Below are 115,343 nucleotides of genomic sequence, written 5' to 3'. Positions count from 1 at the left end.
ATGTTGCTTGAATAGGCTACTCCTTGTGCGTGATTACCCGCTGAAGCTGCGATAACTCCTCGACTTTTTTCCTCATCACTTAACAACATAATTTTGTTGTAAGATCCTCGCACTTTAAATGAACCTGTTTTCTGTAAATTTTCTAACTTCATGTATACACGATTATTCGATAAACGACTAAATGTTTGTGAAAATTCAAGAGGCGTTTTGTGAACGACTGTTCTCATTCGTTGTTGAGCTTCTTGAATATGTTGTAGCGTAATCAATAGTTTTCATCCTCCTTTGTGTCTCCTTTATTATATTTGATTGACAGATCCGTATGCAATTCTGTCTTGTTTTCTTTTTCTTTTTTATTGATTATTTAGAACATGGTTTTATTATAAAAATTAGCCCAAAAAAATTGCTATGCACAAAGCATAGCCTATAAGCCGGCTGATTTTTGCAGGCGCTTAGCAATTTCAAGAAAGTCCTCGTATGAAATACCAGGGGCAAATGTTTCCTCCACTGCTTCTAAATCTGGAATTGGGGCACCTGCTGGCGTCCCTTGAATGACTTCGAGTTGTCCTCCATCAAGCGGATGTGTTCCTTTCCAAATTTGTTTAACATCTTGAAAATCATGTTCGCTAAACGTATATAGTCTTCTATGCCACCCTTGCGCCTCGTACTTTCTTGCCGCATCAAATTTATCGTTACTTAAATTCGGAATTGGCAACATTTTTGTGACATCCACCCCTGTAACAATTTGAAGCGCTTTGGCATAAGCGATAACATGCACACCTCCTCGGACAAGTAAATAGCCGATCATTTCTCGTGCGACTGGATGATCGGTCATCTCATATACTCTCATTTTATGTGTACGCGCCCCACACTCTAAAAAGAAATTGTGCAACAAATCTAATACTAAATTCCCACTATTGAACACGTAGTCACCTGACCACGATTTTCCCATCGAATCTCCTGGCAATGCTGTTTGTGCAGTTGCAATAAAATGATACGTATTTCGTTGATCTACCCCGTTTTGCATTGGCGTAATATCTGGGGCACCTTCATGCGTTGTTCCTGTTAAACATAAGTTTATAGCTGTTGTAACGAGCTCCACATGACCTAATTCTTCTGCAGTAATACTTGCAACTAAATCGTAAAAAGGCTTCAATTTTTTCTTTTCCCGAAAATTGAATGACTGAAACAAGTAATTGTTTAATGTTGACATTTCTCCAAACTTTCCACCGAGTAACTCTTGAACGGCCGCTGCGGCATTAGCGTCCGCATACGTAGATTTTGGCAACTCAATTTGAAGCTTGTTTATTCTTGTAAACATCAAGTCCCCTCCTTTTTATTTCGGCATAATCCAAACGATTTGCTGGATGCGAACAAAAAAGAAGGTATCGCTACTTTTTAACACAATATGATCAGGCTTTACATCTTGAATAACACCTTGCACATTTCCTCGCACCGTTTCAATGATGACTTCTTTTCCTCTAATTGTTTGTAATGTTTGATAAACATAAGGATCGATGAAAGACATAAACTGAGGTGTCATCTTCTTCCCTCCTTCTCGTTTATTCTTTTCCATCTTATTCTCCTGTTTCGTTATTTATCACACTTTTCATTTAGAACATAGTTTTATAAAATTTTATTTACATACTAGTCAATTTTGCGTTAAACTTCAACATAGGAATAGTGAAATGAGGAGTTAGAAGGATGGAAAGTCATGAACAACTAAAACAAAAAATAAATGAGCTCGAGGAAGAAATACGGTTATATAAACGCTTTGTGGAACACATTTCTTTTCCGTTTTCATACGTTGATTATGAACTCGGAAAAGTAATAAAAAAAGAAAGAAATATTCCCTCTGCAACGATTGAAACAATAGAGAAGGAAGAGAAAAGAACACCCATTTTGCAATGGAATATTGATTTACAAAGAGACTATCCATTTGAACAAGTGGAACAATTTTTAGCCCCTATTTTTGACCTTGTTTCTCATCATATTGTTTTCGTTGACGCTGAAGGAAAAATTACATTATGTAACTTACAGGCAGCAAACGATGTTGGAGTAAACCGAGATGATATGATCGGCAAACATATTCGCGAATTGTTAAACATCCCAGATGAACAAATTATGACGTTAAAAACATTGCGAACGAAGCAGCCACTTTACAATTGTGAAGTGCTCGATCGATATTACGGGATTATTAATACGCGCATTTTATATAACGAAGATGGGTCGATTAAACGTGTGATTAGTATGTTTCAATCGCTTAATCAAATAAAAGAAGCAGAGAAACTAGCGATCGCTGGCCGGATTGCTGCCGGGATTGCTCACGAAATTCGAAATCCTTTAACGACAGTAAGAGGGTATTTACAGTTTTTAAAAGAACAACTACCTGAACATATCGTTACTCTCATTGATCAACTTCTCATTCCAGAACTCGATCGAGCAAATGATATTATTACAGATTTTTTAAACGTTGCAAAACCGAGCGAAGTAAAAGCAGAATGGATTGGAATAAACGAATTTATTCGACATGATTTAGATCTTTTGTTACAAAGTGAAGCGCTTCTTCATAACGTAGAGCTTTCGTATCATTTAGATGAAAAACTACAACAATACGTTGTTAACATTGACAAAAATCAATTGTTGCAAGTGTTTATTAACTTATTTCGCAATGCGATTGAAGCAAAAACGGAAAAATCGTTGCGGGTAGACATTGAAACGAAATTGCACAATAATCTCGTTCAAATTTATGTGCATGATAATGGACCTGGTATCCCTTCTACCATTATCCATCACGTTTTCGATCCATTTTTTTCAACAAAATCAGCAGGAACAGGTCTTGGTTTATCTTTGTCACGAAAAATTATTGAACTGCATAAAGGCTCGATGCGTGTTCAAAGCGAATTCGGGAATGGTTCATGTTTTATTATTGAATTGCCGGCTTATTCAAAAAATGAGGCTGCAATCTAGCAGCCTCATTTTTACGCTTCTTTTTTCCACTCAATTTGTTTTTCTTTCCAACATTGCACTTGATGGTCTACACCAATATTTCGTGCATAAAATACCGGATTTTTTCCTTGTTTTCGTTGTGTGACATAGTCTTGTAATGCCGCGAAAGCGACTCGACCAAGTAAGAAAATCGAAACTAAGTTCACGATAACCATAAACGCCATAAATAAATCTGCTAAATCCCAAACGATTTGAATGCTCGATATGGATCCCCAAATGACCATAGCTAATACCGCAAGTCGATATACGAGCAATGACGCTTTGCTTGAACGAATAAATTCAATATTTGTTTCGCCGTAATAATAGTTTCCGATAATTGAACTATATGCAAATAAAAATACACTCACTGCAACAAATCCTTTTGCCCACTCACCAATATGTGTGCTCAATGCCGTTTGTGTCAAGGTAATACCATCAAGACCTTCTTTCATATAATCGCCTGATAATAAAATCATAAATGCTGTTGCACTACAAACAACTAACGTATCAACAAATACACCTAATGTTTGAATGAAACCTTGTTTTACTGGATGGGAAACTTCTGCTGTCGCTGCTGCGTTCGGCGCACTACCCATTCCAGCTTCATTTGAGAATAAGCCGCGCTTAATTCCCATCATAATTGCCGCACCAAAGCCTCCACCAACTGCTTGTTCAATACCAAATGCATTTTTAAAAATTAAAGAAAATACTGCTGGCAACTCCGTTATGTTCGTTAAGACAACATAAAACGCAATCAATAAATACAAACTCGCCATCACTGGAACGATAATAGACGATGCTTTCGCTACACGATGCACACCACCAAAAATAATAAAGGCGGTTAAAATAGTAAGTACAATACCGATCACTGTACGATCCATTTGAAACGCGTGCTCAAATGCAAATGTAATTGTATTTGCTTGAACAGAGTTAAATACAAGACCGAATGAGAACGTAATTAAAATGGCAAACAATATACCGAGCCAACGTTTTTTCAATCCTTGCTCAATATAATATGCCGGACCGCCACGATAACCGTTTCCATCTTTCACTTTATAAATTTGGGCGAGTGTGCTTTCCACAAAGCTTGACGCACCACCAATTAAAGCGATCAACCACATCCAAAATACTGCACCAGGTCCGCCAACGGAAATCGCTAACGCAACGCCTGCTAAGTTACCTGTTCCAACGCGAGATGCTGTGCTCATGAAAAACGCTTGGAGCGACGAAATCGCACCTGTTTTTTCCGGCGTCTCTGTAATGACACGGAACATTTCACCGAAATAACGAAATTGAACAAATTTTGTACGGAATGTAAAATACAATCCGACGACAATTAAAAGAGCGATAAGAACATACGACCATAATATGTTGTTTAAAAATGATACAATCGTTTGTAATAATTGCATGCTCGTCACCTCACCTGATGTTTATAATAAAAAACGACTTTTTTAATGTAACAAAACTTAACATGAAAAGCAAGAGGATTATCCATGAATATATGAAAATGATATGTTATAATATCGTTTGTTCATATTTTTCACATGTATTCGGAGGAGCAAATGAAAGAAACATATACGGTAAAAGAAAAAATAAAGCAGTTTTTACATATATTATTTCCTATTTTTCTTACGCAAATAAGCTTATATATGATGAACTTTTTTGATGTAACAATGACGGGGAAATATAGCGCAGTTGATTTGGCAGGTGTAGCCATTGGCTCAAACATTTGGGTCGCTATATCTACGGGAATCGGAGGTATATTAACCGGTTTAACCCCAATTGTTTCCCAAGCGTTTGGAGCGAAAGACCACGAGCGTATTTCTCGAACCGTTGAACAAGCGATATACTTAGCGGCCGTCTTTGCTTTCTTTGTGTTTACGCTCATTTATTTTTTCGTTCCTATTTTATTGGAAAACATGCCGATCGAACATGATGTTCAAATCGTTGCTTATCAATATTTACAAGCATTATGTATTGGTGTTGTCCCGATTTTTATTTATCATGTTCTTCGTTCATTTATCGATGCACTTGGTCGAACGAATGTAACAATGATGTTAACGCTATGCTCGTTGCCATTAAACATTTTATTGAATGATATATTCATTTTCGGACGATGGGGTATCCCTGCATTCGGTGGAGTAGGGGCGGGATACGCTACAAGCATAACGTATTGGTGCTTATTGTTATGTGCATTTTTGCTCGTTCGCATTCATAAACCTTTCGCCACATACAATATACTAAAAAAGCTGCATCCGATATCATTTTCTATTTGGAAACAATTATTTTTGATCGGCACACCAATTGGATTAGCTATCTTTTTTGAAACGAGCATTTTCTCGGCTGTTACGTTGTTGATGAGTCAATTTGGAACAGCAACGATCGCAGCTCATCAAGCTGCGCTAAACTTCGCTTCCCTTCTATATATGATTCCACTAAGCGTTTCCCTTACTTTAACCATTATTGTTGGCTTTGAAGTAGGAGCGAAACGCTTAGAACATGCGAAACGTTACTGTATGATTGGTATTTGTTCTGCTGTGATGATGGCTATTGTTGTCTCTATCGTCCTATTGCTATTTCGAGAAGCGATTGCTTCCTTATATACGAATGATGCACTTGTTTTACAATGGACGAAGCGTTTTTTGTTATACGTTTTATTTTTCCAATTCTCTGATGCCGTTGCAGCACCTATTCAAGGGGCATTACGTGGATACAAAGACGTTCGCTTTCCATTTTTTATTGCACTCGTATCGTATTGGTTAATTGGTTTACCGGTTGGATACGTCTTCACTCACTATACAACCGCCGGGCCGTTTGGGTATTGGCTCGGTCTTATTGCTGGTTTAGCTTCCGGCGCCATACTATTGTTCATACGACTAATCCAAAAATGGAAACATGCATAAAAGCAAGAGGGAAATCCCTCTTGCTTTTTAGCACCAAGCCGCACCGACGATAATTAACAAAATAAATAATACGACGATAAGCACAAATGTTTTTCCGTATCCTGGATAACCGTAACCGTATCCATAGCCATATCCGTACATCACGTATTTCCCCCTCTATTGTTAATTAATAACCCCAGCCACCAATATAAGCACTGCCAACAATAATTAGCAAAATAAACAATACAACAATTAACGCAAAGCCACCACCATGATGATGTCCTCCACTCATCTTTTGACACCTCCTTCTTGTACTAACAACCTATTCAACCGCTAAGTAAAACGTTATAGTTTTTAAAAAAATGGGTGAAAAAAAACGCCTGTTCACGAGACAGGCGCTAGTTCATCACTGGTAATATTCCCTATAGTACGTACGCAGATAGTGCATAAATGACTCCAATTGTTCTGCTTTCCATTTTACAACTCCTCTCCCATCTCAATCCCCACGGAAAACATTCTCTTGTTCATACGGCTCAATATGAACGTGGGCACGGACAACTCCATACTTTTTTTCGAGCAAGCGCTCAACTTGATCGGCAATGTCATGACTTGTTACAACATTCAAATACGGGGCAACAGAAATCGTAACATCTATGACAACTTCATTCCCATACATTCTTCCTTTAATATCTACTATCTGTTTCACACCGTCAATGCGCTCAATTTCCTGTTTATATTGCTTTAACATTTCGTCATCAAACCCATCCGTCAACGTATGGGATGCTTCTTTAAAAATATCCCATGCTGTCTTGCAAATCATAAATCCAATAACAAAAGCTGTAACAGGATCAAGCCAACGCATATGTAACTGAGCACCAATGACCCCAACAACCGTTCCTACACTAACGAGCACATCGGATAAATGGTCTTTCGCAGCAGCAGCAAGTGCTTGACTATTTGTAGCTATCGCTAAACGGTTGTTAAACATATATACAAAAAACATAAATACAGCTGAAGCACCTGCTGTCCATACCGCTATCCAATCTGGTTTCACATACTCCCCCTCTTTCAACGTTTGCCCTGCGTTTATCAATACATCCACTCCAATCGACATCATAATAAACGCCGCAATTAAAGACGAAATATGTTCCGCGCGTGAATGACCGTATGGATGGTTGTCATCCCGAGGTTTTTTTGCGATGAGCAGTCCAATTAAAATAGCGATAGAGGCGAGAATATCTGTAAAGTTATTCCACCCATCAGCTTTTAACGCCTCGGAATTTGACATATATCCGATGTATAACTTCCCTAAAGATAAGACGATATAAGAGCCAATGCTCACCCACGCCCCAAATTCAGGTTTCATTTTTGTCATCTGTTCCACCAACTTCTTCATCATTTTTTGCGTTATCATTGTACCAAGCATATATCATGTGGGTCTATAGCAACAAAATTGGCTCATCGAAGAACAGTAGGAAACAGGCAATAACATTGCCTTAGACCAAATTTATTGTTGACGAACGATTCATACATATGATAGATTGTTTAGTGTTTCATCACTCTACCAATTTATCAAACTAAAGTATTTTGGAGGTCACAATTATGAACGCTGTTGTCATCTCAGTACTCATCATGCTTATTCTTAGTTTACTGCGTATGAATGTCGTGTTTTCGTTATTGATCGCGTCATTAGTGGGAGGACTCATTGGAAATCTCAGTCTTTCTAAAACAGTTGAGGTGTTTTCAGAAGGATTAGGAAACAGCGCAGAAGTCGCTTTAAGTTATGCGTTGTTAGGTGGATTTGCCATTGCCATTTCGAAAACTGGCTTACCAAACGCTATTGTTCGCATGATTATAAAAATGGTCGGAAAACAAGGGGAGTCAAAAAGAAAGCAATATTCGAAAGCACTTGTTCTTCTCGTCATCTTATTCATGTCATGTTTTTCACAAAACTTAATTCCAATCCATATTGCGTTTATTCCTATTTTGATTCCGCCACTTTTGCACATTTTAAATGAGCTGCATGTGGATCGTCGGTTAGTCGCATCAATTATTACGTTTGGTTTGATTACTCCATATATGTGGTTACCGACTGGATTTGGGGCTATTTTCCATGACATTGTACAATCGAACATGGCTCAAAGTGGGCTAGTTGTTGCAAAATCGGATATTCCAAAAGCGATGTTTTTCCCTTCGCTCGGAATGATTGTTGGCTTACTCCTTGCTTTTTTTACGTATCGGAAACCGCGCACATATAAACAAATACAAATAGAAAGTCAAGAAACTCAATCGTTTCAACAACGAGGAGTATGGTTTGCGATCGTCGCTGTCATTACTGCTTTAACCGTTCAACTTGTTCTTGACTCCATGATTTTTGGGGCGTTTGCAGGAATTGTTGTCATCTACTTAAGCGGATGCATTCGTTTAACTGAAGGTGATCGTTTATTGACAGAAGGCATGCGCATGATGGCGTTTATTGGATTTGTGATGTTAAGTGCTTCAGGGTTTGCAAATGTATTAAAACAAACGGGACATATTGAGAAACTTGTTGAGCAAGCAGCTTCTCTTATTGGCCATAACACCGCACTAGGCGCATTGCTTATGTTAATTGTCGGACTGCTTGTCACGATGGGAATTGGTTCTTCGTTTTCTACTGTTCCAATTATCGCAACCATTTTCGTTCCGCTTTGTATAAAGCTCGGACTGAGTCCAATGGCAACCATTGCGATTATTGGCGCTGCTGGTGCACTTGGTGATGCGGGATCACCTGCCTCAGACAGCACGCTCGGCCCAACATCAGGTTTAAACGTGGATGGTCAGCATCATCACATTTGGGATACATGCGTTCCAACGTTTATTCATTACAACATTCCGGTCATTATTTTCGCATGGATCGCAGCTATGATTTTATAAAAGGGGCTACTTTGTGTAGCTCCCTTTTTTGTCGAAATTTTATCGCACATTCCGACATTTTTTTTAAACAAGATATGTTAATGTATTGTAAAGTATATTTCAATTTTGTAAACACGAAGGAGGATGGAAATGATGCTTTCGCAATTCATCGGTCAAACAGAGGCAGCGATCCTTCGCTTCTCCATCTCACTATTGACGGAAATCGAATTAAAAATTAAGAAAAAACAAATTATTTCACAACATCAAGCAATGAAGTACGCCAAACATCAAATCGAATTATTTGTCAAACAGTTGCATTTGCGCCAAGCGCTAACCGCTGTATATCAATCGGAATTATACATTTACGTATCTAAAAAGTTAGCACATGTATTTGAACAATATCGTGTGCTCAAATGTGTATAACCTTATATTTTCTTTACGATTTGAAAATATTCTTCTAACGTAATTTGTTTCTCATAAATGACCTTGGCTGCTTTTTTACCAACATAGCGCAAATGCCAAGGTTCGTATTGATATTTCGTAATATGCTCCTTTCCTTTCGGATAACGAATAATAAAACCAAATTCATGAGCATGCTGGGCTACCCATTTCCCCTCTCGTGTGTCACCAAATGCAGGCGTAATCGCATATTGAACGCTTGGGCTTGTAATATCTATCGCTAATCCTGTTTGATGTTCACTTTTTCCCGGCATCGCAACGGCAACAACCGCTTTTTCTTTCCCTAATCGTTGAACTTCAGATACAAATAATTGTTGTTGCCTCTCATATGAACGATAGCCTGACACAGCATATAATATCATTTGTTGTTTTTTCGCTGCTGTAAACATTTCTTCCAATGCCTTGGCTGCTTCAGCACGCATATGGCGTTTTTCAACATCTGTTTCTTTGAACGTAAACGGAACATTTGGAATGACTAAGTCAGCCGGCTTGTAGTCGGCCGGTAATTGTTGTTCTTTATTTACTAAGACAAGCACGTTATCCGGATTAACAATCACTTTTACCCCGTTTTGCACTTCAACTTGATTCCAAAATTGTTCTTCAAGCACAAGTTCTTCTTGTTCCTGTTGTTCGGAAGGTGGTGTCGGTGTTTGAGGAGATGGTGCCGGCTCCTCAACTTGGACAGGAGGCTTAGACGGCTTTTGTTCTTGCTCAAGTGATCCAAATGATTGACACCCGCTAATTATTATCACAAAACAACATAACCATTTTTTCATCTTTTTCCCCTCACAATAGAAGAAAGCTCCGCGGGGAATGAGCCGCAGGAGCTTTCTCACTTATTGACGAATCGCTGTTTCAAGCGCAACTTCGATCATTTCATTAAATGTCGTTTGACGCTCTTCAGCTGTTGTTTCTTCCCCTGTTAAAATGTGATCACTTACCGTTAGGACGGATAACGCTTTTCTGCCAAATTTAGCAGCTAACGTATAAAGCGCTGTTGTTTCCATCTCTACTGCAAGTACACCGTAGCGTGCTAGTTTTTCAAACTGCGCATTTTCATTATAAAACATGTCAGCTGTAAATACACTACCAACTTTTAGTTGCAATCCTTTTTCTTTTCCAATTTCATATGCTGTTTTCAGCAAGTCGAAGTTAGCCGTTGGAGCGTAATCAATTCCTCCGAACGTCATGCGATTCATCTGTGAATCCGTTGACGATGCCATTGCTAAAATGACGTCACGAACTTTCACATCTTTTTGAATCGCACCGCACGTTCCGACACGAATTAATGTTTGAACGTTATAGCTTTGCATAAGTTCTGTAATATAAATAGAGATGGATGGAACACCCATACCTGTTCCTTGAACGGAAATACGATGGCCTTTATATGTACCTGTGAACCCAAGCATACCACGAACTTGATTATAACAAGTAGCTCCCTCTAAAAACGTTTCTGCAATGTACTTTGCGCGAAGCGGATCTCCAGGAAGTAAAATTTTATCCGCAATTTCATGTTCTTTTGCACCAATATGAACGCTCATATGTATCCTCCTTTAGCCTTTATCGCTGCATATATACTATACCACACTCTTATATTTCGCTAAAGCATTGTTTTTCATGTATAAAAAAAGAGGGGCGTCCCCTCGTCCTTATTATGATATTTTTCGAAAATACTTCGGTTTTACATATAAAACTTTTTTATCTTCGCTCACAACATATTTTTTCTTCGCTTGCTCGTAATGTTCATATATTAAATAGCAAACAACGTAAATCGGCAACATCGCCTCTAAAGACGCTAAATATATAAGATAAAATGGGTGTGCGTTCGTTTCAAACATTCCGCTAAACACATAGTAAGCGCTTGCAATAACAACGTTAGTGATACTAATATTTGCGAAATGAAGGAAGAAAATTTTCTTTCTCCGCCCAATTAATCGCTCTAATTCAAATTTAATAAACAAAGAACAAAAAATAGCAATAATTCCAACAATCGAAGAAATCATAAACGCAAACATCGCTTTTCCCACCCCATATGTATATTTTTTATGTTCTTGTCGATGCTAATGGATGTAACTACATGTAAAGGAGGGTTACGATTGGGAAAAAAACATCGCAACCGCATTAATAGTCCGAAAAAAAACAATCATGTTCCAAAAGATACGTTAATTGCTGAAGCTGAAGCACACGATAAAGAGTATAGTGCCGAGAAACGAAAAAAATAATCCCCTTGTGCACAAGGGGAATTTTTTATCATACTCTAACCTTGTGCTAATTGTCTATATACAATATAGCACAATTTTGTGAACATTTAAAGACATTTTTTAACGCACATGCATACGGTGAATACGTTCCCATCCATCCGAACTTAAACGATAAAAAAATTGACCGTATATTCCTTCATCAATAAGCAATATATCACCTGTACTAACATATCGCGCACGATAATCTTTCGGTACTAAGTCTGGAACATTAAACATTCGATAAACTTCAGCTAATACGTCATCGTGATCTTCTCCATTTACCGTCAACCGATATACTTGACGATATCCTTTCGTTTGACCAAATTGCGGAGTTTGAAATAACGTTACATCATAGCATTGTGTCGATTTTAATATTTTCCCCATAAGCATGCGAATCACTAACATCCACCCCTCTTTTTTTCTTTACGTAACTATTAGCGATTCGTTTTGTCGATTCCTTTTGCATTTTTTTACTATTTTTGTCGAACATATAAAATAATTTAGGCATAAAAAAAGGATCGGGAATCCCCAATCCTTTAAGCATATCGTCGAATGAGTGCAGCAAGCTCTGTTTGTAACGTTTGAATATGCTGCTCATGAATAGTAACACGAACAAAAGTCTCATCTAAATCAAGCGCTTCTGCAAACAAACCAGCTAACCCACGCGCTCGTCTGTCCACTTGAATAAGTAATTCACATTCTTGTGGTGTATGTGGGAAAAAAATCATTTCTACTTCATCAAGTTTCCCACGAAATTCACCACTCGTCGGGACAAACTCAAATTCTTGAACAAAAGGGAGGTTTTTACGAACATAATGAGCCACTTCTTTGCATTCTGCTTCTTTTAATCGAAATCCTAAGTTTTCCATCACCCGAAATACTTCGTTCATCATTCGATTAGGTTGAACACGAATATAATCTTCATCTGTCGGATCGACGGCATTTTTAATATCAAGTCCTGTGTGTAACCACACTCTTGTTTTTCCAACTGTAATTGGTGTGTCAAGCGGAAGGGAAAAAGAAAACGGAAACTCTTTCTTTTCTCCAGCACGAATCACAAATGATTGGGCAATTTTCCACTTTTCAATAATGGCTTGCTTCGTTACTTTGCGATCATCTACTTCTTTTGTATATGTAGCGCAAAGAGACAAATATATATCATCAATGTCTTGATCTACATTTCCTCCTGTGACTTCTACAACTCCTGTGATCCGTTCACCAAGTGATAGTTGTGATTCATGCAACTTCGTATCCACCTTAGCAGAACCAATCCCAATACTTGCTAATACTTTATTGAATAGCCCCATAAAACAGCCTCCTTTATTTTTCATTCTATACGTTATACGAACGAAATGAAAAAATGTTTCAAATAAAAAACGACGGAACAACCGTCGCTTTATTCATCAATCAGCTCTTCGTCAATAATACATTTTTCAATCAAGTAATCAAACATAATATCTGCCATTTCTTCAATTTCACGCTCTGTTGGGACAAAGCCCCGCCGAACAAGTTCATTGTAAAAGAACTCCGCAATTTCTTCCGTATCAATAACTACTTCAATTTCTTTCACAATATCGCCCCCTTTGTATTATGTTATGAAAAAGTCATTCATTTATGTCATCCGTTTTTTTATGTATATTTGCCACTATGTACACATACGTTGAAAGTAAAAAGAAACGGAGGACAAGCTTATGGACGAACAAATTGATCAATGGATGGAAACGATCACGAATGGGCTCTTTTGTGGCGTGCTCTTTTTTTGCATTCCTTATTTCATATACGTGTTATGGCAGTGTATGTGAATTTCATTCGCGTCGTTTCCGTCTCGTAAACTTTTTCAACTGCTCGACGATTTGCTCCATCATTTGTTCATACTGTTCATCACCAAACCGTTCGTACAACCATTTATAGTCATTATAAATATCTAATAAACCGTCAATAATCTCTTTTTCTTCTTGTTTTCGACGCAACCGCTCATTTTCAAATTTTCTTGATATCACATGAACTTCACTCCAACGTTGAACATCATAATTAGTAATAGTATATGTACATATAAAAAAGCCGACACAAAACGTCGGCTTTTTTATATCGCATAAGATGCTGGTGCAAAGTCAATATCAAATCCGAGATCTTCAAGCATTTGGAAATCTGCATGTTTTTCTTGTCCGGCTGTCGTTAAATAATCTCCAACAAAGATGGAATTGGCGGCATATAAACCGAGTGGTTGCAAGCTTCGCAAGTTTACCTCTCTCCCTCCGGAAATACGAATTTCTTTCGTTGGATTCATATAACGAAACAGCGCGAGCACTTTCAAACAATAGCGAGGGTTTAATTCTTTTGTCCCTGCTAGCGGCGTTCCATCGATCGCATGAAGAAAATTAACAGGGATTGAGTCTGCGTCTAGTGCTTTTAAGCTTCTCGCCATCGCAATGACATCTTGCTTTGTTTCTTTCATGCCGATAATGACGCCAGAACATGGGGACATTCCTGCTTCTTTGACTGTTTCTACCGTACGTACCCGATCATCGTATGTATGGGAAGTCGTAATGTGCGGGTGATGCTCTTTCGATGTATTAATGTTATGGTTGTATCGATCCACACCTGCTTCTTTCAACCGCAACGCTTGCTCTGGTTTTAATATCCCTAAACAAGCACATACTTTTAAACCGTACATTTCTTTAATTTCTTTCACCGCAGATACAACAATATCGATTTCTTTATCACTCGGACCTCTTCCGCTTGCGACGATACAATATGTTCCTATTTTCGCTTCATACGCTCGTTTTGCCCCTTGTAAAATCGTATCTTTATTTACCATCTTATATGTCGAAATCGAGGCAGTAGATATGGAAGATTGCGAACAATATCCACAATTTTCGGGACACAATCCCGACTTTGCGTTCATAATCATATTTAATTTCACTTTATTTCCGTAATACGTTTGACGAATGCGATAAGCACCTTGTAGTAATAATAATAGTTCATCATCTGGACAATTTAATATCGAGAGCGCTTCATCATCTGTTATTTCCTCCCCTGCTAATACGCGATCCGCGAGCAATAACCAATCCATCGTTCTCCCCCTTTTACTTCTAATTACCAATAATCGTATTCGATCAAGTGATATATGTCAACATTATTTTTATATAAGTTAACAAAAGAAAAAACTAGCGAGAACGTCTCGCTAGCTATACGTTTCTACAATATGTCGAGCAATCCATACCCCACATGCCCCAGCCTGTGCCAGTCCACGCGTAATTCCTGCACCATCTCCTCCAACATATAACCCTGAAATTTCTGTTTCAAAACGTTCAGTTAATTTTGGACGCGCAGAATAAAACTTTGCTTCTACCCCATAAAAGAGCGTATGTTCTGAAGCGATGCCTGGAGTAACTTTGTTCAATGCTTCTGTCATTTCGATTAAACTTTTCATCGTGTTGTATGGAAGAACGAGACCTAAATCCCCAGGAACAGCTTCTTTTAATGTTGGTTCAATAAATCCTTCTTTCATTCGTTTTTCGGTTGAACGTCTTCCCTTTAAAATATCCCCATATTTTTGCACAATAATTCCACCGTTAGATAACGCATTCGCTAAACGAGAAATTTGCTGTGCATATTCGTTCGGCTGATCAAATGGCTCAGAAAATTTATGGGATACAAGAAGAGCAAAGTTTGTATTATTACTTCCTAGCTTAGGATCTTTATATGCATGACCGTTCGCGAGCATAATACCAGAATGATTTTCGACAACAACATGCCCAGACGGATTACTACAAAACGTTCGAACTTGTGTTCCAACAGATGTGTTAAAAATAAACTTCCCTTCATACAAATGTGTATTAATTTCTTCCATTACTACGTTAGACGTTTCGACACGAACACCAATATCCACTTGATTATTGATCATTTTCAACCCGCGACGTTTCAATATGTTCGATAACCAAGCTGACCCATCACGTCCAGGAGCAATGACGACACGACTGGCATATAACATCTCTCCATTTTTCAGTTGAACTCCTTTGACATGATTCGTACCGTCGACTGTTTCCGTTAAAATATCGCTCACTTCGGTTTTAAACATCATATCAATATGCGTTCGTAAATATTCATATATACTCTTTAAAATTTGCAAGTTTTGTTCTGTACCAAGATGGCGAACTTGTGCGCGCAGTAATTTTAACCCAGCTGCATAAGCCCGTCTTTCTATTTCCTTCACTTCATCCGTCAGCGGATTAGTCAGAGACGGAGTAGCACCATGCTTTAAATTAATTTCGTCAACATAACGGATAAGTTGTAACACTGTCGAGGCAGGTAAGTAATCCGTCATCCATCCACCAAATTCGCTCGTAATGTTAAACTTCCCATCTGAATAAGCTCCTGCTCCTCCAAATCCATTTGTAATTGAACAGGCAGGTACACAGCCAGCGTAATCTTTTTTTCCAACTGGCGGTGGGCATTTCTCGATTTTCTTTTGCAAGATGGGACAGTTTCGCTTATAAATATCGTGTCCTTTATCAATGAGCAGCACGCGTGCACCCGGTAATTTTAACGTTAATTCATAACAAGTAAAAATCCCTGTCGGACCAGCTCCAACAACGATCACATCGTAACGATTGTTCATTATTCATCCCTCACCTTTCATTTTCCGAATGTTAATATACTAAATAGGACATAAACAGTCAATAAAAAACGATCTTTTTTTTAAAAAAAACAAGAAATGTTCGTGTTTGTTTTGTACAAAAAAAAGAACGGCAATGTACCGTCCTTTTAAAAATAACGTTTCTTCCAAAAAACGAACGCTGTAATACTTGAAAGAGTGAAAGAAATCCCTAACGCAATTAAATATGCATATGGCTTGTCTTGATACGGAATCGGAACGTTCATTCCATAAAAACTTGTCACCATCGTTGGAAAAGAAATAACAATCGTAATGGCAGCTAAAAATTTCATCACAATGTTTAAATTGTTCGAAATGACAGAAGCGAATGCATCCATCATTCCACTTAAAATGCTACTATACACTTCTGTCATTTCAATCGCTTGTTTATTTTCAATAATGACATCTTCTAACAATTCTTGATCGTCTTCATACATCCGTAAATAATTCAAGCGAAGCAGCCGTTCCATCACAATATTGTTCGCTTTTAATGATGTTGTAAAATAAACGAGGCTTTTTTCTAAACTAAGTAAAGAAAACAACTCTTTATTTTGCATCGATTGATGTAGCTGTTTTTCAATTTCACTCGTTTTGCGATTAATTTGTTTTAAATATCTTAAATAATACGTCGAAATCATATATAACATTTGTAAGGCAAAACGCGTTTTCATATACGTATAAAAGTTTTTTACCTTACTTTTCGTAAACTCTTCAAAAATCGGATTTTCTTGGAGACATACAGTAATAAAACATGTATTTGTAATAATCATTCCAATTGGAATGGTTTCATATGTCGGAATGTTCCCTTCATCGTACGTAATAATCGGGATATCAACAATAATTAACACATGATTATCTTCTTTTTCAATACGCGAACGCTCTTCGTCGTCGAGTGCATCTTTAATAGAATCAATCGGAATGTTCAAATGTTCTGCAATGTAGCGAATTTCACTTTCTGTTGGGGAGACGAGATTAACCCAACAGCCATTTTTCAACTCGTGAATTTCTTCTAATTTTCCTTGCTCATTAGATAAATAAATGTTCATCATGGCGTAACCCCCCTATCTTCTCTACAAAAGGGAAGCACCGCTTTTTTGTCGTTGGAGCGTCTGTTTCGTTCGTGAGCAGTACGTCCCAGCGAAAAAAAACGAAACGACTTCCCCTATTATTGCTGGTTCTGGTTCATTTGTACTCGCCCTGCTCATAACGGAAACGTCACTCCTTTCGCTTTTACGTTCATTACGGATTAATAATACATGGTTTGCCACCATTTGTATAGTTCCTTTTTCATTTTTTCTCACAATGAGTGCGCAAAATAGAAAAATATTTCTCTTTATTTTATAATCATGTGTGAAGGACGGTGAATACAATGAACATATACATGTGTGACGAAGCATTTTCATGGTACAAAGAGGAATTACAGTTACAGCGAGGAGACTACGTTCGTTTTTTTGCTCGATACGGTGGATGTAGCACCGTACAAAAAGGTTTTTCTTTAGGAGTGAATAAAGAAAGTCCGATCGACGCTTCAGTGATATTGGAAAAAGAAGGAATTATCTTTTTTATTGAACAAAACGATACGTGGTATTTTGATGACCATGATTTGCATATTGAATTTGACGAAAAACGAAACGAGCCAATATTTACATATAGATAAAAGCGGTTGGCCCGCTTTTATCTTTTTTTTGCCCGTTCATACGCTTCATGCCAATCAGGAAAGTATTTTCTAATTAAAACAGGTTGAAACGTTTCTTTCGCCACGCAAACATGTTTTGAAGTTGCTGTCGCTGCGATTTCATTTGTTGGCGTTAACACTTCATACCCGTAGACAACCCGAATGCCGTCATATGACTCTACCCACGTTTTAATAGTAGCTGTCTCTCCATAGCGTAAAGGCTTTTTATAAGAAATTTGCAAATCAATAACGGGAGACACAATTCCCCTTTTCTCCATATCAGCATATTGAAAACCAAGTTGTTGAATAAAATGAGCTCGTCCGATTTCTAACCAAACTAGGTAATTGGCGTGATAAACAACCCCCATTTGATCTGTTTCTGCGTAGCGCACTTCAATTTCTTTTTGTGAAATCATCATTCGTTCTCACTCTCCGACATAACAATACTTTATTTTCTTATTGTACCATACATAAGAACATGTAAACAGAGCATACAAAAAGCCGCACGTATGCGGCTTTTATCATTCATATCCTCTTTCACGAGCTCTTGCTTCATCTTTGATTTCTGCTCGCATCGCCTCAATTGCTTCTTCACGGCGATGGTTTTTTTCCTTAATTTTTTCACGCTCCTCTGGACTAGCGAACGCCATCGTCTCTTCCGCTTTTTCGATATTCTCAAGCGTATTTTGTACCATGTCTTGTAACTTTTCTACATTGTCACGACGATCATCATAATTTGGTTTCATTTTATCATCCTCCTTGTCAAAGTAAAATGTACACTTTTTATCGTGCACGTTTTTCTTCATGTTATACAAACTTTATTGTTTATTATAATTTTGTTATGTAAACTATATAAGGGCGAATGTTCGCCCTTACTCACCCTTCGTTTGAATGACTTGTGGATGTTGACCAGATTGATCTTGCATTTGCTTTCCTTTATTGCCACCTGCCACTCTTGGCTTCGTCCCGATATGTTGTGGCACAAATGGTTGTTGATTGCTTTTTGGATTACCCATTTTTCATCCCCCTCTCCCTTATAGTATGGCTATATTACTCTGCTTTATGAAGCCAACGTGTTTCCATTTTCTCTTCCAATTTTTCTAATGCCCTTGCATCGTTTAATAGTTGTCGTTTATTTTCCATCACGAGTTCTGCAAATGTCCGTTTTCTTATTTTTCTCATCACTTATTCACCTACTTTTTGTTTTTTTCTATCTTTTCCAAACATAATGACAAATATACAAAAAATAGCCGATCACTCGGCTATTTCCCCCATTTCTCTACATATTGCACCATTTGTTCATACGACATTGGCCCGATTTGCTTTTCACGAATAATGCCTTGTTGGTCGATAATAAACGACGTTGGAATCGGCTGAATATCATATTGCTTCATGACATGTCCGTCAACATCTAGCACAACCGGAAACGTTAAACGATAATCTTTTACAAACTGATTCACTTTCTCTTTCGAATCTCTCACCATTACATTGACGGCTACAATTTCTATTTGTTTTTCATAACGTTCATAAAACGTTTGCATATCCGGCATTTCCGCGCGACAAGGTGGACACCACGTTGCCCAAAAATTCACAATCACTACTTTTCCACGTAATTGTGAAAGTTGAATGACTTTTCCATCAATCGTTTGTAAAGAAAAGTCCGGTGCCTTCATTCCAATATGAATACCGGTTGCGATCGTTTGTCTTTCCGTTATATGTTCCCAAAGCATGTATGCAAAAAAACTAAATAAAATAATAATAGCGAGCCACTTTTTCATCGACATACCGCCCTTCGATTTGTCATCTCAAAAAAAGGCGCATATGCGCGCCTTATCGAATATTTTTATGCTCGTTGCTCATTTTTTTACTTCAACTTCAGCATATGAAGCAAACTCATTATTGAAGTCGTTTTTTGTTTTGCGTTATTGTTTCGTTGCGCATTGGCGTTTCCTAATTTTGTTCGTCCCATCGCTTCACCCTCCTTTTTATACATGATGCATAAATAGTATGCGCGAACGGGACGTTTTACACTACGACGATTTGTTATTTAATTTTTGGACGTATTCCTTTACCATGTCAACCGTCACATATTTTCGCTGTGGTACAATTCCATTTTTAGCTAGTTCATTTATTTGTTTTGTTACTTCGTTAATGTTTTGTACAGAAAACGGTTCACCGCGTTGACATAAAGAGACGGCTTCCTCAATATACGCTTCTCGTTTCGCATCTAGCTCGATAAACGTCCGAACGAGTGCATGTTGCCTTTGTGAATGTGCTGTAATCGCTTGGTGAACTTCATTCATTATCCATTCCTCCGATCATATCGTAAATATGTTGTAATTCGTCTATTGGTGCTTTAGCCGTTAATGCGGCAAATAAACCTGTAAAATGCTCATTTAGTTGTTCACGCATATGACAATGAAGTTGCTCAATAATCGTATTCCACTGTTTTGTATAATGCGTAAGCAACCGTTGTTTTTGTTCAGCTACATACGCTGCAATCGGCTCATGTAATTGTTTTTCTAGTTCTTCTTTCATAAAGCGCTTTTCATCTTTTTCAAAAAATGATTTCGCGTTTTTGTACAACGAAAGCGCCTTTTTAAATATATTGCGATCGATTTGCTCAAAAGCGATCGGGAATTGTAACGTTGGAAAACTTGAAAGATCGACTTTTGTTACAATGAGATCATGCACTTGCTTCCATTGGTTTTCTAGCGCCATAAAATGAAGATCGTAACGTTTATTTATAAACGCTTCGATTCGTAAGCTAGTTGCACGCATTTCTTGCGCCAAATCAAATCCAATGGAGTATAAAAACTCATCTAAACATAATTGTAACGCTTTTTTTATATTTGTTTGTCGGTCATGCAAAACAGACGGATTAAACGACTCTTTAAACCAATCTGACAGACGGAAAGAAATACGCTGTTGAATATAATAAACTAACTCGTTCAGTTCTTGTTCGATGGCAAGAACATCATGGTCTGTTTCATATTGTTCAATCATTCGTTCAAGCTGTTGTCGCTCTTGTTGCAAGATGTGCAACTTTTTACGTTTTATCTCATCGCTTTGCTTCGCTTCTGCAATATATTCTGCTAACCGTTTGCGCGCTTGCTTCATTTGCAAACGCGCAGAAGCAATGGCTAATGAGCCGATCTCATGATGGATAAACGGATAAAATGTTTGCTCGAACGTGCTCATTCCTGAATTCGATAACACATGATGATCGAATGTTTTCCCGTTTTTTTCTGCAAGCGCCCATTTACTCGATAATGGAAAAAGACGCGGATGGCGAATACCAAATTGTAAAAGCTGCTCTTTCACATAACGAACGACCGCCTGCAATTCCTCTTCTGTATGAGCTAGATCAGCTGCATTAATGATGAAAAACATTTTATCTAAACTAAACGTATCTTTGACGCGACCAAGCTGAATTAAAAATTCACGATCCGCTTTTGAAAACGCATGGTTATAATATGTGACAAAGAAAATCGCATCAGCATTTTTAATGTAATTAAATGCTACTCCTGTATGACGGGCATTTACAGAATCAGCTCCTGGTGTATCGACAAGAATAATGTTTTCACGAGTAAGCGGACAATCATAATACAATTCAATCCATTCAACAAAACACGATTTCGTTTCATTCGCTACATATTCGTGAAATTGCTGAAATGAGATGACAAGCAATCGCCCTAGATTTTCTTTCATTTGTTCATAACCGCGCACGACAGCTTTCAAAAATGCCCAATGTACCCGTTCTTTTGCATCAATAGCTTCATTACGAATAGCTTTTTTGCTTTCTTCGATCGCCTCTTGTAACGAATGAACTTGCACACCGAAAAAGCGCAAGGAGTGTTGCAAATCGTTTAAAAGCTGTTGCTCCGTTTTTACTTGTACAACAACGGTTCCATGTGGATGCTCGTCTGTCGGGGGAACAATTTTATTTATTGTCGCCGTCGTTGGATGAGGCGAAACAGGTAAGACGTGTTCACCTATTAACGCGTTTGCAAATGAAGATTTTCCTGCACTAAACGCCCCGAATAGAGCAATTGTAAACGTCCGTTGTTGAAGTTGTTGAATTTTTTCGCCCATTTCTTTCGCTAGTTGTTTCATCCCTTCAATCGGGGCAATCATTTGGCTAATGACGCGTAGCTTTTCGATCGTTTGCTCAACCGTCTCACTTGCCATTTGCACCTTTTGAATTGGACGTTCTTCTTGCATCGCTTCATTTTCCTGTGGAACTTCTTCTTTCTTTTGATTGCTTATTCGCATCGTAAACGTCTCGTGAATAAATGGATAAATCGCATCATCGCTTAACGGCGTTGCATGTTCAACGACTTTTTGCAATTGGTGACGCGTATGTTTCCGCTGATGGACAAGTTGTTTCAATTGCTCCCAACGCGCCCGTTCCTTTATCAGCTCATCTAGCTGTTGCTCATATATATTTAACCGTTGTTGCGCCTTCCCTTTTTCAATTATTTGCTCTGCGAGTTGAAGAGCCGCATCGCGATACAACCGTTTTATTTCATTCGCTATATCGTTTGTATACGTTAATACATAATCGCCTGTAACAAGCGGCTGATTTGGCTTTCGTTCAACAATCCATTGTTCTGAAAACGGAACGGTTAATTGTTGAATACGATGTAATAACTCTTGGTCATGAACGTCATGTTGTTGATAAAAACGTTTCAGTAAGTCACGAACATGCCATTCTAGCTGACTTTCGATTTTTTTGCGCAAATCTTCATAAAAAGCACGCAGTCGTTTCCGACGTTCTTCTTCTGTTTTTTGTTTTGTAAATAAAAAACCAACTTTAAAATCAGGTTGACATGCTTCTAAATAGGCACGAGCATGCTCTCGCGTTTCATAAGGCATCACATAAGCGTTATGTAACGTCGTTTCTAACTGCTGTTCAACATGCTGCTTTGCACTCAACCACGTTTTCTTTATATGATCAATCGCTCGCTCCGTTTCTTCCATTTTTTCAAGAAGCATTGTTTCATCCTCAAACGAAAGCGATTGACGAATATGTTGCTCTTCTTCCTCTTGCTGAGCGATGAGCATCTGCATATGATCATCAATCATTTGCTCGACAGCAATACGTATACTTTGCTGAAGCCGCTCCTCCTTCTCACGAAAAAGCAACTGCAACAACTGTTTTAATTCATCGAACTCATTATGTACATGCTCTTTTTGTTTGAGGGAAGTATAAAACATGCGTTCAAATGTAACTCCCCACTGCTGAAATGCCTCTTCAACAGAACGAGTAAACTGTGAAAACGAAAGCTCTTGTTCACGATGTTTATCAATTTGATTTATAACTAAGTATAACGTTTTCCCGTACTGTGACAACCGTTTTGTAAACTCGAAGTTCAATTCTGCTTGAACATGGTTATAATCCATTACATAAAATATAACATCGGCTAAATGAAGAGCGGACTCTGTTGCCAAGCGATGAGCATCATCTGTCGAATCAATTCCCGGCGTATCCATCAGTACAATGCCACTTGGAATAGCGTCTGTTTCATCGCTAATTTCGATCATGTCAATTGTATCGCCGTCTCGACAAAACGTTTTTACCTCTTCGTAATCGTAAGGAGCTGCGTATTCAATCGCTTGACCAGACTTATAATATACGCGCGCATACGGTTTCCCCGCTTTTACTTTCACAAGATTTGCACTTGTTGGAATAGGACTAGACGGCAACAGTGAATCACCGATCAATTCATTAATTAAGCTAGACTTTCCGGCAGAAAAATGACCACAAAAAGCGATTGTAAATTCCTGATGATACACTTTTTTAATTAATTGTTTCGTTTTATTTGCCTGCGCAATGTCACCCAACTTCATAAATTCGTCATGAAGTGCAATCAGGCGATATATCCATTGTTGCAATGATTTTGTTTCTATCATCTCCATAATTACCCATACCCCTTTTAAAAAATCTACCTTCATTTTACTGTAGTTCACAAAAAAAATACATAAAAAATCCCCTGCTTATTAGGGGGATTTTAATAAACGTAACGCCTGTTCCTCCGCACGAATACGAACAGATAAAAGGTACGCGTTACATATTGTGAATATGACAGCTGTCCAATACGCTTGAAACATAAGTGGAATAATGATGAATTCTAGCACAACCACAAGGTAATTCGGGTGACGAAACCATCGATATGGACCTTTCTGTACTCGTTCTGCTTTTGGCAATACAATAATTTTTGTATTCCAATACCTTCCAAGTGAAGTGATAACCCAAAGACGGAATAACTGTAATACGACAAATATGTTAAACAAAACAGACCACAATGGTGACGGACGTTTACGAATTCCCTCCAGCAAGAGCGAAACAAAAAATAAACTATGCATACACACGATATACTTATAGTGATTTTGTCCGAATTCTTTTGCTCCCCTCTCTTTCATCCATCTTTCATTTCTTTTTGCCCAATATAACTCAATAAATCGTTGAACAATTAAAAAGAAAAGCATTCTCCATTTCATGCTTCTTCTCCCCATTTTAACAACAAAAGTTCACAACTAAATCCAGGTCCCATCGCCATCATTAAACCGTATCCCCGTGGAGTGAGCGACTGTTGCAAAAAGCGTTGTAAAACAGCGAGCACAGTAACAGATGACATGTTTCCGTACTGTTGTAAAACCGCGATCGCATGAGCAAGCTTGTCTCCATCGATATGTAAACCATCTCGATACGCATCAAGCACTTTTTTACCGCCTGGGTGCAAAACAAAATGTTCAATTTCGGAAAGTTTTATTCCGCTTCTTCCTAAAAATAATTTTACGATCTCGCCAATTGATTGACGAATCATCGTCGGAATATGTCGAGAGAACACAACATAAAAACCTTGATCTTTTATATCCCACCCCATAACATCTTCCGTGTTACGCATAAATACTGATTGCATATCAATTACCTGTGGAGCGACACTTTGCTGCTGCACATCATCCCCCACCACACACGCGCAACCTACTCCATCAGCAAATAATGATGTGCCAATAAGATTACTTTTTGATACATCATCCATTTGAAACGTTAGACTGCAAAGTTCCACAGCAAGAACAAGCACTTTCGCTTTCGGATATGCTCGACAGTAATCTACCGCTCGCGCAATGCCAGCTGCTCCACCCGCACATCCGAGCCCCCATATGGGGATGCGTTTCGTGTGTACAGAAAAAGGAAGTTCATTTATGATTCTTGCCTCAATGCTCGGTGTAGCAATTCCCGTCGTTGAAATGAAAAAGATTGCTTCAACGTCTTCAAAAACAATATTTGCACGATGTAAACAGCGCACAATCGCCTCCCTTCCATATCGAACAGCATGCTCAATATACAGCTCATTTTTCTCAGCAAACGAATGAGTCTGCATATACCAATCTAATGGTTGTACAAGCGATCTTGATTGAATATGATCACGTTGAAAAATGGATAATAACCGATCAATATGTTCAGAACGGTGTTGAAACATGCGTTTTATTGCAACCATCACCTCGTTTTGTGAAACGCGGTAAGGAAGTTCAGCTAATTCAACTGCAATGATACTTGGCATCTATGCCCCTCCTTTCGATAAAGATAATATTTTCCTAATAAAGAAATTTTATTCATAACAAACAAAAGAGCTTTCCTCTCAGCAACGGGAGGAAAGCTTTCGACGTTTTGAAAAGAGGGATGTTGTTGTGCACTTTCATTATAACGCAATTTGTTGTTTCGTCACTATGTTTTTTATATATTCGTATCTATGTTTATCGAAAAATGATGTCATCAAAGTGAAAAATTTGTTATGATGAAGAAAAAAGGGGGTCTTTTTATGGCATTAGGCGAGAAAATTACAACGATTTTAAATGGAACGATCGAATCGATTCGATCTGTTATCCCACTATCAATGACAATCGATAAGCCTTCATTGTTTGTCCAACCTTTCACACAAACGTCTATTAGCGTATTGATTGGGATGACCGGAGACTTACGCGGGCGTCTAATCATTGAAGGACATGAAACGATGTTTGGAACCATCGGAGAAACGATGTTTGGTATGCCGTTAGAAGGCGAAATGCTTGAATCATTTACGGGTGAGCTCGGCAATATGATTGCAGGAAACTTGGCCACAGTTGTATCACAAAAAGGAATTACAATTGATATTACTCCTCCAACTGTTCTTGTTGGTCAAACAAAAATTTACGGTTTTGACAAAGCTTTTCGCGTACCGATCCACTTCGAAAGCAACGGGGAATTACAACTTATTTTAACAATTGATAATGAATAAATGAGAAGCTTGCGCTTGTAAGCTTCTTTTTTTATGCCATAGCCATCTTTTTCTAAATATTTCACACTTTTTTCACAACCTCGCAAAATGTGTGTGACAAAAGTCACAGCTACCCCTTATTTTTACGGTTATGATGATGGTAAAGTAACGAATGAACAATTTGTGAAACATCTGAAAAAAGCATTTCATTTCACAAATTGTTTTGTATGATGTAAGTGTATACATTTCTATTTAAGGTTTATTTAGGAAAGGGGGATGAAGATGAAAACTCAATTAAACACAAACACGCCAAAAACAAAAGTAGAGAAAGAACCTGCATTAAAAGGAACTCTTGCTTCTGTTTTGTTTTTGGGATTTTTCCTCATTTTCACGTGGGTAAGCGTATATTTCTTGTTTTTAAATCGCTTATAGAGAGAAAGGAGACGAGACGTTATGCACATGCATAAGTATGAAAAAATTTGGCTGTTTTTCGGCATCGGTTCGTTATTCGTATTTTTAGCTGTCTTAGGAGTCGGTGCATTTGCGCAAGGAACGCAACCACCAAGCTGTTTAACAACGATCGATCCGGAAAAAGTCGATCAAACACCGCCATTTGATAAACCAGGCCTTGTTAAAACAGGAGATAATGAATATCAACTGAACATCGTTGCTTCTGCATTTGCGTATACACCAAACCAAGTCGAAATCCCAAAAGGAGCAAAAGTAACGATTAATGTCGCAACGAAAGATGTCATCCACGGATTTCAAATAGTTGGAACAAATGTAAACATGATGGTTGAGCCTGGTTATGTCAGTAGCTATACACAAACATTTGATAAAGTTGGCGAGTATGTCATTTTATGTAACGAATATTGCGGTGCCGGTCACCACTTAATGACTTCCAAAGTGAAGGTGGTTGAACAATGATGAACGGAACATGGAAAGTCGATGCACGTGATGGCAAATTAGCCATGGCTCATATTTATGTCGCTTTCGTTGCCCTTGCGTTAGGAGGGCTTGCTGGTCTATTGCAAGTGCTTGTGCGCTCCGGAAAATTTGAATTGCCGGCAGGTATTAGCTATTATACGATTTTAACAACGCATGGCGTATTGCTCGGACTCGTTTTAACTACATTCTTTATTATTGGTTTTCAATTCGCTGCTGTAAGTCGTACTGCCGGGACACTTTCTGACCGCGTGCGGTTTTGGGGTTGGGTCGGTTTTTGGCTCATGACAATCGGTACAGCGATTACTGCCTTTTACATTTTAATCGGTGAAGCTTCTGTTTTATATACATTTTATGCTCCACTACAAGCACATGCAGGCTTTTATATCGGTTTAACCCTTGTTGTTGTCGGTAGCTGGATTAGTGGGTTTGCGATGTTCGCTCATTATGCAAAATGGAAAAAAGCTCATCCTGGTCAAGTGAGCCCATTGCTTACATTTATGTCTGTTGTCAACATGATATTATGGCTCATTTGTTCGCTCGGTGTAGCGGCGACTGTATTATTCCAATTTATTCCTTGGTCATTAGGTTATGTCGATCGGATTAACGTACTCGTAAGCCGAACATTGTTCTGGTATTTCGGTCATCCACTCGTATATTTCTGGCTATTACCGGCATATATGATTTGGTATGCGATTATTCCAAAAATTATTGGTGGAAAAATGTTTTCTGACTCTCTTGCTCGTATGTCATTCATCTTATTTTTAATTCTCTCGATTCCTGTCGGTTTCCACCATCAACTTGTGGAACCAGGAATTGATCCAGTTTGGAAATACTTACAAGTTGTCTTAACGTTTATGGTCGTTATTCCATCATTAATGACTGCGTTCTCAATGTTCGCAACATTTGAAATGTACGGTCGCTCAAAAGGAACAACAGGATTATTCGGATGGTTACGAAAACTTCCTTGGGGTGATGCGCGTTTCTTTGCACCATTTGTCGGTATGTTATTCTTTATCCCTGCTGGTGCTGGTGGTCTTGTCAATGCATCACACCAATTAAACCAAGTCGTTCATAATACGATTTGGGTAACTGGTCACTTCCACTTAACATTAGCAACAACAGTCGTATTGACATTCTTTGGGGCAGCTTATTGGCTTATCCCGCACTTAACAGGGCGCGTCATGACAAAAGCAATGAATCGTCTAGCGATTATTCAAACGATCGTTTGGTCCATCGGTATGATTTTCATGTCTAGTGCGATGCATTTCGCAGGGTTACTTGGTGCCCCACGCCGTTCAGCATTTTCAACATACGGTGATGCACCACAAGCACTAGAGTGGATTCCTTATCAAATCGCTCAAGCGGTTGGTGGAACGATTTTATTCATCGGCATTATTCTTGTGCTCATTATCGTGACAAACTTAGCATTTTTCGCTCCGAAAGGTGAAACAGAGTTCCCTGTTGCAGAAGTTGCTGAGCAAGCTGAACGCACACCGCTTGTGTTCGAAAACTGGACATTGTGGATCGGTATTGCGGTTGTACTTATTTTAATCGCATATACAGTTCCATTTATCGATATGATCCAAAATGCACCTCCTGGATCAAAAGGATTTAAACTTTGGTAAAAAAACCGGGCACTCGCCCGGTTTTTTATAATCGATAAATATGTTTATATTTTTCTTCTAAGTAATGGATTAAGTAGGTCGGATTTAGACCTTCCCCGGTTACTTCATGTAAAATATCGAGCGGTTTTTTCGTTTTTCCGAATTGGTGAACATGCTTTGTAAGCCATTCTCGAATACGAACAAGTTCCCCATTTTCAAGCAACTGATCAAATCGTAGCTCTTTCTCCATTGTGTGTTTAAACTGTGCCGCGTACATATATCCAAGCGCATATGATGGAAAATAGCCGAAACTTCCTCCAGCCCAATGCACATCTTGAAGAACTCCTTCCGCATCACGCTCTGGACGAATACCTAAATACGCTTCATATTTTTCGTTCCAAATATATGGTAAATCTTTCACTTCAATGGCGTCATCAAACAACGCTTTTTCCATTTCATATCGAACGATAATGTGTAATGGATACGTCAGCTCATCAGCTTCAATGCGAATAAGAGACGGTTTCGACTCGTTAATCGCACGATAAAAATCGTCTAACGAAACATGTGAGAAGTGCGGAGCATATTGTTGTAATAAGCTATAATATCGTTTCCAAAATGAATAATGACGAGCAATAAAGTTTTCATAAAATAGCGATTGTGATTCATGAATCCCCATTGACGTTCCGTCGTACAATGGCGTCCCTGCGAGTTCTTTAGAAATATGTTGTTCATAAAGGGCATGACCGCATTCGTGAATTGTACCGAATACAGCTGTTCGGAAATCATTTTCGTCATATTTCGTTGTAATTCGGACGTCCCCATCATTTAATGTGATGGCAAAAGGATGCACAGTTTCATCTAGCCGCCCTGCATCAAAGTCGTAACCTAGCTCTTTTAAAAGCGCTAAACTAAATGCTCGTTGCTTTTCTTTCGGAAATGGTTGAAATAAAAAGCTCGTGTCCGGTTTGTGACGGGACTCGCGAATTTGTTGAACAAGCGGAACAATATGATCACGTAATTTTGAAAACACATCATCTAATAAATCGACTGTTACACCCGGTTCATATAAATCTAATAGCGTATTATATGGGTGTCCGTTTGTTCCCCAATATGTAACGAAACGTTTTGTAAAGTCAACAAGCTGTTTTAAATACGGTTCAAAAAGGGAAAAATCAGATTTTGCTTTCGCTTCTTCCCATACACTTTCCGCTTTGGATTGCAAAATGACAAATTGTTTATATTCATCCGCAGGAATTTTTTTATTGCGTTCATACTCTTTTTGACATTCTGCTAACGTATAACGGGTAACAGGCGATAATTGTTCTTGTACCGACTTAGCGGAAAGTTCCGCAATATATGCGGCCATTTGCTCTGAAGTCGACATGCGAAACACTTCTTGTGACAACATGCCGATCACTTCAGAACGTTGGTCAACCCCTTTTCTCGGTGCCCCTGTACGCAAATCCCAATACATAAGGGAAATGGCTTCTTTATATGCCATCATTTTTTTGACGTATTGTCGAAATTGCTTTTCTACTTCTTGAATATTTGTTTTCATCTTCTTCCCTCCATTCTGTATTTGTTATTCTACAATACTTACCATGATTCCTTTATTTTTGTTGTACATCTGTCGGTAATACACGTTTGATCGCCTCGATCACTTGCATCGGTTCATCATCTGTTACAAAAATACATACGATTCCTCGATCATCTCGTTGACGAATAAGGCGCCCGACCCCTTGTCGCAGTCGTAAAATCATATACGGAACATCGACTTCCCAAAACGGATTGTCCGTTTCCTTTCGCTTCGCCTGAAAAACAGGGTCATTTGGAGGGTAAGGAAGCGCCCAAATAATCACGTTGCTTAATGAAGGACCTGGAATATCTAATCCTTCCCATAAATGTTGGGCACATAAAATCGTTTCTTCTTCGTTTTGAAAACGAGAAACAAGCTCGCTAATTTCTTGATCCCCTTCAAATAAGAAAGTAAACTGTTCTTCACGTTGGGCGCGAGCTTTAAATTCATTCAATTGTTCACGCGTTGGGAACAATACGAGAGCACGCCCATTCGTTTCGCGTATTTTTTCTAAGGCATACGCATATTTTTCTTCAAATATACGTTCGCTCTTTTCAAATATTGGCATGTAAATTTTCATTTGTTCATCGTAGTCAAATGGGGAATCGACATGAAACGATATATATTCGTCGATTCCTAGACTTTTTGCCATATAATCAAATGATTTTTCATTAGATAGTGTGGCAGACGAAAAAATAAATGGCATACGTTTAGAAAATACTTTTTCACGCAACACCTCTTGTACCGTTCTTGGCATAATGACAAGCGTATTGCCATCTAGCGACGATTCAAGCCATGTAATTGCATCTCGGTTGTGAATAAATAAGTGTAAGGAGTGATGAATTTGATCTAGGTACTCATCCACAACTTTTAATTGATACTGGTCAATTGTGTACGTCTCACTTTCAAAGACGAGTTCATCGCCAATTTGCTCAACTTTTGTTTGTAAAGTTTGTGCAAGTTGCAAAAGAGATGGAGTAAACGTTAATTCTTGACGATTCGATCCCGGCACAGCTTTCGCGTGATTCATTAATTCATCAAAAAAACGTACACTAAGTTCTAATGTATCTTCAATTAAATAAGCTAATTGTTCACGAATATCATTTTCTAATAAACGAGAAAGCAACGTCTCTAACGTCGTTTCTTTCATACGATACGTTAACGCTTTTTGGGCGGCAAACTCTAATAAATGCCCTTCGTCAAAAATGACACAGCTCGCTTCAGGCAAAAGTGGGAGCTGTCCCTCACGTTTCCGCGCTTCATACGTCCAAATATGTTCCATGTAAAAATCGTGCGAACAAATAATTAAATCCGCTGCTTTCCGATAATGATCGCGCGATAACGTTTGACCACAACGATGGCGTTTTTCGCACGCTAAACAGTCTTGAAACGGATCCCAAGCAATTTTTGACCATTGTTCATCACTTAAATGAGCGTAATCTTTCCGATCACCGTAATGATAAAACGTTTGAAGTGGAGCATGATCATGAACAAATGGAGGCAATTCATCAAAAATTTGCTCGTACAATTCCTCTTCTTCCATCATTAATACTTCGTCCAATTTGTTTAAACATAAATATTGATCGGGCGATTTGGCTAATCGAACATCAATATCCATGTTTAAGACGCGCGAAATTTTCGCGATATCTCCTTCTTTTTTTACAAGCTGTTCAATTAACGTTTCATCTGCGCAAGCAATAATCGCAGGCTTTCCGATATAACGTGCATAGCAAATAGCATAAAGTAAATATACGATCGTTTTTCCTGTTCCTACACCGGCTTCAGCAAACATCACTTTTTTCTCTTTAAATGCTCGCTCAAGTTGAAATGCCATAAAAATTTGTTCATCGCGCAATTCAAACCCAGCTTCAGGTAAAATGTCGTAAAAAACGTCCCCAATCCATTCGTTCAATTTATCAAAAAAGTTTTCGTTTTTGCTTAATGTAAACGGATATTTGCTCATATTTTTTAGCCCCTCCATCAATTTAAACGAAGTACACAAACATTAATTATCGATCAAAAAAAGAAAGAAGTCAATGAAGTTGAAAAGAAAAAGCTGTCAGCGAGACAGCTTTTCATACGAACGTGGCGGACGAGGTCCCCAAAATTGGTAATATTGTGTTTCAATAAAACCGTTGAACAATTTCCGTCGTTTTGTTGCTCGTCGACCATACAATTGCTCAAATTGGCGGTGAGATGTTAACATATAAATCGACCACGTATCGAGAGCTGCAAATGTTTTTCCCATTTCTCGATACAATTGTTCCACTTCTTCTTTTTCCCCTAATCGCTCACTATAAGGCGGGTTGCCGACGATGACGCCGTATTCATCTTTCGTCCGAAAATCTTTTACTTGCATTTGTTTAAATGTAATTAAATCTGCTAATCCAGCCTCTTGTGCATTTATTTTCGCCATATCGACCATGCGATGATCAATATCAAATCCAACAATATGCAACGGTTGGTCATAACGCGCTACATCTTCCGCCTCTTCTCTCGCTTCGTCCCATAAGCGAGATGGGATCCAATTCCATTGCTCACATACAAACTCGCGATTAAATCCCGGTGCGATATTTTGTCCAATTAACGCTGCTTCAATTGCGATCGTTCCCGATCCACAAAACGGATCAACAAACGGACGATCTGGCGTCCAATTCGTTAATTGAACGAGCGCTGCCGCTAATGTTTCCTTTAATGGCGCTTCCCCTTGTTTGACTCGATACCCTCTTTTATGCAATCCCGCTCCACTCGTATCGATCGTTAATGTAGCGATGTCTTTATGTAAAGCTACTTCAATACGAAATAATGCACCTGTTTCCTCAAACCAAGAAATACGATAATGTTGTTTTAAATGTTCAACAATCGCTTTTTTTACGATTGCTTGACAATCAGATACGCTAAACAATTTTGATTTGACCGATTTTCCGACGACAGGGAATTGGGCATCGATCGGTAAAAATTGCGCCCACGGTAACGCTTTTGTTTGTTCAAACAACTCATCAAACGTTGTCGCCGAAAATTCGCCCACTTTGATTTTTACACGATCGGCTGTGCGAAGCCATAAGTTCGTGCGACAAATCGCTCGCTCATCTGCAACAAATGTCACTTTCCCATTTTCTACTTCACAGTCATAGCCGAGCGCGCGCACTTCGTCTGCAACGATCGCTTCAAGTCCCATCGCCGCAGTAGCAATGAATGTCATTTGTCCCATATGTTTTCACCTTTCATCCATGTATAGCATCCCATTCCTGAATAAATAGTTGCACTTCATCTATTTGCATCGGCTTGGCGATGTAATATCCTTGTGCCATATCACATTGCTGTTCGTTTAAAAACTCATATTGTTGCCCCGTCTCAACTCCTTCCGCGACAACAGACAAATGCAAGTGATGTGCCATCATAATAATTGTTGATACGATCGTCGCATCATCGCTATATAAAGATAGGCGACGAATAAACGATTGATCAATTTTTAAAATGTCGATCGGAAAGCGATGTAAATAACTTAATGAAGAAAAACCTGTCCCAAAGTCATCAATGGCTAGTTTAAAGCCGCATTGTTTAAGCCGTACAAGTTTTTGAACGGACTCTTCAGCATTTGGCATAATCGTACTTTCCGTCAGTTCTAATTTAAAAAAGCGTGGATGCACATCGTTTTCTTTCACAATCGTCGATAATTGCTCGACGAAATCGTCTTGTTGAAAATGTACAGCAGAAATATTTATTCCTATTTTCATATGTGGGGCGAATGGATGAATCGCCTTGATATGTATGCACGCTTGTTCAAACAGCCACTTCGTCATCGGAACAATAAGCCCCGTTTCTTCTGCAAGTGGAATAAATTGCGCCGGCGAAACGAATCCGATGTTTGGTTGCTTCCAACGCATCAACGCCTCGAGTGATTCAATTTTTTTCGTCTTCATATTCACGATCGGCTGATAGCAAATGAATAACTCATTTCGTTCCATCGCTTTTCGTAAATAATTTTCTAACGTCACAACTTCGCTTTGATAGTCCAACTTAGCCGTATATAACTCAAAGCGATTTCGTCCGCTTTCTTTCGCTTTTTGCATCGCGCGATCCGCTCGGCGTAACAACGTCTCTCCATCATCCCCATCGTTTGGGTACATGCTGATCCCAATGCTTGCTGAAATGTATACGTCTTTTCCATTCAGCATAAATGGAGCTTGGAGTGCTTCAATCATTTGTTCTGCGATTGTTATTGCTTCTTGCACATCTTTTAGTTTAGGCAAAATGACGACAAATTCGTCCCCACCAATGCGGGCAAGCGTATCTTTCGTGCGCAATAACTTTTTTAAACGATTTGCTACTTTTTTTAACAATACGTCTCCGCTATAATGACCGAGTTCATCATTAATATATTTAAATCGATCCAAATCGAGAAACAAAATTGCTAATTGCTGATTGTAACGCCGAGCTACATCAAGTAAATGTTGCAGACGTTTCGCAAATAATTGGCGATTTGGAACGTTTGTTAATAAATCATAATTTGATAACCGCGCTAATTGCTCCATCGTTCGCTTATGTTGCGTCACATCTGAAAAAATCGCCACATAATGCGTTGGAGTTCCCGTCGCGTCATAGACCGCTTTAATCGTTAGCCATTCGACAAACAGTTCGCCGTTTTTTCGTTTATTCCAAATTTCCCCTTTCCAAACACCATGATCGCGTAACGTTTCCCACATGTTTTCATAAAACTTCCGATCGTGTAAACCGGAACGGAGAATGTTCGGTTTTTTCCCTAACACTTCTTCTTGTGTATAACCCGTCACTGTTTCAAACGCGGGATTTGCTAATAAAATACGCCCTTGCCCATCCGTCACAATGATCCCTTCGTCTGCTTCTTGAATAATCGTATGGGCAATAGATAAAAATGTATCTGTTTCAAACAACGATGACAACTTTTTGTTCACATCAGACTCTCCCCTCATATTTCCCCGAAAAACAAAAACTCCCCTAGCGTTATGCAGGAGAGTCATGCCATGAACCATGTTCTGTAAGCCATGTTCTGTTCCGTCGTACTGCAAACGGCTTGCGCCTCGTACTTCGGCGGTAATCATCTATCTACAGGCTCACGCCTGTCCTTCTCTCCGTTCATTTCCTTCGAGAAGGTGCCCCTACCATCATTTGGGTTTCTCGCTCGTGGGGTTTACCGCGTTCCACTCTTGCCGTTTCCAGCAAGACTACGTCACTGTGGCACTTTAAAGGTAATCGAGCCATATCCGTTAGGGACGTAGGCTCTTTCCCTGCCGTCAGCCCAGCTGATCGCCAGACTGCCCTAGCTTATGCATTCGCTAGGCACGAACACTACGGGCATCTCAGCACCGTGCGAGCATGGACTTTCCTCTACGATGCATACGCATCGCAGCGATTACCCGAACATGATTCATGTAAGCATATGTTAGTATATCCGAAACGATAAGCCAAATCAATAGAAAAGGTTGGATCATTTATTCGTAAAGTTTGTTACCAAAAACATGTTTTTCTAAATTAGAAAGACGTTGTAAAATATCAAAATTCGTCGTTCCTGATTGAGATGGCTGACGTTTTTGCGCCTCCTGCAATTGGCTTTTTAGGCGTGTATTTTCTTGTTGTAATTGTTCAATCATTTGATGAAATGTTTCATAGTCTTTAATAACTAAATCAAGAAAGCGATCCACTTCATCTTGATTATATCCACGCATGCTTATTTTAAACTCTTTTTCAAGAATGTCTTTTGCTGTTAAGTTGATGCGATCCGAAAGCACGTTTGCTCACCTCAATTATCCATGTCTACACCTATTCTTTCAAAAAAAGCAGTCGTTGTCAATTTCTCATTTTCACAAACTTCGTCTTTTTTTCGACAAAAAACCGAAGGCGAATTGCCTTCGGTTAAAATGGTCGTGGGAACGGACCAGGACCTGGACAAACAACATGTTGGTGTGATACATCGTTCACAACAGATTGAGTGTGCGGAAAATAATGTTGATGCTGGAACATATGGTGATTCACATATGTCGTATGCGACGGATGAATGTGCGGCACAATCGTTGTTTGCATTTGATGTTGTGTACAACATTTTGTTGGATGAACGATCGGCGGCATCATATTTGGACGACAATGCATATTTCATAACCCCTTTCGCATTAAAGTTTGTTACACTTCTAGCGTATGTACGAAGGGGTATACATGTACTGATAGAAATACCCATTTTACATGAACGTATAAATGTTATGCTTCATATGGGCAAAAATAACGACTGTAGCTCCGATTAAAACAAAAAATAAATATAAAATTTTTTTGCTCATCGCTTCTCTCTCCGCAGTTCATATTGTTCACAAATATACATTCTACTTCATTCTTTTTCATTCGACAAGCAGGGAAAACTTTGTCATTTTTTGCGCTTCCCTCGGAAATAACATAAAAATTTTCCTTCTTATTTTTGTGGCACATGATATAATATTTTAGGGGATTTTTTTATAAATAAATGGAGGGAAAACGATGTCAAAATGTCCATTTCACGCCCTTTTCAATGAATCTGGGGCCATTCAACTATTCCGAAAAAAGCATCAAAAAGAAAAAGAAGATGCAACTCTTCACTTCTCTACACCTTCACATGTTACGACATATTACCGCCAACTTCTTTCAAGCGATCGAAAACAGCAAGTCTCTTTCGTCGGATTAACGGAAGAAGATGTACAACAACTTGCTTCGATTCGCCCACTTTTCGCTAAACATGTCGAACGAATTGTCAATGCGTTTTACGATCAAGTTGGACAAATGCCTCATTTAAAACGCATTATTGACAATCATTCGACGATCGACCGCTTAAAACAAACGTTGCGCGCTTATTTGATGGATATGGTATCTGGAGAGGTTGGCGAACAGTATGTCGTTCGTCGAAAAGTAATCGGCAACGTCCATAACCGTATTGGGTTATTTCCAGAATGGTATTTAGGCGCTTATACGATCATTCAAAATGAAGTGCTTCGCATATTGATGGAAGAATTGCCTCCGACAGAAGCAACGAACGTATATCATTCTTTCGCTAAACTTTGTTCATTAGATATGCAAATTGCTATTGAAACGTATATTGAGGCGTATACGTCTTCGATGATGAAATTAAACGAAATTGCAGAGCTACAACATCGGCTAACAGAATCATCTACAACGCTTGCGTCAAGCGCGGAAGAAACGACTGCTTCCATTTTTGAAGTACAAAAGAACGTGCAAGATATGTTAGATGAGGTCACAAACATCCAACATCAGTCCGTACAAATGACTGAACGGGTGGAAAAAGGAAAAGAAGATGTGAAGCAAACGTTAACAAAATTAGATGGTGTCGCGAAATTAATTGAAGGAACAAAGTCGTTGACGAATGAGCTAACAGATAGCTCGCGAAAAATCGGAGAAATCGTCAATGCGATTCGTAGCATTTCAAATCAAACAAACATTTTATCGTTAAATGCAAATATTGAAGCAGCGCGTGCTGGTGAACACGGAAAAGGATTTGCGGTCGTCGCAAATGAAGTGCGAAAGCTTGCAGCGCAAACCGAGCAATCGCTTGATTACATTCAAAATCATATTGATGTCGTACAACAAACGATTCGAAAGTTTGAACATGCGTTTCAACAAATTGTCGAGGAAACGCGCGCATTCCGTCAAGCGAACGAAAGCATTGTCCATATTTTCGATCAGTCCGTCACCGATGTGAAATCGACAAGTAAAAAAATTGATCAGTTTACTTCACTTATTACACAGTTTCATCAAATGTTTGATGAAATTTCATCAGCCGCATCACAAATTGCTGAAATGGCCGAACAGTTGAATGATTTAAATCAAGAGTTGACGGAAAAATTTAATTCGTAATAGTTAAATGGAGGAAGATGCCGATGAAACACCCACGGCTAAAATACGAGCAACGAACGTTTGTGCATATCGATGAAATGGCAGAAACATTACTTCATGAAGCAAATGAACAACTTGTGCGAATCGATATGGGACTTCTGCCAAACGATGTGCCATCACGAAATTATGCAAAGTTTCGTCTTATGCATTTACAACGTTCATTTGGAGAAAACGTTCCTCTTTCGTTTCGCTCAACATATAATTCTTTATGGAGTCAATTGTACCGTCTCGAGCATCAAGGTGATTATAAACATCCGTATATTCAACAACTTTTGATTCAGTTAAAAAGCAATGATTCAAGCTCAGCTAAATGAAACAAATTATAGCACGATGATCTCAGCGATGCTCGAGCAGTTAGATGATCGTATTCAACTAGACGACATGCAAAAATATACAGTCCAACTCATATTGTGGGAGCTTGTTTCAAATGTCATTCGCCACTCTACGAAAAAAGACGCAAACGTATATATCAGCTGGTCAGATGAAGCGATCATCATTGAAGTGATTGACGAAGGTGATGGGTTTGAATGGGAGAAACAACTAAACGTTCCCCCTCCTGATTTGACTCATCAAGGGGGACGCGGACTTTTCCTCATTCAACAACTCGCCACACATTTCTCATTTGACGAGAAAGGGAAGCGTGCAATCATAACGATTGCACAAAAAAAGGGGGGAAAATATGATTGACATTGTAACATATGATGATAAAATCGTTGTCTCGTTTCAGCAAGATATTAACTTTGAAACATCGCGCGTCATGGAAGAAATGATTCAATCGCGGCCGTGGGATACATCTCATTTACAAATTGACTTATCTGCTGTTCGGTTTATTGATAGCTCTGGCGTTCGGTTGCTTATTAGCTGGCTGTATCCGCTGAAAGATCGAATGCACATTGAAATGATCGGTGTTTCAACACCGATTAAGCATATATTATCAATTTGTCAATTGGATCAAATGGTAGATGTAAAATAGCGGTCTGTGAACAGACCGCTATTTTACATGAATGGAAACAAACGTAATATCGTCATTTCCTTTCGTATGTTGTGCTTGTTCATTGATCTTCTCTACCATTTGATCAAACGAATGAGCCATTTGCATCGTATGCGCAAGTTGATTGGCGCATTCTTCACCTAACACTTCGATTAGCCCATCTGTGTAAAGAATAAGATACGTATCATGTTGAAAAGAAATCGTCCCTTTTTTATATGGAGCGTTTGGTATAATACCGATTGGAATGCCTCCTTCTTTTAGAAACATGATTTTTTGATTGGTCATCAATATCGCCGAAGGATGTCCTGCATTCACATACTCCATCACTTTGTTTTTTACATCAATCGTTCCGTAAAAAGCTGTAAAATAATATTTCGTTTCTTTTCCGAACAATTGAAAGGCATGTCGATTTAATTCATGTACAACAGCAAGCGGTTCAGTCACTTTCGTCATTAATCCATGTAATAGCGAACGAATCGACATAGCAACGAGCGCGGATGCAACGCCATGACCCATAACATCAATCACGATAAAAGCATACATATGGGGGCGAACTTGCTGCCAAAAATACAAATCGCCAGACAGTTGTGAGGACGGAATATACGTCCCAACAAAATGAATATGTTCATTATTCATTCGCTCAGGGAGCAAACCTTCTTGAACGAGCCGAGCTAAGTGTAAGTCTTCGTTCATCTTTTTTTGCATCGCCCACATATGTCGATAACTTTCCATATATGCTTCGTTCGTTCGCTTCAGTTGATCCATCGTTTCTTTTTGGCGATACGCCAATTGAACACGAGCAATTAGTTCGACCATGGTAAACGGCTTACGAATGTAGTCAAACGCCCCCGCTGCAAACGCTTCCTCCAATTTTTGTTCTTCGTCATAACCGGTGACCATTAATACAGGAACGTGTTGTAATTGCTCATGTTTTTTAAAGCGCCGACACCATTCAATCCCGTCCGTTTTCGGCATACAAATATCCATTAAAATGACATCTACCTGTTGCGATAACATATATGCGTATGCCTCATCTGCATCTTCAAACGGATAAATTGAAATATTTTCAATATGCTCAAGCATCGCTTCAATCATTTCCAATGTCGGTCTATAATCATCAATAACAACTACTTTCATCTCCGGTCGCCCTTTTCGTCATATTTTTCTATATTTCATTTATACACGTCACAAGGCCGAAAAGGCTAGCACAAAGATGAAAGTTTTGCAAATTTTTTATTTTCCACGAAAATGCGGACGACGCTTTTCTAAAAAGGCGCGAATGCCCTCCGCATGATCTTCCGTTTGACGCATTTCTGCTTGATATGCTGTTTCCATTTGCAACGTGTTTAACAATTGTTCTTCGCTTAAATGAGCGTACAACTGCTTCGTTGCGATCATTGCAACAATCGGTTTCGCTAACCATTCATTCACTTTTTGCTGAATCGTCTGTTCATCACCAATTTCATCAATGAGTCCCACTTCATATGCTTCTTGTGCACTCATTACTTTTCCTTCCCATATCACTTGTTTTGATTTTACTTCTCCAATTTTCCGTTTTAAAAAGAAATGGCCTCCACCATCTGGAATTAATCCAATACCGATAAAATTCATTGCAACACGTGCTTGTTCATTTGCAATCACATGGTCGCAAGCGAGCGCTAAGCTAAATCCTAATCCTGCAGCAGCGCCATGCACATAACTGATCGTTAGTTTCGGCAATTGATACAGTGTGAGAGCAATTTGTTTAATCGTTTCCATCACTTCTATGAATGAATGTTCATTCGTTGACTGCAACATCGTTTTAATGTCTCCCCCTGCACAAAATCCCTTTCCTCGTCCACGAATGACGACAATATCCGCCTCGCTTTTTTCCACTTCTTTTAACGCTTGTAGCAACTCCGCTAACATTTGTTCGTTTAAAGCGTTCAACGCATTCGGACGATTCAATTCGATTGTTGCGACTCGCTCTTCATATGACAATACGATATGTTCCATTTTTCCCATCTCCCTCTTTCATATGTTCGTTTTTCTCTTTCGACGGATATAAATAAAATCCTGCATTAAAAATATAAAAGACGACATTAACTGCCGCCTTTTTGTTTTGCACACATCACGATCTCATATAGCCGCTTTGTTTGTTCCCGAATTTGTTCGGCACGGCAAATGGCCGAAATGACAGCGATTCCGTCTGCCCCCGCCTCAATGACTTGTTTTGCTGTTTGTTGTGTAATCCCACCGATTGCCACAAGCGGAACGTGTTTTTCATGTGCGCGAATGTGCTTAATCATTGCCAATCCACATGCTTGTTTTGCATCTTTTTTTGAAACAGTTGGGAAAATCGGACCTAAGCCAACATAATCGGCACGAGCAGAAAGCGCTTGTTTCACTTCATTCAAGTTGTGCACAGATACCCCTAAATAGCGATCCCCTATTCGATCACGAACACGTTCAGCTGCCTCGTCTTCTTGTCCGACATGAACCCCATCTGCCTGTAAGGCAAGCGCTAAATCAACATCATCATTTACAATAAAAGGAATGTTGTGAGCAAGACATCGCTCAAACAATTTCTCAGCTAAACGATATTTTTCAACTCCTGTCAGTGCCCCTTTTCCTTTTTCCCGAAACTGAAACATCGTAATGCCACCTTCGATCGCTTCATCAAGCACGGCGAGTGGATCTTTCGTACAATCGACGCTCCCCATCACAAAGTATAAAGATAGTTTTTGTTTCATCATTTTATTCCCCTCGAATGTGTGCGTATTCATCTACTTCTTCTGCGCTCGTTTCGTATAAAGCATTCAGAAATGCAAGCTGAAAAGAACCAGGTGCTTGCGCTTGTTTGGCTGCTTTTTCAGCTGCTACACCGTAATAAGCGAGCGCAGCGACAGATGATTCTACCATGTTTTCTCCTACACTAGCAAATGCGCCTAATACTGCACTTAATAAGCAACCTGTCCCGGTTACTTTTGTCAACATCGCATCGCCGTTTGAAACGATCGTTACGTGTTCTCCATCTGTCACTATATCATTTTTCCCAGTTACAACGACTACACAGTGAAACATACGTGCTACTTTTTTAGCGACGTGCACGAGATCACCTTGAACGTCTCCTGCATCTACCCCTTTTGTACGTACTTGTTCTCCAGCAACGCTTGCGATTTCTGATGCATTTCCACGCAAAATAGAAATGTTTACTTCATTCAATATACGTCTTGCTGTTTCCGTGCGATACGCTGTCGCTCCCGCCCCAACGGGATCAAAAACAACAGGGACGTTTGCTTCATTTGCCGCTTTTCCAGCAATCAACATCGCTTCTACGTCTGTTTCATTTAATGTGCCGATATTCAATACAAGCGCACGTGCCAAGCGCACCATATCAGCTACTTCTTCTTTAGCATACGCCATGACAGGAGATGCGCCTATCGCAAGTAAACCGTTAGCAACAAAATTGGTCACCACCACATTTGTCATATTATGTACAAGTGGTGACTCCTTTCTCACGCGCGTTAACCATTGTCCAACATTCATCGTTCATTCCCCCCTATAAAAAATAAAAACTAGTCGGAAAGAATCGACTAGTTTACATTGACAAAACATAGCCTACTTCCCTCCGCTGGTACAAACCAGATCAGGTTCAAAGGGTCGGAAAACTGATTGCGCGTTTTCCTCTCAGCCATCGCCATCCGGCACCCCTAGTAGTGTGACTCATTTAATTTTCTTTCATTTTAATACATTTTTTCTCATTATTCAATATAGAACAACTTGCAGAAGCGTTTGGCTGTGAAGTGAATGAACTGCCTGTTAGCATCGTCCTTTCATGGTTTGAACAAAAAGCAGTTGCCATCTTACTCGGATTGTTTAGTTTAGGCATTCAAGACATTCGAATTGGACCGAAAGCACCACACTTCATTTCGGAAGGTGTGTTAAGCGTCCTACAAGATATGTTCGGTCTCAAACTTATCCGCGATGTAGAAGAAGATATGCAAGCCATGTTAGCACATTAAAAGGGCTGTTTCATCCAGCCCTTTTCCCATTTACGAAGCTTGATCTAACCATACGCTCATATTAAATCCTTCTTCTGTTACGTATCCATCCACACTCCAAATGCGCTTTTTCGCTTTTTTTGCTTCCCCTTGTGCTTTATACAATTTTTTTGCATATTTTACATCCGGCTCAAACACATAAGCAACACGTGCCAGCCCTTCTTGTACAATTTTTTCTTGATACAAAGTTCCATCCTCCAACCATATGTACGCAAGCAATCGACCGTAGCGATCATACGGTTGTTCTTTCGCACTTAATTCGACCGTCACTTTTTTGTGAAGAAGGACATCTTTAGCAAATTGCTTTGCTTCTTCACCATACGCCTGTTTTTCGCGATACGTTTCTGGCGTGTCAATGTTTAATAGACGAACCGTTACAATCTCTCCATCTTTTTTTATTTTAATTGTATCCCCATCAACAACATATTGTACTGTCGTAACAAACGTCGTTCCTTTATTTTGCTGTACACAACCGTGAATAAGGAAAATGAATACAAAAAGAACAAACCATTTTTTCATCCTCGTATCATCTCACCTTCAAGGTGCGAAATATTTGACTCACATTCCAAAGTCCACTGTTTTCCATCGAACGAAACGATAGTCACACTCGTACCATATACGCGGCTATTTTCCCATAACTGTGCGAGCGGTTGCTGTTTCCAATATACAAGGAGCGTACGAATAACGACGCCATGTGTCACGACAAGAATATGACCTTCTGAATGAGTATCAGCAATATGCTGAATGGCAGCGACAGCTCGACGTTGCACATCAAGAAACGTTTCTCCAACGATCGGATTGTATGCATGTGGTTCATGATAAAAATAATAATGATTTCGTTCATCTGTTTGAGCAATTTCGGCAATCGTTTTTCCTTCCCAATGACCTAAATGAATTTCACGTAAGCGTTCATCGAAATACATTGGTACGTCACGTTGTCCTAAAACAATTTGAGCCGTTTCTTTTGTTCGATCGCTCGGGCTACAATACAGAGCCGTAAACGGGACAGTACGTAAGCGTTCCTGTAAAAGTGTCGCATGTTTTCTTCCTGTTTCAGTTAAAGATGAATCTTTCCATCCTTGCATGCGTTGTTGTGCATTCCACTCTGTTTCTGCATGACGAATGACGTATAATTTTAACATGTTACATTCCCCCTCCAAACGAAAAAAAGTAAGCTATGTTCGCTTACTTTTTCAGTATGCCATATGTTGTGAAAGTTGTGCAAAAAATATAGACTCTAACGATTGCCCATCTTGGCAAAGTGTAGAAACCGAATCATATACGAGCATTTGTCCTTGATGAATAAACGCAACAGCATCTGCAATTTCTTCCACGATCGACAACATATGTGTCGAAAAAAGAATGGCTTTTCCCTTTTCTTTTTCAATCTGAATGAGTCGTTTAAATTCCCATACCCAATACGGATCTAAACCGTTTGTTGGCTCGTCTAAAATAAGCAATGGCGCGTCTGCTAAAAGCGCTTGCGCAAATGCAAGACGTTGTTGCATTCCTTTTGAATATGTCTTTACTTGCTTATGTTGATCGTTCGTCAACCCAACAAGCTGTAAACATTGTTCGACACGCTCAGCTGTTGCTCCTTGCCATCGTCCGAACAAAGATAACACTTCGTAACCCGTTAAAAGCAGAGGAAATTGCAAATGATCGGGCATAAAGGAAAACCATTTTTTCTCATCTTTTTTTACTTGTTTTCCGTTTACACATATGTCTCCTTTTGTCGGAGTGAGTTGTCCAATTAACATTTTAATAATTGTACTTTTCCCAGCACCGTTACCACCGCATAACGCCAAACATTGTCCTGGCTGAACAGAAAATGAAATGTTTTCTACTTTGTTTTGTTCATTGTATATTTTCGTTAATTGTCTCACCTCAAGCATGACGTTTCCCTCGTTTCATCCATACGTTCGCTAAAAATAATGGCACAATGATCCATACGCATGCGATCGCCACAAATGACAGTTGTCCACTTGTGCTTTCTGCCCATTTTGACCATTCGTATAGTTGCGGTCCAAATAGAGCGCTACTTTTCATCGCCGTTATCGTCCAAACACGCATCAGTTCAACTGGATTACAAATAACAGATAACCCGAATAGTAGGATGGTAAACTGTTTTGGCACAAGCGATAATAATGCCAATGTGAGAAATTCATAAAATAAAACGAAAAATGCCCAAATAAACAGGCTGACACCGAGCGCTTGTAAACGATTAGAAGCAACAAGTCCAATGAATAAAGCGATCGCTAAAAAAATGCTCGTTAATACGATCGTTAATGCAAATGAAAGGAAAAAAAATGTCGACCACGTTCCTCCTGTTGTAAAAAGGACAACACTTGCACTTCCATATCCGAAAGCAATCACTGTCCATAATGATATACAACTACCGGCATATAATCCGAACGTTAACGAACGAGGGGAGATCGGGTATGTTAATATAAGCGATAACCGACCGTCTTCTTTTTCCCCTGCGATAAATAAACTACCTGCTAATAGGGCAACAAGAGGAACAAGTAAAAGAGATAAATTTAATAAAGCCGCCGTCGAACGTGTAAATACTCCCGCTATTTCGTGTCCGCTACTCGCAATTACGGTTGATGATAAAATCGCAAATAAAATCGCAAAGCTCATGAGCCATTTGCTACGAATCATCATCATCCATTGGTACTTCATCGCCGTATTCATCGTTCAAATCCCCACCGGTGTTGTTTTAGTTGCTCATACGTCCATAACTGTCCTTCCCCTTCTTGTTCCATGTACGCTTTCGCATGTTGCTCATTCGCAAATGAAACGACCCCGTAGTTCATCGGCGTCCAATAATTTGGATGATAAGCATAAACCGCTTTCTCGAGCTCAACCCATTCACCATTTGTCACATCGCGAACATATAACTTAGCTATGTCATCGTTGTTTTGCTTACGCATCCACTCAATCATGCAACCAATATCGTCAAATTTATGCACCGTTCCATCTTTCAAAATCGCTTCCGTTGCATACTGCTCCGCTACGATACTCATATTGCAAACAACGCATACATCAATATCCGGATTAATGTCTTCCGGTTCATACGTTTTCTCTCCACTACATGCAACAAGGAAGCATGCAAATAAAAGACTAGCAATTTTTTTCATATTTCATTCTCCTTCCATATACAAACATAAACAAACTGCTTACTAATAAGATGCTTCCAAACAACAATAGTCTCCATGATCGTTCGTTTGTTTCGTTTTTATTGTAATCGACTTCCATAAACGGAAAACGGTCTTCTCCTTGCGCCTGTGCTTGTGTAAAAAATGACTCCGTTGTATCAAGAAGCGCTAGCGCAGGACTTTGAAAATAAAATTGCACGCTTGGCCATTGTCGTAACAGTCGACTATACATCGAACGAATACGATGCGGGGCATCCCCAATTCCATCATCGTTCAAGTCGTAAAACCGGTAAGTATCCCAATAGTTCCCTTTTTCCCCATCATCAAATGCAATGGGCGCACCTTGAATCAATGCGTCTTCCATATTTCCTAAAAATTTATTTTCAACAACAATCGTATTGTCATTTTCATATAAACTATGCAGAGCACGATAATTTCCAATGAATTCATTTGCTTTTATAGTACAATGACGTCCGTTTTGTAATGATAACGCTGTGCTATTATAAAGTAACGTATTGTTATGCATCACAACATGTTCACTATCATAAATGAGCGCTCCGTATCCACGGTAGTCTAATTGTTTGGCAATCGTATTTTGTTCGATCGTAAATCGTTTTGACATCATCATCATGATTCCATTAATATTTTCCATCAGCACGTTCTCTTTTGCTATTCCATCCTCTGCATACATAAAATGAATCGCATAGCGCGCATTTGTTACTTTATTTTTCTCGATCGTCGTATGTTCAGCTCCATCCAAATACACGCCATCTTGCACACGCGAAATATCATTTTGACGTATAACGACATGTTTTGTCTTCAATAAGTGAATGCCGTTGCCACGTTGAGCAAAGTGAACATCTCGACCACGCATAACATTGTTTACGAGATGAATATTTGTTCCTTTTTCTACGTAAACACCATAATGCACATCTTCAATACGTACGTTTTTCAACGTCACATGTGAACTTTCTTTAATTTGTACACCTGCTCCTTTCCCGTATGCACTTCTACGAATCGTGAGCCCTTCTATGTAAACATGGGGTGCACGAATAGTTACGACATATTCACTTCCATCCCCATCAACTACCGCTCCGGGCTCAGCAATCAAATGAATCGGCTTATGAATAATAATCGGACCTTCGTATACTCCACGTTTGACGACTAATACATCACCGGCATGCGCTTCATCAATGGCCTGTTGCAACTGTTTATGTACTTCAATCGTTTGTCCATATGCAGTTTCTGCAAACAAAAGTGTAACGATCGGTATAAGCAAAAAAAATAAGCTACGCATGTCTATTCATTCCTCGTTCTTATCATTTATACATCTACACTAATGTAAATTTGTGAAGAAAAAAGAAAATATATGTGAACAAAACGTGAAAAGAGGCACTAATGAAGCGCCTCTTTCGATTGATTATGCTGTTCAAGCCATTGTAGTAACTTCTCCGCTTCTAACGATTGACTAAAATAAAACCCTTGCGCAAAATCACAATCCATTTTTTGTAACAAAGATACTTGATCGTCGCGTTCTACCCCTTCGGCAAGTACTTGTAAATCTAAACTTTTCGCTAAATGAATAATCGTATCAACGATTGTAGCATCTTTTGAATTATCCGTGATGTCACGAATGAATGAGCGGTCGATTTTTAATAATGAAACGGGTAAGTTGCGAATGTAAGCAAGCGATGAAAAACCGGTACCGAAATCGTCAATTGCTACTTGAATTCCGATCTGTTTTAACTCTGTTAAAATATGTCTCCCGGTCTCGATATTTTCCATTAGTCCACTTTCTGTGATTTCTAAAATTAAATAGTTTGGTGGAAACTGTGTATCTTGCAAAATATTTTTTACATGCATCACAAATTCTTTTCGATTCAGTAAAAATGGTGATAAGTTCACCGCGAGCTTTAGCGTCGGAAAATGGGTTTGCCATTGTTTTACTTGTCGACACGCTTCTTTTAACACCCATGTTGTAATTTCAAAAATAAATCCATTTTTCTCTGCGATCGGAATAAACTCTAGTGGTGAGATCGCTCCAAGCGTTGGATGCGTCCAGCGCATGAGCGCCTCAACTCCCATAATCGCTTCATTATCTAGCGACACTTTCGGTTGGTAACATAAATAAAATTGATTGTTTAACAACGCAATCGGTAGCTCTTGTTCAATCATTGTTTTTCGATTTTGCTGAGGATGGTAAAAATGATAACCTTTCCCTCTCTCTTTTGCGTAACAGAGCGCTTGATCCGCTTGTTTTAACAGTGTGTCTAAATCCATACCGTCTTGCGGAAAAAACGTCACCCCAACAGAAAGGCTAGATTGAATGACATGCTCTTTATATCGGAATGGTTCTACAAACGATTGAAGCAAATGTTCCAGCCGCGTAACAATCGTTTCTTTATTCACATCGTGTAGCACGATTGCAAACTCATCGCCACCGATGCGAGCAAAAAAGTCTTCTTGTTGCAAATGTTGCTGAATGCGACGAACAGCTTCTTGCAAAAAGAAGTCTCCAGCCTGATACGAAAAGCGATCGTTAATCCATTTAATTTTGTCAAAATCAATATAACATAATGCAAACGGTCGCTTTTGTTGAATCATATGTTGTACATACGATTCAAAATAAAAGCGATTCGGAATGTCGGTTAACGAATCGAAATGTTTTAATTTCGCAAGTGCTTCCTCGCAACATTTCCACTTTGTAATATCTTTTGCAACAACAATGACGTGTTCAATTTCATTTTTTTCATTTAACAACGGGTGGGCATGCATATGAATCCATATAAAATGCCCTTCATCCGTCCGCCAACGACAGTCAATTGTCGTCTCTTTTTCTTTTGTCGCATAAATCGTATGTAACTTTTCCATCAAAAGCGGTATGTCTTCATGATGAACAAAAGAAAATAATTCATGGCTACACACTTCTTCTGTGCACTTCAACACATATTGAGCCGTCGGCGAAACGTACGTAATCTCGCCTTCTGCTGATAAAATAAACGTAAATTCAGATGCAAGTGAAGCGATCGAAGAAGTAAGACGCATATCGATAAACGGTTCATATTGATATGTCGCAACAACCGCCTGTAAGTTTCCTTCTTTGTTATATAAAGCTGTTGCTTGTACATATACATCGTTTTGTCCATTTTTTTGTTTTATGACGGCATACGAAACCGTGCGCCCATTTTCAGCTTCTTGTATAAACTTTTCTAACAGCCCGCGATCAACCTCACGATGATAAAAATGTTGAAAAAAATGTTCATCTGCTCCTAAAATTTTTCCATTTGGGGCAATGACAGCGATTGCTTGCATCATCTTATTCATCCTCTTTGTTGTTAAAGTTCTATCTTCATTTTCACTAAAAACGGTGAAAAAATCAACAACGTTTCTAATATTTCTGAATAATATCCTTTTTTTAGAAAAGCGCACAATCTTACCTTGTGCGCTTCTCCCATAAAATCAATAAGCTTAGTACACTAACAAAAATCGTTGCACCCATATCGGATAAAATCGCGATCCATAACGTTAGCCAACCTGGAATGGTTAATAGTAGCGCCATCGCTTTTAATCCGAGTGCTACTGCAATATTTAAACGAATCGTGCGATTCACTCGTCGAGCGATAGCGATCGCTTCTGGCAAATTCCCTAGATGATCTTGCATCAAAACAACATCCGCTGTTTCGATTGCGCTATCTGTTCCTTTCCCCATAGCAATTCCGACATGCGCATGAGCAAGTGCTGGCGCATCGTTCATTCCATCCCCTACCATTGCTACGATATCGTCTTTCATTAACTGTTTTATTTTTTCCACTTTTTGTTCAGGAACAAGCTGGGCGAATACGTCTGTCACTCCTACTTGCTTTGCTACTTGTTGCGCGGTTTTCTCGTGGTCTCCCGTTAACATCACTGTACGACGAATACCGATACGATGTAGCTGTTTCATCACTTCTTTGCTCTCTTCACGCACTTCATCAGCAATACCGAATAAGCCGAGTACATGTTGTTCATCCGCTAGAAAAACGATCGTCTTACCTTCACTTTTTAACTTTTCCGCATCTTTTTGAATTTGTTCGGACAAATCCTGTTGGTCAAACATTCGTTCATTTCCAATACGATAACGCTTCCCATCTATTTTCCCTTCTATTCCACTTCCTGTTCTCGTCTCCATTTGTTCTGGCTGTTTATATGAAATATCATGCTGCTTTGCTTTTTGGACAATCGCTTGTGCGAGTGGATGGGAAGACGCACTTTCTAACGATGCAGCAATACGAAGCAGTTCATTTTCGTCAATATATGCAATGACATCCGTGACATGCGGTTTTCCTTTTGTAATTGTCCCTGTTTTATCAAAAGCAATCGTACGTACACGTCCGAGCGTCTCTAAATGAACGCCCCCTTTCACTAACACTCCTTTTCTCGCATTACGCGCCATACCAGCTAACAATGCGATCGGTGAAGATAAAATAAGGGCGCACGGACAACCGACAATTAAAACGGCTAAACCTTGATATAAGGCATCGTGCCAAGGTACCCCAAACGATAAAGGTGGAATCGTCATCACGAATAACGCAACAACCATAATGAATGGCGTATAGTATTTGGCAAAACGTTGGATGAACAATTCAAGCGGTGTTTTTGTTTCTTGTGCTTCTTGTACGAGATGTAATATTTTGGATAAAGAACTATCTTTATATTGTTTTGTAATTTGGACGTGTAACATCCCTTCGTTATTTACACTTCCGCCATACACACTCATTCCTGTCTCCTTTTCGATCGGCATCGATTCACCTGTAATCGCTGCTTCGTTGACAGAACTTTTCCCTTGAATAACAACGCCGTCTGATGGAATTTTTTCACCGGGACGAACGAGCACAACATCTCCCACTTGTAACGAATCAATCGAAACGACACGCGTTTGCCCGTTACATATGACAATCGCTTCTTTTGGTACTTGTTTCAGCAACATATCAAGCGATCGCCGCGCCCGTTCCATGCCTAATCCTTCTAAATACTCATTTATACCAAATAAAATGGCAACAACCGTCGCTTCTTTCCATTCGCCAATGCCAAACGCTCCAATGAGTGCAATTGTCATTAACGTATCCATATTGAAACGAAAACGAACGATGTTTTTCAGCCCTTTGATAAACGTTTTATATCCACTGAGCGCTGTCGCAATGATATAAATGCTGACGACTTCGTTACCGGTAAATCGTTCAAGTAAAAAGGCCATGACAAAAAGGAAAATAGATGTGCCAACGAGATAAAGAAGAGGATTTCGTTTTCTTTGTGACTTCTCATCTTCTACCATATATGCCCCATCTGTCGCCAAAATCGCACGTACTTTTTCTAAATTCACGCGTTCATTCACACGTAATTTTCCGCTATTGTAGCTTAATGTTGCTCCTTCTCCATATGGAAGCGACTGAATTTGTTCTTCTAATGCTCGAGCGCAATTTGCGCATGTCAACCCTTTCACTTGATACTCCTTCACTTGACTCCCCCCCTAATGATCACGCGCATGACGTATCGTTTGTTCAAGAATGTGCAACACATGCTCATCGTCATACGAATAATATAACGTCGTGCCCTCTCTTCGATATTTCACAAGGCGTAAATTTTTTAAAAAACGGAGCTGATGAGATACGGTCGATTGTAAAAGTGACAATCGATTCGCGATCTCCGTTACTGAAAACTCACCAGATGAAAGTAAATGTAAAATACGAATACGTGTCGGGTCACTTAACGCTTTAAATGTTTGTGATACGATGAAAAGCGTTTCTTCATCTAACGGCTCATATAACTCTTTCACTCGTTCTCCCCTCTTTCAATATATGAATATATGTTCATATAAGTTAATGAAATTGTATAATTTTTCGTAAAAAAAGTCAACATTCGTTTATGAACGTTGACTAAGTAACGCATATAAATCATGTAGCGTGTCGATTTTCAACCGTTGCAAGTCTACAAAAACTCGCTTCCAAATCTCAAATAAACTCATCACATCTCCTTTCGCCGTATGACGATCAATAGGGGATAAATGGTAAAATGATAATGCATCATCGAGTGTTGGAAATGAATAGTGATATATACATTCCATTATTCTCCTCATTTCGATCGCTGTTTGCTGCAAAACGATCCGATAGTTTCGTGATAAAAATTCATTTAAAAATGCAACGTCGTGCTGAATATGATAACCGATTAAAATACTGCCATTTAAAAAAGAAAGGACATGATGAATCTCCTCTTCAAGCGAAGGCGCGCATACCACATCGTCATTTGTTATGCCTGTAAGTGCGACGACGTGCTCTGGAATCGGACGCTTTGGGCGAAAGTGAGAACAATACAAGTCAAACGCTTCACCTTTTTTTGTTTTTAAAGCCGCAAGTGAAAAAATTTCATCTCCTCTTTGAGGGGAAAAACCTGTCGTCTCTGTATCTAATAAAATAAACGTCACGTCAGAAAGCGGCGTTTCGAGCGAATACGTATGTTTCTTTGCTTCTTTCATCATTTTTCGAATCCATGCCTCTTGTTGAAAAGCTGGACCGACCGCTGTTGCTTGATCATACCGAAGGCCAAGCGATAATACGCGGTTAATCCATTGAAACGGTCGCTCCATCAATTACACCCACTTCCTTGCATGACGTTGCATTTTTTTTGCTACTATCATCGCTTTTTTTAATCGTTGTTTTTCTTCTTTTGATAAATGTTGGATCGACAAATCGCTCTCTTCTAACGAACATCGTAAGCGAAAATACAAAAACGTCTGAAGCGCTTTTTCGATACGTTCAAACTGCTGTTGCGAGCAGCCGTGTTCATCATACCAACGCGTTAACCGCTCAAATGTTGAATAAGCATGAACAAATTGTTTTTGAACAGCAACCCATTTCAACACATGATTGAGCTGAACATATCCTCCTTGTTTTATATCAATCATGCCGCTTTTCTCTCCCCAACGTTCGACGTACACCCGTCCAAAAGGTCCAATCGGCACAAAAGGAATACGAACGCTATCAATCATTCGATTGCGCAAAGAAAAAGTCGCCGCAATCTTTTTATATAATGTCGTTTTCAGCTGATTAGCAAGTGCATATTCCCCATAAATCGGACGCATATCAGCTAACATAGATAAATAGCGAATATCATCTATATGTTCGTTTGTTACATATTTTTCAACTTGTTCGTTCCATTCTTCAACTTCCTTTAACCATCTTTCGTTTGTCGCCATCACATAACCGGGACAATATGGATAACCGATTTTGTTTAAATAAAGAACGCCGAGGCGCGCATACTCACGCATATATACATAACAATCGTCTTTTTCGCTATGCAAGCATGAAAAAATCACACCGTTATCTTGATCAGTCCAAACGGTTGGTTCCTTTCGTCCGCTGCTTCCCATCACAAACCAACAAAAAGAAGAAGGTTTTTTGCCGATTCCTTGTCGATCAACTTCTCGTTCAGCTAACAACAACGCTTGTTTCATTAACGCATCGTGACACATACAAAGCGCATCGTATACATCAAATATATCGTAAAAAGAAAATGAAAAAGAAGAGAGGAGAAAAGCAACTTCATCATGAAGTTGCTTTAGTTGTGCTGTATCGCTACATTGTTCCGCCCGAGCGACAATTGAGTTCAAAGCATTCATACGATCACCATTTTCATAACGAACGAGATGAAACAACGGTTGGTGGTTGTTGATAAGTCGGGTCTAAATGTTCTGGATACCCGTATGAACCATGCTCACTAATATCAAGTCCAGAAATTTCTTGATCAGGTGTCACTCGCAAACCGATCGTCTTTTTCAAAGCATATAAGATTATAAACGAAACAACCGCCACATACACTGCTGCACCTAAAACACCAATCGTTTGAACAAGAAGCTGATCCACTCCTCCGCCATAAAACAACCCCGGTTTTCCAATTCCTGTTTTTTCTACAAGGCGTGGCGAAGCGAAAAAGCCAGTTGAAATCGTTCCAACAATGCCGGCTATCCCATGAACAGAAAATGCGTAAATCGGATCGTCAATACCTTTTCGTTCAAAATATACAGACGTCCAAAATGTAAATGACCCCGCAACAGCACCAATAACTGCTGCCGCCCACGGCTCAACGAACGCGCATGCTGCTGTAATCGCAACGAGTGCGGCTAATACGCCGTTGACCATCGCAGGAATATCCGCTTTCCCAACAAGCCATTTTGCTGTCAAAATCGAAGCGATCGCTCCAGCTGCTGCTGCAATATTTGTTGTTAACGCAACATAACCGAAAAATCCATCTGCTGTTCCCATTGTACTTCCTGCATTAAATCCAAACCAACCAACCCATAAGACGAAGCCACCAATAACGGTATATACTTGGTTATGGCCTGGAATGTAGTTAGGTGTCCCATCTTTGTTGAATTTTCCAATTCGTGGCCCTAGTAGCAACGTTGCGACTAATGCGGCAATCGCGCCTTGTAAATGAACAACTGTTGAACCTGCAAAATCTTGCATTCCCATTTCACCAAGCCAGCCACCTCCCCATACCCAATGACCGATGACAGGGTAAATAGCGACGGTAAAAATCGTTCCGAAAATAAAGTAAACAGATAATTTCGCTCGTTCAGCGAATCCTCCCCACGCAATCGCTAAAGATACCCCAACAAAAGCAAGCTGGAATAAAAATTTTAACTCAAGTGGCACATTCGCCCATGAAAGTGAGGAGAACGTTTCTGTTCCTTCCTTCAAAAACCATCCTTCTGTACCAATGAATCCATTTCCTTTTCCAAATGTAATGGCGAAACCTGCTGCCCAAAATGCAAGTGAGGCAATCGCAAAACTTAATATTTGTTTTCCGGCGACATGACCAGCGTTTTTCATCCGTGTCGAACCAGCTTCTAACAAAGCAAATCCGACTTGCATCCCAATGACTAAAATAGCTCCTAACATGACCCAAAGCGAATCAAGCGCCAAACTCAACTGTACTTCATTCATTCTCATCTCTCCTTTATGTCATTTTTTATAACATTTATGGTTATAATATATTACACAAAGAGATAGAAATGCAACATTTTTTTGAAAATTTTTATTTATACGTTACTTTTTATAACATAGAAAAAAGAGTGCCTCGTTGGAGACACTCTTTATAACTAAATAAGAAACATCGCAACCACTGTCGTTACAGTTAACCCGATAATAACTGGCACAACATTTCGTCTTGCTAATTCAAATGGGCTGACACCGCAGATGGCAGCGTCTTCCCCTTTTCATAAACTGTAATACAGCATATGAAAAAGAGTGGGATGTGTGCGAACGCCTAACCACTTTTACGTCCAATGAAAAAATGAAGTTGGTCAACAAGATACGGTTTATCTATGAACGGATTGCGATTTCCTTGAATACGAAAAATAGCCGCGTTACGATGTTTTTCATACATTGTAACAGGAAACTGTTTATGCCATTGAATAAGCAACGAAATGTTTATTTGATCAATAAACGGTTGTTTGATCGCTCGCGGATAACGAACGAGGAAATACAACATCGCTCGCGCCACCGCCCCTTTTCCGTGTTCAGGCTCAAAATATTCTCCGTATGCTACTCCACAGTCATTTTGAACCATTTCATAAGGGGACTCTGGTTCATAAAATGGAAAATCTGCATAAGGAAAATTCGAACGGATCGAATTACAACGTGGTTCACAAACGAATAAGTGATGCAAATCTCCTTTCATCGGCTCTTTCGCCCCAAACCAAGATTGCGGAACGACATGCTCGGCATTAAATTTGAATTGTCGATCGACCATTTTCATCTTTTGTTCAAGATCGAGTTCACCTTTTTTTGCTTTTTTCACAAGTTGAATAAATTGTTCATATCGCTTTTGAATCGTCTCATAGTCTTGTAAAATAACCGTGCGCGGATCTTTCTTTTTTCCTGAATAAATACTTTTTACTGTTCCATCCGGCTGCAAATCAACCCATGTGTACAAATAGTAATCTTTGCTTAGAAAATAAGGGATGCGGCGTATATGTGTCCGCTTGATTAAATCGTGATATGCTCGAAATAAAAACGTTCCGTCCGTTTGATCATGAATATGCTCATAATATCGTTCAATAATGCGCGCCTCTTCTTTTTCGTTATAATATAAATCGTTTTGCTGATGAATTTTTTGTTGGTTTTGAATTAATTCTTGTAAAATCTCTTCTTGTTTTTCTTCCCAATGCTTCAACTGTTCCGCATGTTGAAGTACAACATCTTCCACCTTTCTTCTCCCCAATCATTTTTTTACTATAATGTATTCATATATGATCCATTATGACGCGGCCATGTCATCTTCTTTCGCTTCATATTATCCATTATAGTTAATATGTGAACAATAAAAAATAGAACTGAACATATGTTATGCCCAGTTTCTTCCCCCTCGTTCAACACATATTTAACAATTTTTTCTTTGGCTCTGATATATTTTAAACTTCACTACGACAAGATGCGGATGTTTTGCGGATGACTTGCTTCATTTTCTCATTGTCAAGAGAAACATTTTCATACGAACAAAAAAATTAAAGAAATCATCGTGTATACTTATATATACTGAATGCTCAAATGAAACACCCATATTGGAGGAGAAGAAAATGGGAAAACGATATGAAAATTTAGATGGGGTATGCACAACAAAAACATTTGCTGATTTACGGCGTTGGTATGCGGAAAGAAGACAAAAAAAGAAAGACTGGTCATACACTTTGCCTCGTGAATATATTGACTCTTCTTTGCTACATACAAATAAAAACCAAACGTTGCTCACATGGGTAGGGCATGCGACATTTATTATTCAAATAAATGGCTTAACCATTGTTACAGATCCGGTTTGGGCAAAACGATTAGGAACGATTCGCAGACTAACTGATCCGGCCATTCCGATTTATGATGTACCTCCTGTTGATGTCATATTAATTTCTCACAGCCACTATGACCATTTACATTTCTCAAGCATAAAACAGTTAAAAGGAAATCCTCTCATCCTCGTTCCAAGCGGGTTACGTTCTTCCTTTCTAAAAAGAGGGTTTGAACGTGTCGTGGAATGCTGTTGGTGGGACACCGTTGTTGAACAAAATGTTTCGTTTACGTTCGTTCCAGCACAACACTGGTCAAAGCGGACACTATTTGATACGAATACATCCCATTGGGGTGGATGGGTCATTGAAGCAAAAGAAAAACCAACGTTTTATTTTGCTGGAGATAGTGGATATTTTCGCGGATTTCGCGCGATCGGGGAGCGTTTCCATATCGATTATGCGTTGTTGCCTATTGGGGCATATGAACCAGAATGGTTTATGGGGCCTCAACATGTGACACCAGAAGAAGCTGTACAAGCATTTGTCGATTGCCGTGCAAAAACATTTATTCCGATGCATTACGGTACATTTCCACTCGCTGACGATACACCAAAAGAAGCGCTAGATCGCCTATATGCCGAATGGGAACGGCGCAACTTTCCAAGCGAGCAGCTATGTGTACCAAAACTAGGGGAAATCATTTATTGCAAAACCGCCACTTAATATGGCGGTTTCGACAAATGTGCTTGACAAACAATTGTGCTTGACAAAACTAAAACAAGCTTCAGAAACTTTTATATACACACATCTTCGGTTAACCCATTTTGCAAGACGTACATCCGATAATATAACCCTCGTTTTGCAAGCAGCTGTTGATGCGTGCCGCGCTCAACAATTTCACCTTGATGCAAAACGAGAATTTGATCGGCATCTTGAATCGTTGATAAGCGATGGGCAATCGCAATCGTCGTTCGCCCTTTTCTCATCTTTTCGAGCGCTTGTTGAATGGCTTCCTCTGTTTCTGTATCGATATTTGCCGTTGCTTCATCAAGCACTAATATTTTCGGATTGATTGCAATCGTACGAGCAAATGCAATGAGTTGACGTTGGCCACTCGAAAACGTCGTCCCCCTCTCTGTCACGGGATGATCGTACCGTTTTGGCAATTTTTCAATAAACGAATGGGCTTGAACAAATGCCGCAGCTTGTTCTATATCTTCATCTGTCAAACGTTTATGATGAAGTCGAATGTTATCTCGCACCGTCCCATAAAACAAAAACGGATCTTGAAGGACAAGGCCGATATTTTTTCGCAATTCTCTTTTCGGATATGCTTTAATGGAATGTCCATCAATCAAAATGTCACCGCGTTCAAACTCGTAAAAGCGCATGAGCAGTTGAATGATCGAACTTTTTCCGCTTCCTGTATGACCGACGAGCGCAACTGTTTCCCCAGGTCGAGCGATAAACGAAATGTTTTTTAACACGTCTCGTTTTCCATCGTAACTAAACGATACATTACGAAATTCCACCGTTCCTTTTTCAATAACAAGTGGTTGCTCATATTGTTTCGGTTCTTCTTCTCGTTCATCTAACAATTGAAACACGCGCGACGAAGCAACGAGCGCTTGCTGAAACATCGATAAACGCATCATCATTTGGTTAATCGGTTCAAAAAAACGCTCTAAATAATTGACGAAGGCGTACAACACACCGATTTCAACCGGACTTTGAAAAGAAGAGATGCCAAAATAACTTAAAACGACAATAAGCGAAAACACATAAACGACGTCTGTCGCTGGACGAAGCAATAAACTATCAAGTTTAATATTTTTCATTGCCGCTATATAATGTTTTTCGTTAATGTCTCCAAATTGCTCTCTCATTCGCTTTTGTTGGCGGAACGCTTGGATAATCGCCATACCTTGAAGCGACTCATTTAACTTTGCATTTAGCTGGCTTAACCGCTCACGCAAATCGCTATAAAACACCGAGCTATACTTTCGATACGTACGAATAATGATATAAATAACCGGTAAAATCACTAAACAAAAAGTAGCTAAACGAACATCGAGCAAAAACATCGCAACGAATACACCGACTAAGAAAAAAGCACTTTGGATAAATGTGACGAGCACTTCAACAAACATTTCTTTAATCGCTTCCGTATCATTTGTCACTCGCGATACGATACTTCCCGCTGGTGTCCGATCAAAATAGCGCATTCCTAACGATTGTACTTTAGAAAAAACATCGATACGAAGTTGTTGAATAATTTTTAGTGCAATTTCTTGAAACTTTAACAATTGAAAATAAGATAGAACGACTTTCCCAATGTGAATCGCGATGTAAGCGGCTGCCAATCCGATCATTGCTTGAAGCGGAAATGTCATATGTGTTAAGTAGTCATCAATAAACACTTTTACAATAATCGGACCGAGCACTTCGCCCGCAGTCGTTAAGGCTAAAAGAAAAAAAGCAAAAAACAGCGACTTTCGATGCGGTATCGCATAGCTCATGAGCCGCATAAACACTTGCCGTTGATTCATATTCGATCTCATTGTACACCTCCACGTTCCACAAACTGTTCAAGCTGTTGGCGAACGTACATATCTCGATACCAACCGTCTTTGGAAACAAGCTCTTCGTGCGTACCTCGCTGAACAATGTTTCCATCTTCAAGCACTAAAATTAAATGCGCGTGTTGAATAGCACTTAACCGATGCGTCGCAATAATCGTCGTTTTGCCTGCCCGATTTTCTTTCAACGCTCGTAAAATGCGCTCTTCCGTTTGAGCATCAACAGCGGATAGTGAATCGTCTAAAATAAGCACTTCCGGATCAAGGAGCAATGCACGCGCAATCGATAGCCGTTGCTTTTGTCCTCCAGATAAAGACACACCTCTTTCACCAACAACTGTTTCGTACCCTTCTGGAAACTGTACAATATCATCGTGCACTTGAGCGAGTTTGGCAACATGCTCTACTTCTTCTTGACTCGCATCTGGTCGAGCAAAAGCAATATTGTCACGAATGGAGGCAGAAAAAAGAAAATGATCTTGTGGTACATAACCAATGGCTTCGCGCAATCGTTCTAACCGATATTGTGTAATGGAATGTCCGCCAAAATAAACGTCCCCATCCATTCCAACAAACTCGCGCAATAATACTTTTAAAAGCGTTGTCTTTCCGGCTCCTGTTTTCCCAACAATCCCTAACGTTTCTCCTTTTTTTAACGTAAACTGAATGTGCTGTAATGTTGGCTTCGTTTCATTCGGATACGTAAAGGAACGAATGTCGTACGTGATGTGGCCTGTCGGTACTTCATCAAGTAATCCTTCATTTTCTTGTATATCTGGTTTTTCACGCAATAACGAGGAAACACGGTCATACGAAGCGCGACCGCGTTCGACAATATTAAATAGCCATCCGAACGCTAACATTGGCCAAATGAGAAGTCCTAAGTACATCGTAAAAGAAACGAGTTGCCCAATTGTCAACTCTCCTTGAACGACAAAACGAGCACCAAAAACAATCGCTAAAAAAAACGACACGCCGACAATGAGCGAAATCGTTGGATCAAACAATGAATCAATGCGAGCAACCGCCATATTTTTTTGAACGACGTCATCCGCTTGTACTCGAAACGATTCGATTTCTTCTTTTTCTTGTCCGAACGTTTTTATTACTTTCATGCCCGCAATGCTTTCTTGCACTTTATCGTTTAAAGCAGAAAATGCCTCTTGCGCATGATGAAAACGTTGATGAAGCAACGACCCGTAATAGCTTGTTAAATAAGCCATAAGCGGCATTGGCAATAAACAAATGAGCGTCAGTTTCCAGCTAATCGTAAATGCCATCGTCGCAATGACAAAACCCCCGATGCATAGTGAATCGACAAGCGTTAAGACGCCAACACCCGCTGTTTGCTGAATCGCTTGTAAATCATTTGTCGCATGTGCCATTAAATCACCGATGCGGCGGTTTTGGTAAAATGACGGAGACATCGTTGTAAAGTGACCGTACAGCCGATCGCGCAAAAGCCGAGCAAGCTTCGCTGCTGATCCGAAAATCATCGTCCGCCAAACGTAACGACAACCGTACATACAAATCGCTACACCTGCGAGCAAGCTTAACCACGTAGCGAGCTTTTCTTTCGTCAGTTCCCCCGCTTTTACAGCATCAACAACGTGCCCAATCACTTTCGGTGGGACAAGCTCAAGCAACGATACAATCGCAAGCAATATAATTCCGATCATATACGCTTTTTTTTCTTGCTTAAAAAACCACATTAAGTCCAAAAATACTTTCACATTCCATCCCTACTTTCTCACATGCCCATTGTCGTTCCGTCCTATTTTATCAAATATTCCAAAAATAAGAAAGCTTTTTGCTATGTCAATATATAAATCCCATTGTTGTTGTCGCATACTTTTACATATGCAGGTCAATCTAAAAAAGACCAGAACAAAAAAGAAAGGTGGCTATCGCAATGGATTTACAAACAGGAAAGTTATATTGGCCAACGACATTTCCCGATGCTCCTTCGTATCCCCCTCTTGAGAACGACATACAATGCGACGTGTTGATTGTCGGAGCGGGCGGTTCAGGAGCGTTATGCGCCTATTATTTAAGTGAAACAAATTTAGACGTTGTTGTGGTCGATAAACGAAAAGCAGGATACGGAAGTACGATGACAAATACAGCACTGATTCAATGTCTCGGGGATAAAATGTTTTTTGAACTCGTTAACAGCTTTGGCGAAACGTATGCCGCACGTCATTTAACGCTTTGTCAACAAGCCGTCGATGAACTTGAACGGGCAGCAAATTGCTTACATATCGATGTAGAATTTCAAAGAAGGGATAGTTTGTATTATGCAAGCGTGGCCGAAGATGTCCAAAAGCTTGAAAAAGAATATACGGCGTTAAAAAAACAAGGCTATCCTGTTGTCTGGTTGAATGAACAACAAATTCGTAGCCATTACCCATTTGCAAAACATGCTGCTTTATATACAACGGGGGATGGAGAATTAAATCCGTATAAATTGACAATTGGTTTATTGGAATATGCAAAACAACGTGGCGTGCGTATTTTCGAAGAAACAGAAATCAACGGAAAAAAACTCGAACAACATATGGCAACATGTTATACGAAAAATGGGCATTCCATTCGAGCTCGGAAAGTCATTTTTGCCGCAGGCTACGAAACGTTAGAAGTGAAACAAGAAAAAAAAGCGTTACTCGTTAGTTCGTATGCGGTTATTACAAATCGAGTTGAAGATTTTTCAAGTTGGTATAAACGAACGCTCATTTGGGAGACAGCCCGTCCGTATGTATATATGCGAACAACGGCTGACGATCGCATTATTATCGGAGGGCTTGATGAAAATACAGCGTATGCGGATGATCGCGACGCTAAGCTTATGCATAAAAAAGAACGACTGATCGAGGAATTTCATCGACTTTTCCCCGATATTCGCGTCGTTCCTGAATTTTATTTAGCTGCCTTTTACGGTGGGACACATGATGGTCTTCCGATGATTGGTGTGTACGATTCCTTTCCAAACTGTTATTTCGTCTATGCTTACGGAGATAACGGAACCGTGTATAGCACAGTCCTTGCTCAAATTTTACGCGACGTCATTACAGAAAAACAAAACGATGACTTTTATTTATATATGCAAACAAGACCGAAACTCCCACAAACATAAGTGGGAGTTTTATGTCGTAATCGCCCATACAAATGCTTTTTTCCTTTTTTTATTCAACACCACTTCTTCTTGAATTGGCTGTAAAGATGGTAAAACTGGCTCGGTCGGCTGTTTTTCAACGACTTGCTCAACGATTTCTTCAACAGAAACAGTTGCTTGTATTGGCGAAAGCTCAGTTTGTTCGACATGTTGCCATACACGGAGTAGGTCTGATGCCACCCGCTCCCAACGATAAAGTGATGTTGCTAATTTACGCCCGTTTTCCCCCATTTTTTTCATTAGCGTACGATTGGACAACACATATGCCATTTTTTCCACAAAGTCTTGCGGATCTTCTGGTCTTTCGACAACAACACCATTTTCATTTGGAACGATGACCTCTGGATTGCCACCACGAGCAGTTGTAACAATCGGAAGCCCGGCTGCCATCGCTTCATAATGAACGCGAGCAAGCGGCTCTTGCCATTGCGACGTACAAACAAATAAATCAGCTGCGGCAAACCAATGTTGAATTTCATTTGGCGGCACAAATCCTGTCGCCACGACAGGAATAGGTAATCTTTTAGCTAACGAACGAACGTAAGCAATATAGTCCGTCGTCCCTTCTTCACTAAACCATTTGCTTCCGACGATGACGAGCGCTAAGTCGTTAAATCGCTTCGCAAGTTCCGGCAACGCTTGAATCAGTTTGTCAACCCCTTTATTTGGCGACAAACGCCCAGCAAATAAAATGACTGTTTTTTGATCGATCCCATGCGCCTGACGTAGTTTCTTACGAATCGGTGCCATATTCGGATGATTCCCTGGTAAAAATCGATCGGAATCGACACCTGAGTAAATCGTCCTCAATTTTCCCTCTGCTTCTGGATATAGGTCGCGAATGACTTGACCGATATAGTCGCTAATAGTGACAATCGCACATACTTGCTTCACGACTTCCTCTGCTTCTTCACGATTGATTTTCGTAGGTTGAAACATATCGTTATGCATGCTCAGCGTAATTTTTGCATGAGGAGCAACTTGACGAATTGGTAAAACGAGACGTGGGCGGTTAAAAATGTGGATAAGATCGAACGAATGAGCTTGCACGTATTGAACGACGTGTTCGAGATATATGTCAAATATCCCACCCGGAACGCGTACATAATGAATGCCGTCGATCGTTTCTTCATTTGGCAGTGTTTCATGTTGTACACCTAATACCGTAATACGATGTGCGCGGTGAAGATGGGGGAGGATGCCAGCAATATACGTTTGAATCGCACCACCGAGCACGGGAGGAACAGGTAGTTTTTCTGTACAAATCATTAAAATGTTCATCTGTTTCCGTTCTCCTTCCAATCGTTTTCAATTTCCGCAAGAACCGGCCATTTCGTTTCATCCGTTGCAACAATGATCTCAATGAGTTGCATCGTTTGTTCCGTTAAAAATAACTCTGGCTCATATACGACTTCTTTTAAGTTTTTGTAAAATTCATTCGGAAGTGACAAATCAATCATCAATATGTCATATAATGAAGCGTCAATTGGATTGGCTTCATGATATGCTCGAATCATCTCTCGCACCCATTGAGCGTCCCAACGGTATAAATCAGCCATCGTACCGGAAATCAGTTTTCGTAAATCTCGAATGGGCAAATCGTACGCGACACCATCTAAATCGATAATCCACATGCCATTCGCACCCATTTGTCCGTTCGACCACCCATAATCTTGATGCACTAATCCCCATTCACTATGTCCAAGTTCAACTAATTGGTCATACGGAGATTGTTGTAGTCTAGTGAAACTTTCGCGCGCCTGCGCCTGAAAGCGGTCGACAACTTCCAATAACATCGCGCTTGCAGGCATCTCTTTATACGCCTTCGCTAATTGGCGAAACCAGTCCATTTTGTTTATTGTTTTTTCGTACGTTTTCGGCCATTTATACAGCCGGGACGCGATTTCTGCTCCTTTTGGAGGAACGTATCCTTTACTTAAACGATGAAATTTACCAAGTGCATAACAAAGCTGTTTTGCCCCTTCTAAATCTTTCGTTACAGGAAATAACGGCTCGATCCATTCCGCAACAAACCATAGCTTCCCTCCAGCCTCCACATAATCCGTTCCTTCTTTCGTTTGAACAATCGGTGGGACATTTGCTTTTTGCACATCGACTAAATATCGCTGAGCGCCAAGGCTAAACAAACTGCGTGTTGGACGACGATGAAGCAATTTTAAACTTTTTGGCCCTTTGTTCGTTTCTAACTTCCAAATGGCTCCTCCTTTGTCCGGTTTCGTCGTGACGACTTGCCTACTTTGAACAGATAAATCATAATGACGCAAAACATCTTCTGCCATTTGTTCAATATAATCCGGTACGAAAAACTCATGCATCGTTTCATCTACGATCCAAGGTTCAATGAACATATAACCCCTCCTATTTGGCGTCAATCTCTACTATCTCAGCATATGCACTATACAAAAATCGGTATAGACAAATCGATTACGCCCAACAAAAAACCGTCTCTTTTTCATTCAGAGACGGGTTCATGAAGCAACGATTCAATATGTTGTTCAAGCTCGAACGGCTTTGTCGTTGGGGCAAACCGCTCAACAACTTGACCTTTGCGATCAACTAAAAACTTTGTAAAGTTCCATTTCACCGCTTTCGTTCCTAACACACCTGGCGCTTGTTCCGTTAAGTAAATGAAGAGCGGATGAGCGTTTGGACCGTTTACGTCTACTTTCGCAAACATCGGAAACGTCACACCGTAATTGAGTTGACAAAACTGTGAGATGTCATCCTCTGATCCCGGTTCTTGATTTCCGAATTGATTGCACGGAAAACCGAGCACAACAAAGCCTCGTTCTTTATACTTGTCGTACAATTGTTGCAATTGTTCGTATTGTGGCGTCAACCCACATTTGCTTGCTGTATTGACGATTAATAATACTTTTCCTTTATACTGCGCTAACGATTGCTCTTCCCCTTGAATTGTACGTACATGAAAATCGTAAATACTCATTTCACATTCCTCCTTTAACGCTATTGTAACACATGTATTTTGTTTTCTACACAAACGATGCTTCGATTCAGACAAAATAAAAAATTTTCGTTATAATAATGGGGAAAAAATACAAAAAAGAAGGTGAGTTTCATTGAAAATGCGCGTCAGTGCGGTTCAGTATCATTTACATACGATTCCATCATTTGAACAGTTTGCAAAACAAGTCGAACATTATATAAAAACAGCGCAAGAATTCGGTGCTGAGTTCGTGCTCTTCCCTGAGTTTATTACAACACAACTTATGTCCATTGGAGATGGAATAACAATTGAAGAGCTTCCAACGTTTACAGACGCCTATCGCTCATTATTTTCAACACTTGCGAAACAGACGAATATGCATATTATTGGCGGGACACATGTCATAAAAAAAGAGGATCGACTATATAATGTCGCTCATTTATTTTATCCCGATGGAACGATTGCTGAACAGGCAAAGTTACATATTACGCCGACGGAAGTGAACGAATGGAATATGCATGGCGGCGATTCATTACATGTGTTTCAAACAACAAAAGGAACGATTGCGATTTTAACATGTTATGACATTGAATTTCCTGAAATTGTACGCATGGCACGTGCAAAAGGAGCGGACGTCATTTTTTGTCCGTCGTGTACCGATGATCGCCACGGATTTCATCGCGTACGCTACACATGCCATGCTCGTGCGATCGAAAATCAAGTATACGTCGTCACGACAGGGACAGTCGGGTCGTTGCCAACCGTTGATTTTATGCGCGCAAACTTCGGACAAGCAGCGATCATTACACCGAACGATATTCCGTTCCCACCACGCGGTGTTTTAGCCGAAGGAGAAATAAACGACGATATGATTATTACAGCTGATCTTGATTTACAGCTTCTTTACGACGTTCGCGAGCGTGGATCGGTAACCACTTGGCGCGACCGTCGCACAGATTTATATGTAGATTGGACATAAGGAGGAAGACAATGTATAAAAAGCAACTTTACGTATTTCATGATGATCGTCCTATTCCTGCACTCATTCGCAACTATGAAGAAAAAGATATCGATGCGTTAATTCGGATTCAACAAGAAAGCTTTCCACCCCCTTTCCCATCTGAACTATGGTGGAATAAAGAGCAGCTCATGAATCATATGACACTTTTTCCAGAAGGAGCGTTATGTGTCGAAATTGACGGGGAAGTCGTCGGATCGATGACCGGTTTAATTGTGAACTACCATCCGAACGACGCCGATCATACGTGGGAGGAAATAACGGACAACGGATATATTCGCAATCATAATCGAAACGGCAATACGTTATACGTCGTTGACATCGGTGTGCGTCCAGCATATCGCAAACTCGGGTTAGGAAAATGGCTCATGCAGTCGATGTACGAAGTTGTCGTCCATCAAAAGCTTGAACGGCTATTAGGTGGGAGTCGAATGCCAGGGTATCATCGATATGCCAATGAAATGACTGCCGAACAATATGTAGATGCAGTTATAAACGGAAAACTCACAGACCCTGTTATTACTTTTTTACTTCGCTGCGGTCGCACGCCAGTGAAGGTTGTCGCTAATTATTTAGAAGATGCCCAGTCGTGCAACTACGCTTTGCTTATGGAATGGCGCAACCCGTTTTTATAAAAACTTATTAAATAAAGCGACAGGGTGCCTTAAGATACGATAACAAGCACCCTGTTCAATAGCATTGAGAATAAGTCTCTTTTTAATGAATATACGTTTTCTGTACAGGTTTCTCATCTGTTCCAAGCAGTCGTTCAAGAAAATCTGTCCGTTCGCGCAGTTGCGCCACTTCTTTTTCTATTTCTTCCATTTGCCGTTCCACTTTTGTGACGCGCGCTTCAAGATGCCACGTTTGTTTTTCGAGGGTAATCATGTAGTTCCACATACGCATAAATTGCTCATTAGAGAGTTCATGGGGTGCCTCTAACTTGACAACCACCCGTTTTCCGCAAACTTTTTCGATCGCTTGTTCAATGTAAGACATATACAACGTTTCAATCCAACTTTTTTGCATTGGGTTTGTGCAATGAATAGTGACCGTATGTTCTTCCATCGTCGCTGTCGTTCCTTCAATCCATGTTTCAAAAGCAAGTGAGGACATCATGCGAGATAACACTTGTTTGACTTCTGACCACATCATTTTCCCCCCTTTCACACATGAAATTAAACAAAAATAAAAAAATTCCTGCTTATTTTTCCCGAAACGTCCACCATTGTTTTGTCATTTCATAAGAAATACGATCATACAATTCGTCCGTCGTCGTCGCTTTTACAGCTTCTCCATCGATTAAAACGAACGGACAATGTTTGCACATTTTGCATTTGCCGATGCAATCTTTTCGCTTCACTTTCACATGTTTGAACGTTTGTTTTAAAAATTGATACAACGTTTTCGTTGCAAATTTATTCTTTTTACAAAAATATACTTTTTTCATTCAGCAACACTCCAAGTATGATAACTATAATCATTTTCACTTCTATCATACTTGGAATATCACATTCCTTCAATTATTTTTGTTCAGCATACAAAAGCAACTGTTCAAGCGAACGAATGATATATGGAATCATCTGTAATAAATCGTCAACATGGCTTTCGTTAATCGTACGTTCGAAATCAATCGTCACTTGATGAGTATATCGTTCATGTTTTGGGTATGTATACGTTAACGTTTGGATAACTGTGCGCTGTTCCCCCCAAATGCGCTTTAGCGCCTGTTCTACGGCTTGGCAATCGACATGTGTAGCTGAAAAAGAAAACGAAACCGTCACGGTGCAACCTGCGTTCGTGACATCTTCGTGTAACAACTCGTTTGCAATATGTTGGAGCGTCATTTCAAGCGAAATAGTACACGTCAATTGATGAGCATGACGCAATTGAAAAGAGAGAGCGTACGCGCGCGTAAATTTCGCTAAGTCAACGATGTCTGAGCGATCAATGATCGCAATGAGTTCATCATTTGTATCTAAATCGTAAACGGCTCCTTCAACAACTGTTTTTAAATTATCAAAAATCGTTGGGTCAAACATATCCTCATCCTTTCATACGGTTATATACTTTTGAACGAACGACACGCCTTTCAACTTCTTTCATATTCACTTCATAGCCTATACCAAGCTGTTTCGAAACGAAAATGCGTCCATGATGAACGGTAACTTCCGGATCAATGAAATCACGATCCCAATAATTTGCCGACGCAGCAGTATCGCTTGGCAAAGAAAAATGCGGAAGTGTTGCTAGAGCGATGCTATGCGCTCGTCCGACTCCACCTTCTAACATGCCGCCGCACCATACAGGAATATGATGTTTTTGGCATAAATCATGAATGCGTTTCGCTTCCGTTAACCCGCCTACTCGGCCAATTTTTATATTGATGATTAGACAACTTTGCAATTCAATTGCTTTTTTGGCATCTTCGTATGAACATATGCTCTCATCTAAACAAATCGGTGTGTTTAGCTTTGCTTGTAATTTCGCATGATCAACGATGTCATCTACAGCAAGCGGCTGTTCAATCATAAGCAACTCATAGTCATCGAGCGCTTGTAAGCGATCGATGTCGTGTAACGAGTAAGCGGAGTTTGCATCGACCATAAGCGGAACATTAGGGAAATGTTGACGAACGACACGAACGACATCCACATCCCATCCTGGCTTAATTTTTATTTTTACACGCCGGTATCCTTCCGCAAGCGCTTGTTCCATTCGTTTTAGCAAATTCGTTATTGGCTGAATACCGATGCTTATTCCAACTTCCACTTCTTGTTTTTCACCGCCGAGCGCCGCGCTTAATGACATCCTACGTCGTTTGGCGAACAAATCCCATACCGCCCCTTCAAGCGCTGCTTTGGCCATGTAATTGCGGCGAATCATCGAAAATCGGGCGTGCAGTTCATCCGGATGATAAACGGGTTCTTGAAAAAGAAGCGGAATTAAAAAATGTTCGAGCATATGCCACGTCGTTTCCAACGTTTCCTCCGTATACCAAGGGGCAGAAAAAGCAACACCTTCCCCCCATCCTCGCTCGCCATTTTCATCGATCGCTTCCACTAATAAAACGGGTCGCGTTTTCATCGTTCCAAAGCTTGTTGTAAACGGTGATTTTAATTCCATTTCTAAATGTCGCAATATCACTGTATCAATGTGCACATCCATCCCTCCGAAACAATTATACAAAAAGGCGCTAGCTTTTGTCGCCAGACGCCTTATGTTTCACCCTAAATATGCTTCTCGTACTTGTTCGTTTCCAAGCAGTTCTTTTCCTGTACCTGACATTGTAATTTCTCCTGTTTGAATGACGTAGCCACGATGCGCGATTTGCAACGCTTGAAACGCGTTTTGTTCGACAAGCAAAATTGTCATTCCCTCATCGTTTAACTCTCGAATAATGTGGAAAATTTGCTCAACGATAATTGGAGCTAATCCCATCGACGGTTCATCTAACATGAGCAACTTCGGTTTCATCATTAAAGCACGACCGATCGCTAACATTTGTTGCTCTCCTCCACTCATTGTTCCCCCTTTTTGTTGTAGACGCTCTTTTAGCCGAGGGAAATAATGAAAGACTCGCTCCATTCGTTCAGCTATTTCTTTTTTATCGTTCACCGAAAAGGCGCCCATTTCTAAATTTTCTTTTACCGTCAATCGCGGAAAAATTCTCCTACCTTCAGGAACATGGGCGATGCCTGCCAACGCGGTTACATGTGGTGGTGTGTTTGTCATGTTTTTTCCTTCGTATACAATGCTTCCGCTTTTCGCCTTCACTTGTCCGCTAATTGTTTTTAATGTCGTCGATTTTCCCGCACCGTTACTGCCGATTAACGTCACAATTTCCCCTTCACATACTTCTAAATCAATTCCTTTTAGCGCATGAACTCCACCATAAAACGTATGAACGCGCTCTAAACGCAACAAACTCACTCGCCATCCCCCCTACGATGCTGTTGTCGCTCCTTTTCCTAAGTAAGCTTCAATGACTTTTTCATTATTTCGAATGTCATCCGGCGTACCTTCAGCAATTTTTTCTCCATGATCTAACACAATAATATGTTCAGAAATTTCCATAACGAGCTTCATATCATGTTCAATTAAAATAATCGTTAGTTGCAATTGTTCACGCATATCATAAATAAGCTTAGTCAATTCCGCTGTCTCTTTCGGATTCATTCCAGCGGCAGGCTCATCTAATAGCAACACTTTTGGTTTCGTCGCTAGTGCGCGGGCAATTTCAAGTTTTCGCTGCGCCCCATAAGGTAAATTTTTTGCCTCTTCGTTATAAAGTGACTCCAAACCGACATATTGCAAAAGACGATACGCCTCTTGTTTCGCTTCTTTTTCCTCTTTGCGCATCAATGGAGTAGAAAGTATCATATGAAATAACCCGCTACGTAAATGCGTATGCATGCCAACCATGACGTTTTCTAATACGGTCATCGCTCCGAATAAACGGATATTTTGGAACGTACGCGAAATGCCTTTTTGTGCAACTTGATGGGGCTTTAATCCAACGAGCGACTCGCCATTTAATAAAATATCACCGCTCGTCGGTTGATACACCCCTGTGACCATGTTAAACAATGTTGTTTTCCCTGCACCGTTCGGTCCGATAACAGCTGTAATTGACCCTTTTTGTACATCCATATCAATATTGTTGTTTGCAATAAGCCCACCAAATTGCTTTGTTAATTGTTTAACCGTTAAAATAGACACCTTTTGCTCCCTCCTTTCCATCTGCTACGTTTGTTACACCACTTTTCAACTCTTTTTCATCAAAACGAGGATTTTTTGCCGGCAACAATCCCTGTGGACGATACAAGGCAAAGACAATTAAAATCAAGCCAAAAATAAACCGTTGCATTTTGGCTGGAGATAGCGCATCAGGAATGTGAACGACTCCGCTTAAACTAAGCTGGTTCAACCAGTTTGTTAATTCTGTAAGCACTTGAAGATTTAAAATCGTTACGAGCGCTGCACCGAGTATAACCCCCGGAACGCTACCCATGCCTCCTAAAATGACCATGACGAGAATTGTAATAGACTCGAGCAGTGTAAAGCTTGTTGGATCAACAAACGTCTGTTTTGCTGCAAATACAACCCCCATCATTCCTGAAAATGAAGCGCCAACGGCAAACGCCATCAACTTTGTACGGACGAGCGGAATGCCCATCGCTTGTGCGGCAATTTCATTTTCCCGCACCGCTTTCCATGCTCGACCAATTTTCGAATATTCTAAACGACGGACAATAAAAATCGTAAGCAACAAAATCACTAATACAACATAATAAAATTGACTCGGGTACATAAATTCAATCCCGAACAGTTTGGGCGGTTGAACAGAAGCGAGCCCCATCGCACCGTTTGTAATGTTAACTGGTTTATCCAAATTATTAAAAATAATACGAATAATTTCTCCAAATCCGAGCGTTACGATCGCTAAATAATCGCCTTTTACTCGTAACACCGGAATGCCGAGCAACACTCCAAATATCGCAGCAACAATACAACCGATGATTAAAAATATCCAAAAACTTTCCCCGGATAACGGATACTTTCCAAATGGCATAAAGTTGTTTGCTTGTGCTGTCGCGAAAATACCGTACGTATAGGCACCAATGGCAAAAAAAGCTACAAACCCTAAGTCTAAAAGACCGGCAAGCCCTACGACAATGTTTAATCCGAGCGCCATCGCAATGTAAATTCCGACTAACGTGGCCACTTCCATATATGATTGATAAGCTTCTCCTTGGCTTGCGGCTAGAGGCAATAGCACACTTAATACGAGAATGCCGATGACCCACTTCACACGATTCGAAAATGACGTAAAATATAAAAACAAAAGCGAGGAAAGCAAAAGCAAAAAAGCAACAACTGATTTTTGTGCTAAATATAAACTGATAAACGTGGTAGCAATATACACACCAATCACGGTCGCCTGAAGACGTTTATTTTTCTCCAATACGTTCAACCATTTTTTCATCTCGACCACCTACACTTTCTCAACCGACACTTTTCCGAATAGTCCTTCTGGCTTGAAAATAAGAACAATAATTAAAATAGAAAAAGCAAACACGTCTTTGTACTCCGCTCCTAATATTCCATCAGAGACAATCGGTAAGTTGGCCGCTGCAAACATTTCAAGTAGACCGAGAACAATGCCACCGAACATCGCACCGCGAATGTTTCCAATCCCACCTAATACCGCTGCGGTAAAAGCTTTCAATCCTAAAATGAAACCGATGTATGGATCAATCGTTCCATATTGAATCGCAAAAAGAACACCTGTTGCCCCGCCTAATGCAGATCCAATAAAAAACGTTAAAGCGATAACTTTATTGACATTTACACTCATAAGCGCAGCCGTTTCACGATCTTGGGCGACAGCACGCATCGCCATCCCCCACTTCGTTTTATTCACAAAAAAGTCAAGCGTCACCATCATGACAACAGCTGTAACTAAAACGATAAAGAAAGAGGACTTAACTGAGGCGTCATGAAATCCTGACCAAATAGAGGAAGCTGAAATGTTTACTTGTCCAGTAAACAAACTTGGACCAGTTAAAATGTAGTTTCCTTTCTTTAATTCTGTAATAAAACGAACAAAATCTTGTAATAAAAACGAAATTCCAATTGCTGTAATTAGTGTAATTAGTTTTGGGGCATTTCGCAACGGACGATAAGCAATTCGCTCAATGCCCATGCCGAGCAATCCCGTTACAATCGATGTCGCTACAAGGACGAGAAGCAACGCCAACAGCATCGGCATAGAAGATAGCCAGCCAAAAGCAGAAAATGATAATAAAAGCGCTGTCCCAACAAATGCACCTGTCATAAAAATTTCTCCATGAGCGAAGTTAATAAGTTCTAAAATTCCGTAAACCATTGTATATCCGAGAGCGACAATGGCGTATACAGCGCCCAATGCCAATCCGTCGATGATGACTTGGGGTAATGTTTGTAGCACATGTTCGATCATATGTAGTTCCTCCATTTCCTTGTCTTTTTCTAAAAACATGTAGCTTGTCCCTTTGCTCGTGAAAAAATTTACAAGAAAAGGGTACGGCAAACTGTCATACCCTTTTCAAACGTATTCATCATTATTTACTTACTTCATCTTCTAATCGAGCTGGATATGTTGCTTCTTCGAATTTGTAAATGTAAATTTTCGCGTATTTGTTGTCCCCTTTTTCATCAAAGCTTACTTTTGTCACAACTCCTTCATAATCTTGAACGTTACGAACCGCTTCCGCTACTTGTTCACGGGAAGGAAGTTTGTTTCCGTTTGCTTTAATTGCTTCTTCAATCGCTTTTAATAAAACACCCATCGCATCGTATCCGTAAGCGGAATACGATTCAATATTTTTGCCGAATTTTTGTTTATACTTTTCAGCAAACTGCTTTCCGGCCTCCGTCGCCGTTGCAATACCTGCTGCGGATGTAATGAATGTATTTTTCACTGCATCGCCCGCAATTTCAACAAGCGTTGACGAGTCCATCCCATCTCCGCCCATAAATGGTACATTAATACCTTTATCACGCGCTTGCTTAATTAACATGCCACCTTCTGTATACATACCACCGAAATAAACGAGATCCGGTTTTTTCGCGAGCACCTGATTTAATACGCCATTAAAGTCTTTCTCGCCAATTGTGATTCCTTCAAATCCAACAATTTCAGCACCTGCTTCTTCCGCTCCTTTTTTAAACGCTTCTGCTAAGCCTGTGCCGTATGCTGTTTTATCTTGAATGATAAAAATTTTCTTTGCTCCTAATTTTTCAACAGCGAATTTTGCACCTGCAGGACCTTGGAAATCGTCACGTGCACAAATGCGGTTCACCGTTTTTAAGCCTCGGTCAGTGACATCTGTTGCTGTATTTGCTGGAGAGACCATTGGGATGCTATATTTTTCGTAAATTTCTGAGGATGGAATGGCAACACCTGAGTTCAAATGTCCAACTACACCTAAAACTTGCTGATCGGCCCCAATTAATTGAGCATTTGCTACCCCTTTTTTCGGATCAGCTTGATCGTCATATGGAACGAGTTCTAATTTGAAACCTAACTTCTCGAATTTTTCTTTTTGCTCTTCTAACGCTAGTTGAGCCCCGAGTTTGATCGATTCTCCTAACGTTGCTGCTCCACCAGAAAGCGGACTTTGTGTGGCAATTTTAATGACTGTCCCCCCTCGAGATTCTCCACCGTTTTTCGTCGTTTCCGACGTTTTCTCTGCTGAACAGCCAGCTAACAAACCAATAGCTAAAGCAGCAGATGTGAAAATAGAAAGCGTCTTTTTCCTTTTCATGTAAATCCCCCCTTTTTATTTTCTGAAAATTTAATATTTTCACAAGAATAATATAATATGAATTAACAGAATAGACAAGATGTATTTTTCGAAATTTTAAAAAAATACATATTTCAACAAAAAAACTGATCGCATTAACGATCAGCTTCCCCACATCCCGTTGAACAATGAAATGGGAAGTATGAAAATATCCCCCCCTAACAGTATATTTCTAAAACATTTCCATTTTCATACAAAAGAAACGCCAGAAAGGCAGCATTTCCTGCCCTCCTGGACGCCTCTTATTAATTCGCTTTTCGTTTTCGGCTAGCAATATCGATCCAAACGGCTAAAATTAAAATACTTCCTTTTACAATATATTGCCAAAATGTTTCCATACCTAGTAACGACATCCCGTTATCGAGCGACGTCATGACCATTGCACCGATCATTGCACCGATAATTGTACCAGATCCACCCATTAACGATGTTCCACCGATGACGCAAGCAGCAATCGCATCTAGTTCGTACATTTGTCCCGCTGAAATGGTAGCTGATGATAAGCGTGCCGTTAACACGAGGGCAGCAATGGCAGAAAGCAATCCTGTAAAAACAAACAACATCATCGTATGACGTTGAATGTTAATGCCAGATAAACGAGCGGCTTCCACGTTGCCTCCGATTGCATATACATGACGACCAAATGTCGTTTTTGTCGCAATGAATGAAAAGATCAACGCGAGTGCAATAACAAAAATAATAGGAAAAGGAATTCCTTTATAACTGTTCATCGTCAAAACGAATAACAAAATAAGTACGCTAATAACAAGTAGTTTAGCAATCTCAATTGGTAATGGTGAGACAGTAAAGCCGTATTGTTGCCGCGATTTTCGCTTACGGAACGTAGAAACGAATAAAGAAACAATAGCGATCACCGCAAGCACGATACCAAAGGCGTTTGTAAAATATGCGCTTCCTAAAGCGATAAATTGAGCATCAAAAATTGGGATGGTTGTTGATTTTGTAATCCCCATTAACGCCCCACGAAAAATCATCATCCCACCTAACGTAACGATAAACGCTGGGATCGCGCGATAAGCAACTAGCCATCCTTGAACAAAACCGACAAGCGCTCCCGCAAGCAACGTGCATACGATGACAACAGATGTCGGCATTCCCATCCAGTTGCTTAAAATGGCTGCGATGCCACCAGTTAATCCGACGATCGAACCGACGGAAAGGTCAATATGCCCCGCAACGATGACGAGCACCATACCAATTGCCAAAATAGCGGTAACCGACATTTGTGTAAATAAGTTGGATAAATTTCGTGCGCTTAAAAACGTCTCATTTAACATACCAAAGAAAATCCAAATCGCAATTAGTGCACCGATCATCGTATAAGCACGAATATCTACTTTTCCAAATATATTTTTCTTCTTTTGTTGCTGTTCGATGACTGCTTTTACTTCCATGACTCATTCCCCTCCTGTCGCTGCCATCATAATATTTTCTTGTGTTGCTTCATCGTGTGATAACTCTTTCACGATTCGTCCTTCACGCATGACATAAATGCGATCGCTCATCCCTAAAATTTCTGGAAGCTCAGAAGAAATCATCATGATGGCAACGCCTTCTTCAGCTAATTGATTCATTAAATGATAAATCTCATATTTTGCACCAACATCAATGCCGCGTGTTGGCTCGTCTAATATTAAAAGCTTTGGCTTCGCCATTAACCATTTCGCTAATACGACTTTTTGTTGATTTCCTCCAGATAGCGTACCAACAGCTGTTTCTAAAGACGCTGTTTTTGTTTTTAGTTCATCGACATACTTTTGACTCCACTTTAATTCTTCATTTTGATTAATGACTTGCAAACGGCTAATGTTTTTTAAACTTGCTAGTGTCGTGTTTGTTTTAACATCCATTCCGAGTACAAGACCTAACCTTTTTCGATCTTCTGTGACAAGTGCAATGCCTGAGCGAATGGCGTCTTGCACAGAGCGAATGTGCACTTGCTTTCCTTCCATCCATACTTCTCCTTCAGCTTTTCCTTCGTATGCACCGAACAAGCTCATCGCTAGTTCCGTTCGCCCGGCTCCCATCAAGCCAGCAATGCCGACAATTTCCCCAGCACGAACAGTCATATGAATACCGTCGTTAACTTTCATCGGTTTTTCTTTATGCCAAACGGAATAGTTTTTCACTTCTAATACGACATGACGTGGCGTTTTTTTGACGTACGGATAACGCTCTGTCAATTCGCGTCCAACCATGAGCGCAACAACTTCATCTTCATTCGTTTCTGCGCGTGAAAGTGTCGCAATGGATTTTCCGTCGCGCAATACGGTGATCGAATCTGCTAATCGAAATACTTCTGGCATTTTATGAGAAATATAAATACACGCAACTCCTTGTGCCCGCAGCTGTTCTAAAATACCCATTAAAATTTCAACTTCACTTTCGGTTAAAGCTGCCGTAGGTTCATCTAAAATTAAAATGTTTGCTTGTTTTGCGAGCGCCTTTGCGATTTCAACTAATTGCTGTTGACCTATGCCAAGTGAATGGATTTTTGTTCGTGGAGAAATCGTTAATCCGACTTTCTTTAACCATGTTTCCGCTTCATAATACAATTGATCCCATTGAATGACACCGAATTTACGTGGTTCGCGTCCTAAAAAAATGTTTTCTCCAACTGTCATTTCTTTTACGAGTGCGAGCTCCTGGTGGATGATTGCAATGCCCGCTCGTTCAGCATCAACAATATTTCGAAACGAGACCGGTTTGCCATCAATACGAATTTCACCATCATACGTGCCAGCTGGATATAGTCCGCTTAACACTTTCATCAACGTTGATTTTCCAGCACCATTTTCGCCACAAAGCGCATGAATTTCTCCCTTTTTCACTTTGAAACTAACGCGGTCAAGCGCTTTCACACCGGGAAACTCTTTTGTAATATTCATCATTTCTAACGCATACATTCGTTTCACTCCCGTTGTATCATGTTGAAAATAAGGGTCTGGCAAAGCCAGCCCCTTGTTTTCATTGTTTTGGCCATTGATCTTTCGGTACGTTTTTGAATACGTCCTCTAATTTGTGATATCCATCTTTAATGACTGTATCTAATACGTTGTCTTTTGTTACCGCAATTGGATCAAGTAAAACAGATGGAACATCAATTTTGCCGTTTGATACAGTTTGATTCGTTTCGATTTTCTCGCCTTTCGCTAAAGCAACAGCCATCTCCGCTGCTTTTGTTGCAATGGCTTTAATTGGCTTATATACTGTCATCGTTTGAGTACCTTCAACGATACGTTGGAGTGCTGCCAACTCAGCATCTTGTCCAGAAACAGGTACTTTTCCTGCCAATCCTTGCGCGGCTAATGCTTGAATGACTCCACCTGCTGTTCCGTCATTCGCTGCAACAACGGCTTGAATGTTATTATTGTTTGCTGTTAATGCGTTCTCCATATTTTTTAACGCTTCTTCTGGTTTCCAATCTTTTGAGAATTGATCGTAAACAATTTTAATGTCGCCTTTTTCTTCAAGTGGCTTTAATACGTTCATCGCTCCTTGGCGGAATAAATGGGCGTTGTTATCTGTATCTGCTCCACCGATGTAAACGTAATTTCCTTTTGGCGCTTTCTCTACAATCGCTTGTGCTTGCATTTCACCGACGCGGACATTGTCAAACGAAACATAATAATCTACTTCAGCGTTTTTAATTAAACGGTCATAAGAAATAACCGGAATGCCTTCTTTATGCGCTTTTTCTACGATTGCTGCTGACGCTTCAGCGTTATGAGGCACAACAACGAGAACATCGACTCCTTCGGAAATGAGCTGTTCGGCTTGACTCAATTGTGCAGCATCATCTCCGTTTGCTGCTAATGTTTTCACCTCTGCTCCAAGCTCTTTCACTTTTGCCTCAAACAATTCTTTATCCCGTTGCCAACGTTCTTCTTTTAACGTGTCCATCGAGAAACCGATCACAATTTTGTCATCGTCTTTTTTCGACGATTCGCTTCCCCCTTCGTTTCCTGAAGATACAACCCCGCACGCTGTTAATGCGGAGGCTAGAACAAATGTTGCCGCCCCTTTCGCGACATGTTTCCACCATTTCACATGTATTCCCCCTTGTTTTTCATATCGTTTACACGTTAAGCGTACCACAAAGAAAAGAAAGCGTTTTCTTTGTTTTCTTCACTTATTTGCGATATATTCGCATAATTTAAGCGTTTTCATGAGTGCGAAAAAGAACAAATTAGCATTTTTTTGTGATAAGACAAAAAAATGCGAGCGCTTTATAGACGCTCGCACATTTCTTGTCGATATTCTGTCGGTGTCATATTTGTCACTTTTTTAAACACACGGCTAAAATAGTTCGGATCTTTATATCCAACGCGATAACATGCTTCTTTCACCGTTAATCCTTCATCACGCATCAACTGTTTCGCTTTTTCAATGCGCAAATGTGTTAAGTAGTCGATGAACGTTTGACCTGTTTCTTTTTTAAATAGTTTGCTGAAATAATACGGTGTTAAATGGACATATTTTGCTACTTCTTCAAGCGTGACATCATAGCAATAGTTTTCGTGCAAAAACATTTCGACTTGCTCAATGACATTGCCGTTTGTCTTTATATGAATTTGTTCCACTTCGTCCGTTATCGGAACGTCATCAATATGTATCGCTCGACTAAATGATGATACATAACGTACCGCGGTCCACGCCTCTTTATATGAACGCTTCAAACCATCCACTCCCGAGCGAATCGTACCAATCCCTATCTTTACACGCTGTTGCAATGCTTTCTCGAGCTGTTTTAACAACGATTGAGCGAAAGAAATGACCCGTTCATGTTGTTCAGCCTCAATAAAAATAGCCATTTGCCTTTGACTAAGCGGGCTGCATAAACAACGTCGCTGTTGTTTTATACATTGTTTCACTATTTCTTCCCACTTTTCACGCTCAGACGCATCACTTTTTTCTAATTCAATAACCATTGCATATCCCTTTTCAAATTCCATGCCGGTAAATGTATGTGCAGAACATTCATCCATTTTCCCCATTAACAACCATGTCCAAGCTGTTTCACTTAGCGCTTGCAGCTGGACAAGTTTTTCACGAGCTGTCAATTGCTGTTCACGCATCGCTTGTTCTTCCATAATTTGATGTAACAATTTTTGCAACAGCTCGACGATTTGTTGCTTTTTAGCCGGTTTTAACACGTATTCGATAACACCTAAAGAAATCGCTTCTTTCGCATATGTAAAGTAATCATATGCTGTTAAAATGACAATTTTTGATTGCGCATCTATTTTGCGTATTTCCGCAATTGCTTCTAGTCCTTGAATGCCCGGCATTTTAATATCCATAAAAATGATATGCGGACGATGTTGTTCCACTTGCTGAATCGCACTTCGACCATGTTCAGCATGAAAAATAGTAAACGTCTGTGGAAATGCGCGCTCAATCATCAATTGCAATCCTTCACGCTCTAGCGGCTCATCATCAGCAATAAGTAGCTTGTACATCGCTCTCCCTCCTTGGCAGTCGTAAAATAATGGCTGTGCCTTCGTTTGGTGCGCTTTTTATATCAAGTATTTTCTCTACTCCATAAAAAAGTTGCAGACGTCGTAGCACGTTTTCTAATCCAAGTCCAGTGGAATGACCTGTTTTTGTTAATGAATATGATGCGTTCATAATCGCTCGTTGTACGTCGTACGGCATCCCTACACCGTTATCTGCGATAGTTACTTGAATGCAATTTCTTTTTTCTTCGATGATTAATCGAATGTTCGCTCCTTCTTCCATTCCTTCAATACCATGAATAAAAGCGTTTTCAATCAGTGGCTGCAACGTTAAACAAGGGATCGGCTGGTCTAAACATGATTCATCTATTTCAAGTTGAAACGTCACACGATCGCGAAAACGGGCTTTTTGAATAGCGAAATACTCCTTTGCATGCTCTACTTCTTCACGTAACGTAACAGGCTGATCGAGCTTTCGTAAGTTATATCGCAACAAGTTCGACGTGGATACGGTGAGTTCACTTGTCTTTTCTGCCCCTTCGATATAAGCAAGTTTTGAAATGACGTTTAGCGTATTAAATAAAAAGTGAGGATTAATTTGACTTTGGAGCGCTTTTAGCTCTAATTCTCGAACAAGTTTTTCTTTTTCTAATATTTCCATATTTTTAGAGATTAATATACGCAAATTTTCAATCATATGTTGAAACGTTTTACCGAGCAAGCCAATTTCATCATGTCCATCAAAGCGAGGAATACGCGTGTCCAGTTGACCCGCTGAGATGTTTTTCGCCGCATGAACAAGATGATGAATCGGAATGACGATCGTTCGTGATAACCATATTGCAAATACGATGCTTAAAATCGTTGTTAAAATAAACAGTATCCCGCCTAATTCATTCATTCGTGCTGTATGTTGTAACATTTGCTTATACACCGGTTGATATAAGCTTAGTTCAACATCAACGAGCGCTTGGCTATCTTCGCGAATAAATGAAGCAATTTTTTCAATTTCGTTATATTGGTCAGCATATCCCGTAAATTGTTGTTTTGTTAATTTATGAATAATTGTTTGTTCTAAATTGAGAAAAACATAAACCATATTTTTATAGTTTTCAAGCGTAAACGCATTGTTTCCTTCTAATTGTCTTACAGTTAATTCACGTTGCAGCTTTTCTAGTTGCCTTTTATGTTCAATAAGCTGTTTATAGTTATATTCATCTTGATGAATTAAATAACTGCTTAAAAAACGCACATTTTCTTGTGTTTCAAGCGAAATTTGTTTATATAAAAAAATGCGCTGCATCATGACATCGTAACTTTCTTGTACCTTTTTTCCACTTTGAAAAATAAAAAACGCGATACAATTCAATAAAAGAACGAGAAGTGGAATAAAAACAAACAATTTCGTTCGGATTTTCATTTGTTTCTCCCCTGCTGAACGTTTTGACGGTCGATGACTTCAATCGCTGTAAAATGTTCTTTATCAATTTGTTTGCCAGAAAGATGGTCAACCATTAATTTGACTGCCGAATATCCCATATCGTAAGGTTTTTGGACGACCGTAGCCACAATGTCCCCTTCTTTAATCGCTTCCATTGTTTCTTCCACATCGTCAAAACCGAAAATTTGAATGTTTTCACGATGTAAGTTTTTTACCGCCATTCGAATTCCAATCGCATCGAGCGCACTCGTGCCGACCATAACAGAAATATTCGGATGTTTGCGCAACATTTGTTCCGCTTGAATCGAAGCTTGAATGCGAGAAATGTTCGATGATGTAACGGAAACAACTTGTAAGCGCGGATGCTCAGCAATAACAGATAAAAACCCTTGCAAACGTAGGCGTTGGTTTTCTGATGTATCGGTTCCAATGATTACTCCAATCGCTCGCTCTCCTTCTACGCGAGAAACAACTGCCTTTCCAAGCAGCTGTCCTGCTTCAAAATTATTTGTTCCAACATAAGCGATGCGTCGACTTTTCGGAGCGTCAGCATCAATTGTAATCACAGGGATATTTCGCGAAATAGCTTTGTCAATCAGCGGTGTAAATGCTTCGTCTTTTAAATTTTGAACAATGATGCCATCTACCCGAGAGGCAATCGCTTTTTCTAGCAATTTCACTTGTTCATCAATGCTTGTTCGGAGAGGGCCAATGTATTCAATATTGACGTTATTCTGCTTTCCTGCTTCCCTTGCCCCTTGTTCAATTTTCCGCCAATACGGATTATCAAACTCTTGAGATATTAAAATAATATGTGGGAGATGCGACGCTGCTTTTTGTTCATGTTGCAACTTGGCTACTGTTTTTTCAAGCTGCTTGGTGACGGTGATAAAGTGAAAAAAAACATATAAAAATAAAACGAGCAGTACAATAAGACTTATTGTCCATTTTTTTTGTGCCATTGTCTTCACCTAATTTTACTATAATTCGTTTTGATAACGTTTACAATATTTTTTAAAGCGACAGATTTTCTGTCGCTTTACACGGTAAATCGATTGGTCGTTTCTTTCATCTTCTCTGCAATGTCATACAACCGTTGAGCGGTTGCGGCTACTTCTTGGGCTGATGCGGTTAATTCCTCTGATGAGGCAGTAACTTCCTCTGTCGCTGCTGAGTTTTCTTCAGCCACGGCACTAATTTGTTCAATACGAGCAATCACTTTATCTTTTTCTTTCACGATTTCATCCATCGCTTGTTCAGTCGAAACAAGTAAAGGTGCGATATGACTAATGGATGTTAAAATATCAGCAAACGAACGGACCGTTTTTTCGACGGCATTTGCTTGATCTTTAATAAAGTGTTCCACTTCTTCCGATGTATGAATGACGTCTTCCGTATTTTTACTAATGGATGTAATGAGATGAACAATGTCCTCTGTAAATGATTTAGACTGTTCGGCTAATTTACGCACCTCATCAGCAACAACAGCAAACCCTTTTCCAGCCTCCCCAGCGCGTGCCGCTTCAATTGCAGCGTTCAAGGCTAACAAGTTTGTCTGATCTGAAATTGTTGAAATCATTTCCGTAATCCCGCTAATTTTTTGTACAGATGTCGTTAATGTCCGAACGTGGTTTGTCACCGTTTCAAACGCTCGTTTAATTTGTTCGATCGAAGCAATTAATACATCCATCTCTTTTTTACCAATATCTGCCCGTTCAGACGTACGAAGGGCCTCTTGTTTGACATTTTCAAGTTCTACATATACACGTTCGACTTTCTCTGTTAAATAAGAAAGCGAATGGGTCATGTCGGCTAAATCGTTCGCTTGCGCGGCCGCTCCTTGCGATACTTGTTCCATCGTTGCGGCCACTTCTTCAGTAGATGCAGACATTTGTTGTGAAGTAGCTGATAGTGCGCTTGATTGTTGGTCGATGGCATCCGCTTGCATCTGAATGAGAACAGCCATATCCCGAAGTGCTTGTTTTGTCTCCGCAAGTGCGCGTGCCATTTCACCAAATTCATCTTTTGACTCGAGAAGTTTTTCAGGTACCTGTTTACTAAAGTCGCCGCTAGCCATTTGTTCGAGATGTTGTTTGGCGATATGTAACGGTTTCATAATTCGAATAGAAATAAAGAAATGATATGCGATGACTCCAACAATAACAAACAATGCAGAAATAGCAATGACTTTTATAATAACGTTATTAATCTCTTGATTGACGATTTGTTTTGGCATACCGACAAAAAACATACCGATGACTTCATTACGGTCGTTTGTAATTGGTAAATAACTCGTTACATACGGTTCCCCAAGTACGTTCGCTTCACCGATGTAACGCTTTCCACCATGAATGACTTCCCGTACAACTTTCGGATCTGCTTTCGTTCCTATTTGTCTTTCGCCATCTTTCATAATTGTGGTGGTAACACGTTCATCGTTAAGAAAAATGGTACTGTCTGCCCCAACAACTTCCTTTACGTAATCAACGACCTTCTCGTTGTTGTTAATTTCTACTTCTCCTTTGTAAAGTTTGCCGTCTTTCATTTGCCACTTCCCAACAAACTTCGCATCAATCAATTGCAAAGCAAGCTGTGCATTTGTCGTTATCACTTTATTGGCGATTAATGATTGAAATTGAACATAAATCATACCGTTAATAAGCCCCACTAATAAAAAAACGGTCAGAATATATACAGCTACAATTTTTCCACGCGTCTTCATAATTGTCCCCTCCACTTTTGTGAATGAATGAGCAACACTATTTTATCAAATGTAACAACATTTATAAATACAAATATTGTTTCATGAAAAAACAGACTTGCATTCCTTTTTGTCATTTGCCAAAATCAAAATATGTGTAAAACAAAAAACATGCGAGGGAATAAAGCTGTGAAATCTCAAAAATTATCGCGCCTATCTACCGTTCAGCTTATCGTCTTATTTTACTTTGTAGCTGTTTGCATATCGACATTTTTACTATGGCTTCCTATTTTTCATCAGCCTGGGGTAAAGATTAGCTTTGTTGATGCGTTATTTACCGCAGTCAGCGCCATTAGTGTAACAGGCCTCACCGTCGTATCCACAGCTCATACTTTTAATACGCCTGGTATACTTGTATTAGCTTTTATTCTTCAATTTGGCGGAATTGGCATTATGGCACTTGGGACATTTATTTGGCTGATGTTCGGGAAAAAAATTGGCTTTCGCGAACGACAACTGATTATGACAGATCAAAACCGTTCAACATTTGCTGGATTAGTAAAGCTAATGAAAGAAATTTTAACGCTCATTATTACCATCGAAATCATTGGTGCGGTGATTTTAGGTGTATATTTTCTCCGTTACTTTCCGTCATGGAAAGAAGCGTTTTTCCAAGGCTTCTTTGCATCGGTGAGCGCAACAACGAACGCTGGATTTGATATTACAGGACAGTCGCTTATTCCATTTGCTGACGATTATTTCGTCCAGACGATACATATGATTTTGCTCGTTTTAGGTGCAATTGGTTTTCCTGTACTTATTGAAGTGAAAGAATTTTTCTTCCATCGTCAAAAGAAACAATATCGTTTTTCGCTTTTCACAAAATTAACGACCGTCACATTTTTTCTTCTCGTTTTATTTGGAACATGGGCTATTTTATTCATTGAATGGAATCGTTTTTTTGCGAATAAAACGTGGCATGAGTCGCTTTTTTATGCGTTATTTCAATCGATTTCTTCCCGCAATGGTGGATTAGCAACGATGGATGTCGCCGACTTTTCTGAACCTACACTACTTGTTTTAAGTGTCCTCATGTTTATCGGTGCCTCTCCAAGCAGTGTAGGGGGAGGGATTCGGACGACGACGTTTGCTATTGTGATGTTAACGATTTTCTTTTATGCGAAAGGAAAAAACTCGATTAAAGTGTTTCAACGAGAGATTCACCATGAAGATATATTAAAGTCGTTTATTGTGTTTGGAACAGCTCTTATTCTTTGCTTTTTAGCTGTTGTGTTTCTTTCTTTTTCAGAGCCTTTTACAATGATCGAAATCGTTTTTGAAGTATGCTCGGCCTTTGGAACGACCGGTTTATCTATGGGTATTACATCCCAACTAAGCACATTTGGAAAACTAGTGATTACGGCTTTAATGTTTATTGGGCGAATTGGCATTTTATCGTTTTTGTTCCTTATTCGCGGCAACAATCAAAAAGAGACGTACCACTATCCAAAAGAGCGCATTATTATTGGTTAAAAGCGAAGGTATTTATGCTCCTTCGCTTTTTAACTCTTCTTTTTTACGAAACATTGTGTACATCATTAACAAAAGTGATAAAGATCCAAACAAAACGACCATATTCTCTAATCCAATTGTATCTAACAAAAATCCAGAAGCTAACAATACAATTTGGAACGTCACGCGATCAAACATATTTTTAAATGAAAAAAATCGCCCGTGGTATCGCTTTGGAACATTTGTTTGAAAAATGGTCGCAATCATTGGAAAAAAGCAACCGACGGATATGCCGAACAATCCAAATGAAGCGAGTGAAACCCATGTTATATGAGCAAAATGTAGAGATAGCTGTGCAAAGGCAATGAAACATGTTAATGCGTACATCCATTTTATATACGTTTTTTCATGAGCAGCATATTTAATGAAAAATGCCCCGAACAAAAATCCGATTCCTTCAATGGTGTATAGCCATCCTTTAATTGACGGGTCATGTTGCAATTCACTAATATTGATGACCATTAAATTAAACCCGCCAGTAAACAGCTGCGGCACAATCGTTAAAACAACCGCCATATAAACGATAGGGAGTTGACGAATGATTGGAAATATGTCTGTAAATCGCTCTCTTTCCTTTGTATTGTGTTTTGTTTCACGCCTTTCTTCTTTTATATCAATAAAAAACGTAAGCGAAAATAGTAAAACATATGCAATCATCGCCCCAATATATAACGTTTGTAAACTCGTAATCATCAGTAGCGCACCACCGAAGGCAGTACCAGCAATGCGTGAAAGTGCAGAAATGTTCATATGCATTCCATTGACGGTCATCAATTGCTTCTCATCCGTTACGGCAAGTGGAATAATGGCTTGCAGCGTTGGAAAATAAAAAGCTGCCGCCATTTGAATCGAGATCATAAAACAAATCATAAGAAAAATAGATTCATATTTTAAAGCGAATAACATAAAAAGGACGCTCCCTACACGACCGATTCCAGCGTATAGAAGAATATGTTTTTTGTTATATGTATCAATCCATTTCCCCGCTATTGGACTAACAATCACACCGGCAAGCAAACCAGAAAATAAAATAAGCGACTTCACAAAGTCGGAAGGAATATGTTTCTGCATAAATTCTAAATTCCCAATGATTCCAAGCCATAAGCCAATTCCCGCAATAAACTCCCCTATGAAAATAAGCATAATATTTTTATTTTTCCACATACGTATTCCCCTTCATTTATATCTTACTTCCAATACATGTCTTTCATTTTACAATAAATCATCGAAAAAGAAAAACCTCTCCATCTTTAGAGAGGTTTTAACGAATAAGAAATGTCGACAAATCTTCCCAAACAATAATTAAAACGAGTTGGATAAGCATAATGAGTAAAAACGGTACAATGGCGCGAATCACTTTTTCGAGAGGCTCTTTCGCAATACCGCTCACAACGAACAGGTTTAAGCCAACAGGTGGCGTAATCATCGCAATTTCTAAGTTTACCGTCATAATAATCGCAAAATGATATACGTTAATGCCAAGACTCTCAAGTACAGGCAAGAAAATTGGTAGCGTAATTAAAATGATCGCAATTGCCTCTAAAAATGTGCCAAGCACAAAGAACAGCAAATTTACGAGTAAAATAAATATCCATTTGTTAAATTCATGCTCAATAATCCATTGTGCAATCATTTGCGGTACTTGAGCTAACGTTAAATACTGTTTAAATAAAATAGCAGATGCAATAATCATAAAAATCATTGAGCTAATGTGAACCGTCTCACGTAAAATGGGGCGCCAGTCTCCCCACTTTAATTCGCGATAAATGAGGAGCGAAACGATCACTGCATATGCGCTAGCAATTACAGAAGATTCTGTTGGTGTGGCCATCCCTGTATAAATTGAACCAAGAATTAAAATCGGCATGAGAGCACCAGGCATTGCCTTCCATGTCAAAATCCATCTTTCCGACCATGTCGCCTTTTTTCCACGCCCAAATCCATTTTTTCTGGCGTATACAATCGCTGACACGATAATAATCGCTGTCAAACAAAGGCCTGGGATAATTCCTGCCATAAATAATTTATTAATCGTAGCTTTATTTTCTGCAACATATCCATACATGATTAGCGGAATGCTAGGTGGTATTAAAATTCCAAGTGTTCCAGCTGCTGCAACAAGTCCCATGGCATATTTTTTACTATACCCAGCTTGTACCATAGCTGGTATCATGATTGAACCAATTGCTGCTGCAGTAGCGGGACTAGAGCCAGAAATAGCCGCAAAAATCGCGCATGCTAATACAGTCACTACTGCCATTCCTCCAGGTAAATGACCAACCCATGCACGCAATCCATCAATCAAATATTTAGAAATACCTCCCCGAGCTAAAATAATACCCGCAAATACAAATCCTGGAATAGCCATTAGGGATGTATGATTGAGTGCCGAAAAAATTTCGACAACCGCACTTTCGTAATGAAAATTAAGAAAAGGCAAAAATAGAAGGGCAGACAAAGCCAAAGAAAACGCGACAGGGACACGTAGCAACATTAATATTACGAATACAGCAAATAAGCCTACAGTCATCATACTTGTTCCACACCTTTATGCTCATAATCAGATTCAGGCAATCCTTTCGCCACACGAACGAGACGAATGATAAAACGAAGCACCATCAACACTCCCATTAATGGCATGACCATATATACTTTCCATAACTCTACTCCTTCACCAATTGAAACAATTCCCATTCGATAAGCACTAAACTCATCTAAAAAAATACCTTTTATACCGTAAACAACAAGAAATAATGCGAAAATGAGCCCAACGATATTAGCAAATATATCAACAGCTTTTTTTACTCGCTCTGAAAGCAAGCGATAAAACATATCGATACGAATATGATGATTGTCTCGCAATGCGACAACTGCTCCAATCATCGTTCCCCACACAATCATATAACCCGCGTACTCCTCTACAAAACTTAAAGGTGAGTTGAACACATAACGCATAACAACACCTATTAAAATAAGAAATAGTCCTCCAACAATAAATAGACCAGCAATCCAATCTTCTAGCGCTTCAATAATATGCTTCAACTTTTGCACACTCGCTTCCTCCCCTGATAGAAACAACCTGGAAAACTCCAGGTTGTTCCATTCATTTATTCGTTTGCTTTTTTCGCTAATTCGATCAAATCTTGACCGATACTATCTGCGAATTTTTCATAGACAGGTTGCATAGCCTTTTGGAACTCTTCAATATCTTCTTTCGTCAACTCGTATACTTCCATTCCACTTGCTTTTAGCTTTTCATATGACTCTTTGTTTAACTCTTCAGACCATTTCCGCTGTTGTTCAGTCACTTCTACAATAACTTCTTCTAACGTTTTATGAACGTCTTCAGGAAGGCTATCCCAAAACTTTGTATTTGTTAATAAAAGGTAATCTAAACACCCGTGTCCCGATACTGTTAAATATTTTTGTACTTCGGCATATCCTTGCGTATCGATGTTGTTAAACGTATTTTCTTGTCCATCGACAGTACCTTGTTGTAAAGCAACATATACTTCGGAAAATCCCATTGGTACTGCAGATGCACCTAACGCAGCAAATTGCTCATCAAGCACTTTTCCCGTTTGTGTACGGAACTTGAGTCCTTTAAAGTCTTCTGGCTTTTTCAATGGACGCTTAGAGTTAGTAAAGTGCTTATCCCCATTTGCCCACATCGCTAAAACTTTAATATTATATTTTTCTAGTTTTTTCGATAAAATTTGGCCACCTTCTCCATCCCAAAATTTATATACCGCTTCATCACTTGTGAACAAAAATGGCATATCAACAATTTGGAAAGCTGGGTCATAGCTGACAAGCTTTGTTGTTGATGGTGCGATTAACTGTACAGTGTTTCGCGGCAATTCTTGAATCGCTTTATCATCATCAAACAATTGACTCGATGGATACACTTCTACTTTTACTTTTCCCTTTGTTCTCTCTTCGACTAGTTGTTTAAATAAATCAGCCGCTTTTCCTTTTGGGCTATCTGGTGCTGTAACATGTGAAAACTTAATCACAATCGGCTCACTTGACGCTTCCTCTTTTTTCTTTTCTGTCGTGTTTGTGCTCGTCGATTGCGAATTGCTACAAGCAAACAATCCTCCAACAAGCAAGATGAGCATAAACAAAAAGCCCATTTTCTTCATGAAAAATTCCCCCCTATCAATGATTACGACTTAAATGATATCGCTTTCATTTAAAGGAGGGAATATTTTGAACATATTGATCATTTTGTTCTTTTTGGTCTTCGATAGCGATGAATCGGACGACCTATTGTCCCATACTGTACTTCTTTTTCTACTTCACCGATGTTCTCTAAATATTCTAAATAACGTCTTGCTGTGACTCGGGCGATGCCGATAGCTTCTGCTACTTCGTCTGCCGAATGGGCATCCGTCGCTTGAAGCATATATTGTTCAATTTGTCGAAGCGTTGCCTCATTTAATCCTTTCGGTAAACTAATTTGTTGCTTTTGAGTATGCCTGTACATCCACTCATCAATTTTTTGTTGTGTTACCTGCTTATCATTTAACGTTTTTCGTAATAATTGATATCGTTCAATCGCTTGTTTTAAGCGCTCAAACTGAAATGGTTTAATGATGTAGTCTACTACCCCATTGCGCAACATCGTTTGAATAGTTTCTGCATCACTTGCTGCTGATACAATAATGACGTCGACTTGATATCCTCGTTCCCGAAATAAACGAATGGTTTGTATCCCGTCCATTTTCGGCATATATACATCAAGCAAAATTAAATCCGGCCGCAACTTCTCCAACTTTTCTAACGCATCTTCTCCGTTTGCTGCTGTTCCTACGACTGAAACTCCTTCCACTTGGGCAACAAATTTTTTATTAATTTGTTGTACCATCGGATCATCTTCTACAAGTAATATGCGAATCACAATTTTTCCCCCTTGTTTCTTGAAAATGAAATCACGATCGTGGTTCCAATTTGCCACGATGTTTCGATCTTCATATCCCCATCACTCTTCTTTAAAATATTGTAAATAAGATGCATGCCAATTCCTTGATGACTCCCATCCTTTGTTGTATATCCATAATCAAATATGCGCTTCTTTTCCTCTTCTTTCATTCCTATTCCATTATCTTCAATGACAATTGTCCACCCGTCTTCTTGTTCTCCTATCCATAGCTCAACAAATTTTTCTTCTCTCTCCGTTGCCAAACATGCATCAAAGGCATTTTCTATTAAGTTACCAAGCAAAATGACAAAATCGTGCCGATCTAATCGCGGCGGAAACGATAACAACATGCTTGAGCGGTCAATGATAAACGATACACCGATTTCTTTCGCCCGTGACACTTTGCTCAAAAGTAACCCAGCTACACTTTCATCACGAATACGTGTGCGTAAAAAATACATCAGTGACTCTTGTTCCTCTTTCTCTTCAAACACATAAGCGAGCGCTTCACTTGTTTTACCAAGCTGAATTAATCCTGCAATCGTATGTAACTTATTCATATACTCATGATTTTGCACGCGGAGTGCCTCTATAAAAGCACGTACACCCGTTAACTCTTCAGCCATTTTCGCCACTTCTGTTCGATCTTGGAAAATTGCAACTGCACCAACAACATCACCATTTACTTCAATCGGAATACGATTACTTACAATTAAGCGGTTACCGACAATAATTTCTTGGTGATATACAGCTTTTTTGGAATATAGTACTTCTGGCAAGCGTGTATCGGGAATAACTTCACGAATACACATCCCAATGACCTCTCCGTCTACTCCCATCATTTGCTTGGCTTTTTCATTAAAGATTGTAATTCTTTCTTTTTTATCAATTGCAATAACCCCTTCATACATGGCATGGAACGTAGCTGTTCGTTCTACAAGCAAACGTGTCAGTTCATGTGGTTCTAGCTCAAACATTTCTTTTTTTAAGTGATTCGCGAGTAAGAATGAACCAACAACGCCACAACTGATTGTAATGATTAATGTCCAAATAATTTCCCTTTTAAAATCTTTTAATGATTCCTTTATAGATGGCAACAAATGACCGACGACAACGACCCCTACTTGTTGGTGGCTTTCATTCATAATCGGGGTAAATGCACGAACAGAAATACCTAGATCCCCTCTCGCCTTTGACGTATATGTGTGTTCTGTAAATGCCTCAATCTCATCCTCACCATAAGAAATTGTGCCAAGCTTCTCATAAGAGGGATGAGCATAGCGAACACGTTCCATGTTCATGACAACGATGTAGTTCGCATGATAAATCGTTCGGATGTTTTCAACAATCGGTTGAATCGTTTGCCATCCTTCTTTGCGTTGTACATGTTTCTTTACTTCAGGGATTTGTGCCACCGTTCGAGCGATCAAAAGAGATCGTTCTCTAAGAGACTGTTCTTTTAATTGAATAACGTGACTAATGACAATAGCACTTCCAACCGCAATACTAACGAGAACAATGACCATAGATAACATTAAAATTTTCCATCTGACCGATATCTTTTTCATGAATTGTTCATCCATTCGAAATTTTCTTGTATAATGTATAATTAATTATACAAACACAATGCACGGTGATAAAGATGAAGAATGTAAAATGGGGCATTTTCTCAATCGTTATAATTATCTCTTGGTTTTACTGGCTCATCCCTTCGTTTTCATCAATGACTTCTCTTCCATATGACGACGAACAAGAAGGGCTTCAAGACCAACTTACCATTCGTTTTAGTCATGTTGTCGCAGAACATACCCCAAAAGGATTAGCGGCACAAAAGTTTGCTACACTCGTGGCTGAAAAATCAAACGGAAAAATAAAAGTTGAAATTTATGCGAATGCAACATTGTTTACAGATGAAGAAGAAATAGAAGCATTAAAACAAGGAAAAGTAGAAATGATTGCACCGGCCTATTCAAAATTAACAACTCTTATTCCAGAATGGCAAGTACTCGATTTACCGTTTGCATTTCCAAATAACGAAGCTGTTGAAGAAGCGCTTAAAGGGAAAATTGGTCATATTTTGTTTTCAAAACTACAATCTTTTCACATTAAAGGATTGGCGTTTTGGGAGAATGGCTTCAAGCAAGTAACAAACAGCGTACGTCCGATTGTACAGCCAAACGATTTTCATGGGTTACGATTTCGTACAATGCCAAGTGAGGTCATCCAAGAACAATTTCGCTTGCTCGGTGCAATCCCAAAAGTAGCCCCTTTTCATGACACATTTCGTGAATTGTATTATAAGCAAGTTGATGGACAAGAAAATACAATTTCCAACATTTATTCAAAAAGATTTTATGAAGTGCAACCATATATGACAATTAGCAATCATGGGTATCTTGGATATGTTGTGCTAATGAATGAATCTTTTTGGAATAATTTAACACAAAACCAACAACAAATCATTATTGAAGCATTGAACGAAACAACAGACTGGATGAAAACTCACGCAAAAATTATTAACGAAAAGCAACTCAACGAAATTATTCACTCAAAACGCATGAACATTCATTGGCTCACTGACAAACAAAAGAAAGAGTGGCTTAATCATCTTCAACCACTTTATGATCGTACTCGTCCTCAAATTGGAGAGCAGTTGATGAAAGAAGTGTTGCGCATTCAACAAAAATATTTGCAATAAAAAATAAGACTGGCACATCGCCAGTCTTTTATTCCACTTCTCCTTCCCAACTCATCATGCCGCCGACCATGTTTTTTACATGGAAACCGCGTTCTGCTAGCCATTCGCACGCTAATGCACTTCGACCACCGGAATGGCAAACGACGATGTACGTTTTGTCCGGATCAAGTTCGTTTAAGCGAGCAAACAGCTGACCGAGCGGAATATGGCGTGCGTTCGGAATTTTTCCTGCCGCTACTTCGTGTGCTTCACGAACGTCTAGCACTTCAACATTTGTTTCATGGCGCAATACGTCCGCTTGTGTTGGTAAAATATTTTCAAACATGTCAATCCCCCTTATTTTACACTTGAATACAGTTTATACCCGCCGTCTAAATTTTTTGCTTGAAAACCATGTTCTTGTAAAATGCGCGTGGCTAAATATCCGCGTAAACCAACTTGACATGTGACATAAATCGTTTGATCTTTCGGTAATTCATGAAGACGGTCACGCAAATCATCAAGTGGGATGTTGATGCTTCCTGGAATTGCTCCTCTTGTCTCTAATTCTTTCGGTGTGCGAACGTCAATGAGCACCCCGCCGTTAGCGACAATGTCATCAATTTCATGCCATTGTACTGTTTCAACCATGCCATCTAGCACGTTTGACGCTACATATCCAGCCATATTGACTGGATCTTTCGCTGATGAAAATGGAGGCGCATAGGCTAATTCTAAATCAGGCAAATCGTATACAGTTAATCCACCTTTTATCGCCGTTGCAATGACATCAATGCGCTTGTCGACTCCATCTTGTCCAACCGCTTGTGCTCCATAAATTCGACCTTGACGATCGAAAATTAACTTTAATGTCATTTGCGTTGCACCTGGATAATAGCTTGCATGGCTCATTGGATGAACGTGAACGACTTCGTAATCAACACCGTGATGTTTTAATATTTTTTCGTTCAATCCTGTTGCCGCTACTGTCATATGAAAAATTTTAGCAATCGACGTACCGAGCGTTCCGTTGTACTTTACATCGCGACCGTTAATGTAGTCGGCGACTAGTCGACCTTGACGGTTCGCTGGCCATGCAAGCGGAATAAACGTTTCAAATCCGTGAATAAAGCTTTTTACTTCAATTGCATCACCGATTGCAAAAATATTTGGATCAGACGTTTGTAAATGTTCATTTACTTTAATGGCACCACGAAAACCAAGTTCCAATCCTGCTTCTTTCGCCAACTGACTTTCCGGCTGAACACCAATGGCTAAAATGATCATATCTGTTTCGATCGTACGACCGCTTTTTAATACGACGCGTCGACCTTCGTTTTCAAACGATTGCACACCGTCTTCTAAAATTAAATCGACACCGTGTTCTTTCATATGTGTATGCACAATTGCTGCCATCTCGTAATCAATCGGTGCCATCACTTGATTTGCCATTTCTACAAGCGTCACATGTACACCGCGCTCTGTCAAATTTTCAGCCATTTCTACACCAATAAATCCCCCACCGATGACGACAGCACGTTTCGGTTTTTCGTTATCAACAAACGATCGAATACGGTCTGTATCCGGTACATTGCGCAACGTAAAAAGTGCTTTTGCCTCATCAATTCCCGGAATTGGTGGTACGATCGGCTTGGCACCTGGCGACAAAATAAGAACATCATACGGTTGTTCATACTGTTCATTTGTTCGTAAATTGGTGACAGTGACCGTTTTCCGTTCACGATTAATGCTTGTGACTTCACTTAAATTGCGCACATCAATGCGAAATCGTTTGGACATGCCATCAACCGTCTGTACAAGTAGCTTGCTTCGCTCTTGAATGACATCCCCAATATAGTACGGAAGCCCACAGTTTGCAAATGAAATATATTCACCTCGTTCAAACATAATGATTTCATCTTTTTCGCTTAACCGACGCAAACGTGCTGCGGCAGAAGCTCCTCCAGCTACACCGCCAACAATAACAATTTTTCTCATCATCTATCCCCTCCATATACAAGTACGTGTAACCGTATTATACCAAACAATCATTTCATAAAGTTTGAACAGTTAGTGACATTTTACCATCTTTAACGCATTTGCATGCTCATGTTCTTTTATATAATATCCTTGTACAGAAAAATGATAGCGTCTAAGCAATCGAATCGCGACATTTTTCTCTAAATGGCTTTTTGCAATAATGATCACTTGACGATTTGGAATGGCTTGATAATGACGTTTTAAGTACGCAACCGGAATCCGGAGCGCTCCATTTATCTCATCTTTCTCATTGTAGTCACGCACATCAAGCAACGTCACATGTTCATATGATGATAAAGATGTCAACTCTTTGACACCACGAACAGGTACATAACGATAATACAAAGCATGTAGTACGAACAAAACAATGACTGTATAAATCATATTGTCTTACCTCCCTTACACATCATACCCTAACAGGTATATAAAATCAATAAAAAAAGAGCTGATTTTATTCAGCCCTTTTTAACGTAAGTAGTCGTTGTTTTAATTGTTCTTCCATGTCAATAAGCTCTTGCTCTACTCGCTGACGCTTCATGCGACCTTCTTGTTGAATTTTTAACGTTTCTTCGAGTGTTTCTAATAAATTTTCTTGCGTCTTCTTTAACGTTTCGATGCTGACAAGCCCTTCTTCATTTTCTTTTGCCGCTTCAATTGTATTCATTTTTAACATTTCTGAGTTGCGCAACAACAGCTCATTCGTCGTTTTTGTTACCGCTTTTTGAGCTTCTACCGCTTTCTTTTGTCGAAGGAGTGTTAGTGCGATAACAAGCTGATTTTTCCAAAGCGGAATGGCTGTCAAAATGGACGATTGAATGCGCTCGACTAACGTTTGATTGACATGTTGAATGAGCCGAATTTGTGGTGCCGTTTGAATCGTAATTTGCCGACTTAATTTTAAATCATGAATGCGTTTTTCAAGTCGGTCAGCAAATTGAATCATATCATTTACTTCTTGCACATCCATTTGATTTTGTGACTGTAACGCTTTTTTCTCTAGCTCTGGAATCGTTTTTGTTCGCAGTTGTTCGAGCTTCAACTCAGCTGCGGCGATGTAAATGTTTAAGGCATCAAAGTACTCTTTATTTTTTTCATACAATGTTTCTAACATCATGATGTCACGAAATAACATTTGGCGATGTTTTTCAAGTTGATCAGCAATCCGATCAATGTCGACACCTAATTTTTGATATTTAGATAAAATATGTTGCACAGACTGTGTGACAGATTGAAACATGCGCGCGAAAAAGCTTTTTTTGTTCATTGCAAAATCTTCAACGTTTACTTCTTTCATTTTTGTCATTAGCTCTTGAATCACTTCTCCAACAGGTCCAGCATCTTTTTTCTGCACATGGTTTAAAATCGAATGTGAAAAGCGTGACAGCTCCGCTTGTGCTGCTACTCCATATTGTAAAATAGCTTGATGATTGCGGGGATCAATTTGTTCTGCAAGTGCTAACGCTTTTTGACGATGTTCTTCTTTTAATTGGTCAATGAACCGCGAAGATGATGGCTTGTCCGTTACTTCTGTCACTTCACCAAATGGATTAGCAAGCAACGAATCGATCGAACTTGTCCAAAGCATTTCATCGTTTTTGCTCATGCTTTTTCTCCTCCGTTATTGTTATTGTATGTTTTATTGGTAAAGAAAGGGGATCATCTGATGCAATCGTATGTTTCACAAGTTTTACTTCCGTCTTTAAATCAAACAAATCTTCTTCAAGCATGTCCAACAGTTCGTTTTCTGCTTTCGTTAGCACAAGGCTAAGCGCTTCCTCTGCTTCATGAATTGCTTGACGAATCTCCTCACTTTTTACGGGTTGTTTGGTTAAATAAATATATTTATCAATAATTGTAACAATGGAGTCCAATGTTGTGTTAAAAAACGGTTGCGCGACAGCGAGACGATCCGGTTGTTTTTCGACAATTTCAATTATTTTTTGACAGATGGAGTACAAACGGGAAAGTTTAGAAAACATCGCAACTGAACGAATTCTCCACAAACTTTTTCCGATTTTCCGAACCTTTTTTTTCGCATCTTTCAATCGCTCATCCTTAAAATCATATAATAGATTTTTCTTTTCTTTTTTCTTCATATACAGTGAATACATCACCCCTATGCTTGCACCGATCAAAAATGAAATAAAAAACGGCAAACGAAATGCAAGCAACGAAATGAGAGCACTAAATAATCCCACGTTCCATGACACAAACCATCGCCATATCGTTCGAATGAATCGTTTCATCGTTTTCCTCCAATCGTCTATGATCCTTTATTTTACTATGATTTTTTACTAAATGGAAACGCTGACTGTATTACGTACGAGCGAGAAGATATGTTTCAATTGTTCATAAAAAAAGACGCAACGTATCGCTGCATCCTTTTAATTGAAATCAAGACGGATCATCCGAATGCGTTCACCGCCGAAAAGTGATATTGTTTCCGTTCGTTCGTGTTCATCAGTAGCGATCTTCACTTCGTATAAGCCAGGAACATATGTCCCGACTTTCGTTAGCGGCACATTCGTTTCTCCAACATAATCGTTGTTAATAAAAATACGCGCCCCTTTCTCATTCGTTTGTACATAGACGTGATATAACGCGGGCTCAAATTTGTATGTTCCTTGCGACAATTTCATTAAAAAAATCGGCGGAGTTGACGTTAATCCTTTTATGTAAACTCGATCATCTTTTTGCCGCTCTAACTCTTTCCTTATTCGGTCATAGCCTTCTGGGTGTTGGCGCAAATACGCAAAAAGCGGTGAGAGCGACTTATGATTTAATGGTACATCAATAAATTGACGCAACGTATGTACATCTTCTTGACGCAACGCGATGATGAATTGCTCGATTACTTTTTGCTCATTCGTCTCTCGTTTCACCATTCCCCATGCCCCGACGACACACGCGCTTACAACGAATAATAAACACACAAAAACAAATTGTCGTTTTCGTTTTCGTCGTTCGCTTCGTGTCATCGCTTCTTTTTGTAATCCCCCTTGTTCATTCACACGTATTTCCCCTCTTTTTCTCATATTTACATCATCATATGTATGAGAAGAAAAGGGAAAATATGAGAAAAAGAAGAGGCTACACACCATATATGTACATCACGGTGTGCGCCTTGTCAACGACAACGTCACTGCTTCCCAATACGCCCATTTTTTCTTTTTTGTAAACCATCCAGAATAATCATGCTTGTTCTTCCTCCATCGCTCGAAACATGATCGCATACAGCCAAGCACTACATACGGCAAGTAACGTTAAGATAAAAAACGTCCAATGATACGCAAACGGCAACGTCAAAGCGAGTGGTGCCATCATGCGCCCAAGCGTAAAACGTAAGCCCGCTGCAGCAAAATATTGTCCGCGCATATGCTCAGGTGCTAATTTAGCAACAAACGTTTGTTGTAAGCCGACTGTCATCAGTTCTGCTAGCGTAAATAAAGCAATTAAAAAGACCATCATCCATAGCGATGTGGTTTGACCAAAAAGAAAAATGGCGATTCCGTAAAAGAGTGAAGAAAAGACAAACACCCATTTTTCTTTATAGTTTTCCATCCACTTCGTCACAGCTACCGTAAATAAAGCGACAAGCAATCCGTTTTCAGCAATTAGGACACTAAACGCTTTCTCCCCGCTCAACGAAAGTGACCATGAACCAACAGAAAATAATGTTTGTTTTGAAACAACTTCCTTTATGTAAACAGGAAGTAAAATGTCGAGTTGCATAAACGTTTGTGCCACAAGAATACCAGCAACAATAAATAAAAGGAACGTCCGATCTTTTGCAATGAGACGATAATTGTTTAATTGCTCAACAAAAAACATATACCACGTCCCTGTTGTTTTTCTCCATATCGGTGCTGTTTCCTCTAAATAAATGGAAAGAACAATCGCGACGATAGCACAAAACGTTCCCGCGATTAAAAATAGGAAAAAACGATGCTCAGGATAAAATATGCCACCAAGCAATGGACCGATCACAACCATTACGTTATTGACCGTATAAAATACAGCAAATACACTACTTTGGTCTTTTTCCGAAACAACATCAGCCACCATCGCTTGGCTAGCAGGCCAATAAAGTGAACCGCATACCCCTACGAGAGCAAAACAAATAAAACCCATCAATGGTGATGAAAATAGCGGAGAATTGACCAATGCAAATAACAAAAAAGCAAGCGCTTGTCCACAAGCAGCAAACACCATCATTTTTTTTCTTCCGAATCGATCAGCCAAATACCCGCCAAGCAAATTAGCAATCACGGAAAATAATTGCGAAATAACAAGTAATATACCTGTTTTTTCTTTACCAAACATCTCTGAAAAATAAATAGCGATAAAAGGAAATATCATCCAAAATGTAACCCCGACCAATGACTCTCCAATTAAACGAATGCGTAAATTCCGATCCCAATCTCGTATTCGCACCGTACCCCCCCTTTCAAACAACTATTTTTTTATTATACCATTTTCTTATAAACATTTTGCTTATAAAAAGAAGTTGACAAAATGACAGAAAAATAAGAAAATAAATTCAAAAGGAAGTGAGCACAGTGAAAATAGTGAAAAATATTATTGTCTCTTATGCGACGGTTGTGACAATTATTGCATTACTTCCTGCTTTTCTTATTACAAATGATGTAAGCATTGTGGATACGTTTCTTTCCTCAATAAAAGATTAATCTCCTGCCTAGGCAGGAGATTTTTTTAACCACTTTCGCAATAGTCCGTGTTTTGGCGCGATCCATAAAGAGATAAAAAAGATGACACCTGTTGATACAGCAATCGCTCCGGAAATAGATACATTGAATACCGTTGCAATCATGTAACCGATCATCGACGCTAACACACCAATGAGCGCACTGCATATAAGCATCACACTTAGCCGATCCGTCCATAAGTATGCCGTCGCACTCGGTACAATAAGCATCGCTACTACCAAAATGGCACCAACGCTATCAAATGATGCAACGGTCGTTAATGACAACATTCCCATTAATACATAATGAATCAATACAACCGGAATGCCGAGCGTGACTGCCATTTCATAATCAAATGAGCTAATTTTTAATTCTTTGTAAGCAAAAACGATGCAAAATATATTGATAGCTAAAACAAATCCAAGCAACCAAATCGCTTTCGGACCGATGCTTTTGCCTCCGACTTCAAGCACATCCCAAGGCACAAATGCAATCTCTCCCATTAATGCATGTTCAACATCTAAATGGACACGATCTGCAAAGAGAGAAATGAGAACAACACCGATAGCAAACAAACATGTAAACACAACTCCGATTGCTGCATCATTTTGAACCCCTTTTTGATGCAGCCATTGAACGAGAAATGTCGTGAGCAATCCAACAATTAATGCACCAACGAGCATAGACACACCTTGCAGATGATGACTGACCATGTACGCTCCAACAATACCAAGCAACACACTATGGCTAATGGCATCGGACAGCATTGACATTTTTCGCAACACAAGAAATGTACCGACTAATCCGCAGTTGATGCCGACAAGAGATGCAGTGAGTAAAATCCACATCGTATAACTCATAGTTGCTCCCCTCGCTTATACATCAGTTGTTGAGATTGCAATTTTTTTCTTTCTATATGGCGCCGAATCATTTTGCTACATAAACCACGTTTCGGAGCAAATAAAAATGAAAAAATAAACAGCACCGTCGCAAAAATAATAACAAGTGGACCAGTGGGTGCATAGGCGATTAAACTAATATATGCCCCGGCCACCCCTGATAAAGCACCGAATCCCCCGGCTAATAACGTCATCCATTCAAGTTTTTCTGTCCAATATCTCGCAGCTAATGCGGGGGTAATAAGTAGTGCGGACATTAACACAACGCCTACTGCTTGTAAACCAATAACAACAACAGAAACGATTAAAAACATAAGCACACCATTTAACAGCGATACGGGTATACCAATTCCTTGCGCAAACGCTCGGTCAAATGTAATGATTTTAAACTCTTTAAAGAAAATGAGAATCATAATAATGACCGTTACAGCTGTTACAGTTAACACATTGACATCACTTCCAGTCAATGACGCTGCCTTTCCAAACAAAAAGTCATGAATTCCACTTTGATTTCCGCCTTCATGTTGATTAATCCATGTCAATAGCACAATGCCTAAACCAAAAAATACAGACAACACAATACCGATCGCGGCATCTTCTTTTACACGCGTATGTTTCACAATAAACTGAATGCATATCGTCGCAATATATCCCGAACAAGCAGCGCCAATGAGAAAAAGAAGTAGCGATTTTTGTCCATATAAAAGAAAAGCGATACAAATACCAGGAAGAGCAGCGTGCGCCATCGCATCTCCTATTAAACTTTGTTTTTTTAGCAAGGCAAACGTTCCGATCATCCCGCTGGCTAATCCAAGCAAAGCCATGCTTGTAAATACCCATTGAACATTAATATCCATCCTATTCACCCCACAATATGTGTGGAAGAAAGAAAAGTCACTTTTCCACCATACGTTTTTTGAATATGGTCATACGTAAATACACTTTCTGTCTCTCCAAATGCAATGACACGTTTATTTAGCAGTAAAACGTAATCAAAATAATCCCGTACCGTTTGCAAATCATGATGAACGACTAATACTGTTTTTCCACGCGTTTTTAATTCATTTAACAGTTGGACAATCGCTTTTTCTGTGGCTGCATCTACCCCAACAAACGGTTCATCCATAAAATAAATGGAAGCGTCTTGTGCTAGCGCACGCGCCAAAAATACACGTTGTTGCTGCCCGCCAGATAATTGGCTAATTTGTCGCTTTGCATACGGCAACATGCCAACTTTATCTAAACATTGCATAGCCATATCTATATCTTCTTTTCTCGGTCGTTTCCATAATCCGATATGACCGTATCTCCCCATTAATACGACGTCAAGCGCATTCGTCGGAAAATCCCAATCGACCGAATTTCGTTGTGGAACATATCCAACAAGATGGCGTTGCTTTTCATATGGTTGACCGTATACGAAAACATGTCCGTGCATGCGCGGAATAAAATTTAACATCGCTTTCATTAACGTTGATTTTCCCGCTCCGTTTGGGCCGATCACCCCGACTAACTTTCCTTCAGGAACAGAAAACGACACATCCTCCAATACAAGCTGCCGATCATATGCAACTGTCATTTGTTCTACAACCAACGGATTCATCTTCATTCCCCTTTCAACGCCTGTGTAATCGTTTTGACATTGTAACGATACATACCAATGAATGTTCCTTCTTCTGTCCCTTTTCGCCCGAGCGCATCTGAAAAGAGCTCCCCACCAATTGAGACATGATGTCCACGCTGTTTCGCTCCCTCGACAACTGCTTCGATCGCTTTTTTCGATACACTACTTTCCACAAACACCGCTTGAATATTTCGAGACACGATTAAATCAACAAGTTGTTGCACATCTTTTAGTCCATATTCTGCATCCGTACTTAATCCTTGCAATCCAACTACTTCAATATCATATGCACGCCCAAAATAATGAAAGGCATCGTGCGCTGTAATTAAAACACGCTGCTGCTTTGGAATAGAGCTGATTTCTCGTTTTGCTTCTTCTTTTAATTTCATCAGTTGGGAGATATATTCTTCTGCTCGTTCTTCGTAAGTTTGTTTATGTTTCGGATCGATCGCACTTAACTCATCCTTTACTGTTCGAGCAGCATAGCTCCATAAATCAAGGTCAAACCATATATGCGGATCATATACTCCATCTACGTCAATTAATTTTTCTTTTGGAATTGCTTCACTGATTGGGACAACCTTTTTCGTTTTTGACATTTTAGAGAATATTTCCCCTAGTTTCCCTTCTAAATGAAGACCGTTATAAAAAATGACGTCTGCTTGACTTAGCTTTTGAATATCTCCTTGTGTCGCTTTATACAAATGCGGATCTACCCCTGGCCCCATTAATGCTTCTACATGAACATGCTCTCCTCCGACACGTTCAACTAGATCAGCAATTTGCCCTGTCGTAGCGACAATATAGATGACGTCTTTTTTATGTTCTTTCGTTTCACACCCAAACAACAATAATAAAGCAGTCCACACAACTATCCACTTTTTCATATGCATCCTCCTCGAAAGTTGTATAAAGGTATAAAAGTTTCCTCAATGCAAAATAAAGTCAAAAAAATTTGTTTGCCGCCCATCATATGCATAAGCAAAAAATGTTGTGACATGTGGAACAAGCAAACAATGATGATTAAAGTTAAAAAAGTTTCTTTAAACCAACTTTAATTTTATCTTATTCGTTTCCTTCTATCGTGTCAATGTTTTAATTTTCAAAAAAAGAATTTTTTCTTCATCTCATGCTATAATAGCGATTGTTCGACACAAAAAAACATTTGTCCTTTAGAGGTGAACAACATGATGAACACAGAATTAAAACGAAGCATCGGCTTTATGACAGCTACAGCCATCGTCATCGGCACAGTCATTGGTTCAGGCATTTTTATGAAACCAGCGATCGTCATCGACTCAACTGGAAATTCTACACTTGCTCTTCTCGCATGGATCATCGGCGGCATCATTACTTTAGCAAGTGGGTTAACGATTGCAGAAGTAAGTTCAAAAATTCCTGAAACAGGTGGATTGTATGTGTATATCGAAAAAGTGTATGGACGGTTTTGGGGATTTTTATGTGGATGGATGCAAACAATCATTTACGGTCCTGCCGTCATCGGTGCACTAGGGTTGTATTTTGGTGCATTGTTTGCAGGTGTTTTTGCTCTACCAAAAGAAAGTGAGCTTTGGATTGGAATCATTGCGGTCTTGTTTTTATCCGTTGTGAATATGCTTGGTTCGCAGTTTGGTGGAATGGTTCAAAGTGTGTTAACTGCGGCGAAACTATTGCCTATTTTTCTTATTATTATTTTTGGAGTAGTAAAGGGGAATGTACCTATTTTCAACATGGATAGTGGAAACAGCCAAACGATCAGTATGGGAGCTGCCGTTCTAGCAACATTGTGGGCGTATGACGGATGGATGAACGTTGGATTTGTTGCTGGTGAAATGAAAAATCCAGCAAAAACGTTACCAAAAGCGATTATCACTGGTATTCTTATCGTCATGTTTGCCTACGTGGCTGTGAATGTAGCATTGCTTCATGTGCTTCGTGCCGATGAAATTGTTGCACTTGGACCGAATGCAGCAAGCGAAGCGGCGACCATTTTATTTGGGGCATTCGGTGGGAAATTTATTGCTATTGGTATTTTAATTTCTATTTTCGGCTGTTTAAATGGAAAAATACTTACATTTCCACGTATGCCATTTGCTATGGCAACAGATGGTTTGTTTCCTTTTTCTAAATATTTGGCTCATATTCATCCAACATGGCGTACACCTGTCTTTGCGACACTTGCACAAATGGCAATTGCCATTGTCATGATGTTGCTTGGAAATGCGGATCGCTTAACGGATATTGCTATTTTTAGCGTCTTTTTATTTTACGGTTTTGCCTTTTATGCGGTATTTTTATTACGGAAATCATCCTTATTTAACGAACCATTATCTAACGAACCATTATATCGAGTGCCACTTTATCCATTTACTCCAATCGTCGCGATTGTCGGCACAGCATATATTATTATGAGTACAGTACTTCATGCACCGTTAGATACGTTTTTATCGATTGTTGTGACGCTATCTGGTATCCCAGTGTATTATGCTATGACGAAAAAGCGACAAGGATAATCCTTTGTCGCTTTTTTCAATAGTCTCTCCCTTTTCCAGAGTCCGTCACATCAAGCAATGGTTCTGGATAAGGCTGAAAATATCGTTGTTTCAGTAAATATTTATTTTGATAACGAATGGCCCACGAACGAATGACCGTTGTCACACTACTTAGCGGTAACTTGCCCGCGCGATATTTTTGTAGCAACTCATGGACATAACGTTTTTCATCACCGCTTAATTCATGTTTAAAATAACCGATCATATGTTCACAAACATTTATGTTTGAATTCCGGCGTGAGCGACGGGCAAACAGTTCATATAATGTTTGTTCATAATGTAAAAATACTTCTTCCATCGGTAAACGATCTCGATTCGCAACAATGTTTCCTAATTGTTTCAATTTTTGTTGATGATACGCCATAAATAAATATTTATGCTCCGCATGAAACTCAACGAGACGATGATGTGATTTTGACTCTTTAACCTCTCGAAACAAAGCAAGTGTAAATAACTTCGTCAAAAAATGTTCTCGAATAACAAAGTTCGTCAATCTCCCTTCTTCTTCCACAGCTTTATGTGCAAACATTTGTAACACATGTTTCGCAAACATCCCGCTTCCCTTTCCTGATGCAGGTCCTTTTTGTTCACTACGATATATTTTGACATCTTTCATTCCACACGATGGCGACCGACTTTTTAAAATAAAACCGTCTACATTCGTTAATTGCGTTAAAAACGAAGCAGAAAACTCGTTCATTCGCTCGGTTATATCCATTTCTGTCGATGGTTGGACAAGCCGCACTTGTTCTCCGTCTTGAACGAGCCGAATCGTCTCACGTGGCGTACCAAGCCCAATGCGAACTTCGGGACAAACAGGAATAAATTGCACAAATGGCGCAAGCTTATGTACTACTTCATCGTTTAGTTGATCACCGTTATACCGACAAGGAGAAAAACCGAGACATTCACTAACAACGACGATTGGTTTTGCATAATGCCACATCTGTTATTCCTCCTTTGCTTGTTTTTGCTTATCATATCGCACAAACAAAAAAAATACACGCATCGATGTGCTGACAAAAACAAAAAATTTCGAATTTGAACTTTTATACAAAAAAATGATTGATTATATGTTCATTTTGTTTTATTATGCTTTATGTTGCTTATTTCGCAATATTAAAATCGTTATTAATTCATAATTTCGTATGTATATAAGTGTACACTTTTATATTTATACATCCATACAAAATAATTTATATTTCTGAATCATTTTGTTATATTGACTATTTTTATTTTTATATTACGATAGTAGTAATGTTATGTATCCGCTTTCAAAATATGTAGTAGAAAGGTGGTTTTAAAAAATGAATCATACTCAATCACACAAGCTTACTGACATACTAAAATTTCTCGTTCCATCACTTATTGGTGTATTTCTTTTTATGATTCCTGTCCCTTATAAAAGTGAAATGACTATTCCTGTAGCCATTTTAGCGAAGTGGGTCGAAGGGAATTTTGTTTCTGTCATCCCAGCCATCTCTGTTTTATTTATGTTTATCGCAACGATTGGCACAATTATCACAAAAATAGCACAGCCTTCTTTTATAATGAATAGCTCGTTTCTTCGTCGATTATTTGATGTCAATGGTTTGTTTGTCGTTGCCCGTATCGTTGGTACAATTTTAGGGGCAATGACATTATGGAAAATTGGTCCGGAATGGGTATGGTCAGAAAATACAGGTGCTTTGTTGTTATATAGTTTAATTCCGATTTTGTTTTCTGTCTTTTTATTTGCAGGATTATTTTTGCCGTTACTTTTAGATTTCGGCTTACTCGAATTGTGTGGTGCACTTTTAACAAAAATTATGCGTCCCGTATTTAAATTACCTGGTCGTTCATCTATCGACTGTATCGCTTCTTGGTTAGGAGATGGAACAATTGGCGTGTTGTTAACGAATAAGCAATATGAAGACGGCTTTTATACGAAGCGAGAGGCAGCAGTGATCGGAACGACCTTCTCTGTCGTTTCAATTACATTTAGCATTGTCGTCATTACGTATATGAAGCTTGAACATATGTTTGGAGCGTACTATTTTACTATCGTCGTTGCCGGTCTCGTAGCAGCGATCATTATGCCGCGTATCCCGCCATTATCTAAAAAACCAGATACGTATTATCATGAACATCACGTACCAGTCGATGAAACAGTACCAGCTGGGTACACACCTTTTCAATGGGGACTAAAACAAGCAACAGACGTTGCTAAGCGCAATAGCGATATGGGCAAACTGTTAAAAAACGGCATACAAACAGTAATTGATATGTGGTTAGGTGTATTACCTGTCGTCATGGCGATTGGAACAGTTGCATTAATTATTGCCGAAACAACACCGGTGTTTGAATGGCTCGGTAAACCGTTTATACCACTTTTGACACTCCTACAAGTACCAGAAGCATCAGCTGCTGCACAAACGATGGTTGTTGGCTTTGCAGACATGTTTTTACCTGCCATTATCGGTAGCGGCATTGAAAGTGAATTTACTCGCTTCGTTATTGCTTGCGTTTCCGTAACACAGCTGATTTATATGTCTGAAGTAGGTGGATTGCTGCTCGCATCTAAACTACCAATTACGTTTAAAGATTTAGTTGTTATTTTCTTGCTTCGCACACTCATTACATTGCCAATTATCGTTTTTATAGCGCATTTCATCTTTTAAAGTAAAAGGGCGATCGTCTCGCCCTTTTTTATTTTTCCTCCATTTGTCCAACCCAATAGTACGATTGTTTCATAATATACAGAGAGGTGACAATATATGTTTAAGAAACATATGGGAAAAACAATCGGTTTATTCATTAGTCAACTTGTATTATTTTCGGAAGCGATCGCTATGAGTGATACGATTGATGTAACACAATTACATGGAACGGAATTATATGTTGTCGTCGGTTTTTATGTATTTCAAACCATTGTAGGTATTTATTTTGGTAATCGTTATGATCGAAAAACTTGCGTCAAAGATTTAATATATCAGCTAAAAAGCAAAGACTTTGCTACAAGTACATTTGAGAAAATCGCAGCACTCGTTGATCGTGATCCGGATAGTCGGTTAACCATTTATTTACTCCGTACGAAACAAAATAGCCAGCCACAACAAAAAGCAGCATTTGAACAACTTTTAGTCGAAGAAACACGAAAAAGTGACATCATCGCTAAATGGTCAAATGATGAATACTTGATTATTGCTGTCGAAAATGCTGTGAAACCGTCTACAATGATTGAACGAATCAGACAAAATAGCCCGGTATCTTTTCTTGTCGGTTATGCGACATATCCGGTCGAAGGAGAGCAATTGCAGCAGCTTTTACAAGTCGCAAAAGAGCGCATGTATGCTACACGGACGACAAAATAAGCGGTTCAACATATATAAAAAATAGTTTGTCCATTTCGACAAATTATGATAAGATGACGGCAAAGGCATTTCACCACACTCCTCTTCATACTCCTCACTAGAAATGCCGTATACCTCTAGGATGAAAGGTAGGTGAATCAGGCGTGCAAGAACAACTTCTCCTTCAACTTGTTAACCTCGTTCAAAACTTAGCAGAAGACATGCAATGGATGAAACAAGAGATTCAGACAATGAAACAAGAGATTCAGACAATGAAACAAGAGATTCAGACAATGAAACAAGAGATTGGTGAATTAAAAGCAATCGTTCATAGACATGAAGAAGATATTCGTTGGTTGAAAGAGCAAATGAAGGAAAATACAGCAATGATTAAAGCCATTCGAGACAACCAGCTAGAGCAACGTAGCATTCAAGATGCAATGCGGCATGAAATTGCTCACATCCGAGGAGAAATGGCCACAAAACAGGATATCGCTTACATTCACGAACGACTCGACTATCAGCTTGGTCGTATTGCACGAACAGAAGAAGAATTGCACATGTTAAAAAAGGCAAATTAACAAAAAAACGTCGTTCCTATCACGCGGAACGACGTTTTTTTTGGCTAACTTCTCAACATATGAAACACTTGCTCGACATCTTTATCACCACGCCCCGACAAGTTGACGATAATCATTTGATCAGAATTGAGCGTCGGGGCCAATTTCATTGCATATGCAACGGCATGAGCACTCTCTAAAGCCGGTATAATTCCTTCTGTTTTTGAAAGCGTTTGAAATGCTTCTAACACTTCCTCGTTCGTGACCGTATAATATTCTGCTCGACCTGATGTTTTTAAAAAACTATGTTCTGGCCCAATTCCCGGATAATCAAGTCCCGCGGCAATAGAATATGTTGGTTGTGGATTTCCTTCTTCATCAAGCAAAACGAGACACTTAAAACCATGAATGACCGCGGGAACACCTTTTGTGAGCGTAGCGACCCGCTCCGGTTCGACACCGATTAAGCGCACACTCGGTTCATCGATATAATGAGCAAAAGCACCAATCGCATTACTGCCACCACCTACACAAGCGATCACAGCATCAGGCAAACGTCCTTCTTTCTCGATAATTTGCCGCTTACTTTCTTCACTAATAATAGATTGGAAATGCTTGTTGTTCGGCTCTAACCTAACTTTGATCGACCGAATCATCCTCAAGCCACTCCTTTATCATCTTCTTGGCTCGATTGGCTCTTTTCCCTTGAAGTTTGCAGCTAAAAACGGTGAGAAGCTGGACTAAATCTTCGACAAGTTCTTGTTCTTCTGTTTTTTCTGTATGGTCAATGATTTCAATGTCTACCCCATAACGTTTACAAATTTGTTCAATCAGTTCAAATCCGAAGCGAACCAACCGGTCTTTGTACAAAACGACAACCTTTTCTACTTCACCATTACAAATCATGTCGATTAATCGACTTAATCCTTTTTTCGTGTAATTGATTCCACTTCCAATATCCTCGATGATTTCAAACGAATAGCCTTTCGCAATCATATATGTGCGTACCGCTTCGACTTGATGTTCTAAATCATCTTTTTGTTTTCTGCTTGATACTCGACAATAGCCAATAACTTTTTTAGGGACAATCGCTTTTTTGACCCCAAGCACTTGATGAAGCTGTTGCTCGGAATAATACCTAAATCCTGATGGCGCAACATAAGCAGGCTTTAAAACATCTTTTTATCCCAATTTCTTAACGTTTGTTGGCTTTTTCCGATAAACTCGGCAAATTCGCCAATACTGTAATACTTCATCGCAATCACCTCTCTATACATAAATAACACCATGAAAATTATTGTTTATGTATAGAGTTTTATAAAAAATTATAGAAATTGTTTTACTGTTCCTGTTCCCCTCTCTATTTTCAAATTTACTACAAGCATACCTATCTTTTTATCAGAAGTCAATGAATATTCAGAATTTTATTTTTTCAATTTTTCTAAAAATGCTAACATACGCTGAATATACTCCTCTTTATACATCGCAAAACTTTTCACATGTTTCGCTTTGTCGGTGAGCCAAAGTTCAAATACGTCTGGATGTTTGTTATACATTTTTACACTTTCTTCATATGGGATGGACGGGTCAGCTTTGCTATGAATGAATAAAATGGGACGCGGCGTAATCGTATCAACTGCTTTGATCGGAACAGATTCCGCTGGATCTAAATCAGTAATCATCGGAATAAGGGTAATAATTAAGTACGTAAACGGAACATTCGGTAAGTTCGTCCATACAGGCATATATGTCCGCAAATACCCTTCTAAATCGCTAAACGCACTGTCAGCAATAACCGCTTTAACATCTTCATCCATACTTGCTGCTAAAATCGACGTTGCCGCTCCCATCGACACCCCGTAAAGAGCGATCGGTTCGGAATAGTGTTGTTTCGCGTAATCGATGACACCGAGCAAATCGTATTTTTCTTTCGCACCAATCGTTGTCATCTCCCCTTCCGATTCACCGCTGGCACGAAAATCAAACATGATGACGCGATACCCTTCGTCTGTTAGCGCTTTGGCAATTGGTAAAAACGGCACGTTTGGTTCGTAGCGGTTGCCGCCATAACCGTGTGAAAAAATAACGGTCATTTTCGCTTGTTTCGTCGGTTCGATGACCCAACCTTTCAGCTTCAATCCCCCATCTTTGCTTGTAAATGTCACATTTTGATAAACCATTCCGTAATCTTGTGGTGTTTCAACGACCGCTTTTCGCTCTTTATGCGTCAAATTCCAGCCGACGTAAATCGAAATGGCAACACATGCGATCACCGCAAGGAACAATACTCCGATGAGTGATGGTACGAGCCATTTTTTTGTCTTTCGTTGCCTTTCCAACTGTATTTGCATCGTTCTCACCCCTTTCTTTTCCCATTATATCGCGAACAAAAACAATAATGAATAAAAATGTACGATATGTATGTATATGTGGTAGAATAAACAAAATGTCTTTCACGAAAGGAATGAAACCATTGGCTTTTACACATACATTTACGAAAGAAGAAGAAATCGTTCATGCGATTACACATGGAATTGGTGCGGTGTTTAGCATCGCAGCGCTTATTATTTTGACGGTCATGGCTGCGATGCACGGAAACGCTTGGCACATTGTTAGTTTTACATTGTTTGGGAGCACCATGTTGATTTTGTATTTATCATCGACAATCGTACACGCCTTGCCAGAAGGACGATGGAAACGGGTATTCGAAATTTTCGACCACTCGTCCATTTACTTTTTTATCGCAGGCACGTATACACCGTTTTTATTTTTAGCAGTGAAGGGGGCAATCGGTTGGACGTTGTTTGGCATCGTCTGGGGGCTGGCCCTCATCGGAACAGTATTTAAATGCTTTTTCGTCAATCGCTTTTTATACACATCGACAATGATTTATGTTGTGATGGGCTGGTTAATTGTATTTGCATGGAAACCGCTCGTTTCTGCTTTATCACAAGAAGGAGTCGTGTATTTAGTGAGCGGTGGCATTTTATACACGGTCGGTGCGATTTTTTACGTATGGAGAGGGTTTAAATTTCACCATGCGGTTTGGCATATGTTTGTGTTAGGTGGGTCTGTCGCGCACTTTTTCGCAGTGTTTGTATTGCTCAATTGAATGTTCAGTAATGAAAGAAGGATGAAGGAAATTTGTCCTTCTATTTTTATTTACCTGTTACTCCTGCCCGTCTGTAACAATAACAGCTATGAACAGAAAACATGTTAATTAAATACCTCCCATAGGATATCCCCCATCTCTGTTAGATTATCGTCAATGTATGCTTTAATGTGTTTTCGAGGATATCAAACCATTTTTACAAATTTAAACAAACACACAATCAACCTGTTCTTCACTTCAATATACATAGTATTGTGCTAAGTCATAAAACAAAGGAGCGATCAATAACATGGATAATGGTTTCTTAAGGGATTTTGTACAAATAATAGGAATTGCATCTCCCTCTACATTTCCTGTGATAGGAAATTTAAATCCACATACTCAGTTTGTTGTTCAAGAACAATTAACAATTCCAGATGCGAAACCAGATGTTGAACAAGTGAATACATTATTAACCGAGGCGGTAGTTACGGAGACGAAAAATATTTTCACACCTGTAGGAGTAAAAGTAGTTATTGATGGTGTATTGCGACAAAAAGTCATTTATACAGCTGATGTCCCAGAACAATCGGTTCATTCTGCGCATTTTGAACATCCTTTTTGTGCATTCATTAACATCCCGTTAGACGTTCCACAAGGTCTTACTGTACAACAATATTTGTCATCCCTCGGTCTCTCTTTAAATGATATTTTAGACGGTCCTGTACAAGTTTTAATTGAAGATGTGGAAATACAAATGTTGGATCCCAGAACAATTAGTAAATGTGTCGTCTTGTTTGCCTACACAACAATAAAACCACTTCTTTCTTCATGTGACTGTTCGTTTGTTGACACGTTAACAGCTAATGGTGTGGGGATTACATTAAACGGTGCAGGGGTCACAGCGGACGTTTCTTTAAATATTAGTTTGTGTGACGAATGCAACCCGACAAACAACGGAATTTCCTTAAACGTCACTGTTCCGCTTCTAGGCACAATCAGTTTAAATGTAAATAGCTCTCAAATTACTCAAATATTATGTGAAAACAATGTTCTTACCGTATCCGGTACCGGCAGCGTACTCGGTTTATTATCAGGTCTATTAAACTTTACATTAACAATTAACGCTGCTCTAGGAACTGTTACACTCCAACTTCGCGATCCAATTACAAATCTTGTCGTACTCTCTATCCCGTTAACAGGTTTAACATTAACAATTGGACAATGCTAAATAAAAGAAAGGATGAATGTTTTATGAATGATGGTGTACTAAACAACTTTGTTCAAATTATTGGTATTACACCTCCATCAGAATTTCCTTTTGTCGGTTCACTAAATCCGAACAATCAAATTGCAGTTCAAGAAAAATTAACTATTCCTTCCGTAAAACCAGATGTAGAACAAATTAACACGTTGTTAATTGAAGCGGTCATTACGGGTACACGTAATATTTTCACCCCCATCGGTGTAAAAGTTGTTGTCGAAGGCGTATTACGTCAAAAAATTATTTATACAGCTAACGTCCCACAACAATCCGTTCATTCCGCTCACTTTGAACAACCGTTTTGTTCTTTTATCAACATTCCGCTTAATATTCCATCTGGGGTTACAGTTAACCAACTTCTCGCTTCTGTTGGCTTGTCTATTAACAATATTCTTGCTGGGCCTGTGCAAGTTTTTATTGAAGACGTTGAAATAAACTTAACTGATCCTCGCACAGTCCATAAGTGTGTCATTTTGTTCTTGTATACGTCGCTTAATCCATTATTACAGCCTATATTACGTTAAGACAAAAGGATGGCCCGAATACTTGGGCATCCTTTCTACATAAGGGTTACATTTGTTTATAAATGTCTTTACTTTATTTTTATCAAAGGACATGCGCAAATTAATACCCTTGCACATACGAAAAAATAACGGGAGGAGGAAAGTATATGAAATTTGATCATGAGCGCCTAACTATGTATGTCGGAATCGCAGGAAGGGATGAATTTCCATCTTGTCCACTTGCATATAAACAATTTACTGTAACTGAAAAGCTAATAGTCCCAAAAATAAAGCCAGATATCGAAAAGGTTATAAAAGTCATGGCTGCCGTTCATATTCATGACGCAAAAATCATCTCATCTCCATACGATAGTAAAATTCTGGTAAATGGCCATATCAAACAAATAATTATGTATACAGCAAAAAAACTCGATCAACCTGTGCATACATTTCACTCATCTGCTTCATTTTGTGAAATGATCATATTGCCTTCAGATATATGCTTATCGCATATAAAAGTCGAAAGTTTTCTTGAAGATATGCATATTTTCCACGAAACAGCTCGAAAAGTGCATATTTGTAAAGTTGTATGTCTAGTTGTTACAGAAGAAGAAAAATGCTGCTCCTAATTAACTTCTATCACTTACCATATTTTAGTTTTTTTGGCTCTTCACCACAAGTTGTACTTGATCATTTAAGATCGGTGTGCATATAGAAAATAGGGGTACAAAAAATGCGAATTTTCCTGTATGGTAAAGGTGACCAAACCAAACCATTGGAGGAAAATTCGC

Annotated in this window: 118 protein-coding genes, 1 other RNA gene, 3 pseudogenes and 1 riboswitch (1 of these 123 running past the window's edge); of the genes and pseudogenes, 30 read left to right on the top strand and 92 right to left on the bottom strand. The window is 39.4% G+C overall.

What is annotated here, in order from left to right; translation table 11 throughout:
• The 3 genes from ilvA to ES017_RS12230 all read right to left on the bottom strand — a co-directional run.
• On the bottom strand, positions 1 to 266 hold the 5' end (the start) of the coding sequence (gene ilvA, locus ES017_RS12240) for a threonine ammonia-lyase (protein ID WP_042536025.1). 943 nt of this gene lie to the left of the window's left edge; 266 of the gene's 1,209 nt are visible here — the first part of the coding sequence; the start codon lies at positions 264 to 266; its stop codon lies beyond the left edge, outside the window.
• Positions 267 to 421: 155 nt separating this feature from the next.
• On the bottom strand, positions 422 to 1,318 hold the full coding sequence (locus ES017_RS12235; protein ID WP_021094055.1) for a manganese catalase family protein: 897 nt from the start codon (positions 1,316 to 1,318) through the stop codon (positions 422 to 424).
• Positions 1,319 to 1,333: 15 nt separating this feature from the next.
• On the bottom strand, positions 1,334 to 1,540 hold the full coding sequence (locus ES017_RS12230; RefSeq protein ID WP_035062942.1) for a YuzF family protein: 207 nt from the start codon (positions 1,538 to 1,540) through the stop codon (positions 1,334 to 1,336).
• A 161-nt stretch (positions 1,541 to 1,701) separates the two neighbouring features.
• Between ES017_RS12230 and ES017_RS12225 the strand changes: the two genes are divergently transcribed.
• On the top strand, positions 1,702 to 2,967 hold the full coding sequence (locus ES017_RS12225; protein ID WP_021094057.1) for a two-component system sensor histidine kinase NtrB: 1,266 nt from the start codon (positions 1,702 to 1,704) through the stop codon (positions 2,965 to 2,967).
• Positions 2,968 to 2,978: 11 nt separating this feature from the next.
• Here the strand turns inward: ES017_RS12225 and ES017_RS12220 are convergent, their stop codons facing one another.
• Positions 2,979 to 4,394 (bottom strand): alanine/glycine:cation symporter family protein, encoded by a 1,416-nt coding sequence (locus tag ES017_RS12220; RefSeq protein WP_021094058.1) that lies wholly within the window; start codon positions 4,392 to 4,394, stop codon positions 2,979 to 2,981.
• Between the two features lie 153 nt (positions 4,395 to 4,547).
• Between ES017_RS12220 and ES017_RS12215 the strand changes: the two genes are divergently transcribed.
• Positions 4,548 to 5,888: an MATE family efflux transporter gene (locus ES017_RS12215; RefSeq protein ID WP_021094059.1), complete on the top strand. Its 1,341-nt coding sequence runs from the start codon at positions 4,548 to 4,550 to the stop codon at positions 5,886 to 5,888.
• Positions 5,889 to 5,915: 27 nt separating this feature from the next.
• On the opposite strand, the gene ES017_RS12210 is transcribed toward ES017_RS12215, so the two are convergent.
• The 3 genes from ES017_RS12210 to ES017_RS12200 form a co-directional block, all read right to left on the bottom strand.
• Positions 5,916 to 6,029: a YjcZ family sporulation protein gene (locus tag ES017_RS12210; RefSeq protein WP_006318569.1), complete on the bottom strand. Its 114-nt coding sequence runs from the start codon at positions 6,027 to 6,029 to the stop codon at positions 5,916 to 5,918.
• Positions 6,030 to 6,054: 25 nt separating this feature from the next.
• Positions 6,055 to 6,159 carry a YjcZ family sporulation protein gene (locus ES017_RS12205; RefSeq protein ID WP_021094060.1) on the bottom strand — a complete coding sequence of 35 codons (105 nt, stop codon included), beginning with the start codon at positions 6,157 to 6,159 and terminating at the stop codon, positions 6,055 to 6,057.
• A gap of 204 nt (positions 6,160 to 6,363) precedes the next feature.
• Positions 6,364 to 7,242, bottom strand: coding sequence for a cation diffusion facilitator family transporter (locus ES017_RS12200; RefSeq protein WP_021094061.1), 879 nt, complete (start codon positions 7,240 to 7,242; stop codon positions 6,364 to 6,366).
• 227 nt (positions 7,243 to 7,469) lie between these two features.
• Here ES017_RS12200 and ES017_RS12195 point away from each other — a divergent pair, with 227 nt between their 5' ends.
• On the top strand, positions 7,470 to 8,780 hold the full coding sequence (locus ES017_RS12195; protein WP_021094062.1) for a Na+/H+ antiporter family protein: 1,311 nt from the start codon (positions 7,470 to 7,472) through the stop codon (positions 8,778 to 8,780).
• Positions 8,781 to 8,909: 129 nt separating this feature from the next.
• The gene (locus tag ES017_RS12190) at positions 8,910 to 9,182 is read left to right on the top strand and encodes a hypothetical protein (protein ID WP_223249833.1); all 273 of its coding nucleotides are present in this window, start codon (positions 8,910 to 8,912) and stop codon (positions 9,180 to 9,182) included.
• A 2-nt stretch (positions 9,183 to 9,184) separates the two neighbouring features.
• On the opposite strand, the gene ES017_RS12185 is transcribed toward ES017_RS12190, so the two are convergent.
• From ES017_RS12185 to ES017_RS12175, 3 genes are all read right to left on the bottom strand, one after another.
• On the bottom strand, positions 9,185 to 9,994 hold the full coding sequence (locus tag ES017_RS12185) for a M15 family metallopeptidase (protein WP_042895192.1): 810 nt from the start codon (positions 9,992 to 9,994) through the stop codon (positions 9,185 to 9,187).
• A 60-nt stretch (positions 9,995 to 10,054) separates the two neighbouring features.
• Positions 10,055 to 10,759, bottom strand: a complete 705-nt coding sequence (gene deoD, locus ES017_RS12180) for a purine-nucleoside phosphorylase (protein ID WP_004890338.1) — start codon at positions 10,757 to 10,759, stop codon at positions 10,055 to 10,057.
• A gap of 111 nt (positions 10,760 to 10,870) precedes the next feature.
• Positions 10,871 to 11,233, bottom strand: coding sequence for a hypothetical protein (locus ES017_RS12175; RefSeq protein ID WP_021094065.1), 363 nt, complete (start codon positions 11,231 to 11,233; stop codon positions 10,871 to 10,873).
• Between the two features lie 81 nt (positions 11,234 to 11,314).
• Between ES017_RS12175 and ES017_RS16135 the strand changes: the two genes are divergently transcribed.
• Positions 11,315 to 11,440 (top strand): hypothetical protein, encoded by a 126-nt coding sequence (locus tag ES017_RS16135; RefSeq protein WP_019417697.1) that lies wholly within the window; start codon positions 11,315 to 11,317, stop codon positions 11,438 to 11,440.
• 99 nt (positions 11,441 to 11,539) lie between these two features.
• On the opposite strand, the gene ES017_RS12170 is transcribed toward ES017_RS16135, so the two are convergent.
• The 7 genes from ES017_RS12170 to ES017_RS12140 all read right to left on the bottom strand — a co-directional run bounded on the left by ES017_RS12170 (position 11,540) and on the right by ES017_RS12140 (position 17,164).
• Entirely contained in the window at positions 11,540 to 11,863 is a 324-nt protein-coding gene (locus ES017_RS12170; RefSeq protein ID WP_021094066.1) for a hypothetical protein, read from the bottom strand.
• Between the two features lie 131 nt (positions 11,864 to 11,994).
• Positions 11,995 to 12,765, bottom strand: a complete 771-nt coding sequence (locus ES017_RS12165) for a sporulation protein (protein WP_021094067.1) — start codon at positions 12,763 to 12,765, stop codon at positions 11,995 to 11,997.
• Between the two features lie 89 nt (positions 12,766 to 12,854).
• Entirely contained in the window at positions 12,855 to 13,028 is a 174-nt protein-coding gene (locus ES017_RS12160) for a YozD family protein (RefSeq protein WP_021094068.1), read from the bottom strand.
• 235 nt (positions 13,029 to 13,263) lie between these two features.
• Complete coding sequence (locus tag ES017_RS12155; RefSeq protein WP_021094070.1) at positions 13,264 to 13,458, bottom strand: hypothetical protein; 195 nt, start codon at positions 13,456 to 13,458, stop codon at positions 13,264 to 13,266.
• Positions 13,459 to 13,541: 83 nt separating this feature from the next.
• Positions 13,542 to 14,531 (bottom strand): biotin synthase BioB, encoded by a 990-nt coding sequence (gene bioB, locus ES017_RS12150; RefSeq protein WP_021094071.1) that lies wholly within the window; start codon positions 14,529 to 14,531, stop codon positions 13,542 to 13,544.
• A gap of 111 nt (positions 14,532 to 14,642) precedes the next feature.
• Positions 14,643 to 16,079, bottom strand: a complete 1,437-nt coding sequence (locus tag ES017_RS12145; protein ID WP_021094072.1) for an NAD(P)/FAD-dependent oxidoreductase — start codon at positions 16,077 to 16,079, stop codon at positions 14,643 to 14,645.
• A 146-nt stretch (positions 16,080 to 16,225) separates the two neighbouring features.
• Complete coding sequence (locus tag ES017_RS12140) at positions 16,226 to 17,164, bottom strand: magnesium transporter CorA family protein (RefSeq protein ID WP_021094073.1); 939 nt, start codon at positions 17,162 to 17,164, stop codon at positions 16,226 to 16,228.
• 320 nt (positions 17,165 to 17,484) lie between these two features.
• Here ES017_RS12140 and ES017_RS12135 point away from each other — a divergent pair, with 320 nt between their 5' ends.
• Positions 17,485 to 17,772, top strand: coding sequence for a HesB/YadR/YfhF family protein (locus ES017_RS12135; RefSeq protein WP_021094075.1), 288 nt, complete (start codon positions 17,485 to 17,487; stop codon positions 17,770 to 17,772).
• Positions 17,773 to 17,789: 17 nt separating this feature from the next.
• On the opposite strand, the gene ES017_RS12130 is transcribed toward ES017_RS12135, so the two are convergent.
• The 9 genes from ES017_RS12130 to ES017_RS12090 all read right to left on the bottom strand — a co-directional run bounded on the left by ES017_RS12130 (position 17,790) and on the right by ES017_RS12090 (position 25,358).
• Positions 17,790 to 18,209, bottom strand: coding sequence for an acyl-CoA thioesterase (locus ES017_RS12130; RefSeq protein ID WP_035062948.1), 420 nt, complete (start codon positions 18,207 to 18,209; stop codon positions 17,790 to 17,792).
• Between the two features lie 102 nt (positions 18,210 to 18,311).
• Complete coding sequence (gene tlp / locus ES017_RS12125; RefSeq protein ID WP_021094077.1) at positions 18,312 to 18,536, bottom strand: small acid-soluble spore protein Tlp; 225 nt, start codon at positions 18,534 to 18,536, stop codon at positions 18,312 to 18,314.
• A 126-nt stretch (positions 18,537 to 18,662) separates the two neighbouring features.
• A complete protein-coding gene (locus ES017_RS12120) occupies positions 18,663 to 18,806 on the bottom strand; it encodes an acid-soluble spore protein N (RefSeq protein WP_021094078.1) in 144 nt (47 codons plus the stop codon).
• 34 nt (positions 18,807 to 18,840) lie between these two features.
• The gene (locus ES017_RS12115; RefSeq protein WP_009361290.1) at positions 18,841 to 18,972 is read right to left on the bottom strand and encodes an FbpB family small basic protein; all 132 of its coding nucleotides are present in this window, start codon (positions 18,970 to 18,972) and stop codon (positions 18,841 to 18,843) included.
• Positions 18,973 to 19,052: 80 nt separating this feature from the next.
• Complete coding sequence (locus tag ES017_RS12110; RefSeq protein WP_021094079.1) at positions 19,053 to 19,568, bottom strand: peroxiredoxin family protein; 516 nt, start codon at positions 19,566 to 19,568, stop codon at positions 19,053 to 19,055.
• A gap of 252 nt (positions 19,569 to 19,820) precedes the next feature.
• Entirely contained in the window at positions 19,821 to 20,093 is a 273-nt protein-coding gene (locus ES017_RS12105) for a YpbS family protein (RefSeq protein WP_021094080.1), read from the bottom strand.
• Positions 20,086 to 23,712, bottom strand: coding sequence for a dynamin family protein (locus tag ES017_RS12100; protein WP_035062950.1), 3,627 nt, complete (start codon positions 23,710 to 23,712; stop codon positions 20,086 to 20,088). The genes ES017_RS12105 and ES017_RS12100 overlap by 8 nt, the downstream gene beginning before the upstream one ends.
• 81 nt (positions 23,713 to 23,793) lie before the next feature.
• Positions 23,794 to 24,294, bottom strand: a complete 501-nt coding sequence (locus tag ES017_RS12095) for an isoprenylcysteine carboxyl methyltransferase family protein (protein WP_021094082.1) — start codon at positions 24,292 to 24,294, stop codon at positions 23,794 to 23,796.
• Entirely contained in the window at positions 24,291 to 25,358 is a 1,068-nt protein-coding gene (locus tag ES017_RS12090) for a type III polyketide synthase (protein WP_171335140.1), read from the bottom strand. Before ES017_RS12090 ends, ES017_RS12095 begins: the two co-directional genes overlap by 4 nt.
• Before the next feature lie 258 nt (positions 25,359 to 25,616).
• Between ES017_RS12090 and ES017_RS12085 the strand changes: the two genes are divergently transcribed.
• The 4 genes from ES017_RS12085 (at position 25,617) to ES017_RS12070 (ending at position 28,624) form a co-directional block, all read left to right on the top strand.
• Positions 25,617 to 26,072, top strand: a complete 456-nt coding sequence (locus ES017_RS12085) for a chemotaxis protein CheX (protein ID WP_021094084.1) — start codon at positions 25,617 to 25,619, stop codon at positions 26,070 to 26,072.
• A 261-nt stretch (positions 26,073 to 26,333) separates the two neighbouring features.
• Entirely contained in the window at positions 26,334 to 26,483 is a 150-nt protein-coding gene (locus tag ES017_RS12080; protein WP_009361298.1) for a cytochrome c oxidase subunit 2A, read from the top strand.
• Positions 26,484 to 26,504: 21 nt separating this feature from the next.
• A complete protein-coding gene (locus ES017_RS12075) occupies positions 26,505 to 26,978 on the top strand; it encodes a cytochrome c oxidase subunit II (RefSeq protein WP_021094085.1) in 474 nt (157 codons plus the stop codon).
• Positions 26,975 to 28,624, top strand: coding sequence for a b(o/a)3-type cytochrome-c oxidase subunit 1 (locus tag ES017_RS12070; protein WP_171335139.1), 1,650 nt, complete (start codon positions 26,975 to 26,977; stop codon positions 28,622 to 28,624). Before ES017_RS12075 ends, ES017_RS12070 begins: the two co-directional genes overlap by 4 nt.
• Positions 28,625 to 28,649: 25 nt before the next feature.
• Here the strand turns inward: ES017_RS12070 and ES017_RS12065 are convergent, their stop codons facing one another.
• The 7 genes from ES017_RS12065 to ES017_RS12035 all read right to left on the bottom strand — a co-directional run bounded on the left by ES017_RS12065 (position 28,650) and on the right by ES017_RS12035 (position 36,305).
• The gene (locus ES017_RS12065; RefSeq protein WP_171335138.1) at positions 28,650 to 30,161 is read right to left on the bottom strand and encodes a carboxypeptidase M32; all 1,512 of its coding nucleotides are present in this window, start codon (positions 30,159 to 30,161) and stop codon (positions 28,650 to 28,652) included.
• Positions 30,162 to 30,213: 52 nt separating this feature from the next.
• Positions 30,214 to 32,142 carry an ATP-dependent DNA helicase gene (locus ES017_RS12060; RefSeq protein WP_171335137.1) on the bottom strand — a complete coding sequence of 643 codons (1,929 nt, stop codon included), beginning with the start codon at positions 32,140 to 32,142 and terminating at the stop codon, positions 30,214 to 30,216.
• A 96-nt stretch (positions 32,143 to 32,238) separates the two neighbouring features.
• Positions 32,239 to 33,390 carry a THUMP domain-containing class I SAM-dependent RNA methyltransferase gene (locus tag ES017_RS12055; RefSeq protein ID WP_171335135.1) on the bottom strand — a complete coding sequence of 384 codons (1,152 nt, stop codon included), beginning with the start codon at positions 33,388 to 33,390 and terminating at the stop codon, positions 32,239 to 32,241.
• Between the two features lie 13 nt (positions 33,391 to 33,403).
• Positions 33,404 to 35,131 (bottom strand): putative bifunctional diguanylate cyclase/phosphodiesterase, encoded by a 1,728-nt coding sequence (locus tag ES017_RS12050; RefSeq protein ID WP_171335133.1) that lies wholly within the window; start codon positions 35,129 to 35,131, stop codon positions 33,404 to 33,406.
• 61 nt (positions 35,132 to 35,192) lie between these two features.
• Positions 35,193 to 35,583, bottom strand: an RNA gene (rnpB, locus tag ES017_RS12045) — RNase P RNA component class B.
• Positions 35,584 to 35,650: 67 nt separating this feature from the next.
• On the bottom strand, positions 35,651 to 35,947 hold the full coding sequence (gene gpsB, locus ES017_RS12040) for a cell division regulator GpsB (RefSeq protein WP_021094091.1): 297 nt from the start codon (positions 35,945 to 35,947) through the stop codon (positions 35,651 to 35,653).
• Positions 35,948 to 36,071: 124 nt separating this feature from the next.
• A complete protein-coding gene (locus ES017_RS12035) occupies positions 36,072 to 36,305 on the bottom strand; it encodes a CotD family spore coat protein (RefSeq protein ID WP_021094092.1) in 234 nt (77 codons plus the stop codon).
• Between the two features lie 375 nt (positions 36,306 to 36,680).
• Between ES017_RS12035 and ES017_RS12030 the strand changes: the two genes are divergently transcribed.
• From ES017_RS12030 to ES017_RS12015, 4 genes are read left to right on the top strand one after another with little or no spacing between them, the layout of a single operon-like run.
• On the top strand, positions 36,681 to 38,048 hold the full coding sequence (locus ES017_RS12030; RefSeq protein WP_171335132.1) for a globin-coupled sensor protein: 1,368 nt from the start codon (positions 36,681 to 36,683) through the stop codon (positions 38,046 to 38,048).
• A gap of 23 nt (positions 38,049 to 38,071) precedes the next feature.
• Complete coding sequence (locus ES017_RS12025) at positions 38,072 to 38,401, top strand: hypothetical protein (protein ID WP_042888431.1); 330 nt, start codon at positions 38,072 to 38,074, stop codon at positions 38,399 to 38,401.
• 28 nt (positions 38,402 to 38,429) lie between these two features.
• Positions 38,430 to 38,774, top strand: a complete 345-nt coding sequence (locus ES017_RS12020) for an ATP-binding protein (protein ID WP_253263395.1) — start codon at positions 38,430 to 38,432, stop codon at positions 38,772 to 38,774.
• Positions 38,767 to 39,060, top strand: coding sequence for an STAS domain-containing protein (locus ES017_RS12015; RefSeq protein ID WP_042888430.1), 294 nt, complete (start codon positions 38,767 to 38,769; stop codon positions 39,058 to 39,060). Before ES017_RS12020 ends, ES017_RS12015 begins: the two co-directional genes overlap by 8 nt.
• An 18-nt stretch (positions 39,061 to 39,078) precedes the next feature.
• Here the strand turns inward: ES017_RS12015 and ES017_RS12010 are convergent, their stop codons facing one another.
• The 4 genes from ES017_RS12010 to thiM all read right to left on the bottom strand — a co-directional run bounded on the left by ES017_RS12010 (position 39,079) and on the right by thiM (position 42,606).
• Positions 39,079 to 40,215 (bottom strand): fused response regulator/phosphatase, encoded by a 1,137-nt coding sequence (locus tag ES017_RS12010; RefSeq protein WP_171335128.1) that lies wholly within the window; start codon positions 40,213 to 40,215, stop codon positions 39,079 to 39,081.
• Positions 40,216 to 40,311: 96 nt separating this feature from the next.
• A complete protein-coding gene (locus tag ES017_RS12005) occupies positions 40,312 to 41,073 on the bottom strand; it encodes an enoyl-CoA hydratase (protein ID WP_171335126.1) in 762 nt (253 codons plus the stop codon).
• Positions 41,074 to 41,159: 86 nt separating this feature from the next.
• Positions 41,160 to 41,813: a thiamine phosphate synthase gene (thiE, locus tag ES017_RS12000; RefSeq protein ID WP_021094100.1), complete on the bottom strand. Its 654-nt coding sequence runs from the start codon at positions 41,811 to 41,813 to the stop codon at positions 41,160 to 41,162.
• Between the two features lies 1 nt (position 41,814).
• A complete protein-coding gene (thiM, locus tag ES017_RS11995; RefSeq protein WP_171335125.1) occupies positions 41,815 to 42,606 on the bottom strand; it encodes a hydroxyethylthiazole kinase in 792 nt (263 codons plus the stop codon).
• 60 nt (positions 42,607 to 42,666) lie between these two features.
• A riboswitch (TPP riboswitch) is annotated at positions 42,667 to 42,782 on the bottom strand.
• A gap of 57 nt (positions 42,783 to 42,839) precedes the next feature.
• Here thiM and ES017_RS11990 point away from each other — a divergent pair.
• Positions 42,840 to 43,082, top strand: a pseudogene (locus ES017_RS11990) (hydroxylamine reductase); the annotation flags it as partial.
• Between the two features lie 30 nt (positions 43,083 to 43,112).
• Here the strand turns inward: ES017_RS11990 and ES017_RS11985 are convergent.
• The 13 genes from ES017_RS11985 to ES017_RS11925 form a co-directional block, all read right to left on the bottom strand.
• On the bottom strand, positions 43,113 to 43,640 hold the full coding sequence (locus ES017_RS11985) for a thermonuclease family protein (RefSeq protein ID WP_171335123.1): 528 nt from the start codon (positions 43,638 to 43,640) through the stop codon (positions 43,113 to 43,115).
• Positions 43,637 to 44,263, bottom strand: coding sequence for a histidine phosphatase family protein (locus ES017_RS11980; RefSeq protein WP_021094103.1), 627 nt, complete (start codon positions 44,261 to 44,263; stop codon positions 43,637 to 43,639). The genes ES017_RS11985 and ES017_RS11980 overlap by 4 nt, the downstream gene beginning before the upstream one ends.
• Before the next feature lie 51 nt (positions 44,264 to 44,314).
• The gene (locus ES017_RS11975) at positions 44,315 to 45,016 is read right to left on the bottom strand and encodes an ABC transporter ATP-binding protein (protein WP_171335122.1); all 702 of its coding nucleotides are present in this window, start codon (positions 45,014 to 45,016) and stop codon (positions 44,315 to 44,317) included.
• Complete coding sequence (locus tag ES017_RS11970; RefSeq protein WP_171335120.1) at positions 45,009 to 45,818, bottom strand: ABC transporter permease; 810 nt, start codon at positions 45,816 to 45,818, stop codon at positions 45,009 to 45,011. The genes ES017_RS11975 and ES017_RS11970 overlap by 8 nt, the downstream gene beginning before the upstream one ends.
• A complete protein-coding gene (locus tag ES017_RS11965) occupies positions 45,815 to 46,264 on the bottom strand; it encodes a nitrous oxide reductase accessory protein NosL (protein ID WP_171335119.1) in 450 nt (149 codons plus the stop codon). The genes ES017_RS11970 and ES017_RS11965 overlap by 4 nt, the downstream gene beginning before the upstream one ends.
• The gene (locus ES017_RS11960) at positions 46,248 to 47,579 is read right to left on the bottom strand and encodes a right-handed parallel beta-helix repeat-containing protein (protein ID WP_171335118.1); all 1,332 of its coding nucleotides are present in this window, start codon (positions 47,577 to 47,579) and stop codon (positions 46,248 to 46,250) included. Before ES017_RS11960 ends, ES017_RS11965 begins: the two co-directional genes overlap by 17 nt.
• Before the next feature lie 98 nt (positions 47,580 to 47,677).
• Complete coding sequence (locus tag ES017_RS11955) at positions 47,678 to 49,606, bottom strand: putative bifunctional diguanylate cyclase/phosphodiesterase (RefSeq protein WP_035062953.1); 1,929 nt, start codon at positions 49,604 to 49,606, stop codon at positions 47,678 to 47,680.
• 109 nt (positions 49,607 to 49,715) lie between these two features.
• Positions 49,716 to 51,776, bottom strand: coding sequence for a heavy metal translocating P-type ATPase (locus ES017_RS11950; RefSeq protein WP_171335116.1), 2,061 nt, complete (start codon positions 51,774 to 51,776; stop codon positions 49,716 to 49,718).
• Positions 51,777 to 51,788: 12 nt separating this feature from the next.
• The gene (locus tag ES017_RS11945) at positions 51,789 to 52,094 is read right to left on the bottom strand and encodes an ArsR/SmtB family transcription factor (protein WP_021094110.1); all 306 of its coding nucleotides are present in this window, start codon (positions 52,092 to 52,094) and stop codon (positions 51,789 to 51,791) included.
• Between the two features lie 87 nt (positions 52,095 to 52,181).
• Positions 52,182 to 52,901 carry an exonuclease domain-containing protein gene (locus tag ES017_RS11940; RefSeq protein WP_021094111.1) on the bottom strand — a complete coding sequence of 240 codons (720 nt, stop codon included), beginning with the start codon at positions 52,899 to 52,901 and terminating at the stop codon, positions 52,182 to 52,184.
• Between the two features lie 3 nt (positions 52,902 to 52,904).
• Complete coding sequence (locus ES017_RS11935) at positions 52,905 to 53,933, bottom strand: DUF294 nucleotidyltransferase-like domain-containing protein (protein WP_042894858.1); 1,029 nt, start codon at positions 53,931 to 53,933, stop codon at positions 52,905 to 52,907.
• A 13-nt stretch (positions 53,934 to 53,946) separates the two neighbouring features.
• Positions 53,947 to 55,260 (bottom strand): ammonium transporter, encoded by a 1,314-nt coding sequence (locus ES017_RS11930; protein WP_021094113.1) that lies wholly within the window; start codon positions 55,258 to 55,260, stop codon positions 53,947 to 53,949.
• A 322-nt stretch (positions 55,261 to 55,582) separates the two neighbouring features.
• Positions 55,583 to 56,524, bottom strand: coding sequence for an endonuclease I family protein (locus ES017_RS11925; protein ID WP_244463837.1), 942 nt, complete (start codon positions 56,522 to 56,524; stop codon positions 55,583 to 55,585).
• Between the two features lie 370 nt (positions 56,525 to 56,894).
• On the opposite strand from ES017_RS11925, the gene ES017_RS11920 reads away from it, so the two are divergent.
• Positions 56,895 to 57,821, top strand: a complete 927-nt coding sequence (locus ES017_RS11920; protein ID WP_171335114.1) for an MBL fold metallo-hydrolase — start codon at positions 56,895 to 56,897, stop codon at positions 57,819 to 57,821.
• 71 nt (positions 57,822 to 57,892) lie between these two features.
• On the opposite strand, the gene ES017_RS11915 is transcribed toward ES017_RS11920, so the two are convergent.
• A complete protein-coding gene (locus ES017_RS11915) occupies positions 57,893 to 59,659 on the bottom strand; it encodes an ABC transporter ATP-binding protein (protein WP_171335112.1) in 1,767 nt (588 codons plus the stop codon).
• Positions 59,656 to 61,410 (bottom strand): ABC transporter transmembrane domain-containing protein, encoded by a 1,755-nt coding sequence (locus ES017_RS11910; protein ID WP_368737192.1) that lies wholly within the window; start codon positions 61,408 to 61,410, stop codon positions 59,656 to 59,658. The genes ES017_RS11915 and ES017_RS11910 overlap by 4 nt, the downstream gene beginning before the upstream one ends.
• Before the next feature lie 179 nt (positions 61,411 to 61,589).
• Here ES017_RS11910 and ES017_RS11905 point away from each other — a divergent pair, with 179 nt between their 5' ends.
• Positions 61,590 to 62,810, top strand: a complete 1,221-nt coding sequence (locus tag ES017_RS11905; RefSeq protein WP_171335111.1) for an NAD(P)/FAD-dependent oxidoreductase — start codon at positions 61,590 to 61,592, stop codon at positions 62,808 to 62,810.
• Positions 62,811 to 62,819: 9 nt separating this feature from the next.
• Here ES017_RS11905 and ES017_RS11900 read toward each other — a convergent pair whose 3' ends face one another.
• The 3 genes from ES017_RS11900 to ES017_RS11890 form a co-directional block, all read right to left on the bottom strand.
• Positions 62,820 to 64,130 carry a glycosyltransferase family 4 protein gene (locus tag ES017_RS11900; protein WP_171335110.1) on the bottom strand — a complete coding sequence of 437 codons (1,311 nt, stop codon included), beginning with the start codon at positions 64,128 to 64,130 and terminating at the stop codon, positions 62,820 to 62,822.
• Positions 64,127 to 65,218 (bottom strand): CotS family spore coat protein, encoded by a 1,092-nt coding sequence (locus tag ES017_RS11895; protein ID WP_171335109.1) that lies wholly within the window; start codon positions 65,216 to 65,218, stop codon positions 64,127 to 64,129. The genes ES017_RS11900 and ES017_RS11895 overlap by 4 nt, the downstream gene beginning before the upstream one ends.
• Before the next feature lie 104 nt (positions 65,219 to 65,322).
• Complete coding sequence (locus ES017_RS11890; RefSeq protein WP_171335108.1) at positions 65,323 to 65,817, bottom strand: glutathione peroxidase; 495 nt, start codon at positions 65,815 to 65,817, stop codon at positions 65,323 to 65,325.
• 133 nt (positions 65,818 to 65,950) lie between these two features.
• Here ES017_RS11890 and ES017_RS11885 point away from each other — a divergent pair, with 133 nt between their 5' ends.
• Positions 65,951 to 66,796, top strand: a complete 846-nt coding sequence (locus ES017_RS11885) for a carbon-nitrogen hydrolase family protein (protein WP_171335107.1) — start codon at positions 65,951 to 65,953, stop codon at positions 66,794 to 66,796.
• Between the two features lie 11 nt (positions 66,797 to 66,807).
• A complete protein-coding gene (locus tag ES017_RS11880; protein WP_021094124.1) occupies positions 66,808 to 67,470 on the top strand; it encodes a GNAT family N-acetyltransferase in 663 nt (220 codons plus the stop codon).
• A gap of 82 nt (positions 67,471 to 67,552) precedes the next feature.
• On the opposite strand, the gene ES017_RS11875 is transcribed toward ES017_RS11880, so the two are convergent.
• The 16 genes from ES017_RS11875 to ES017_RS11800 form a co-directional block, all read right to left on the bottom strand.
• Complete coding sequence (locus tag ES017_RS11875; protein WP_235045429.1) at positions 67,553 to 67,990, bottom strand: DnaA N-terminal domain-containing protein; 438 nt, start codon at positions 67,988 to 67,990, stop codon at positions 67,553 to 67,555.
• A gap of 49 nt (positions 67,991 to 68,039) precedes the next feature.
• Positions 68,040 to 68,285 carry a YuzB family protein gene (locus ES017_RS11870; protein WP_021094126.1) on the bottom strand — a complete coding sequence of 82 codons (246 nt, stop codon included), beginning with the start codon at positions 68,283 to 68,285 and terminating at the stop codon, positions 68,040 to 68,042.
• 73 nt (positions 68,286 to 68,358) lie between these two features.
• Positions 68,359 to 68,877, bottom strand: coding sequence for a hypothetical protein (locus ES017_RS11865; RefSeq protein WP_021094127.1), 519 nt, complete (start codon positions 68,875 to 68,877; stop codon positions 68,359 to 68,361).
• Between the two features lie 4 nt (positions 68,878 to 68,881).
• Positions 68,882 to 70,003: an o-succinylbenzoate synthase gene (menC, locus tag ES017_RS11860; RefSeq protein WP_171335106.1), complete on the bottom strand. Its 1,122-nt coding sequence runs from the start codon at positions 70,001 to 70,003 to the stop codon at positions 68,882 to 68,884.
• A 57-nt stretch (positions 70,004 to 70,060) separates the two neighbouring features.
• On the bottom strand, positions 70,061 to 70,768 hold the full coding sequence (locus ES017_RS11855) for an ABC transporter ATP-binding protein (RefSeq protein WP_021094129.1): 708 nt from the start codon (positions 70,766 to 70,768) through the stop codon (positions 70,061 to 70,063).
• A gap of 12 nt (positions 70,769 to 70,780) precedes the next feature.
• The gene (locus ES017_RS11850; protein WP_021094130.1) at positions 70,781 to 71,557 is read right to left on the bottom strand and encodes an ABC transporter ATP-binding protein; all 777 of its coding nucleotides are present in this window, start codon (positions 71,555 to 71,557) and stop codon (positions 70,781 to 70,783) included.
• A complete protein-coding gene (locus ES017_RS11845; protein WP_021094131.1) occupies positions 71,538 to 72,824 on the bottom strand; it encodes a branched-chain amino acid ABC transporter permease in 1,287 nt (428 codons plus the stop codon). The genes ES017_RS11850 and ES017_RS11845 overlap by 20 nt, the downstream gene beginning before the upstream one ends.
• A 9-nt stretch (positions 72,825 to 72,833) precedes the next feature.
• Positions 72,834 to 73,820 (bottom strand): branched-chain amino acid ABC transporter permease, encoded by a 987-nt coding sequence (locus tag ES017_RS11840; protein WP_021094132.1) that lies wholly within the window; start codon positions 73,818 to 73,820, stop codon positions 72,834 to 72,836.
• A gap of 121 nt (positions 73,821 to 73,941) precedes the next feature.
• Positions 73,942 to 75,147, bottom strand: coding sequence for a branched-chain amino acid ABC transporter substrate-binding protein (locus ES017_RS11835; protein WP_021094133.1), 1,206 nt, complete (start codon positions 75,145 to 75,147; stop codon positions 73,942 to 73,944).
• 284 nt (positions 75,148 to 75,431) lie between these two features.
• Positions 75,432 to 76,601: a sugar ABC transporter permease gene (locus ES017_RS11830; protein ID WP_021094134.1), complete on the bottom strand. Its 1,170-nt coding sequence runs from the start codon at positions 76,599 to 76,601 to the stop codon at positions 75,432 to 75,434.
• Between the two features lie 3 nt (positions 76,602 to 76,604).
• Complete coding sequence (locus ES017_RS11825) at positions 76,605 to 78,158, bottom strand: xylose ABC transporter ATP-binding protein (RefSeq protein ID WP_019417744.1); 1,554 nt, start codon at positions 78,156 to 78,158, stop codon at positions 76,605 to 76,607.
• Between the two features lie 16 nt (positions 78,159 to 78,174).
• Positions 78,175 to 79,257 carry a D-xylose ABC transporter substrate-binding protein gene (gene xylF, locus ES017_RS11820; RefSeq protein WP_009361354.1) on the bottom strand — a complete coding sequence of 361 codons (1,083 nt, stop codon included), beginning with the start codon at positions 79,255 to 79,257 and terminating at the stop codon, positions 78,175 to 78,177.
• Between the two features lie 179 nt (positions 79,258 to 79,436).
• Positions 79,437 to 80,669, bottom strand: a complete 1,233-nt coding sequence (locus ES017_RS11815; RefSeq protein ID WP_021094135.1) for a helix-turn-helix domain-containing protein — start codon at positions 80,667 to 80,669, stop codon at positions 79,437 to 79,439.
• Complete coding sequence (locus ES017_RS11810; RefSeq protein ID WP_021094136.1) at positions 80,647 to 82,086, bottom strand: sensor histidine kinase; 1,440 nt, start codon at positions 82,084 to 82,086, stop codon at positions 80,647 to 80,649. The genes ES017_RS11815 and ES017_RS11810 overlap by 23 nt, the downstream gene beginning before the upstream one ends.
• Complete coding sequence (locus ES017_RS11805; protein WP_021094137.1) at positions 82,083 to 83,069, bottom strand: sugar-binding protein; 987 nt, start codon at positions 83,067 to 83,069, stop codon at positions 82,083 to 82,085. Before ES017_RS11805 ends, ES017_RS11810 begins: the two co-directional genes overlap by 4 nt.
• Before the next feature lie 77 nt (positions 83,070 to 83,146).
• Complete coding sequence (locus tag ES017_RS11800) at positions 83,147 to 84,829, bottom strand: methyl-accepting chemotaxis protein (RefSeq protein WP_021094138.1); 1,683 nt, start codon at positions 84,827 to 84,829, stop codon at positions 83,147 to 83,149.
• Positions 84,830 to 84,997: 168 nt separating this feature from the next.
• Between ES017_RS11800 and ES017_RS11795 the strand changes: the two genes are divergently transcribed.
• Positions 84,998 to 86,341, top strand: coding sequence for a TrkH family potassium uptake protein (locus ES017_RS11795; RefSeq protein ID WP_021094139.1), 1,344 nt, complete (start codon positions 84,998 to 85,000; stop codon positions 86,339 to 86,341).
• Between the two features lie 12 nt (positions 86,342 to 86,353).
• Here ES017_RS11795 and ES017_RS11790 read toward each other — a convergent pair whose 3' ends face one another.
• The 6 genes from ES017_RS11790 to ES017_RS11765 all read right to left on the bottom strand — a co-directional run bounded on the left by ES017_RS11790 (position 86,354) and on the right by ES017_RS11765 (position 92,872).
• Positions 86,354 to 87,544: an MFS transporter gene (locus ES017_RS11790; RefSeq protein WP_171335103.1), complete on the bottom strand. Its 1,191-nt coding sequence runs from the start codon at positions 87,542 to 87,544 to the stop codon at positions 86,354 to 86,356.
• A gap of 97 nt (positions 87,545 to 87,641) precedes the next feature.
• Positions 87,642 to 88,913 (bottom strand): TRAP transporter large permease, encoded by a 1,272-nt coding sequence (locus ES017_RS11785; RefSeq protein ID WP_171335102.1) that lies wholly within the window; start codon positions 88,911 to 88,913, stop codon positions 87,642 to 87,644.
• On the bottom strand, positions 88,910 to 89,431 hold the full coding sequence (locus ES017_RS11780) for a TRAP transporter small permease (RefSeq protein ID WP_171335101.1): 522 nt from the start codon (positions 89,429 to 89,431) through the stop codon (positions 88,910 to 88,912). The genes ES017_RS11785 and ES017_RS11780 overlap by 4 nt, the downstream gene beginning before the upstream one ends.
• Before the next feature lie 56 nt (positions 89,432 to 89,487).
• On the bottom strand, positions 89,488 to 90,525 hold the full coding sequence (locus tag ES017_RS11775; protein WP_171335100.1) for a TRAP transporter substrate-binding protein: 1,038 nt from the start codon (positions 90,523 to 90,525) through the stop codon (positions 89,488 to 89,490).
• Between the two features lie 80 nt (positions 90,526 to 90,605).
• Entirely contained in the window at positions 90,606 to 91,283 is a 678-nt protein-coding gene (locus ES017_RS11770; RefSeq protein WP_042895450.1) for a response regulator, read from the bottom strand.
• A complete protein-coding gene (locus ES017_RS11765; RefSeq protein WP_171335099.1) occupies positions 91,280 to 92,872 on the bottom strand; it encodes an ATP-binding protein in 1,593 nt (530 codons plus the stop codon). Before ES017_RS11765 ends, ES017_RS11770 begins: the two co-directional genes overlap by 4 nt.
• A 74-nt stretch (positions 92,873 to 92,946) precedes the next feature.
• Between ES017_RS11765 and ES017_RS11760 the strand changes: the two genes are divergently transcribed.
• Positions 92,947 to 94,002 (top strand): DctP family TRAP transporter solute-binding subunit, encoded by a 1,056-nt coding sequence (locus tag ES017_RS11760; RefSeq protein ID WP_171335098.1) that lies wholly within the window; start codon positions 92,947 to 92,949, stop codon positions 94,000 to 94,002.
• A 28-nt stretch (positions 94,003 to 94,030) separates the two neighbouring features.
• On the opposite strand, the gene ES017_RS11755 is transcribed toward ES017_RS11760, so the two are convergent.
• The 7 genes from ES017_RS11755 to ES017_RS11725 all read right to left on the bottom strand — a co-directional run bounded on the left by ES017_RS11755 (position 94,031) and on the right by ES017_RS11725 (position 100,455).
• Positions 94,031 to 94,327, bottom strand: a complete 297-nt coding sequence (locus tag ES017_RS11755; RefSeq protein ID WP_021094141.1) for a rhodanese-like domain-containing protein — start codon at positions 94,325 to 94,327, stop codon at positions 94,031 to 94,033.
• Between the two features lie 11 nt (positions 94,328 to 94,338).
• Positions 94,339 to 95,979 carry a CoA-disulfide reductase gene (gene cdr, locus ES017_RS11750; protein ID WP_171335142.1) on the bottom strand — a complete coding sequence of 547 codons (1,641 nt, stop codon included), beginning with the start codon at positions 95,977 to 95,979 and terminating at the stop codon, positions 94,339 to 94,341.
• Between the two features lie 72 nt (positions 95,980 to 96,051).
• Entirely contained in the window at positions 96,052 to 96,405 is a 354-nt protein-coding gene (locus ES017_RS11745; protein WP_009361363.1) for a rhodanese-like domain-containing protein, read from the bottom strand.
• 67 nt (positions 96,406 to 96,472) lie between these two features.
• Complete coding sequence (locus ES017_RS11740) at positions 96,473 to 97,624, bottom strand: toxic anion resistance protein (RefSeq protein WP_009361364.1); 1,152 nt, start codon at positions 97,622 to 97,624, stop codon at positions 96,473 to 96,475.
• Entirely contained in the window at positions 97,608 to 98,267 is a 660-nt protein-coding gene (locus tag ES017_RS11735; RefSeq protein ID WP_171335097.1) for a 5-bromo-4-chloroindolyl phosphate hydrolysis family protein, read from the bottom strand. The genes ES017_RS11740 and ES017_RS11735 overlap by 17 nt, the downstream gene beginning before the upstream one ends.
• Positions 98,268 to 98,405: 138 nt before the next feature.
• Positions 98,406 to 99,032 (bottom strand): PEGA domain-containing protein, encoded by a 627-nt coding sequence (locus ES017_RS11730; protein ID WP_009361366.1) that lies wholly within the window; start codon positions 99,030 to 99,032, stop codon positions 98,406 to 98,408.
• 181 nt (positions 99,033 to 99,213) lie between these two features.
• Positions 99,214 to 100,455 carry an MDR family MFS transporter gene (locus tag ES017_RS11725; protein ID WP_171335096.1) on the bottom strand — a complete coding sequence of 414 codons (1,242 nt, stop codon included), beginning with the start codon at positions 100,453 to 100,455 and terminating at the stop codon, positions 99,214 to 99,216.
• A gap of 125 nt (positions 100,456 to 100,580) precedes the next feature.
• Between ES017_RS11725 and ES017_RS16130 the strand changes: the two genes are divergently transcribed.
• Positions 100,581 to 100,709 carry a hypothetical protein gene (locus ES017_RS16130; protein ID WP_021094148.1) on the top strand — a complete coding sequence of 43 codons (129 nt, stop codon included), beginning with the start codon at positions 100,581 to 100,583 and terminating at the stop codon, positions 100,707 to 100,709.
• 8 nt (positions 100,710 to 100,717) lie between these two features.
• Here ES017_RS16130 and ES017_RS11720 read toward each other — a convergent pair whose 3' ends face one another.
• The 4 genes from ES017_RS11720 to ES017_RS11705 are packed head-to-tail and all read right to left on the bottom strand — an operon-like array spanning position 100,718 to position 104,137.
• Positions 100,718 to 101,587, bottom strand: a complete 870-nt coding sequence (locus ES017_RS11720) for a metal ABC transporter permease (RefSeq protein WP_009361370.1) — start codon at positions 101,585 to 101,587, stop codon at positions 100,718 to 100,720.
• Complete coding sequence (locus tag ES017_RS11715; protein WP_019417765.1) at positions 101,584 to 102,483, bottom strand: metal ABC transporter permease; 900 nt, start codon at positions 102,481 to 102,483, stop codon at positions 101,584 to 101,586. The genes ES017_RS11720 and ES017_RS11715 overlap by 4 nt, the downstream gene beginning before the upstream one ends.
• Before the next feature lie 5 nt (positions 102,484 to 102,488).
• Entirely contained in the window at positions 102,489 to 103,229 is a 741-nt protein-coding gene (locus tag ES017_RS11710) for a metal ABC transporter ATP-binding protein (RefSeq protein WP_035067331.1), read from the bottom strand.
• 2 nt (positions 103,230 to 103,231) lie between these two features.
• Positions 103,232 to 104,137, bottom strand: a complete 906-nt coding sequence (locus ES017_RS11705; RefSeq protein ID WP_009361373.1) for a metal ABC transporter solute-binding protein, Zn/Mn family — start codon at positions 104,135 to 104,137, stop codon at positions 103,232 to 103,234.
• Between the two features lie 300 nt (positions 104,138 to 104,437).
• On the opposite strand from ES017_RS11705, the gene ES017_RS11700 reads away from it, so the two are divergent.
• Positions 104,438 to 105,763, top strand: a complete 1,326-nt coding sequence (locus tag ES017_RS11700) for an APC family permease (protein WP_043964184.1) — start codon at positions 104,438 to 104,440, stop codon at positions 105,761 to 105,763.
• A 16-nt stretch (positions 105,764 to 105,779) separates the two neighbouring features.
• On the opposite strand, the gene ES017_RS11695 is transcribed toward ES017_RS11700, so the two are convergent.
• Positions 105,780 to 106,748 (bottom strand): YbgA family protein, encoded by a 969-nt coding sequence (locus ES017_RS11695; RefSeq protein ID WP_009361375.1) that lies wholly within the window; start codon positions 106,746 to 106,748, stop codon positions 105,780 to 105,782.
• Between the two features lie 361 nt (positions 106,749 to 107,109).
• Here ES017_RS11695 and ES017_RS11690 point away from each other — a divergent pair, with 361 nt between their 5' ends.
• The 3 genes from ES017_RS11690 (at position 107,110) to ES017_RS11680 (ending at position 109,715) form a co-directional block, all read left to right on the top strand.
• Positions 107,110 to 108,462 (top strand): YjiH family protein, encoded by a 1,353-nt coding sequence (locus ES017_RS11690; RefSeq protein WP_171335095.1) that lies wholly within the window; start codon positions 107,110 to 107,112, stop codon positions 108,460 to 108,462.
• Positions 108,463 to 108,558: 96 nt separating this feature from the next.
• Positions 108,559 to 109,155 (top strand): nucleotidyl cyclase domain-containing protein, encoded by a 597-nt coding sequence (locus ES017_RS11685; RefSeq protein ID WP_009361377.1) that lies wholly within the window; start codon positions 108,559 to 108,561, stop codon positions 109,153 to 109,155.
• Between the two features lie 143 nt (positions 109,156 to 109,298).
• A complete protein-coding gene (locus ES017_RS11680; RefSeq protein WP_042895538.1) occupies positions 109,299 to 109,715 on the top strand; it encodes a hypothetical protein in 417 nt (138 codons plus the stop codon).
• Between the two features lie 44 nt (positions 109,716 to 109,759).
• On the opposite strand, the pseudogene ES017_RS11675 reads toward ES017_RS11680, so the two are convergent.
• The 3 genes and pseudogenes from ES017_RS11675 to ES017_RS11665 form a co-directional block, all read right to left on the bottom strand.
• Positions 109,760 to 110,311, bottom strand: a pseudogene (locus ES017_RS11675) (pyridoxal-phosphate dependent enzyme); the annotation flags it as partial.
• Between the two features lie 16 nt (positions 110,312 to 110,327).
• Positions 110,328 to 110,950 (bottom strand): annotated as a pseudogene (locus ES017_RS11670) (IS607 family transposase).
• A gap of 168 nt (positions 110,951 to 111,118) precedes the next feature.
• On the bottom strand, positions 111,119 to 112,045 hold the full coding sequence (locus tag ES017_RS11665; RefSeq protein ID WP_021094160.1) for an alpha/beta hydrolase: 927 nt from the start codon (positions 112,043 to 112,045) through the stop codon (positions 111,119 to 111,121).
• Between the two features lie 122 nt (positions 112,046 to 112,167).
• Between ES017_RS11665 and trhA the strand changes: the two genes are divergently transcribed.
• The 4 genes from trhA (at position 112,168) to ES017_RS11645 (ending at position 115,181) form a co-directional block, all read left to right on the top strand.
• A complete protein-coding gene (trhA, locus tag ES017_RS11660; RefSeq protein ID WP_021094161.1) occupies positions 112,168 to 112,806 on the top strand; it encodes a PAQR family membrane homeostasis protein TrhA in 639 nt (212 codons plus the stop codon).
• 289 nt (positions 112,807 to 113,095) lie between these two features.
• Positions 113,096 to 114,016 (top strand): DUF3794 domain-containing protein, encoded by a 921-nt coding sequence (locus ES017_RS11655; protein WP_021094162.1) that lies wholly within the window; start codon positions 113,096 to 113,098, stop codon positions 114,014 to 114,016.
• Between the two features lie 23 nt (positions 114,017 to 114,039).
• Positions 114,040 to 114,573 (top strand): DUF3794 domain-containing protein, encoded by a 534-nt coding sequence (locus tag ES017_RS11650; protein ID WP_021094163.1) that lies wholly within the window; start codon positions 114,040 to 114,042, stop codon positions 114,571 to 114,573.
• A 146-nt stretch (positions 114,574 to 114,719) separates the two neighbouring features.
• Positions 114,720 to 115,181, top strand: a complete 462-nt coding sequence (locus ES017_RS11645) for a DUF3794 domain-containing protein (RefSeq protein ID WP_021094164.1) — start codon at positions 114,720 to 114,722, stop codon at positions 115,179 to 115,181.
• Positions 115,182 to 115,343: the final 162 nt, after the last annotated feature.

This window comes from Anoxybacillus sp. EFIL (genome assembly GCF_013096955.1).
In the GTDB taxonomy this organism is placed as follows: Bacteria; Bacillota; Bacilli; order Bacillales; family Anoxybacillaceae; genus Anoxybacillus; species Anoxybacillus ayderensis.
Note: the sequence above shows the minus strand (reverse complement) of the source record. Positions and strands in the feature narration are given on the sequence as shown.

Bases quoted from the DNA above. Each gene is read 5' to 3' on its own strand.
- ES017_RS12235 (WP_021094055.1), bottom strand. From the start codon at position 1,318: ATGTTTACAAGAATAAACAAGCTTCAAATTGAGTTGCCAAAATCTACG.
- ES017_RS12230 (WP_035062942.1), bottom strand. From the start codon at position 1,540: ATGACACCTCAGTTTATGTCTTTCATCGATCCTTATGTTTATCAAACA.
- ES017_RS12225 (WP_021094057.1), top strand. From the start codon at position 1,702: ATGGAAAGTCATGAACAACTAAAACAAAAAATAAATGAGCTCGAGGAA.
- ES017_RS12220 (WP_021094058.1), bottom strand. From the start codon at position 4,394: ATGCAATTATTACAAACGATTGTATCATTTTTAAACAACATATTATGG.
- ES017_RS12215 (WP_021094059.1), top strand. From the start codon at position 4,548: ATGAAAGAAACATATACGGTAAAAGAAAAAATAAAGCAGTTTTTACAT.
- ES017_RS12210 (WP_006318569.1), bottom strand. From the start codon at position 6,029: ATGTACGGATATGGCTATGGATACGGTTACGGTTATCCAGGATACGGA.
- ES017_RS12205 (WP_021094060.1), bottom strand. From the start codon at position 6,159: ATGAGTGGAGGACATCATCATGGTGGTGGCTTTGCGTTAATTGTTGTA.
- ES017_RS12200 (WP_021094061.1), bottom strand. From the start codon at position 7,242: ATGACAAAAATGAAACCTGAATTTGGGGCGTGGGTGAGCATTGGCTCT.
- ES017_RS12195 (WP_021094062.1), top strand. From the start codon at position 7,470: ATGAACGCTGTTGTCATCTCAGTACTCATCATGCTTATTCTTAGTTTA.
- ES017_RS12190 (WP_223249833.1), top strand. From the start codon at position 8,910: ATGATGCTTTCGCAATTCATCGGTCAAACAGAGGCAGCGATCCTTCGC.
- ES017_RS12185 (WP_042895192.1), bottom strand. From the start codon at position 9,994: ATGAAAAAATGGTTATGTTGTTTTGTGATAATAATTAGCGGGTGTCAA.
- deoD (WP_004890338.1), bottom strand. From the start codon at position 10,759: ATGAGCGTTCATATTGGTGCAAAAGAACATGAAATTGCGGATAAAATT.
- ES017_RS12175 (WP_021094065.1), bottom strand. From the start codon at position 11,233: ATGTTTGCGTTTATGATTTCTTCGATTGTTGGAATTATTGCTATTTTT.
- ES017_RS12170 (WP_021094066.1), bottom strand. From the start codon at position 11,863: ATGTTAGTGATTCGCATGCTTATGGGGAAAATATTAAAATCGACACAA.
- ES017_RS12165 (WP_021094067.1), bottom strand. From the start codon at position 12,765: ATGGGGCTATTCAATAAAGTATTAGCAAGTATTGGGATTGGTTCTGCT.
- bioB (WP_021094071.1), bottom strand. From the start codon at position 14,531: ATGGATTGGTTATTGCTCGCGGATCGCGTATTAGCAGGGGAGGAAATA.
- ES017_RS12145 (WP_021094072.1), bottom strand. From the start codon at position 16,079: ATGAACAATCGTTACGATGTGATCGTTGTTGGAGCTGGTCCGACAGGG.
- ES017_RS12140 (WP_021094073.1), bottom strand. From the start codon at position 17,164: ATGATGAACATTTATTTATCTAATGAGCAAGGAAAATTAGAAGAAATT.
- ES017_RS12135 (WP_021094075.1), top strand. From the start codon at position 17,485: ATGAACATATACATGTGTGACGAAGCATTTTCATGGTACAAAGAGGAA.
- ES017_RS12130 (WP_035062948.1), bottom strand. From the start codon at position 18,209: ATGATGATTTCACAAAAAGAAATTGAAGTGCGCTACGCAGAAACAGAT.
- tlp (WP_021094077.1), bottom strand. From the start codon at position 18,536: ATGAAACCAAATTATGATGATCGTCGTGACAATGTAGAAAAGTTACAA.
- ES017_RS12120 (WP_021094078.1), bottom strand. From the start codon at position 18,806: ATGGGTAATCCAAAAAGCAATCAACAACCATTTGTGCCACAACATATC.
- ES017_RS12115 (WP_009361290.1), bottom strand. From the start codon at position 18,972: ATGAGAAAAATAAGAAAACGGACATTTGCAGAACTCGTGATGGAAAAT.
- ES017_RS12110 (WP_021094079.1), bottom strand. From the start codon at position 19,568: ATGAAAAAGTGGCTCGCTATTATTATTTTATTTAGTTTTTTTGCATAC.
- ES017_RS12105 (WP_021094080.1), bottom strand. From the start codon at position 20,093: ATGAATGAAGTTCACCAAGCGATTACAGCACATTCACAAAGGCAACAT.
- ES017_RS12100 (WP_035062950.1), bottom strand. From the start codon at position 23,712: ATGGAGATGATAGAAACAAAATCATTGCAACAATGGATATATCGCCTG.
- ES017_RS12095 (WP_021094082.1), bottom strand. From the start codon at position 24,294: ATGAAATGGAGAATGCTTTTCTTTTTAATTGTTCAACGATTTATTGAG.
- ES017_RS12090 (WP_171335140.1), bottom strand. From the start codon at position 25,358: ATGCCAAGTATCATTGCAGTTGAATTAGCTGAACTTCCTTACCGCGTT.
- ES017_RS12085 (WP_021094084.1), top strand. From the start codon at position 25,617: ATGGCATTAGGCGAGAAAATTACAACGATTTTAAATGGAACGATCGAA.
- ES017_RS12080 (WP_009361298.1), top strand. From the start codon at position 26,334: ATGAAAACTCAATTAAACACAAACACGCCAAAAACAAAAGTAGAGAAA.
- ES017_RS12075 (WP_021094085.1), top strand. From the start codon at position 26,505: ATGCACATGCATAAGTATGAAAAAATTTGGCTGTTTTTCGGCATCGGT.
- ES017_RS12070 (WP_171335139.1), top strand. From the start codon at position 26,975: ATGATGAACGGAACATGGAAAGTCGATGCACGTGATGGCAAATTAGCC.
- ES017_RS12065 (WP_171335138.1), bottom strand. From the start codon at position 30,161: ATGAAAACAAATATTCAAGAAGTAGAAAAGCAATTTCGACAATACGTC.
- ES017_RS12060 (WP_171335137.1), bottom strand. From the start codon at position 32,142: ATGAGCAAATATCCGTTTACATTAAGCAAAAACGAAAACTTTTTTGAT.
- ES017_RS12055 (WP_171335135.1), bottom strand. From the start codon at position 33,390: ATGGGACAAATGACATTCATTGCTACTGCGGCGATGGGACTTGAAGCG.
- ES017_RS12050 (WP_171335133.1), bottom strand. From the start codon at position 35,131: ATGAGGGGAGAGTCTGATGTGAACAAAAAGTTGTCATCGTTGTTTGAA.
- ES017_RS12035 (WP_021094092.1), bottom strand. From the start codon at position 36,305: ATGCATTGTCGTCCAAATATGATGCCGCCGATCGTTCATCCAACAAAA.
- ES017_RS12030 (WP_171335132.1), top strand. From the start codon at position 36,681: ATGTCAAAATGTCCATTTCACGCCCTTTTCAATGAATCTGGGGCCATT.
- ES017_RS12025 (WP_042888431.1), top strand. From the start codon at position 38,072: ATGAAACACCCACGGCTAAAATACGAGCAACGAACGTTTGTGCATATC.
- ES017_RS12020 (WP_253263395.1), top strand. From the start codon at position 38,430: ATGCTCGAGCAGTTAGATGATCGTATTCAACTAGACGACATGCAAAAA.
- ES017_RS12015 (WP_042888430.1), top strand. From the start codon at position 38,767: ATGATTGACATTGTAACATATGATGATAAAATCGTTGTCTCGTTTCAG.
- ES017_RS12010 (WP_171335128.1), bottom strand. From the start codon at position 40,215: ATGAAAGTAGTTGTTATTGATGATTATAGACCGACATTGGAAATGATT.
- ES017_RS12005 (WP_171335126.1), bottom strand. From the start codon at position 41,073: ATGGAACATATCGTATTGTCATATGAAGAGCGAGTCGCAACAATCGAA.
- thiE (WP_021094100.1), bottom strand. From the start codon at position 41,813: ATGATGAAACAAAAACTATCTTTATACTTTGTGATGGGGAGCGTCGAT.
- thiM (WP_171335125.1), bottom strand. From the start codon at position 42,606: ATGAATGTTGGACAATGGTTAACGCGCGTGAGAAAGGAGTCACCACTT.
- ES017_RS11985 (WP_171335123.1), bottom strand. From the start codon at position 43,640: ATGAAAAAATGGTTTGTTCTTTTTGTATTCATTTTCCTTATTCACGGT.
- ES017_RS11980 (WP_021094103.1), bottom strand. From the start codon at position 44,263: ATGTTAAAATTATACGTCATTCGTCATGCAGAAACAGAGTGGAATGCA.
- ES017_RS11975 (WP_171335122.1), bottom strand. From the start codon at position 45,016: ATGCTTGAGGTGAGACAATTAACGAAAATATACAATGAACAAAACAAA.
- ES017_RS11970 (WP_171335120.1), bottom strand. From the start codon at position 45,818: ATGAATACGGCGATGAAGTACCAATGGATGATGATGATTCGTAGCAAA.
- ES017_RS11965 (WP_171335119.1), bottom strand. From the start codon at position 46,264: ATGAAAAAAATTGCTAGTCTTTTATTTGCATGCTTCCTTGTTGCATGT.
- ES017_RS11960 (WP_171335118.1), bottom strand. From the start codon at position 47,579: ATGCGTAGCTTATTTTTTTTGCTTATACCGATCGTTACACTTTTGTTT.
- ES017_RS11955 (WP_035062953.1), bottom strand. From the start codon at position 49,606: ATGAATAAGATGATGCAAGCAATCGCTGTCATTGCCCCAAATGGAAAA.
- ES017_RS11940 (WP_021094111.1), bottom strand. From the start codon at position 52,901: ATGGAGCGACCGTTTCAATGGATTAACCGCGTATTATCGCTTGGCCTT.
- ES017_RS11935 (WP_042894858.1), bottom strand. From the start codon at position 53,933: ATGAATGCTTTGAACTCAATTGTCGCTCGGGCGGAACAATGTAGCGAT.
- ES017_RS11930 (WP_021094113.1), bottom strand. From the start codon at position 55,260: ATGAATGAAGTACAGTTGAGTTTGGCGCTTGATTCGCTTTGGGTCATG.
- ES017_RS11920 (WP_171335114.1), top strand. From the start codon at position 56,895: ATGGGAAAACGATATGAAAATTTAGATGGGGTATGCACAACAAAAACA.
- ES017_RS11915 (WP_171335112.1), bottom strand. From the start codon at position 59,659: ATGAGATCGAATATGAATCAACGGCAAGTGTTTATGCGGCTCATGAGC.
- ES017_RS11905 (WP_171335111.1), top strand. From the start codon at position 61,590: ATGGATTTACAAACAGGAAAGTTATATTGGCCAACGACATTTCCCGAT.
- ES017_RS11900 (WP_171335110.1), bottom strand. From the start codon at position 64,130: ATGAACATTTTAATGATTTGTACAGAAAAACTACCTGTTCCTCCCGTG.
- ES017_RS11895 (WP_171335109.1), bottom strand. From the start codon at position 65,218: ATGTTCATTGAACCTTGGATCGTAGATGAAACGATGCATGAGTTTTTC.
- ES017_RS11890 (WP_171335108.1), bottom strand. From the start codon at position 65,817: ATGAGTATTTACGATTTTCATGTACGTACAATTCAAGGGGAAGAGCAA.
- ES017_RS11880 (WP_021094124.1), top strand. From the start codon at position 66,808: ATGTATAAAAAGCAACTTTACGTATTTCATGATGATCGTCCTATTCCT.
- ES017_RS11875 (WP_235045429.1), bottom strand. From the start codon at position 67,990: ATGATGTGGTCAGAAGTCAAACAAGTGTTATCTCGCATGATGTCCTCA.
- ES017_RS11870 (WP_021094126.1), bottom strand. From the start codon at position 68,285: ATGAAAAAAGTATATTTTTGTAAAAAGAATAAATTTGCAACGAAAACG.
- ES017_RS11865 (WP_021094127.1), bottom strand. From the start codon at position 68,877: ATGTTTGACCCAACGATTTTTGATAATTTAAAAACAGTTGTTGAAGGA.
- menC (WP_171335106.1), bottom strand. From the start codon at position 70,003: ATGGATGTGCACATTGATACAGTGATATTGCGACATTTAGAAATGGAA.
- ES017_RS11845 (WP_021094131.1), bottom strand. From the start codon at position 72,824: ATGAAAAAATGGTTGAACGTATTGGAGAAAAATAAACGTCTTCAGGCG.
- ES017_RS11840 (WP_021094132.1), bottom strand. From the start codon at position 73,820: ATGATCGAACATGTGCTACAAACATTACCCCAAGTCATCATCGACGGA.
- ES017_RS11835 (WP_021094133.1), bottom strand. From the start codon at position 75,147: ATGAAAAGGAAAAAGACGCTTTCTATTTTCACATCTGCTGCTTTAGCT.
- ES017_RS11830 (WP_021094134.1), bottom strand. From the start codon at position 76,601: ATGGAAGTAAAAGCAGTCATCGAACAGCAACAAAAGAAGAAAAATATA.
- ES017_RS11815 (WP_021094135.1), bottom strand. From the start codon at position 80,669: ATGTACAAGCTACTTATTGCTGATGATGAGCCGCTAGAGCGTGAAGGA.
- ES017_RS11810 (WP_021094136.1), bottom strand. From the start codon at position 82,086: ATGAAAATCCGAACGAAATTGTTTGTTTTTATTCCACTTCTCGTTCTT.
- ES017_RS11805 (WP_021094137.1), bottom strand. From the start codon at position 83,069: ATGGCACAAAAAAAATGGACAATAAGTCTTATTGTACTGCTCGTTTTA.
- ES017_RS11800 (WP_021094138.1), bottom strand. From the start codon at position 84,829: ATGAAGACGCGTGGAAAAATTGTAGCTGTATATATTCTGACCGTTTTT.
- ES017_RS11790 (WP_171335103.1), bottom strand. From the start codon at position 87,544: ATGTGGAAAAATAAAAATATTATGCTTATTTTCATAGGGGAGTTTATT.
- ES017_RS11785 (WP_171335102.1), bottom strand. From the start codon at position 88,913: ATGATGACTGTAGGCTTATTTGCTGTATTCGTAATATTAATGTTGCTA.
- ES017_RS11775 (WP_171335100.1), bottom strand. From the start codon at position 90,525: ATGAAGAAAATGGGCTTTTTGTTTATGCTCATCTTGCTTGTTGGAGGA.
- ES017_RS11765 (WP_171335099.1), bottom strand. From the start codon at position 92,872: ATGAAAAAGATATCGGTCAGATGGAAAATTTTAATGTTATCTATGGTC.
- ES017_RS11760 (WP_171335098.1), top strand. From the start codon at position 92,947: ATGAAGAATGTAAAATGGGGCATTTTCTCAATCGTTATAATTATCTCT.
- ES017_RS11755 (WP_021094141.1), bottom strand. From the start codon at position 94,327: ATGTTTGAAAATATTTTACCAACACAAGCGGACGTATTGCGCCATGAA.
- cdr (WP_171335142.1), bottom strand. From the start codon at position 95,979: ATGAGAAAAATTGTTATTGTTGGCGGTGTAGCTGGAGGAGCTTCTGCC.
- ES017_RS11745 (WP_009361363.1), bottom strand. From the start codon at position 96,405: ATGATTTATACAGTCATTGTTTTGTTCGTACTACATGCTTTGTATTAT.
- ES017_RS11740 (WP_009361364.1), bottom strand. From the start codon at position 97,624: ATGAGCAAAAACGATGAAATGCTTTGGACAAGTTCGATCGATTCGTTG.
- ES017_RS11735 (WP_171335097.1), bottom strand. From the start codon at position 98,267: ATGAAACGATTCATTCGAACGATATGGCGATGGTTTGTGTCATGGAAC.
- ES017_RS11720 (WP_009361370.1), bottom strand. From the start codon at position 101,587: ATGAGTTATACGATGTGGATTTTACTCACTGCATCTCTTGTCGGCATC.
- ES017_RS11715 (WP_019417765.1), bottom strand. From the start codon at position 102,483: ATGGATATTAATGTTCAATGGGTATTTACAAGCATGGCTTTGCTTGGA.
- ES017_RS11710 (WP_035067331.1), bottom strand. From the start codon at position 103,229: ATGAATCCGTTGGTTGTAGAACAAATGACAGTTGCATATGATCGGCAG.
- ES017_RS11705 (WP_009361373.1), bottom strand. From the start codon at position 104,137: ATGAAAAAGTGGATAGTTGTGTGGACTGCTTTATTATTGTTGTTTGGG.
- ES017_RS11700 (WP_043964184.1), top strand. From the start codon at position 104,438: ATGATGAACACAGAATTAAAACGAAGCATCGGCTTTATGACAGCTACA.
- ES017_RS11695 (WP_009361375.1), bottom strand. From the start codon at position 106,748: ATGTGGCATTATGCAAAACCAATCGTCGTTGTTAGTGAATGTCTCGGT.
- ES017_RS11690 (WP_171335095.1), top strand. From the start codon at position 107,110: ATGAATCATACTCAATCACACAAGCTTACTGACATACTAAAATTTCTC.
- ES017_RS11685 (WP_009361377.1), top strand. From the start codon at position 108,559: ATGTTTAAGAAACATATGGGAAAAACAATCGGTTTATTCATTAGTCAA.
- ES017_RS11665 (WP_021094160.1), bottom strand. From the start codon at position 112,045: ATGCAAATACAGTTGGAAAGGCAACGAAAGACAAAAAAATGGCTCGTA.
- ES017_RS11655 (WP_021094162.1), top strand. From the start codon at position 113,096: ATGGATAATGGTTTCTTAAGGGATTTTGTACAAATAATAGGAATTGCA.
- ES017_RS11650 (WP_021094163.1), top strand. From the start codon at position 114,040: ATGAATGATGGTGTACTAAACAACTTTGTTCAAATTATTGGTATTACA.
- ES017_RS11645 (WP_021094164.1), top strand. From the start codon at position 114,720: ATGAAATTTGATCATGAGCGCCTAACTATGTATGTCGGAATCGCAGGA.